The organism is Sphingobacterium sp. HMA12 (genome assembly GCF_002933815.1).
Classification (GTDB): domain Bacteria; phylum Bacteroidota; class Bacteroidia; order Sphingobacteriales; family Sphingobacteriaceae; genus Sphingobacterium.
The window spans coordinates 1,038,088-1,153,430 of the sequence record NZ_BEYR01000001.1 but is presented as its reverse complement, the minus strand read 5'-3'; the positions used below and the strand labels follow the sequence as shown (position 1 = coordinate 1,153,430).

Sequence of the window (115,343 nt, the reverse complement as noted above, 5' to 3'; positions counted from 1 at the left end):
ATACTTACGTGCAAGAGCTCGTGGATAAAATAAAACAGGTCGCTGTCGATTTTGAATTTATCTGGGGACGATCTCGTACGACAATAAAACGGAAAAGTATAACTGATGAATACTATTACGTAAAAAGGCTATCCAAAGTAAAACGAACGGGCTTCTTATTGGAAAGCACGCTTATAATAGATGACACTGCTGAAAAATCAATGTTGAACTATGGCAACGCGATCCAAATAGCTGAATTTACAGGTAACTCCAGCGATGTGAATTACTCCTAAAAACAAAATATGGTGTTTACTCGCACAAGAGTGGAAGCCGAAAAATTTGAAAGAAATAGTGAGTGAAATTTCTATAGAGCAATTGCCTGATGTTCTTAATACAATTTTAAACGGTAAAGCAAGGGGAAGATTTGTAGTAAAACATCCCAATTAGATAATTTCTAATCCGAAAACTCTAGTATATTTTAAACCAGTTTATAACCTTATAAACTGGTTTAAAATATTATTGAGCTAATAGTTTTTATTCATAGCGTTTCCCAAATGAACGTATTTCAAATTTAGATTATTTAAAATTCGATCTTCAAAGTTTTTTATCACCGTTTTTCTTACTTTAATTTCTTCTTTATTTTCAGGCTCATGATTGATTCCAATCACTTGACCTTCACGATCTGTAATAGAAATCAGTAATAATTCAGTGTCTGATTCAGACGGAGTTGGAATTAACACTAAATAGCTTTCGCTATTCTTATTATCATAGATATAACCCTTATAAAAATATGGACTATTTTTATCAATTTTGAATATAGAATCTTGCGATTCTGAGTCTTGCGAGGCGTTAAACAATATAATCCTGTGCCTCAGTGAATCTTTTGAAACCTCAAATTTGTACCTTTCTGCCATTAGATTACCACCGGCAGCAATGAAATCACAAGAAAAAAAGAAGCTGTTTAAAATCAGCAACAAAATTATAGCTCGGTAGAATTTAAACATCTCGATATTTTTCATTTTTTACTTTCGTTCTTTAACTATATTCTTAAGACTTGTAAGCTGCAAAATGGCGATTAAAAAATTTTGTAGTCCTTTCTTTATTGTATTTGAAATGGAAATCCTTAAAATGCTGATCCTACAAGTGCCCCTTTTTCAGATTAATAATTATTAATTAAGTTCATTAAAGTTGAATACGCTAAGATCTAGCGGTTAACTGCCGGAATGGCATTGCAATAACTGACAGGAATCGTGCATATACTCCATCCTATAAGGTCTAAAATCAAAAAATGAGCTATTAAAATAGAAACGTCATTTTGCTTTAATTTTATCTCTATGCTTCAGTCCAAATTTAATTAAAGCATTGACAACTTCCTCCGTTTCTTTAGCATGTGCCGTAAGGGCATAAGAAACGGTCACAGGCCTGGTATTATTGACCGTTCTGCTAATCAGTAAATTATCCTCCAGTTCCTGAAGTTCTTTGGATAGAACTTTTGGGGATATTCCCTGAGCCATTTCTTGCAGTTCTTTAAACCGCATTGTACCCTGGTCCTGCAAATTGCGCAGGATACAAAATTTCCATTTGCCACTGAGCAGTTCAATGCCATCTTTTAATGCCAGTATAGTTTCTTTATCTATATCATGTTTTTTATTGCCCATCAGATAGTTACTTTCCTAAAGGTAATGAATAGTATATATATATTGAATATGCTATAGTTTTGTTGAACAGAAATAAAAAAAATCATTATGAAAGTCACAGTAATAGCAAACATTTCAGCAAACGGAAGAGTTTTAGTCTCCGATAACCCGCATCACCAGCTGCCACCGGAAGCAATGGAATTTTACCTACGATCTGTAAGACAGGTTGGAAATGTGGTAATAGGATTGAAAACATTTGAAAATTTTCTGATTTTTCCAGAACCGGTAAAAGAACATTTTAATGGAATAGAAATCATCATATTAGCGGATAAATCTTATACGGTTGATGGCTACAAGACTGTAGCAAGCCCCGAAGAGGCTATTGAATACATGTCTGCTAAAGGCGTACAGGAAATAGCCGTTGGCGGTGGAGCAAATACCTTCAACGCCTTTTTGGACAAAGATTTGGTTACAGCTATTCATTTTAACATCAGCCCTATAATCACTGGAACTGGCGCTATTTTAGGAAACAACAAAGAGTTAAATTCAAAGTTCACCTATAAAGAACAGGAACTTAAAAACGGTTTTCTTCAATTGCATCTAACTAAAGAAGACTGAAAAACAACAGACCAAAAATGCCTAACCATCGGCTCTATGCCTAGCAAAGCGTAAAGAGGCTTTAAATTTGTAGGGGGTTACCGTACTCTTAAGTTAAAACATAATTAGTTTAGACTTCGATTTCTATATTCATTTGGGGTAAACCCTACCCTATTTTTGAATAATCGACTAAAATGTTGGGGATATTTGAACCCAAGTTCAAAGGCGATTTCATTTATAGTTTTGTGGCCCTCAAAAATCTTTTCCTTGGCAATGTCGATTAACTTGTTCTGAATATACTCCTGTGCAGTCTTGCCAGTTTCTTTCTTGACAAGGTCTCCAAAATAGTTAGCGGATAGAAATAACTGCTCAGCAAAATAGGCTACAGTAGGCAAACCGCTTTGCTGTGGTTCGTCTGATTGGAAATAAGCATTGAGATTTTCATCAAATTTCTCTAGGATGCCCTTATTGACATTTTCGCGTGTAATAAACTGGCGATCATAAAACCGCTGGCAATAATCCAAAAAGAGTTCAATATTGGAGACAATCAGTTTTTTTGTATGCTTGTCGATACTATGTGCCAGCTCATGCTTTATCTTGCTGAGACAGTCCATAATAATCTTCCTCTCCTGCTCAGAAAGATGCAACGCCTCACTGGCCGAATACGAAAAGAAAGTATAGTTGCCAATCTCCTTAGCCAGGGAAGTGCCATACAACAACTCTGGATGAAATACCAAAGCTGTTCCCTGTGGCTGGTAGAATTCGGTACCATTCTCCCCTATGACCTGACCGGGCGCCAAAAAGATCAATGTGCCCTCTTCATAGTCATAGTTTTTAAGACCGTAACGTAGATCGCCACATTTTATTTCTTTAAAAAACACAGTGTAAAACTCATACCTGAGCTTGGAGAGCTTGCGTGGGTCTGCCTTGCTCAGATCGACAACACTGATCAAAGGATGTAGGGTCTCATTGTTGTTGAAGTTATTGTATGCTGTGATACTCTTAAAATTGATGATCTCTTCCATTTCTTTCATGTCTGGTAAAACAAATTTACAAAACTGGAATCCAATAATTTGTAGAATCAGTAATATTGGTAGAACTATCCGTAATGCATATACCAAAACCTTAGACTGCAAACCCGAACTTTGTTAGCAGTGAATTGTATAATACATAAACTCTTTACACTATGTATAAAGTAAAATTAAACAACGGAATTGAAATGCCTATCCTCGGATTTGGTGTTTTTCAGATAAAAGATGCCCAAGAATGCGAACGTGCGATCGTTGACGCCGTCGAAACCGGATATCGGCTAATTGATACTGCTGCCTCTTATTTAAATGAAGAAGCGGTGGGAAAAGCAATAAAAAACTGTGGTGTGCAGCGTGAGGAGTTATTTATAACGACTAAGCTGTGGGTTCAGGATACCGGATATGAACAAACGAAAGCTGCTTTCAAAAAATCCCTCGAAAGGCTACAGCTTGACTATCTCGATCTTTATCTGATCCATCAGCCTTACGGCGATATCTTCGGATCTTGGAGGGCTATGCAAGAACTTTACCACGAAGGAAAAGTGAAAGCTATTGGGGTAGCAAATTTTCATCCGGACCGCGTGATGGATCTTATTGTAAACAGCGGTTTTACGCCCGCAGTTAACCAGATAGAAACTCATCCTTTCCATCAGCAAATTGAAAATCAAGCTTTCCTGAAAGAGAATAATATCCAGACTCAATCCTGGGGCCCTTTTGCAGAGGGAAAAAACAATATATTCAATAATGAGCTCCTTACCTCAATAGGAAAGAAATACAATAAGTCTGTTGCGCAGGTAATCCTCAGATGGCTTGCACAACGTGACATTGTCGCTATCCCCAAGTCTGTCCGTAAGGAAAGAATAGCGGAAAATTTTGAAATATTCGATTTTGAACTGACGGAGAAGGATATGGATGCCATAAAATCCTTAGACGCTGGAGAAAGTCTATTTTTTGATCACAGGGATCCCGAGATGGTCAGATCGCTGAGTGAAAGGAAACTAGATATCTAAAATTTAGAACTGATATTAAAATGGAAAAAAGAAAACTAGGAAATAGCGGACTTGAAGTGTCCGCACTTGGATTGGGTTGCATGGGTCTGAGTTTTGGCTATGGCGCAGCTACCGATCATAAAGATGCCATTCAGTTGATCCGCTCGGCTTTTGAATCGGGAATTACTTTTTTTGATACGGCTGAATGTTACGGCCCCTTTGCAAATGAAACGCTGCTGGGTGAGGCATTGGAACCATTCAGAGATAATGTAGTGATCGCGAGTAAATTTGGTTTTGAGGATGGTGATTCAAAAAAAGGTCTGGATAGCAGTCCTTCAAGGATCAGGATCGCAGTTGAAGGATCTTTAAAACGGCTTCGTACGGATCGGATTGACCTACTTTATCAGCACCGCACTGATCCTCATATTCCTATTGAGGAGGTGGCAGGGACAGTCGCTGATCTGATCAAGGAAGGCAAAGTAAAACATTGGGGACTCTCAGAGGCGGGAACTGAAACGATACGCCGTGCGCATGGTGAGCTTCCCCTCGCGGCATTACAGAGTGAATACTCGCTGTTTTATCGTGAACCTGAAAAAGATATCTTACCGCTGCTTGAAGAGCTGGGCATTGGTTTTGTTCCGTTCAGTCCGCTCGGTAAAGGTTTTCTCACGGGAGCAATTGATTCGACAACCACATTTGACCCAACTGATTTTAGAAATATTGTACCCCGATTTTCAGCGGAAAACAGAAAGGCAAATCAGGCCCTGGTAGAGTTGGTAAAATCTATTGCGTTGCAAAAGGACGCGACGCCAGCACAGGTTGCATTGGGTTGGCTGCTTGCTCAGAAATCCTGGATAGCCCCTATTCCGGGCACCACCAAACTGCACCGTCTGAAAGAGAATATCGGTGCTGTAACCTTGAAATTATCGCGTGAAGATATTCAGCAAATAGAAGATGCGGCTTCCCATATAAAGATTCAGGGTGCCCGTTATCCCGCAGATTTACAGAACAGAGTCGGAAAATAAACAAACTGAAATGACAAAGAATTTTTCAAGATACATCATTACTATCGCATGCCTTGTATCGGCAACATTACCACTGCATGCTCAGATAAAACAAAAACCGCTGCGTATTGCCGAGCAGGGAAGTTTTGCTATAGGTGGCACAAAAAAAACTGAATCCGGTAATTTTAATGTCAACGATGCACTTAAGCCGCAGGGTCAGACCTATCATGGAGATCATGCCTATGCATTTTACCAGATTCCTGTAAAAGCTAAAAAATACCCGCTGGTTTTCCTACATGGTGCCGGGCAGTCCAAAAAGACATGGGAAACTACGCCAGATGGACGAGAGGGTTTTCAGAACATTTTCCTGCGCCGTAATTTCGGCGTGTACCTGCTCGATCAGCCCCGACGTGGTGAAGCGGGCAAAAGCATGGTGGAAGCAACGATCAAGCCTGTTGCTGATGAACAGTTCTGGTTTACACAATTCCGTTTAGGAAATTACCCGGATTACTTTCCCAATGTGCAGTTTCCGAAAGATGCTGCCTCACTAGAGCAGTTCTATCGGCAGATGACACCCAATACTGGAGCTTTTGATGCCAATGTGGTATCGGACGCCGTTTCCGGTTTATTTGACAAAATAGGTGACGGCATCCTGGTCACCCATTCGCAGGGCGGTGGCCCCGGATGGATGACCGCTATAAAAAATAATAAAATCAAAGGTATCGTAGCCTACGAACCGTATAGTGGTTTTGTATTCCCAGAGGGAGAACTACCTCAACCCATCAAATCTGCAGGACTCTTTGGTGAGCTCAAAGGTACCGCTATCCCCCTCGAAGATTTCAAAAAGCTAACACGCATACCGATCATAGTATACTACGGTGATAACATCGCCAAAGAACCGACTACCGTATGGAACAGTGACCATTGGCGCTCGGGACTTGAAATGGCCCGGTTATGGGCTGCCACTGTCAATAAACATGGCGGCGATGTGACCATAGTCCATCTGCCGGAAAAAGGAATCATGGGAAACACGCACTTTCCGTTTTCTGACCTCAATAACGTGCAGATCGCCGATGAACTATCGAGCTGGCTGAACAAAAACAAGCTGGATAAGTAACATTGGTAGTATTATCCGTAATCTGTATACCAATAAAGCAGGAAACTATGGAGAACTTTGTATAAATCAGAAGGATACAAATGAAAACTAAAGTATTATACGGATTTATTATCAGCATATTTCTCTCGGTGACTTCTTGCTCACGGGCAGAAGAATCAGGAGCACAAAAGGATACTTCTCTAGTAGAGAAAGCAGATTCATTGCAGGACAAGAAGGTATTGATTGTCTACCTATCCAGAACAAAAAACACCAAAGCTCTTGCTGAAATTATCCACAGGAAAGTGGGTGGTCGCTTAGTGGGAATTGAATTGGAGAAACCTTATCCAGCACATTATCAAACTGTCGTGGATCAGGTCGCCCAGGAAAATAGAACAGGTTATCTTCCGCCATTAAAAACGAAGATCGACAGCATGGATACCTACGATGTGGTATTCATCGGTTTTCCGACCTGGGGCATGCAGCTGCCACCACCAATAAAAAGCTTCCTGAACGACTATAATCTGGCGGGAAAAACTGTCGTCCCATTCAATACAAATGCCGGTTACGGTATTGGCAGTACGTTTGACACTGTCAGGCAGCTCTTCCCGGGTAGTAAGGTGCTTGAAGGATATTCAACCAAGGGCGGAGTGGAACGTGATGGTATCCTTTTCGTCATGGAAGGTGGTAGAGAAAAATTGGTTGAAAATGAAATTCAGCATTGGCTTGTGAAAATCGGCCTAGCAAAATAAAAAATTTATAATTATTAAGAAATGGAACAGATCAAATATATCATCATAGCCATGTTTATGGCAACAGGCATGATCTCTGAGGCACAGGACAAATCAAAAAATCCATTTGGACTGGTCTACGGGGATGCTATTACGGAGAATGTTAAAGGAAAAGTAAAAATACATCCTGTAACCTATAAATTAAATGGAATAGATATCGCAGCGAATATTTATACTCCGGCAAATTATGATGCTTCAAAAAAATATCCGGCCGTCATCGTTGCACATCCCAACGGCGGGATCAAGGAGCAAACCGCCGGACTGTACGCGCAGCGGCTTGCCGAAGCAGGTTACATAACCATGGCTGCTGACGCTTCCTATCAGGGAGCCAGCGGCGGAGAGCCCAGACATACAGACAAACCGCAGTTCAGGACAGAAGATATCCATGGAATGGCAGATTATATAGCAGGCTATGCAGGTGTCGACCCTGCCCGTGTCGGTGCCCTGGGTATCTGCGGTGGCGGTGGATATATACTCAAGGCCGCTCAGTCTGATAAACGCCTTAAAGCTGTCGCGACATTAAGTATGTTCAATTCAGGTGAAGTGAGACGGAATGGATTTCAAAATTCACAGCTAAGCACCATTGAGCAACGCCTTAAACAGGCATCAGATGCCAGGGCACAGGAAGCAGCAGGTGGAGAAATCAAATATTCTGGTATTGCGAGCATAACGGACGAAGAAATTGCCAAAACGCCTACCGACCTCTATCGTGAAGGATTTGAGTACTATTACAGAACCCATGCCCATCCAAATTCAACGTTTTTATATACCACCAGCAGCCTGATGGACCTGATGACATGGGATGCGACCAATGGCATCGAACTGATCAACCAGCCTTTATTGATGATGGCGGGAAGCAAAGCAGATACCAAATACATGACGGATGAGGCTTTTCCGAAGGCAAAAAATGCGAAAAATAAAGAGCTCTTTTTAATAGATGGTGCAACGCACATTGAAACGTATTGGAAAAAAGAATACGTTGCAAAAGCGGTAAATAAACTGGTTGATTTCTATCACCAAAATCTTCAATAACAGATAAAATATACTTATAATGAGAAAATTATTGCTCGGCCTATGCTTGGCCCTAACCGGAATCTAGATCTCTCTCGCGCAATCGGCCACCGATCAGGAAATCATCAAACTTTCTAAAGATAAATGGCAATGGATGGCCGACAAAAATGTCGGCCCATTAGACAGTCTTTTCCACGAAAAATCCATGTTTGTCCACATGGGTGGATCCTGGGGAAAACAACGGGAGCTCGAAGTGATAAAAAGCGGCGGCATCTGGTATAAAAAGGCTGATATCCACGAAGTATCGGTCAATATCATAGACAATACGGCTATTCTGCTCAATAGGATCGATCTATTGGCCGTCGTTGGTGGCAATGAGGTGACTAATCCTTTTATGGTTACGGAAGTGTATGTCAAACAAAATGGCCATTGGAAGCTGGGGTCACTATCATTCACTAAACTGCTTACACCCGGAAATAGATAACCAATAACCCGAGCATAATGATCACAAAAAAGGTTACTAAAGACATTAAATAATAATGAAGAGACAAAAGTTTATAATACTATTAATACTGACATTATTCTGCCAAGCCCCCATGCTATACGCAGGCCAGTCGGCTAAAAGCGATTCTTTAAGTAACAAAGAAAAGGGACTTGTAAATATTGCTGCTACCACGGCCAGCGGTGAACTGACAAAACTAAAAGATGCACTCAATAAAGGGCTTGATCATGGATTGACAACCAATCAGATTAAAGAGGGAATCATACATCTTTATGCTTACGCTGGTTTTCCGCGGAGTATCCGTGGTTTGCAGACGCTGATGGCAGTGCTCGAGGAAAGAAAGGCCAAAGGCATTGACGATCCGCTTGGCGCAGAGGCCTCACCTATTCGCAATGACCAGCCAAAATATGACCGTGGAAAAGCTATATTGGAACAGCTCACGGGTATACCGGAAAAAGATCCAAAAACTGGTTATGCTGCTTTTGCACCTACTATCGAAGTATTTCTAAAAGAACATCTATTTGCCGATATTTTTGAACGGGATGTACTCTCTTACGCAGAAAGAGAACTTGTAACAGTATCTGTATTGGCAAGTATAGGCGGTGTGGAGCCGATGCTGAAATCTCATTTGACGATTTGTTTAAATGTTGGTTTATCCGAGGAAAAACTGCGGCAGTTTATAAGCGTTATAGAATCGACAGTGGGCAAAAAAGAAAGTTTAGATGCGCAAGAAATATTGGACGAGGTATTATCGGATAAAAAGTAAGCAGTATATTGCTTTATCTGTACGGTGTACAAAAGAAAGGCCGTTGGTTTTCTTATCCCTTTGAGATTTCCCTAAAATTGGGTTTCATATTGATAAACTTTAATTAAAAAACTAAAATCATGAATTTAAAAAAAATAACGATATTATGTGCAACGGGTATAATGGCCATCTCTTGTGGTCAACAGATTAAACAGGAAAAGACTGAACAGGATAAAACAAACGACCCAATTTTTGCCAAAGGTGTAAAGATTACAAACGACAACTTTACGGGAACAGCATATTTAAATAATCTTGTAACAGCGGATAGCGTTAATCAGAACGCGGTCGGAAGTGTAACCTTTGAACCGGGTGCGAGGACCAAATGGCATTCCCACCCAGCGGGACAGATTATCCTGGCTTTGGACGGTGTCGGATATTACCAGGAAGAAGGCAAAGATAAAGTTATTGTTCGCAAAGGCGAAGTTGTCAAGTGCCCAATTGACGTTCCGCACTGGCATGGCGCAAGTGCTGATTCTGCTTTTGTACAGGTTGCAATTACGGGCAGGGAAAAAGGAGAAACGGTGTGGTATAAACCAGTGACAGATGAAGAATATAATCGTGAACCTAAATAACGATTGTGCGAGCTGTTAAAAAATGTAGATGAGCTATCAATTGTGCACCCATAACGTCCTAGATTTGCTTCCATTGGTAGAAAGTGATTGCTTGGCCACGGGATACGGTAATGATTTTTAAATTTAACAATGGGTAAATTCTAAATTGTTCACTAAAAAAGAAAAGGCCGCTTGGACAGTATCCTAGCGGCCATAAAATCCTATATTGTAATATGCTTTATTTTCCTTTAGTCTCCTTCTCCTCTGCCTCGATCACCTTTACAAACTCTTCAGTGACGTTCGCCAGTTCGGCAATATCCGAAATCGAAAACTTATTCAAAGACAACAGGTTTTTTATTACCTCTGCTTTTCCTTCAACTTTTCCTTTAGCTTCTCCTTCTGCTTTTCCCTTAGCTTCTCCTTCTGCTCTTCCCTCCGCCATTGCTTTTTCGCGCGCTCGTTTCAATAGCTCTTCCTGACTACTTCGGATACTCTCGGCATCCCATTTATTCCTTAAACTTGCGTTGTACATCTCTCGTTCCTCCGGTTTTAGTTTACTATACTCTGCTAACTGAAATAACTTTTCAAATACCGGTTTCCGCAAATATTTTGAAAGTCCCTTCAGCGAGGACATATTTTTGAGTATATAAAGCCAACGATCTAAATCGTTATCTAACTCTGCCTCAGCTTTAACAAAGTTAACCAATTCAATATATATAAAGCCTAGATCATCGTAAAATATTTTACCGTGATCCCGATAACATAGACAAATATCGTGCAAAAAATACTTCTCCTCACCCACATCAGGCATCCTAAATCCATCCATTAATACAATGATATAGACTTCACTAATTGCATAATTCCAAGCCCGACGGTTGCCCTTAGGTGCCTGGTCCGCAATCAATTTACTACTGTAGTAAAGCATGCGCTTTTTCAAATTACCCTGTGCTGTGCGCTGCACTTCAATAATAAACCGTTCTCCATTATCTGCGGTACAGGTCAGATCAAAAATAACGGAACCGATATCCTCCGTATCGCCAACATGCTCATTTTTGTTATAATATAAATCAGCAATAACCTTGCGACCTCTAAAAAGTTCGTTTAAGAAAGCGATGAGAAGATCTTTATTGGTATCTGATCCGAAAACTTTTTTAAAGCCATAATCTGTCGTGATATCGATATATTTCGATTGTTTCAATTCACTCATAATACATTGTTTTTAAATTGGTTAACAATGCAAATATAAGCAATTAAAATACAAAAAACTAATATTATTAGTAAACAAATATTATTAACACATATATTTATTTGAATAATATCACACATGTTTAAGATCCTAATCATCCTATTCACTTTCGGGATCGCCCGAAAAATTCGCAAGAAATTGTTTCCGTCTTAAATATCTGTTTGGTGAATTTAATAAAATCAAATACAGTCAGTGCTTAAAGAGCTTAATGGTTTTTTTATCAAATTCATAGAAAAGATCATAGATTTTTTGTCTGTTACTTGTTGCCAGCATTTGACTGATCTTGAGAATAGCCAGTTCTTCATTTTGTTGTTTGATCTTTCTGATCTCCGGATTGCGGACCTGATCCAATACGGAGACGTCTCCCGCTTCTGCTTCAACAAAGTCATGGATAATGATCATTTTTAACAGACGGGCTAAATCTACCTTCTCATCCAAAATCGGCTCAATCAATATCGCCATCAGCGACATGCGCCAGGTATGCTCGGCAACACTCTCCTGTCGCCCATTGGACAACCAGCTATGCCGTAGTTCGTACTTTAGTTTCTCAGCCAACTGCAGCACATCCATGATCGCAGCCAATTATTGTAGCTTAATTTGATCAGTCATCATAGTCTTATATAATACGTAAGTCTATTTTGATAGCTATTGGTTAAATAGCATGGCTAATTTACATCTTTCAGATGGACTTGATCATATAGCATAAAAGCAAATTCTAGCACTACCAAAAATGTTAAAAACGCCTTTACATATTTGCTCATGAGATATTCAGTCCGCCAATTTTTAAAAAAAAGAACCAATACTAATCCAGAAAACAGCCCATAAAGCAAAGCTGTGTATTGATTAAAAAACATAAAACTTATAGCGTGAAGAAGTAGAGCCAAGAAAGCACCTATAAAAACTAGACTTTCAAATTTCTCGTGTGAATAAATTCTAAGTTGTTGTATAATACGCATAAATTAAGTCATTGGTTAATGGTGAAACTAAAATTCACTGTATAGGATAAATAGCTTCTGTTTAAAGATAAATATTATCTATCGAAAGTTAATAAAACTAAAATTTAATTAACCAGATTGTTACATAAATAATGCTAGTTCCCGTATGACGGTTTCTTGCTCAAATGACAGTTATCGAAATCTCTGACGTGAAAAAATATTTAAAGCATATATCTTTAGATTGATTTTTATTTTTCTAAATGAATCACTATTTTAAACTCAGCTTTAATTAGCTGATTAATTAAATGCACGTACGAATTGAAAGTAAGAGACAGACAGAGCTTCATCAAATTTCTTGATTTGTTGCGCCAGGATTTGCTCCAACATCCTGAAACTTGGGAAAACAAAACCCTTACCCGACTTTCTGGAAGCTTTGGTGACATATACAGAAGATATCCAAGGGTATTATGATAATACAGGCGCAAATGTAGATGCTGGAAAAGCTGCATGGTCAACATTTGCTGATATTTTCAAGGGAGCTAAAGTTTACGAGTAATAAATAGTAAGCATTAAATAACCATAAATGAATAAAATAAAAAGAGAAGCCGGTGATAAAACTAAGTTCTTTACTTTGCAAAAGTAAAGAGCTTTGGCAGTATTTTTTGACGAAGTAAAATCAAATCCAAATATAAATGTAGCTATTGAGTATGAAGGAGATGTATATCTACAGTACAAAACAGAAGTTTATGTAAGTATATGGCAAAATTTCACCCCCTTTAAAGCATATTTTACCACAAAAAATAAAAAGTAACTAATTTCTTTGCGTCCTTTGAGACAAAAGAAAAGTATGAAAGCAAACCTTAGAATATTATTTCGCAACTGGTTCACTCACCTTTTAATAGTTTGGATCATTTTAAATCTATCTAGCATTGTGTCATTTATTAATAGGAGCAATCGAGATGTAGCTTTTACGAACCAAGATGGATCACCTATACCCCTATGGCAATACTTTGGGAATTATAACTTTCATCTTTCTGATATAGTGGTTATGGCATTATTTCTATTCCTAGCTGAAGTAAACTATTTGTTTTTGTTCAAAAGAATCCATTGGTTATTGCTGCTCCTGACCTCTTTATCAACGGGAACTGCGACCTTTATAGTATTAGCATTGATACATCCTGAAAGAATAAGAATTCTGGGGCTCATATCTGGCACAGCGCCTATTTTAATGATGAGCGCTTACGCCTTGGTGTATGCCATCATACGGGATTATTATTATGATATCCGTAATCAAAAAGAAATTAAACTTCAACAATCAAAAAATGAACTTGACGCACTAAAGGCACAGCTTAATCCGCACTTTCTTTTTAACTGCTTAAATTATCTATATGGAACTGCTTTAAACGAAAAAGCACCGACAACTGCAGATGGTATTGACAAACTGTCAACAATGATGCGTTATACCATAACGGGAATACATGAAACTTTTGTTTCCCTGGAAAAGGAGCTGGGCTTTATAAATCATTATCTGGATTTACAGCAAGTACGTTTACCTCAAAAAGACAATATCAAAATTTCTATTGAGATTCAATCAACTGAAAAACACCTCTCAATTGCTCCCCTTATATTGCTGCCGTTTATAGAGAATGTATTTAAGTACGGGATAAGTTTAGAGGCCCCTTGTTTTATAAAGATAAAAATTGCTATAATAAATCATACGGTAATTATGGAAACTTATAATAATATTTTTAGTCACACAAATGAAGTTAAGGGTAATAATACAGGTATAAAAAATACCGTCAAACGACTGAATTTACTTTACCCAAATCGCTATAAGCTTGAACAATCAAACTCAAACAACCAGTATAAGACACGACTTACACTAAAATTAGAAAATTAACTTATCATGAAAAAAATAGTTTTACTGTTTTCAGGCTTCCTGCTTTCTTTCATTACAATTGCTCAGGAAAAAGATTTTACACTAAATGTTCAAATTAGTAATGCGAAAAAAAACACCAGGATTTATCTGGTTTATCAGAACAATGGAAAAAAAATTATAGACTCAGCCGTACACAGGAAACAAGCCTATGTTATTACAGGCAAGATAAACTACCCTCTAAATGCTACACTGGTTTTAGACAATGAAGGGTTGGGCGTACAAACAGTTATTCAAAAAATGAAACAGGGAGAGGATATTATTTCTTTGAGATTTTACATATACCCAGGAGTTATCAATTTAAAAACAGACAAGCTGGTTAAAAATCCTCTATTTATAAATTCGGCAATAAATACGGATTACTTAAGGCTTCAAAGCATACTAAAGCCTATACGGGATAGGCAAATGTATATAAGCAACCAAATAAAAGCCGGTGATTATATACAAAATGGGAATGAAAAACCGCGTAAACCTGTAACAGCTGGTGATTCGGTGAAGATGGTCCGTATGGGACGGGAATTAGATAGTTTAAAAAAAGCTACGAAGCCACTTTTAGAAAAATTCATAACTCAAAATCCAAATAGTTACATTTCACTTGTTTCATTAGAAGAATATGCAGGAAGCTTTCCGGATCTATCAGTTATTGAACCCATGTATAACTGTCTCGGTTATGGCGTTAAAAATACAATTACCGGAAAAGCGTATTCTAAATTTTTATCGGATCGTAAAAACCTAGTTGTGGGCACACAAGCACCTCTATTCTCTCAAAATGATACAGCAGGAAATCCTGTGAGTCTCATCTCCTTTAGAGGGAAGTATGTACTACTCGATTTTTGGGCATCGTGGTGTGCACCTTGCAGGCAGGATAACCCAGCGTTAGTAAAAATATTTAATGATTTTAAAGATAAAAATTTCAGTATATTAGGTATATCTCTTGATGAAATTGATGGCAAAAAATCTTGGATTAAAGCGATCAACGAGGATCGTTTAGATTGGACACAAATATCTGATTTAAAGCATTGGGATAACAAAGTGGTAAAATTATATAGTGTGCGTGCCATACCGCAGAATTTCTTAATTGACCCCAACGGTACAATTGTCGCAAAGAATTTAAACATCAAAGAGCTTAGGAAAAAACTGGAAGAAATTCTATCGAAATGATAAAAGCAATTGTTATAGATGATGAACCCACTGCGCTTGATATTATAAAAAATCATGCGGAGAAAGTAACATACATCCAATTATTAGCCACGTTTGTAAGTGCTGTGGAAGCATTAACGTATATCCAGCAAAACCCTGTTGACCTTATATTTTTGGATATTCATATGCCCGATTTGTCAGGATTAGAATTTGCCTCAATGATTAAGCGACATCAACAAGTAATATTTACAACAGCCTACCCAGAACATGCTTTAAAGGGCTTCGATTTAGCTGCTACAGATTATCTGTTAAAACCAATAAATTTCAACCGCTTTTTACAGGCCTGCCTGCTGGCTGAGAGTAGGTACAACAGCAGCTTTACAAAAGCCAGGCAATCAGAAAATCTTTTTGTAAAAGATGGTAACAATTGGATAAGAATAAAATTAAACGAGCTGCTTTATGTGCGCGGAGAAGATAACTACATCAATCTTGTAGAAAAAAATAAACGGACATTAGTACGGATGACGCTGAAAGAACTCCAAAAAAAACTCCCTTTAGAACAATTTTTGAGGATTCACAAATCCTATATTATTTCAATATCTAAGATTGAAAAGATAGAAAAGCAACAGGTCACTATCGCTGGGACGCAAATCCCACTAAGTATGCTTTCCGTCGATGCATTATTACAAAAGGTCGACGAATTGGGTTAGTACCCCCGGCCATTTGAAAAAGTTTCAGTTAGCGGCATGCTGGCCAAAGATTCTATTATTTATGTCAATTTATCAAGTAAAATTTGACTGCTTTTCCGCAAAAATTTCAGTTCTTTAAGCACGGTATTTTTTTTTGTGAAATTCTTAATACAGCCGGCCGGTAACTATAAATTATTTGTGATAATATTAACCGTGAGCTTTTGATCGAAATACCCTAAAAATCCAACTAGCGGCATTAACTTGGTTAGTCTCCCTCAGATAGGCTAGCCTATTTTTCAGTCTTTAATACCTGGGTTATGAAAATATCTAATTATTATATTGAACTACAGATGTACTGCCACGGACGTTACATCACGATTGCCAATTTTGACAAGAACAGCTGCGAAAATATTATTCATGAATTATTTGATGAACTGCTCGGTGAACAAGAGGCTTCAGACAGCAGACTGCTGCGCTTTCATTGATATTAATCGTTTAAAGCTAAAATATTATCCCCCTCGCCTACAAAGGTTCGGGGGGTAATAGTATTTTTTTTAAATCCACATGAGAGGTTGGAATTGCAACTTAAAAGTGGATACTTTTCATAATTTCCAGTATTTTCTTAAGCTTAATCGCCTGTCCAATTTTGCAATTTAGATGGAAGTTTTAACTTAACCAACCCGTTAGGCTTTAGCCTTGCAAAAATTTTGATATGTGTCGTTTGAGGCCTAGCACTGAAATTAGTTACAGCTACCAAATTGGAATGGCCTGACGTACTCGAATTATCCTGATATGCTATGCGGGCTGGAATATTTCCATAGCGGATCCCAATAAGAATGGAGTATCTCTTGTAAAGCACCAGCTCCTTCCACTAGAAGATTTACTTCCGAAAGAAATCCTGGATAGAGATTATCGGATCCGACGACATAGGCTTGATCGTCAATGATCATAATTTTCGCGTGATTCCCGGGAGCTGACTCTACCCGATCTTTGATAAAACCACTCGCGTCGATCACTGACATTGCAGCACTTCCGATGACACCTTCGCGTGGCGGTTTTTCGGTTAATGGAGGTTGCTTCAATGTTGCAGTATGCCCTTCTTTGGTGAGATCAGGCCACTTATATGTTTCTCCTTCAATTTGTCGGTCCAAAGGCACCTGATCCGTGTAGTAAAATGGTGCTACACGCAGTCGTGTCAATGCTTCTGCTCGCGCACCGTCTGTATCTGGCAGCAATTGATCCGTCTTCTCATCATGCGTCATGTAATATTTGAGCAGATCAAAGGTTCTTTTGGCTCCCGAACCAAATGAATACTGATCTCCTTGCGCTCCAGCGCCAGCGTCGAGGGGAGAAACGACAATATGTACTTGAAGATTTTTATTGTTCAACAAAGCCTCCAATAACCACTGGCACACTACATGATCAGACCAATTCTTTTTCCAAGCACTGATCAAATCCATTTGGGACATTTTGATGGACGATTTTGCATTCTTGATGAGTTTTTCTTTCATCACTTCCGAAGCTTTCTGGAAGTCTTTTTCCAGACTTTCGCCATTCCAATACTTCCCTAAAGTCAGGGTTCGACTAGCTTCTTTATATTCGTCAAACTTGTCGTAAGTATCATACGGAGTTCTTTCTGCAAAGACCTCTTTTCCCAAGTCAGCTAGCGTATTTAAGTCATCTTCCCGAATACCTTCGACTTTCAACATTTCTTCAGAAGAACTACCTGCTTCTACTTCCTTTGGATTCCCTCGTCGATGGAGATCGATCAGTGCGCGCTGGCTAGTCTGCATGTAGGCTATCGCTGTTGGATCGGCAAGAGGATCAATAGGTCTTGTTCGATCTTTATCCGCATTTTCCCATTTCTTTTTTGACACATTGAACGATTCCTTCGTCAGTAAATCATTGCCCGTCTCCCACATCTGATTCAAAAACTGTTGTGCGCCATAAGCAGCATCACCATGCACCACCACAGATACATCATGCACAGGTGGATAGCTTCGAAACAAATCCATATTTAGATTGTGTCCACCCACAATTGCTTCTGTACCGTCCATGGCAATTATTTTGGTATGATTCCACGTCATCTTGGTATCTTCCGCTCCGATAATTGCGGTACCAAAAACTTTGGCTTGAATCACTGAAATAATCCCAGCACCTAATCGATAGAATCTCCCCATCCAAAACTCTGGCATGACCTCCCAGTATGCTGATCTCAATCTGCACAACCGTACAAGAGCCGCTTTGAAATCCATAAAATTGGCTGGTTCACCTAAAGGAACCATGGGAGTTTGCCCGAAAATAAAACGGAATTGTGTCGGTTGTGTTCTATTCATTCGCTTAGTCAAACACGTGTCTATCGCTCCCAAAATAGCGCGTACCCAATCTGGGTCAGGACTATTTAGCGAAGAAATATCACAACGGTACTTGGTTTTTTGGATCACCTCCACGATCGCCCGTTCAAAATCCTGCTGTGTTTGTTGCGCTTTTTCCATGATGCTTCTTCCAAAAGGCATTCCCCAAATACGCGGAGTATCTAGAATACGCAAATAATTTGTACCACTCAAATAATTAAAATAAGGTGGTACCTTTTCTCTAACCAGATCAATCAGAGATAATTCGTTGGAAAAACATATTTCAAAAATGTCCACGCCATTTGTCGGTTGCACATTATATTCTGATACTGCGCCACCCATCACATAAACCGTCAGGGAATTCCCAACCATTCGCCCTCCGATTGCCGAAAGTGCTTGTGCATACTGAAGTTCTCCTCCTTTGAGCAAAAACCATTGTTCAGATTTAGTATCGAAATAATAGGATTGATCATTATAATGATCAAACGTTCCACAAGACCCAAAAAGAAAAATGCATCCATTGATACCCAATACGGTCGTGCTTATCACTCCGCCTTTATCCGTAAGTGGCGGGCATGGAATAGTTCGCCAAGTAGAATTGTCCGCATCAAATACAAAACTAGATCCCGAACCACCTACGACGTAAAATTTGTTTCCAAAAACAGCGCATCCGTGCTTTCCTTTGGGCTCCGGCATGTCGGGAAGTGTCGACCAGACATTCGTTATGGTATTGTATACTTCACAGGATTTCACTGGTCCTGCGCCTTGACCAATGTAACTATTTCCCCCGAACACATAGATCAAGTCTCCGAAGGCTACAACTGCTGGAGAAACACGAGACAAATTCATACAGGCAACGTCTGTCCATACCTGAGAATCGGTATCATAACACGCTACTCGGTTCGAAAACGTAGAACGTCGATCACTACCCATTCCTCCAATGACATAGATCTTATTCCCAACAACTGCAGAAGACACAGAAGTACGAAAAATCATCCCATTTGGATCATTCAATACCTCCCACTCTCCTCTAGGTTTAAGTTCTGCGTCCAATGGTAGTCTAAAAAAATTGGGAGACTCCGCAGTTGGCCCCTTACTTCCTCCGCCCAAATAGTAAATATATTGGCCCACTATTGCGCCAGTTCCCGTAAAACGGGGAAATGGCAATTTGGGCCCTGCAACATGCTGTTTTACAACAGGTAGATATTGTTCCGCCATAGTCAAGTTGATGTTAAAAATTAAGAATTTTAAAAAATTGATGTTTTTATATACGAATTGCAAACATCCCTCCTACAAAAATTTCCACTTTACCCAAGCCTCATTTGTCCGTTCAATGGTGACAGGATAAGCAAACTTGTAGGGTGGATCACCGACGACATCATCCATATAGTAAGTGTTAAATGGATTACGCCCAAGAATAGACGACACTTGCCGCACATACGGCCTCATCGCAAACATACTAGTCCGCGTCTCGCCTCCTCCCATCTGATCAAACTTCTGATGGTTAGTATTGATCAATTTTCGTAGCGAGACGACATCACGTTCTACAGAACTTGGTTGTGAGAATCTGGTCCCCCATTTGGTCAAGTAAGCCCTAGCCATCTTATAGACTAATTCAGGAACTGGAGTAACTTCCTCCGAGTAATTACCAGCCTTATATTCACTATCCGATGTGCAGTTTCCCGCTACCGTACTATGTCTCCCTCGACAAGCGAACAACTCATATCCAACAGGTTGCACCAATGAAGCGGGAGCTAAAGGATCGGTCAACTGCGCATCATCTGCGATGTACCGCCATTTATCCCAAGGCCACCAAGAATTTTTTAATTTAGGAACATTTCCTCTTTGTGTCATCAATCCATTTGGTCTGGGAACCAAAGCGTTGAAAGGTCTGTCTACTGGTTGAACACACATATCCCAGGCATATACGCCAACATAGTTTACCACATTTGGTGGTAGCTGAGTAAAAATACCGTACCACTCTCCCGTACCGGGAACAGGATCTATTGCAAAAATGTTAACCTGTATATTTTTGACTTCTGCGGGACCGTAGGCATACAAAAACCACGCTGCCATAATACATTCTACTGCGCCGCGACTATGCCCAATGAAATTAAATTGCTTCTTTCCCTGATCTTTCGCAGCCTGAGCTGCGGTGTTTGCAGCATGTAATGCAAGAGCAGGAGCCGCATAACCACTGATTTGCCCTGTTTTAGAATATTGATTTCCTCCGGAATACTTTTCCGAATACTTATGCAGTGATGCATCCACCTGAAGCAGTCCGTCAAGAAACAAAGGCTCACTGTCATCTTCGTTCGTCGCCCAATCATTTTCGCCTACGCCTCTCACCGAAATGCTTGGCGCCTCCGCTTTTAAACTTTCAGAAATATCGCAGTGAATTCTGATCGGAATATACCCCGTTTTGTCACTGTATATTTTCATGTCACTTCTAGAACGCGTCGCTTGTCCCTCATCACGGGAGCATCCCGTTCCACCGAAACAAATCGTAAAAATGGCATCTGAATCTTCTTGAATTGCGGTAGGTACAGGCTCTTCCGTTCCTATCGCCATACCAAGCGGACTTTTCAACAGATGATCTTCTCCAGAGAGAAATACAATTTCAAAAACCGATGAAATCGAGATTTCGCTGGATGTAGCCTTTAACGTGGCATCTGCTTCGTCAACCTGCACAAAAAGTTGATTGGCAGCTGCTAATGCAGCTTTATCATGTTCAAAGTCGACTATTTGAAAAACCTCTGTCAGCCCTATCGTATAGCTGTTCGTTGCGAGCACATCGACGGTATCTGCCATCAACGAAACGTACTTTCCACTGTAAGACATCAAAGCGACAATTTTTCCATCAATCACGGATAACTGAAAAGTTTCCGAATGCCCTATACTGTCACTTTGTGCGCGAAGAATACCGTCTTCGCCGACCATTACGTACTTTGAATTTTCAAACTTCAACGCAATTGTAATGGAATTTTCAACTGTTACTTCTGTCTCCATATTAAATTATTAGTACTAAGATTTCAAAATAAGCTACCCGAAAAAATAAATACGAGCCGATCGAATATAGAAATAATAGTTCCGCTTGTAAGGCATTACGGACAGTCATAAGATCTAGTAATAATTTAATAAATGAGATAAAAAACGTTATAAAAGACATATATAAAGCCAATTACACAGCTTTGTTAGAAGTACTGTAACACCGTTGAACAATCGAAATTGTCCACAATTTGTCCACCCCATATGAAACATAAGAACTGAATCTATGACCAATTTACGCCACAATACATGCATGTTATGTAAATCGTCAGCGTAATTTGGACATAGTTCACTAAAAACTAAGAGATTGTTTTCCTAAAAAAGATTTAACTTCAATTATCATGGGAAGACCAAGTATCCTTTTATCCAAAAATGATGGCAATCATCTACGGAGCTTACTAAACTTGAGATTTCAAAGCTACAATTCCGTCAATATATTTCCTTTCCATTATCTTTGGATTGAATGCTGTTATCTCTCTCAGTGATTTGATTGTAGCAGACTCTAACTTCCATGCGACGTCTCGATCAAAAACTAAATAACGTTGCCCGTCCACTGTGAGGATCTCAATCAGATATATATTATACTTATCCAATATATTCTGTGCGCTTAAAGGGGTGATACTTCGAATTTGATCTGCAGCATAGGAGACACTGTCGATAGTCAATTTGTCTGCGTCCAAACTAAGCTGTTTAATGGAGAAATTCTTCTTAAGCTTGGAATAATCTAGAAACGAAATCATAGACATAAAAAATATAGAGGTCAAACTTATGATAAGTATGAGTACGATTTCCTTGTGCCAAGACCTAAAAAAAATTAGTAAAACCGCTAAATGAACAAAGAGAAGGATAGGTCCAATCCGTCGCAAGAAAAACTCACTATAAGAAAGACTTAATCTTTTATTTTGCATATAACTTAATTTAAGATCAATCGGGAGTAAGGTACAAAAAATTACAAAGAAAGTCACTTTCACTTGTTCCAATGAACAATGGATACTATCTCCGCCGAATATGCCCCGAACGATTTCGGCGGCTCTTTTTCTCGAATTCTTCCATATTCGGAGAGAACTGATATTTGAAGTCATTTATAAAAGCGACATAATCATTCAATACTTTCCTTATAACTAGATTAACCATGTTGTATCAAGATACAAAATAGATATGTAACTTAGCTACTGAGTTATATATTAAAACAATGGGAATTTCCTGGGTTCGTAAGTTAACATTTATATGTATTTTATCAATAGTCCTGTTATCGCAGGCTTTTGGTCAATCCCTTATTTTGGATTCCATACGTAGAAATTCAGTTTTAATCAATCATCAATCATTGGTTGATTTCTTGCACGCTGATCCAAAGACAGCATTTGTTATAGACGGGATCGACTATCCAATCGATCACAGAGATAAACTCAATAAAAAATTGGCTGCCATAGAAAGCCAGATCGTTTCTTTTGATTATATAAAAAATGAAGGACAAATCGGTTGTAATCCAAATGATATCCTTGTTATCTGCACAAAGGAATTCCTTAAAATGAAACGAGCAAAATCGAAAATAGTACAGCAGGACACAATCAGGGATCCTCTTCCAGAAATCAACGAGGTATTTCCTGAGCCCCCTGATGGCTCAGTTGGATTCAAAAATTGGGTTATCAGTCATTATGAAGTGCCAACGGCTGCCAAGAAGGCAAAAGTAAATGGCAAACTGATCATCAATTTTACGGTTGGAGAAGATGGTAAGCTCAGTAATTTCCAGATAGCCAAAGATATTGGTTATCAAACTGGTGAAGCGTTAATAACATTGATTCGAAAATCTAGTCCTTGGAAACCAGGATTTCAAAATGGTCATGCTGTAAAGTGTAGATACACCTTCCCGCTGTTGTTTAGTGCAGGGATGCTAAAATTAGAAAACGATGCAAGAAAAACTAAATAATTAACGTGTGGAACAAACCAAATTATTATGGTTAGAAAAAACATATAAATTTCCTCATAGGGTATATACTGCTATCACGAAAACTAAGATCGAAACACTGGTTAGTTTTGAAGAACTTAGTCTGATGACCCGTCATCACGACGGGTACATTCGTGAGGTAGCTATCGTGAAATTAATGAAGCTTTTTCCCTCGGCAAGCATTGCATATCTGGTGCAGCTATTTGGGGAATATGTTATGGAAATTTATTTGATGACTATCGCACAGATTATGCTACTTCAAAAAAGTAGATGAAGGTTCAATTAGATTTACTTTCCATTAGCTATGAAACGATATTGATTTAAATTATTTTTATCCACCCACAAAACAAAACTAATGTTTATCTTAGCCCCAAAGAAAATAATGTTATTATGACAACTTTAAAGGCGTTCGACCAACACATCGTTCCTTAGACCCCCTCACCTAAAAGCATCTTGCATACCGCAGGATTTATTATTGCCAGTTTTTTTACAAAACTGACTGGTATTTTATTGTCATATTTTTTACATAAATTACTTATTAATGAAGAAAGCATTTTTTCTTTTACACATCGCTATTGTTCTGGCAGGGCTGTCTGCCATTTTTGGGAAACTCATTATTTTAAATGAAGTATTACTCACTTGGTATAGAATGTTGTTTGCAACTATCATACTTTTTATAGCCTCTCCTTTTTTAAAGGAGAGCGCTAAAACAATAAACCGAAAAAATTATTTCCAAATATTGTCTGTTGGTTTTCTACTTGGGTTACATTGGGTATTCTTTTATGGAAGTATTAAATATGCAAACATTTCAGTCGGAGTGGTATGCTTTTGTCTCACTGGCTTTTTTACGTCTATCTTAGGTCCGTTAATAAAAAGGCAAAAGGCGTCATGGATCGAAATACTCTTAAGTTTATTGACACTTATCGGAATATTCCTAATTTTCAGTTTCGATACAATGTATAGAACAGGAATTATACTTGGCATAATATCTTCACTATTGGTCGCTCTTTTTACTATTTTTAATGAGAAACTGAGTAAGGATTTTGATGCAATCATGATTACTCGAATAGAAATGCTGGGCGGTACAGTAGGAATCGGCGTGTTACTACCTATGTTCCTTTATTTTAATCCAGTCGAATATCTAGTCCCGACTTTAACAGATACTGGTCTTCTAGTGCTTCTTGCTGGTGTATGCACTGTTCTTATGTATGTATTGTTAAACAAAGCACTCAAATACATTTCAGCATTTACCGTAAACCTCAACTTCAATCTTGAGCCGATCTATTCGATCATACTCGCCGTTGTATTTTTCAAAGAGTATAGTGAGTTAAGTCTACCATTCTTTATTGGGCTTGCCCTGATTGCTCTCTCTTTGGGGCTACAAATGAATCGTGTTCTAAGAACTAAAGGTTAAAAAAGAAGAATCTCTGTCAATTAATAAGGAGATTAAACTCTATAATTATGTCGTATAGAGTACATACCTCAATGAAAAGTCTAACATAAAATGAGAAATGAACACTAGTGTCCCATTAAAATCGGGACACTAGTGTTCATTTACATCTCCTCAAAGTGGTATAGCATATAAGCTGTAGTAAAAATAGAAGTCTGACTTTTACATAGATAATGTACTCATTTGCAAATATCAACGTTTCCGATGACTTTCAAATCTTTGAACCTTTGAGAAATAAAAAAATGATCCTTTAAAAAAGTAATTGCTGGAATAAATTATTGAAATTTGTAATACAAAATTAGTACAAATGGATATCTTAAGATTAAGTACCGAGTGGGCAAAGTCAGAATTATTCTCAGCCAAAATAATTGGTTTATTCAGTGTTATCGTAATTCTAAGCGCAATTGGTTTCGCTTTATGGGGTAAAACAACTACCGCCAAAGCTTTTGTAATTCCTTTAATCGTTTCAGGCCTTTTTCTTATAGCTGTCGGTATTGGGCTGTATGCAGCTAATAAACCACGACTGGAATCATTTCAAAAAGAATACAACACGAATGCCAATGCATTCGTCCAAAAAGAGATTGAACGTACCACAAAATCCCAAAATGATTTTAAAACGGTATTTAATGTATTGCCTCTTATTATCATTACAGCAGCAATCCTATTTATGGTTATGCCATCTGCTAACTGGAGAGCAATAGCGGTTACATTAATTGTCACTGCTTCTTTCCTACTGATCGTAGATAGCAATACTTCAGCAAGGAATAATTCATATCGTGAACAGTTGATGAAATATACAATATCGTGAAAACTATAATACCCCAAAAAGATAATTCATTTGTTTACTCATGTACCTCAAAGGATCAATGGGGCTATGAGCAATTTGTACCTGAACATATCTTAGCCTTCCAATTGTCCGGAGAAACGCATATTTTTCATCAACAAGGAGTTTTTGTACTGAAGAAAGGACGAATACTCTTGGCTCATCGCAATCAATTTGCAAAATCTCTAAAAATTCCCGCCACTGATAACGAATATAAAGCGGTTTCGATTATTCTGAAAACCGAGGATTTAAAAAAATTTGCGGCAATCAATAACATTGTTTGTGATAAAAAGTATTCGGGTAAGAAGAATATCGTATTAAAACCTGACAGTTATTTAAAAAGTTATTTTCAATCCTTAATTCCATATTTGGAACATCCAGAAGATGGAAATGGCAGAATGGTATTTTCCAAAATTTCGGAAGCGATAGAATTGTTATTAAATTTAAACACCGAACTTAAAAACTTTTTCTTTGATTTTAGTGAGCCCCATAAAATCAATCTCGAAGATTTTATGCGGGATAATTATCATTACAAGGCCCCATTAGAGAGTTTTGCAAAACTTACCGGAAGAAGTATTGCGTCATTCAAGCGAGATTTTATTAAAATCTTTAATATCTCCCCTGCAAAATGGCTAAAAGATATGAGACTGAAAGAGGCTTATCGTCTTATCCATCACGAGAATAAAAGACCACCAGATATCTATTTGGATTTAGGATTTGAAAACCTATCCCATTTTTACACAGCATTTAAAAATAAATATGGCGTAACGCCAACCGAAAGTTTAAAAATCAAAAAACAATACCGATGAACTACGAACAAAAAATTTTGGAAGCGGAAGACCGATTGGCCATTCGTGAGCTAGTAGACAATTATGCCTTCTATGCCGATTCAAGAGATGCTCAGGCTCAAATGGCTTTATTTACAGAAAAAACCAATTTTGAAGTGTATTATGACCCAAAATCAGGTATCCCGTCACAGGTCATAAGCAGCAGAGCAGATTTGTTTCCTGTATTTGACAATCTTAATACATACAATACCACTATGCACTTTAATGGGCAAAATTCCGTAAAACTGAATGGTAATGAGGCAACAGGTATAGTTTATTGTATAGCACATCATCTAACTATTGAGGATGGCATACAAAAGTTGATGGTTGCAGCCATCAAATACCATGATACTTACATAAAACAAAATGGAAATTGGCTTTTCGCGGAGCGGAAGTTAATGGTGGATTGGATTGAAAATAGATGAAATTAAGTACATCCTTAATTTCAGTTATCCTAACATGGGGAATAAAGGAAACTTAAAAAAGAAAACCAATACAATCCGAACAAAAATTAATTTGTTCGGATTGTATTGACAATAGCTTCAATTAACTTTTTGGTACAAATGTATTTCTTAAGACATTCATATACGCTTCATCAGTTCCCCCATTGCGGATATCGATAAGTGGCTGTAGATCCGAACCAATTACGTAGCGCAAAACCGATGTATTATCTGTTGCCGCTTTGAAAACTGCTGCGGCAACATCTTTGGTTGTTGAGCCACCTCCACTATAAATACTTTTGAATACTTCATCCATTTCTTGCAAATACTCGCTGTAATCCGTTAAGGACTCATCAGTCGCAAAATTTGCTTTTGTAGTTTGTTCAAAATTCGTAGCAATGTTTCCTGGCTCAATGATTTTTACCTTTATATTCTGTGATGCCAATTCAAATGAAAGTGATTCAAAGAAACCTTCCAACGCAAATTTGGATGCTGCATAAGTCGAAACCAAAGGAACTGTTACGCGGCCAACGCCAGAAGTAATCGTAATGACGCTTCCACTTTTTTGTTTACGGAAATATGGTAACATGGCACGTGTGACTTCTAATGTCCCGAAAAAATTAACTGCAAACTGACGCTGAATTTGCTGTGCTGTCGTTGCCTCAAATAATCCGTGTTGCCCAAAGCCGGCATTATTTAGCAGAACATCTATGGTCCCAAATTTAGTAATTGCTTTGCCAATTATACTCTGAATATCTTTTGTATTTTCTACATCTAGAGGTAAAACCAATACATTATCTGTATTTTGCAAAATATCCTGTTTCTCAGGGCTTCGCATAGTAGCAACGACATTCCACCCCTCATTAGCAAAATATAAAGCAGTCGCTTGTCCAATACCAGAAGAAGCTCCCGTGATAAAAATTGTTTTATTCATGCTATCTTTTTTATTCTCATTAAATAGTTTATGCATTAATCCAATATATTTCTCCTCATAATTCGAAGTTCATAAATTGCGAATCGGCTGAATATCATTTTCCAAAACATAACGCTTTTGATTATTTCAATCCATAAAGTATGAGCCCTACCTATTCAGATGGAAAACCGAGTGATTAAGAAACTTTTGGGAATTTCCTTTTGCGCTTAAAGTTGAAATAAACTTCTCATATGTCTTGCAAACGTTAGATCATCCATTGAAGTGCGATCTTTTATCCAACCTTTGGCATCCTCACCGACAATGTAACGGAATTGATCTGAGCCATCTGTTGCTGCTTTAAAAATCTCGTCTGCAACTTGCTCCGCGGAAGCCACATTTTCCCCCATTTGACCGAGTTTTGCCAAAGCAGCTTCACTAAATGCGTCATAATCTGTCAATTCAGGTTTTACAGCAAAAACCTTTGCCGATGTTTCGTGAAAAGGAGTTGCTACACCACCGGGTTCTACTAGTTTTAAGCTGATATTTTGCGAAGCTAATTCGTACGACAGAGCTTCTGAAAAACCTTCCAATGCGAATTTTGAAGAGACATACATTGAAATTAATGGGATGCCAATTCGACCACCGGCTGAGCTCACGTTGATGATTGCACCCTTTTTTTGTTGTCTGAATTGTGGTAAAATGGAACGAATCACATTCATTGTGCCAAAAACATTTACTTTAAACTGCTTTTCGATTTGTTCGGGCGTTAATGCTTCAAAAATTCCATATTGACCAAATGCAGCATTGTTTACCAACAGATCCAGAGTTCCAAACTTTTTCAAACCTGCTTCTAAGCTGCTCTGGATTGAAGAAATATCTTCCAAATCCAAACGGGTTACCAATACATTCTCAAGTTGATTCAATTCATTTTCTGCCTCTGGATTACGCATTGTTGCAATTACATTCCAGTTATTTTTGGCAAAAAGAAGAGCTACGGCCCTTCCAATTCCTGTGGAAGAACCTGTGATTAAAACGGTCTTGTTCATATGTAAAAATTATTTTATAAAGTGGACGGACTTACGCCAAAGCGGTTTTTGAAGGCATAAGAAAAATGCGATAAAGTTTCAAAACCAACTTCCAGATAAACGTCTTTTGATTTCATTTTTTTGTTCTCAAGTAAATAATATGCTTCATCTAAACGCCTTTTTTGCAGCCATTTATTAGGTGAGGTCTGAAAAATCTTTTCGAAATCTCTTTTAAAGGTCGCCAAGCTCCGACCTGTTAGGAAAGCAAATTGGGACAAAGGTACATTGAAACGAAAATGCGTATTCATAAAAGCCTCTAAGTTGATTTTTCCCGGAATACCGAAATGAAAAAGCACATCTTTCAGAGAATTGTCTTGAAGTAGCAAAAGATGAATCATCTCCAATTTCTTCACAACAGCAAATTCTTCGGTTATTCTCTTTCCGAACCAATGTTCTAAACCTTGGAAATAATCGATAATCATCACCTCTCTCTCTATCTTGAAAAGACTTCCTTTGACGTTTTTATCAGATAATAAGTGATTTTCGTCTGCAAATTTTTTAAGCAAATTTTCATCTAGAATTACCGAAACTGCCTTAAAACCTTCATCCTTATTGGGGTACTTTACAAATCGAATCAAAGCATTTTTCCTATACAATACCACGTCACCCTTATGATAAACATATTTGGTATTTCCATCGTAAGCTTCCATTTCACCCGAAACAATATACGAAATACCATGTTCTTTGATGAATTGCTCTCCAGCCTTATTACTCTTTGTATAACAAGCTCGCTGAATTCCGTAGATGTCTTCTTGCTGTTTCATACGATTATTCTTTCACCACGAATTGATTCCAAACTCAAACACCTTCAAATCAATCATTTCCCCAATAAGAAGTATGATAAATTTTCTTGATGCTTCAACCTTATTATTATTGACTGATACAAAATTACGACCAATACCATTAATTAAGTTTCTTTAAAAGCTCAATTTTAGTGTCTTAAAAAGCTCAAAAATCATAATTCAAATAGTTGAACCATATTCAAATTAGGTTCTGACCATAATTTCTAAATACATTAAAAAAAAGTTAAATTGCTAACAAACTAACCTCTATTTAATACAAAGTTTTTCCTGATTAATTAAGTTGAGCTTATTAGAAACAAGTATTTGATCGTTACAGAAGGTAAATCAAGTGATCTGTTTTCGAAATTTGTAATGTAAAAGCTAAAAAAATGAGAACAATTAAAGAGATCTATATCAATGGTGAGTTTGTAGCGTCCAAAGGCACAGAGGTTTTTGACCTAATCAATCCTACTACCAACATCAAAGAAGCAGAAGTTGTGTTAGGAAACGAAGAGGATGTTCAACTTGCCGTAGAGGCTGCTGAAGAAGCCTTAAAAACTTTTTCTCAAACTTCTAAAAAAGAAAGAATTCAGTATCTAAGACAATTACATGATGCTGTTGAGGCCCGAATTCCGGAACTCATCGATGTAATGGTCAGAGAATACGGAGGTACTTACCAGTTTGCTTCCATGATCAATGCCTATTCGTTAGATGACTTCAAAACCATGTCAGAAGTATTGAACGATTTTGAGTTTCAACAAAATACCGGAAAATCAAAAGTAAATTTACAACCTGTGGGCGTGGTGGGAATAATTATCCCTTGGAATATGAGCAACGGTTTTATTTGTACCAAAATTGCTTCGGCAATTGCCGCCGGTTGTACAGTGGTGATTAAACCTAGCGAAATGAGTGCCCAACAAACGCAGGTTATAGCAGAATGCATCCATGCAGCTGGACTTCCCAAAGGCGTGGTAAATATCGTTAACGGATTAGGGAATATCGTTGGCGCTGAAATAACGAGAAATCCAGGTATCTCCAAAATTTCATTTACAGGCTCTACAAATGTAGGACGTATTATTGCTAAAGGAGCAGTTGACACTATGAAGCGAGTAACTTTGGAACTGGGTGGAAAGTCGCCCAATATTATTCTAGATGATGCCAATCTCCAAGAAGCTATTCCATTGGCTGTGATTGCCGCATTCTTGAACAGCGGGCAGGCTTGTGCTGCAGCTACAAGATTAATCGTTCCTGCCACGAAATTAGAAGAAATCGTTAATTTTTAGTTAGAAAATATTTCACTTAAAAAAGCCAATTTGCATAATAGAAATCAGCAAGTTGGCCTTTAAAAAGTAATTTGTCACTTATAATCCCCTTAGTACTATTAGCTACTTATTTTTATCTCATCCCCATTTGAAATTGGGTTTATCAGATAGCCAGAGTTCAAGTTCACCACCATTTGCATAATCACGATGAGATAATCTAAAGGAATTATGATCATTCCCATTTAGGAAAGCCCTCTGTATATAACCATTTGCTTTCGAATTTCCTTTTGTAATAATTTTGAAAGTATTTCCTTTGTAATAATCTCCATTCAGTTTAATGGTAACTTCGTCAAAAACTGGGGCAGTGATATCATAAGATGGATCAATGCTAGACCCTCCGTCGATACTAAACAAGCCCATGGCCATTAGCGCGCTTACTCCTCCCATTTGCCCTTGATCTTCATCATGTCCACCATATCCTTTGTCAGGAGTAATAGCCCCATGTGCTTGTTCCTTTACTTTTCTGACCCAATATTGGCTTAGCCATGGTTTACCAGCATGGGCAAAAACATGAGCATTGGAGCAACCAGGCTGATTAGCATAACTTACATAGCCCTGATTATATCCGAACACAAAATCTTTCGCGTCGGATTTTGTAAAGGCAAAATTTAATTTATCACACAAACTATCTTGCCCCCCCATAAGTTCCGTCAGTTTATTTAAATCGTGGGAGAGGCCGAAAGTTGCTTGCCAAGCATTAGCTTCGATATATCCATTCCCGTCCAATGGATCTTCATGTAACCATGTGCCATCGCTATTTTTAGGAAGGACTAATTTCAGCTGCGGATGAAAAGAAGCGGTCCAGCCCTTCGACCTTTTCTTCAGAAAGCTGAAATCTTTCTTTCGGCCAAGTTTAGAAGCCATTTGAGACAGCGCCCAATCTTCAAAAGCCCATTGAATAGTCAATCCCGCATTACCTGGACAATATCCATTCTGATTATAGAAATCCAACTCTTTATCCATATCAAGAGCTAACATTCCTCCTTTTTGATGATTGCGCCACATCGCTTCATATCCTTTAGAAATATCCCATTTTTTGTTTAGATCTCTTTGGTACGCTGATGTAATTAAGGATGTTGCGGGACATCCAGTCATAATATAAGATTCTCCACCGCCATTAGCACCTCTTGGCAGCAATCCACTATTTTTATCATATTCAATTAGACAGGCTGCAAAATCATCCAAAACTTCCGGATAAACCAAACCCCAAAATGTATTTAAATTCCATTGCGTTAACCATAGCGCATCAAAATTGTACATATGGTGTAATACTTTCCCCCCTTTACCTCTTGATAAAGTTCTTACCGTTAACTTACTGCCAATTGTATGCGCGCCCTCTCTTCTACCGCCTTGGAAATAATCCGGATATTGTCCATTGCTATCATCCAGTTTATGTCTACCTAGCAAAGTATGCCAAACATCTGTATAAAATTTAATCTTTTGCTGATCACTTCCCCCTTTGACATCTACGCGAGAAAAATAATTATTCCACTCATTTTGGGACGTTTTACGCAATTTGTCAAAATCCCAATGTGGGACATCTGATTCCAAATTTTGTTTTGCATTATCTAAACTAACATACGAAATAGCCATTTTTATCTGGATCTGATCCCCAGCCTTTACCTTATATTTAGCCAACATTCCAGCGGTGGGTGCATCGTGATAACTCATTCCTTGATTCCTAGGTATTGAATAATTAGGTCCTTCAACTTTCCCTACATTTTCGTAGATCGCCTTATCGGACCATGCGTTCGTATCGTCAAATGGCTTATCTAATTGTATGACAAAGAATATACGAACTTTATCCGGACCACCCCACAATCTTCCCGTGGTATCGAAAAATCCAGAAATTTCTCGATCAGCAGTTCTTTCGGCATGCGCATTGATCATGGTAGTCGTAGATACATAACCTCCGAGATTAAACAAAATATTAGCAATCGCATCTTCTGAATATGTCATTCGATAGAAACTCACGCGATCGCTCGCCGTTTGTTCTACCCATGTTTTATAATCTTCTAAATAAACCCTATGATACCCAGGTTGTACAATCTCGCCATCGTGAGAAAATTTGGATTTCCAAAAATCTTCGCCTTTGGTAGGATTGACAATTCCTGTTGTGGGCATCAAGGTAAGTCCAGACAACATCCAGCAATGGACTTGAGGAAATCCAAGAATTTCAGTAGAATTATAGTTATAACCACCACCATATTGATTTTTATTTCTGGTCAATGGGGCCGCTCCAATCATTCCAAACGGCTGATTACCAGTTATGAAGAAAAAATATCGACCTCTAGCAGATTCAACATAAGGGTTTACCCAGGACACATAATCTACATATCCCTCAGGAGAGGGGTAAACTTCGATTTCCGATAACCCCAAATTAGAGCCATCTCCGTCAGTAACTTCAAATTTTATCCATTTCGTTTCCTTTGAGGGAAAATCAACGACCTTAGGGCTGCCATCATTGGGTATTTGAAATACTGGGACAGAACTCCCATCACTAAAATGAAGTATCCCGCTACCTGTATGTGATTTCGGATCTAGGCGATCATACAAGATTACCTGATTGACTTTTTTTACTTTTGTCCATTCAAGCTGTATCCACGGGTAATCGATTTCACCCCAAAATGTCATACTTGAAGTGGAGGCCCATTCTCCTCTACCTTGCACACGAATTTTTTGATCAATAATATTTGTATCCTCAAATCCTTTCTTCCAGCTGCCAGAAGATTTCACCGTCGCTTCAGTTGCAATATTGTAAGGCCCTGCAAACAATAAAAAAGGACATATAACAAAAAATATTGCCAAGAGAAAGGAGTGAACTTTTTGAGTTATCCAAAACTCAAAAGGTAATTGGTCATTTAAAAGTTTCATACAATCAAATATAAAAAAAGTATAATGTATATACATATATACATCAAGTATTTTTAATGAAAGACACTAGATTTTCATGCCCATAATTCAATATATTAACAGAACCAAATGTACAGGTTATAAAACCATAAATGACGATCTGTCTACATGATCCTACTGCAGGATAAATTTTATTTTTCTTCATCTGAAAATTTCATAAAATTATTTACTTTTGTTCAAATTAACTTATTAATGAAAAGGACTATTGCCATAATAGCCATTATTTGTCTATTAATTTCTTGTAAAAAATCAACCACCGATCCTGAAGTTGAACCTATCCAAAAAGCGATTGAACTGGAGACGCTTGTACCGGAAAGTATGGGGTCGCAGGGTACTAAATTATTGGGACGTATACTGGCACTTAACAGTGAAAAAGTTACGGAACACGGTTTTATACTGATAAGCTCAAATGGTCTAAATGCTGCTGATACGACTTGGCTAAAAATAACAGCCCAGGCCGTGGCCGGCAACAATAGCTTATTGACAGAGAATCTGACGGTTCCTCCTAGCGGCCAACCGTTTCGCGTCCAATATTATGCGCAAACAAAAGATAAAAAATATTGGGCCAATACAATTGAATTTGTACCCACTCCTATCAAAGTAAAAGCGCTTGAGGATAGCAGAGTGACTATAGGGCAGCAACTGACCGTAACTGGCGATTTTGCCAAACTTGATGACACCTTTCGTATCTATATGCGTTCTCAGAGTTCCATCGCTGCAGATCCTGTCCCCTATACGCTGAATGCCAACAAAACAAGTATTTCATTTGCTGTACCGCAAAATTTAAAGCACGGTAATGAAATTGATTTTATTCTGGCGGACAACAGGTTTATGTCCTCATTCCTGGCAAAAGTTTCTGTCCTTGGAACATTATTGCCCCCAGAAACTTATGCATATAACTATGTAGATGTCATCCGCTTTAATGGTCTGGGCCTGAGCTCGAATACAGAAGTTCCATTCCAGATCATCATTGGCAATAAAATACTTCCCTACAGTGGCGAATATCATTTAAGCGTTTTATTGAGCGGACAAAGTGGAAATGAATTTAGAATAGGTTACTTTAATGGTGCCGATACGATTATCTTTCCGAAAAAAATAAAACTGAATATCCCTTCTGAATCGGCATTTCAGTTCTATAACACCTTTGCCCATCCTGGAAGTACCCTCCGTGTGGATGCAGCAAATTTAGATCTATATTTACCATTGAGTTGGGATAAGTCAAGGGTAAATCTTGGAGGTAAAGCAGCACAGCTACAAATATTATGGGGACAAGATGACAATCTGACGATAGGAAACGTTGCTGAAGGTAGCTATCCTATTGAAATTCTTACAGATATATATAACTATACAAGCACGCAAAAACTCCGTGTTGAAAAACTCAAACCTACAGGGATGGGTGTGGGACCGGTGGAGCCAATGGGCCTAGTAAAGGTTTTTGGCAACTTTATGGAAGGTCAACGATATACAGTGGTTGAAAAAGGAGGATCCGCCTATGGTAACATTGCCCGCAATGGAAGTCTAGATGTGTATGCCATGTCAAATACAAAGGAATTCGAAATTGTAAAAATTGGATACGGCGACGACTGGACCCCCACCATCTGGGTCGATACCAATCTTAAAGTTGCGATAAAGCAAGCAACATTTACTGGGATTTCACCTTTGAGCGGTAACTACAATACTAAAATAAACTTGCAGGGGCAGAATTTAAGAGGCGCTACTGTCCACATCGGTGAGAACGTCCTTTTCCCAACGATTGATGACTATGGGAATGCCTATCTTTATATGCCCATGTACATCCTACCTGGAAAATATAAAATATCAATTTTTCAAAATGGAGAATGGTTCACTTCTGAACAGTTTTTCGAGCTAAAATATTAATAGAGATGAAACACCTATATGCACTGATTATAAGTATAATCATATGCGCTTTCTCTGCTTGTGGCGACAAAGAGCCCTTGCCCAACGAAGAAGCAATCAGTCAGGAGCCAACTGTTATTGAAACTGGTTCATTCTCCGGCATCAATGCCAATCAGGTCACGCTGCTGGCCAACGTAAAGAGCTTAAATAAGGAAACCATTTTGGATGCTGGCTTTATGGTAACCAAAATCGACGCCAATGGTAAAAAATCCACTGAAAAAAATTATAGTATAGGTAAGAATGCCCAAATTGGGGAAACATCTTTACTGCTAAAACCTACCGAAAAATTCGAACAGCGAATCAGTTATAACTATTATTTTTATATAAAAACCAACAACGCATTTTACAAAGGTGCTGAACGTAGCTTTACGCTAAATAATATTGCTTTTGACAGCCAGCCTAAAAAATATGCTTACGGTAAAGAAACGATTACTGTAACGGGTAATTTTGAAGGACTGGATTCCGATTATAGATTGAAGGCTTCGGGAGCATTTGACCTTTTTGACATCCATTATGTAAAAAGCGAGGACAAAAAATCGTTGCGTTTCGAGATTGGCCCATCGCTCAATTTAAATAAAGGTACTGAAATAGAAGTATCTCTGGTGCGCAAAGGAGAAAATCCCAATGTCTACCAACAAAAAGTGTTAGCGATTGAATTTTTGCCTAAGCTGGATCCATTGGAGAAAAAACAGTTCTATCCATCCGATATTATCCTAATGTCATCTACTAACCTCGGAAGGCTGCATGAAAATGATAGTCGAATTAAAATTTTGATCAATGATCTTGTCCTTCCATTTTCGTCTTTCATCATACTCTCTGACCATAAGACATTAAAGGGAACCAGTTTTCGGATTGGCTATTGCAATGCAAAAGATACAATGTATTTTAAGGAACCCCTACAACTAGTTTCAGCTACTGAGATGGATGCTCATATGTCTCAAACAACGATACATCCGAGTGGGGAATTTTCACTTGAATCTAGAGACATGGCTTTATTTTTCCCCGAAATGGAGATGACCATAGGTGGAAAGTCTATCACAGGCGGATACGATTATCGGAGCCATCAACTCAGCATGGCAGCTTCTCAACTTCCCATCGGAGAACATGATCTAGTCATAAAAAGTCGCTTCTACACGTATAAATATCTGCAAAAAATAAAAGTTCAGGAACTAGCTTGGACAACAATGGACCGTTCGGGCGGTTTTTGGGGAGAGACAGTAACTGCTCAGGGGAATTTTATTGCCGGTAAACCTTATGTGATATTTGATCAGGACGGAAAAAGTATAGGGAATGGCATAGCTGAAAATGGTATGCTGAAATTCCAGATCACTAATTTGTTTGATCTGGTGAAGACCGTCAGGATTGGTTATCCTAAGACCTATGATGAATATGTAATTATTGATAAGGCGTTAAATTTCACGTCCAATGGATTTACTTTCGACACCTTTTATCCTAAACGCGGAATGTCAGGCGATATCCTGACCATTGAAGGCAAAGGAATAGCCTACGCCAGCAAGTTTATGTTGGGTGACCAGGACTTACGACCAGTGATCATCAATAACAATAAGGTCACTTTTTCGATCCCAAGGATAAATGGAACCGGGAAAGTACGGATCAATTATTATATGAACGAAAAACTATACCAGAGCGATGACTATTTTGAACTCTATTAACCTGATAACGTACAGGAACATCTTACGCTATTGTGGCTTTCTTATTGCCCTGACGTTAGCATCCTGTGAAAAAACAAAAACGATCGACAATAGCAATTCAGTGGCAATCGAATTGGAGACATTGGAAGCGAAGATAATGTCGGTAAATGAAATCCAGTTTGTAGGAAATATCAACAGCCTCAACAAAGAAGAGATCCTGGATATGGGTTTTATGCTCTATGATCTCAGTAAGGACCCACAAAACCCGATTGAGATCAGTATGGGAAAAGAATCTGCCAAAGTTGGAAAGGTCGCCTATGGTTACAAAGCAAAAACCAGCTTTGTAGTGGGTCAGACCTATGGATTTAGCTTGTATGTGAAAACGAAAAAAGCCTTCTATAAGGGCGAACAGAATAGCTTCTCAGTAGACCTTATTCAAATTGATAAGGATAATATACGCTATGCGAAGATAGGTCAAAAGGCAAGGATAAAGGGGGACTTCGCGCAGCTGAACAGTAGCTACCTCATCAGCTTAGGAGCTGAATCTAGTGAAACCGTGCCCTTTGAAATTTCTAAAGATAACTCGGAGCTGTCTTTTATACTTCCTGCTACCAATAAAAATCATGGTCAGTCGCTGGAAATTTATTTGCTTCATAAAAAGGAGAATGGATCAAACCAATATAGACGAAAACTATTAACAGTAAACCTATTGGGAACCGTCAATACACCATTGCCAAATACCTATTATTATGGTGATGTATTGCCGCTCAGTGGCATCGGTATCGAAAAACCAGTAACGGGAACTCTTAAAGTTGTGATGAATGGAAAATCCGTTGAATATACCCCTGTTTTGACCTTTGCCGACTTTGGGCCATTTACGGGTAATAAGATCAAGTGGGCAATTGATTATGGGAATGAAGTGGTGGAATTTGCCGAACCGCTACAACTCAAAGTCCCCTCCCTGTCCCATCTTAAGTTTGAGCCCAATGGTTACCACCCGTATGAATCGATCTTTATTGATAATTTTGATTTTTACAAATACTATGGTGGTTCGCTCCCTGAGATTCGATTGGGAAACCATAAGATTATTGATCCTTTTTTTCAGCAATATCTGCATTTTAGTATGAATAATATACCTGAAGGTCAATACGCACTAGAGTTTGTATCGCCGATGTATACAGTCAAAAGCAGTAACATGATCACGGTAAAAAAAATTGCACTCAACCCATTACCTCGGAAAGAAGTATATCTTCTGGATAAAATGACCTTGACTGGGAGCTTTATAGCCGGACGTTCATATGTGGTCGCATTGGCCCATTCTGTAGAAGCCTATAAAGCAAAATCAGCCACTGAGCTTGATATCGTGATACCTCAGGCAGCCCCGGGCAACCATAAATTACAGATGGAGGGTGTTCTCGAACAGGACCTAAAAATATTGGAGCCCCAGTTTACGAGTATTAGCCAGAAAACTGTTTCGGTTGGTGGGAATATAACGATCAAAGGGAAAGGATTGAATGATGTCTATACGGTCTTTTTTGACAACTATGCAATCTTTCCGTCACATGTAGATGGTGAAACGCTCCAGGTGACTCCACCGTATACTTTACTTGCTGGAAAGTATAAAATAATCTTAAATTTCAATTACGATAATAAGTATTTGGATACCAACCAATACATTGAAATCCTGTAATATTATGAAGAAAATTAACCGATATTCTCTTTTTCAGATCTTTCTCTACGCAGTGATGGGCTTTGCATGGCTAGGTTGTAGCACGAAGGAAGAAATCATCCCTGATACCAAACCAATACAGATAAAGGCTCTTCTAGCAGGCAATGTTACGGCATCAATTGTGACTCTAAATGCCGAGGTACAGTATCTAAATGATGAAGTCATCTTAGACCATGGTTTTATGATCATGGGGGTAAACAATAGCAATCCTGAAAAGGTATCGCTTGGAAAGACTGTGAAAGCTGGACCAATTAATTTGGAGTATAAATCCAAATCGGTTTTTGAGCTCGATGCCTATTATTCCTATTATTACTATATACAGACTGAAAAACAGTTATACCAAAGTGACGCCATATCTTTCACGGTTAAGGACTTTTGGGTAGATCAGCAAAGTGTATTGCCGATCACCTTGGGTGACACGCTCCGTCTAACAGGAAATTTTAAGCAGCTGAACAACTACAATATAGTAAAGGTAAGCAACATGTACCCCCAAAGGGAACTCAGTATATTGCAACGCAACAATGAGTCAATAGATATTTTAATTCCTAAAGATCTGGGGAATCATGGCCAGACCATGACAATTCTCGTCAGCAAGTCTAACAACGGGCCGAACTCAAACTTTTCAAGAGAACAAAGCCTGGCTAATATCAAACTGCTTGGAAAGGTAGAATTCAGCGTGAATGGCCCTCATTATTTTGGTGATGATATTCCTTTCAAAAGTTATGGCCTCCATTGGGGCGTTTCAAATTTTAACCTTATTATCAGCAACAGAAGTCTATCGTATTTCGATGACAACGGCAAAATAAACCTTTCTGGGCTTAATATAACCCAACAGTCTATCCGTTTGGGGTATTATAATGGTGTAGATACAATTATTGCCAAACAAAAGCTTGAATTGATCCGCCCCAATCAAGACATCTTTGAAACGACAAATATTGTTGCGCATCCAAGACAGATGAATACCATGCGATTCACCGATTTATTCCGGTATTTTGGATCGGATTATTACAATATGAAAATCTTTGTAGGTGATAGTCTTTCTTCTGGACTTTCCTATTATGGTCCAGATAGCATGTATTTTCAAATGCCCAATCTGCCCGATGGTAGTTACAAAATAACTATTAATACCCCACAATACGGCAATATTGTACTTACAAAACCAATAGAAATTAAGAAGTTAAAATATGAGATCCAAAATAAAATGCCCTATTATATCGGGGATGAAATCACGCTAAAAGGAAATTTTTTAGATAATACCAACTACGTTATTAAGATAAATGACTTTGAGATCTTTAGTGGTGCTGCAAAGAATTCGATGTTAAAATTTAAACTTTGGAATGCCAACTTTGGGAAAGAAAGATTTCAAGTTGGCATTGGTGGCGGTGATTACTACCCTGTTTATCCTGATGAAGGTGAAATAATTGATGTACCGGGTATTCGTATCGATAGCTTTTCACCGGCTAGCGGATATGCTGGAGATATCCTAACGATCACAGGCAAGGGATTTGCAAATATGTACAGCATGGTAAATGTTTTCGTAGGTGATGTACCTGCAAAAGTAATTTCATACAATAACACGTCCGTCAAAATATATGTACCTATCACTATAAGGAAAGGTCTAGTACCTATACGGATGATGTACTACATTCCAAGCGGCGAAGTGGTAGCAACACAAAAATTTGAGGCAAAATAAAATAAAGAGTATTAAATATGTTCAATTTTTTCCCTATTTTGACAAAAAATCTGCATACGCCAAATATCTACATTATCTCTGGGTGCAATGGAGCAGAAAAAACAACTGCAAGTTATACTGTTCTACCTGAGATTTTAGATTGCAGGGAATTTGTAAATGCCGACACAAGATAGCAGTAGGTATTTCTCCTTTCACCACAAAGCGTAGCTGTATCAGCTGGACGAATTATTTTGGAGCGTATAGCGGAATTAATAAAGTCCAAAGTTGATTTGCATTTGAAAAAACGCTGTCCACTCAAAGCTATAAAAATTTAGTGATCGATGCTCAAAAAATGGGCTATTCAGTCACTTTACTCTATTTTTGGCTCGATTCACCTTCACTAGCTATACAACGTGTAAAGAAAAGAGTAGAAAACGGGGAACACAATATTCCATCTGATGTTATAGAAAGACGATATCATCGTGGTTTAAAAAACCTGTTTAACATCTATATTCCGATATGTGATCGCTGGTTGATTTTTGATAACATGGATTTAATACCCGGACTAGACAGGGTGGTAAATTTGGAGAATTCGTTTCAAATAGCGAAATTTGGTTAACACTAAAATCGAGATATCATAATGCACGATAAGGTAAATATTGAAGATATCAATCTTGCTGAACGAATTCGTTTAGGAGTGCAAAAGGCTTAGCCCAATAATTCTGCGGCCCTTTATCTTTTGGGATAACTATATAACGTTTTCTCATTTGATACTATCCTAATTATGTAAGTTATTGAAATGGGCATTTGTACTAGCTATTTTGTTTCGATACTAAAATATTCTTTAATTACCTTTGAAAAATCAGTTGAAGCATCCAAATTAAAAATATTGAAGTCTTTATCAATTAAGATATACCTAGGAATACCTACTACGTTATACATCGAAAGCGATCGAAAATTGCTCCACCCTTCAAAAGCAATTAACTTCTTATTTTTCAAAAAGCTCAACCATCTATTTTTATCATTATCCAATGATATAGACAAAAAGGCAGCCTTATTTTTATATGTCACTGCAAGTCGTTCGAATTCTGGCTTTTGTTCCAGACAAGGCACGCACCAAGTAGCCCATAGATCAATAAAAATAGGTTTGCCCTTAAATTCAGAAAGTTTTCGACGCTTGCCTTTTTCATCCTCAAAATCGAAATCCGAAGCTTGATTTCCCTTCATTAGACTTGAAACGGATGAAAATTTACTTAAAACGGCATTTCGATATATTTGGTTTGACATGCCATTAATATCGTTTTTTAGCTTATTTAAAAGCACTTCATCACTCGTTTTCATTGCCTTGTCAATTCCAGAACTCAGTTCGTTAAACTTGGACCATTCAAGTATTGGCTCTATTTTTTTATTGCTTTCATTGTATTTTATGATCGTATAAAGAATGTACCGATAATTGATTAAACCTAAAAAATCTTTATCTAAGAAGTTGGATGAATATTGCCTGATAACAGGAACAACCTTGGAATCGTAATCAATAAGCTCTGGAATAGAATCTATACGCTCCTTTTTATTGAACATTCTTTTATAATGTTGTCTTAAGCCAGCTAAACTATTTATGACATTGGCTTTTGTCCGAGCTTTTTCAATATATTGAAATGAGCTAGAGGTATTGGTCAGTTTCTTCAGGTCCATATTTCTTTTCTTTTCCGAAGACAAAACATAATCCAAGTTGTCTTCCAGTTTACGACGAACACTGTCTCCGCCTTCCAAAAAAGAAGCACCCTTATAATGAGGATTCCCTTTCAGATAATTCTGTATCTCCGCCCCAATACCGCTAAACTCGGAACGTGTCGGATAAGTTCCATCGATGATCATATGGATGGAATCGTTAGGTGAAATATACAAAGTATTAAAACCTATATCAAAATAAGTCGCCTTATCCAATAAAATATTGATATAAAAATGTCCAGTACTATCGGTCGGAATAAACTGGCTGTCCTTATAATTGATTAAAGCACTGATCTCGTCGGGTTTATAAAGTGTCGCCCCCTCTCCCTTATTGCCTTTAATATTTCCCATTAATATGGCATGACCGGGATTTTGCGCCAAAACCTCTCCCCGAATCTGAGCTGTATGAGCTAATTTAACAATATTATCTGTGGTCGGTGAAATTTCTTTCAACTGCGAATTGAAATTATAAATAGTATCTCCTTTGTTTATGCTTGGGTATTGCAGCGCCTTAGTATAATCCTTACCATCTATTTTAAGGGTAAGATCGGCGAACCAGGCTGTCCCCTTCCCAACGATAAAAGTTCCAATGGCAATACTTCGTGTTTCTTTTGGTTTTAATTTAAGCCTGACACCAAATGTTTCCCAGTCATGCGTTCCATTCAATTTCTGGGACTCCATATTCTCGACGTCAACTTTGGGTTTTAATTGGAGAAATAATCCTGCGAAACCATCAGGAGTTATATTCTCTGTCTTGATTTTCCCTTCGAAAGCAATTTCCTTTCCTTCTAGGTTTTCAGGGATATTCAGCATCAAAACACCTGAATACCCATTGCTATCGCGTACACTACTAATTTTTAACTGTGTCTTATCGACGTAGTTGCTATGTCTTTCAATGGAGAAAGAATAGCCTCGGGATTCTGCTAAGAACCAACCTGCCGGCAGCCCATTTTTAATAATCTGCTGATCAACGTTATAGGATTTGATCTGCTGTGCATAAGTAAAAACTGAAAGAAAAACAGTCGAAACCAAGGTCAACAGAAAAGGCAATATTACTTTCTTCATAATACAGGTTTATTATCGAATACAATATAGATAATATACTTATGTTGTAATGTTAAATAATATTAAATTAGACGTCAAACGCATTGAATTAATATAGTGCTTATTTTCAGGGTTAAAAACTTCTATTTTGAGGTACTTTCAATTCTGCCTACACTCCATAAACTAATTGTGCAAACACAGCCCTACCGCAATAGTGAGATGAACAACTGGACGCCTGTGAGTCACTCTTATTTTTACACTCAAAAGGAAGCTAAAAATTTTATAAATCGTTGACGTTTTTGACCAATGTCAACAACTATATCCTAATATAAACTGCATCTTTGACATATAAATTAATAAGCGATGAGAGAGCAACTTTTACAATTGTTACGTGAAAAAGTGGCGTTAACCGAAGAGCAGTTAGCGGAGGCCCTAACTTATTTTAAACAGCAATCGATAAAGAAAAATGACCATCTTCTCGACGAGGGATCCATTGCCGATGATCTTTTCTTTGTTGGCAAGGGCTGTTTGCGTCTATATTTTCGCAATGACGAACTATCAACGGCAACCCGATTTATGGCCTTTGAGCATACTTTTTTGACCTCTATCGTCAGCTTCATTTCTAGACAGCCAGCTACAGAATTTATCCAAGCCGTAGAAGATACGGAGGTGCTCAGCATCAGCAACACCGACTTTAACTTCTTGAGAGCAAATATGCCTGGCTGGGATAATTTTTATATTTATATCCTGGAATATGGGCTAACTGTTATAAATAATAAACTTAGCAGCTTATTAACCCAAACCGCTAAAGAACGCTATCGCGATCTATTGAAAAATAATCCTGAACTCGTACAGCGTTTGTCTAATGCTAACCTGGCGGCTTATCTAGCGATATCACCTGAAACACTAAGTAGGCTAAAATCTACTAGCTAACTAATAAAAAATGAGAAGCGACGAAGTAAAGAAGGGATACCAACGTACTCCCCATAGAGCCCTGTTTCGGGCCACAGGCGTAAATGATTACGATTTTGATAAGCCTTTTATTGGAGTGGCCAATTCCTTTATCGAAATTATACCCGGACATTTTTTTTTGAATAAGGTGGCAGAAATCATTAAAGAAGAAATCAGGGCAAATGGATGTGTTCCTTTTGAGTTTAATACAATCGGTATAGACGATGGTATCGCTATGGGGCACGATGGCATGTTGTACTCGCTCCCTAGCCGAGAGTTGATCGCCAATTCAATTGAAAGCGTCATGAATGCGCACAAATTGGATGCGATGATAGCTATCCCTAACTGCGATAAGATTGTACCCGGGATGATTATGGGTGCACTACGCGTAGATGTGCCCACGATCTTTGTTAGTGGAGGCCCCATGCGAAAAGGATATACCAAAGATGGTACTGCAATTGACCTGTCTACAGCTTTTGAGGCTGTGGGCAAACACGAAGCAGGCATAATTAGTGACGAAGAGCTCAAAGACATCGAGTGTAATGCATGCCCCAGTGGCGGTAGCTGCTCGGGTATGTTTACAGCAAATTCCATGAACACGCTGATGGAAGCTATGGGTATTGCATTACCCGGTAACGGTACCATACTGGCATTAACACCGGAACGCGAAAATCTATATCGGGAATCAGCCAGGAGGATCTGTGAAATCGCCAAAGACGATCAGCTTTCCAAACAATTCAAACTTAAAAATATCATCAATGAAAGAGCCATCCAGAATGCTTTTGCGGTAGACATGGCCATGGGCGGTAGTACCAATACCGTCCTTCATATGCTTGCTATAGCGCACGAAGCGGATATAGATTTTCAGCTTAGGGACATTAATTCAATATCAGATCAAGTAGCGCACATCGCAAAAATATCGCCCAGTTTAAGTACCGTTCACATGGAAGATGTCCATCGCGCCGGAGGCGTAAATGCTGTAATGAACGAAATGACCAAGCGCAGCAACAATGTCCTTCTGGATAATATGACGGTCGGTGGCGAAATGTTATTCAAAAAGATTGCAAATGCAGCGATCAAAGATTCAACAATCATACATACAATACACAATCCATACAGCCCTGTTGGAGGACTGGCAATTCTATTCGGAAATCTTGCAGAGCAGGGAGCAGTGGTAAAATCTGCAGGAATCACGGGCGAAAAGAAATTTAGCGGGACTGCGGTTTGCTACGATAGTCAAGAGGAGGCCATAGTAGGCATCCTCGCCGGTGATACCAAAGCTGGCGATGTTGTGGTGATACGTTACGAAGGTCCCAAAGGTGGCCCGGGGATGCAGGAAATGTTGACACCTACAAGTCTGATCGTGGGAATGGGATTGGGCAGTTCTGTAGCGTTGGTAACAGATGGCCGATTTAGCGGAGCTACTCGCGGAATAGCTATAGGACATGTCTCACCTGAGGCTGCTGAAGGCGGATTGATTGGATTACTAAAAAACGGAGATCGCATCCTTATTGATGTTGACAGACATATACTTTCAGCTGATATTAGCCAAGAAGAGATCCAACTGCGTAGAAAAAATTTTACTCCGGTCAGAAAAAAACTGAATTCTAAATGGTTAAGTCAATATCGGCAGCTGGTTAGCAATGCAAGCAGTGGGGCTATATTAAATTGTGATTTTTGAAAATAAAACCGTTACAGTTTAGCAAATTGACCTCATAGGCTAATTCTAATTTATTTAGTGAAATACGGAAGTTCCCCTTCTTGGGGATCTGTCATCAAGCTGATCAGAAAAATGACTTTCGTTTTCCTTTGAACCAATGGCTGTTTGCGGCTTGCAATAATAGCAACTCCATCGTGCATGGTACTTTTTGTATCCAGATATACTCTTCCTAGATCAAGGACTTCTTGGTTCAGGTTTATAGCACCGGAATTATAGTCATTAGAACCGATATAATTGGTAAATGGCAATCTAAAATATTTAGGAAGCTATTCTATTTTTAGTCTCATGGATAAACTGTAGGGCTCAAATCCCTCGTGCAGGTACAGTGCAGTGGCTGAAGTATTTTTAGACAAGACACTTAACTCCAGATAGTCTGCTTCGTTTTCCTTTGCCCACATTTTAACGCGATCAATCAATGCTTTACCAATTCCTATTCCGCGCATATCCATATCAACAACAATGTCCATTAAATACATACATTTCAAGGGTACGAAACAATTGTAAGGCGGGCTCTCCTGTAATTGTGTAATTACAATTCCTTTTACCTCACCATCTGCTTCATATACAAAGGCTGTAAACTGATCTTCTCCGGCAATGACTCTTTGCAAAAAACTTTCGTCCTGATGTGCCGTCTGCAAATAATAGGGTTCATGATGTGCCAACTGTTCAAAGAGTTGGAAATAAAGGCTTTTTATCTTTGGTAGATCTGCCTGTATTGCTTTTCTAATGTTCATATTTTTACTATTCAACAATTGTCACTTTTCTGTTTTGAATGTTTGTTTAAGTTGCGAGGTGTATCCATAATGATTTGTTTATACCATAGGTGCTGGTTCGCGTTATATTTATTTACCCAGTAATTGTGTCAATCAAAGGTTTGTCAAAGTGTAATGCTTTCAAAATTTTTATCGCTTTTGCTTTATCGTCAATTAAAGCCTTCTCATACTCAAATACTAGTCCGCTAATAGATAATCTCTCGTTGCCTGTTAGTCCATCAAAACTCATACATTTCTCTGATATGATATAATTAATCCACTGTTCTTTAATAAACTGCTGTAAATGTCCAAATGCTGGCTTTCCCCCTTCTCTGCCCTTTACCATTGTTGGAATAATAAAGTCTTGTTGACAATGTATAGGTTGGTCTGCAATTATTATCCAATCCTCTTCATTGATAGCATACTCTTCAATGCAACATGCACTTGCGTCCTCCATCGTGGAAAAGAAATGATCCCAATCTGCAGAACTGTCCCCTAAGCTGTAATATCCAAAAAGATAAACTCCGCCTTTTGCCTGACAAAGCATCAGCTTTTTTGTTTTTCCGTCTATGTCTTTAAATACTACTTTTCTCATTATATTTTTAAAAGTGAATGTCTTACTATGGGAAAAAGTAATTCTACCAGATATTTTTTTGGTTCGTTTGCTACAATATAATTATATATAATATTTTAACCAAGCTTTGAAATAGGGCTGTAGCTTTTCGCTTAAATTTATCATCCGCCATTCCCGATCAACTCCTTTCTCCAGCTATAATATTTCGAGGATACCAACATGTAGTGCGATATTGATGATTTCACAATTATGACTCTGCCCAATAAAATTAATGTAGTCAAAGGGATCTTGCACGAAAAGAGGTCATTAAAACTACATAATTGAATTGTTATAAAAAAGGTCGATTTACATCTTTTTAAAGATTTTTAATCAATGGCAGCTCATGCTTCAAAATCTCCTTTTGATCATATTTTAGCTATTTTGGTAACAAGTAAAGCTTTTGTAGTTTTAAAGTTCGTCAAACGATACATTGATATATTGTTTTTGATAAATGGAAATATCAAAAGTATCATGACTTTTTAACGTGTTCAATACTTCCGTTTGAAAGGTAAGTTCTTTTTCTAAGAGATTATTCCAATATTCAGGACTATCTGAAAAATTTTCATAGTAATCCAATGCGTTGATAATTCCATAAAATAATCTTTCTAAACTTTTTACATCATCTAAGTCGGACGTGGCGTCAGCAAAGGCTTCCAATATAAAAACTTCAATAGGTTCGGCCTCTTCAAAATCATCTGCATATTCATCGGTTTCAGCGTTGCTTTTTTCAATCGCTCTTCGATAATGTTCTACATTTTTATTTTTAATGTCAGCAAGTAATTTGTTTTTATCAATATCAATTTGGATATACTTTTTAAAACCTCTTCAAAATTGGGTAACAGAAAGTAAAAACCAAATACAGCTAACTTCAATTTCGCCTTTTGTTCGGTTGAAAGTTTTCTAAGGTCTGCGCCTAGGCTTTCATAATGTTGTTGGATGTGTTTTACTATGTCCATTGTGTGTATTTAAATTTAGTTCCATTTTAGGATCCTTGAGTATCCCTAATTTTTCGGTTCCTAATACTCCATCGAAAAAGTGATTCTCATAATTTCTATAAAGGTTTTTTATTCAAGTATATACAAAATAAAAATGATAGTGTTATTATATTTACAATCCGCCGGGTTTCTTTTCAGATCCGTGCGTATTCAAACATTAAGCGTTATCGATAAAATAAGATAATTCAAGCTATACTCCCCGGTAACCATCTCCTATTTTAACAAATCTTTAAAGTTTTTTTACAGTATCTCTAATCTTATCATAATATGAGATTCTCTTTGTTTTTATTTGATCTTCTTTTGCAATGAATATAGTATTAAATGTCTCTACAGCAGCGTTATTGAATACATAGAAGCTATTGGTTACCTACTCTATATGCCTATGTGGATTGGCATGTACCATGACACCGTCTATATCTAAAAAGAAAATCATAAGGCACTAAGCTAATAATCAATTTGGCACTTCCACTCCACCCGTTAGCAATTTAATAATAAAAAATATTAGCCATAGATTGATAGCCCAGCCTTGTAAATTCAACGTATAAGCCATAGCATGAAACAGTTTAATAAATATGGTTTTTCATGTGCTATGGGTTCGAAACTACGAGAACTTGTGGAAACTCAACTTTCTAATGAACTGAATGCATTATTGGACACGAGCATCAAATTTGATTTTGACCGGTCGGAATCCTGTATCGAAGAGCATGATGGAATGTTTCTGGATGGTCACCTTGAAAATTATTCGGGCATTATACTGACTGACAAACAAGCATCAATTAAAGCAGATAAAGATTTTGGAATGAAACTGGAAATAATTGAAAAAGGTCAAAAATAGTGATGAGCCAAAAAGTATCAGTTAAAAGACTGCCTGAATATTGATGGTGATACATTCATTTTTGCCTTAAATAATTTACTGAATGATTGTGGATGTTCGAAACCTAACTGGTATGCGATTTCACTAATGGAACTTTCGGTAGTGGACAGCTTTTCCTTAGCTTTATCAATCAGTTTATTATGTATGTGCTGTTGAGCACTTTGCCCGGTCAAGGAGCGAAGCATATCGCTCAAATAACTTGGGGATGTATTCAGGTGTTCAGCAAGATCGTGTACGGTCGGCAGTGCCCTGCCCAATAGTTCCATACTATTGAAATGATTATCCAAAAAGTCCTCCATTCTAATTAAAAGGTCGTTATTTACTATTTTTCTCGTGATAAACTGCCTTTTGTAGAAACGGTTGCAGTAATTCAGCAACAAATCAAGCTGGGAAATAATTACCTCATGGCTCAACTCATCCATCCTGCTTTTTAATTCATCATCAATTATTTTAAAGATTGACATGATCGTTTGCTTTTCATGTTCAGATAGATGAAGTGCCTCATTGGTGGCATAAGAAAAGAATCCATGCTGTTTTATTTTCTTTGCCAACGGATAGGATAATAAAAAATCTGGATGAATGGATAAAACGTAACCTGATTTGGTACTACGTGGTGGGGCTTCGAAGATCTGATGCGGAGCTGAAAATATCAATCCTCCTTCGGCGAAGTCATAGTAACTTTGCCCATATCTTGCCTTTCCTTGCATATCCGGTTTATATATGATCTGATAGAAATCTGTCATAAACGAGGTAAAGGATTCATCCGGATCAATATGATTAACACCGATATCAATGAGGCTCACCATCGGATGAAAGGGCATCACCTGCCCCAACGTCCGATGAAAGTCTGACAAAGATTTAAATTTGCGAAGTAAGCCTTCTTCCTTTTCCATGTTATAAATTTAACCGATTTTTTTATGTCTAAAAAGCAACTATACCAGTTTCTGGGTTGATCTCTTCGGATATAAATTTCCCTGTCGGTCCTTCCTCCCCGATCATAGCATATTTCAAAATACGTTTGCCTGCTTCCTCAACACGACCTGTACCCCGGTGGTTGTTAAAATCTGTTGCTGTAAAACCTGGGTCAACAGCGTTTACCTTAAACGCTGTGTCGCGCAGTTCTAGGGCAAGTGCAATCGTGTACATATTGAGTGCTGCTTTTGATGGGCCATAAATACCGCCAACATAATCGCGGTATTGAAAATCAGGATTGCTACAGAGCGTCATGGATGCCATACCGGAGGTCACATTAACTATACGTGGTTGCGAAGAATTTTTCAACAGATCGATAAATGCCTTTGTGGTTCTTACAGCTCCATAGAGGTTGACATTAAACACTTCGTGCAAAACGTTAAGATCTACAGACGCTGGTTTCTGTGGCATCCCGCCACTTATTCCTGCATTATTAATAAGAACATCTAATATTTCTGTTTTTCCGCCAATTTCTTTTCGCGCCGCATCTACCGATGCTTGGTCCGTGATGTCGATCTGGATAGCTTCAACATTACGCAACCCCTCTGATTTTAACTTTTCAACGGATTGCTGGCCATTCTTCAAATTACGGGTTCCTAAATAAACATAATACCCGTTCTGTATCAATTGGCGAGCAGTCTCGTAACCAATACTTTTGTTCGCTCCTGTAATAAATACGTTCTTCATTTCTTTAAATTTAATGATGAAACAAAGTTCTGAAAACCGTTTTCTCAGGACGTAGCCAAAATGAGAAATTGCTAAGCCAAAACAATTTTTATCATTTTAAATTCCAAATTCGGCTAAGAAATATGAGACGAAACTGTCTATTATTCGCTGGTCATCCTAAAGCGACTGCAATCATTTTCAAGTTTTTATAAAATTATATATATTGGATTTGAAATAAAGGCTATTCATACTTAACCAATATCTTATGGGAAACATATTTGACGACGAAAAGTTTATACCCTTATGAAGGGCAATAAAAGAGCATTTCAAAAATCATTATGACAGCGTATTCATCGCATTTCTCCCATTCTTTCAACTTGACAGAAAGGAAACTGATAAAGCTAATCTAAAAAAAGCTAGGTTACTATCGCATGAAGAAGCGCTGAAGGAGATTGATTTATTAAAAAAACTTCCCGAAGCGAATAGGGATATCTATAGTTACGACAATAACCGATACCCCGCCGATGAAGATTTTTAGGAAGGGTAAAGCAATTCCTTCGAAAAATATCGTGAATGGCCCAGCCCTGACGGACTATGCGGAACTTAATACGGCTCTAAGGACTTCAACAGGTGTGCTAAACCGAAATTTCACAAGACCGGACCTCATGGAAAAGCTTAACAATTATGCAGACAGCGAAAGTATTATTTCCCCATGCTTATCAATAAGCTCTCCCACCTTTTCAATAACATGACGCTCGATCTCCGCCAAAGCCTTACCCTCCCAAGGTTTAAAATTATACCAATAGGCTGTCACTTCGCTTGTGGTCATACGGCTTGTGATCGATGAATGTACGTCGGTCACCTGGATACCTAAGTCTCCAAAGACTTCTCTTTCAGCAATTCTCCAAAATGGTTCCGCATCGATCAATAGGCCGTCCATATCAAAGATTACCGCCTCTACCATAAGCTGTTCTTTCTTGTTTCGAATCGTTCATATAGATCAGGCAGACAGATGGTAAAGCAATCTCGTCAAATTCCCATGGCCCGGCCTCTCTCAAGAACCCTTTGTTTTCAAAAAATTCTATCATAGGATTACCAAGATATTCATTGATCCAAATCCCATCAACATGTTTACTTATGGAAAAGCATTTCTGAAATAATGATTCACGGATCTCGTCTTGGGAAAATTTCCGAAGGATCGAAAAATCACCGATCCGTATTGAGCGCCTTTCTTTAAGTGCTTGTGGCACCTTGCCTCTGGAAGTAACTTTTGCATAGCCCACCGCCTTATCATCGACATATACAACAAGCCATTGGTTGGACATGCTGTTTATTTCACTGATAAAATATTTTCTATCATAATATTTCTCTATGTACAACTGAACAGATGCCTTATCAAGTATTGAACTGAACTTTTCTGTTGCTAGCTCCTTTATCAATTCCAGTAGAATATCTACTGATTCATCTGTGGCAAGTGCAAATTTGGTAACTATATTCATTTTTTCCTTAAAAGTTTAAACAAATTTATGAAGGATACATCAATAGCAATAGTACACATGATGTAAATACAGCCAGTACAGATGGTTTTATTTCACCGATCGGTAGAACATGGATTATGCCCTAAACGTCGGCCGTTTTCTAAGTTTTTTAAGTGTTTTTAGGTAAATAGTATTAGCCAATTACAGTGTATTCCATGGTTTTATACAAAAACATGGAAGACATGCGGGATTCAGGGATTCAGATTCGGTAAGATAAACCGATGCAGAATTTAACTGAGCCGCTTTCCCAACTGCCTGATCGCTTCGATCCGCTTTGGAGTGAAGGTATCTGCAAAAACAAGCCTGAAATATTGGTCAAAGGTTGCAGAAAATGAAAATGTAGACCCGGGTGTAAACCGCACACCAATTTCCTCACATAGCTCGTAAAAGAATTTCATGTCGATATCTTGTGGCATCCTTACCCAAAGATTATATCCCCCCAAAGGTGTAGCCATAGCGATGTCCTCAGGAAAATGAGCAGACAACAGATTAATGGCGAAGTGCGCATTTTTTGCCAGTTGCATGCGGAAGGACCTTAAATGGCGATCATAACTGCTGCCTGCTATCAAACGGCTTACAGTTTCCTGATACAGTGGCGAAACACTGCTTCCCAGTGCAAATTTTATCTGCTCGGCACGCTCTGTAAACTTACCAGAGCTCAGCCATCCGAGCCTGATCCCGGGAGCCAATGTCTTTGCATAGGATGAATAAGTCATTACCAGTCCGCTCTCATCGTAACTTTTTATGGTATTGGGCCGCTGGCCAGAAAAATACAGGTCGCCATAAATATCGTTTTCTATTACAGCCACATTATGTTGCTGGGCAGTTTTAAGCAGCAGCATTTTCTTCTCATCGCTTAATAAGGTTCCGGTTGGATTATGAAAATTCGGGGTAACGACCACGGCCTTTATCGTCTTTACCTCAATGGCTTTTCTGAAAAATTCAACATCAAAACCAAGCACCGGATCAACAGGAATCTCTATAACCTTGAGCCCGAGCACCCTGATGACTTCAAGTACAGAAAATACAGACGGGCTTTCCAGTGCGATCACGTCTCCCCGCTCACATGTCGCGGAAAGAGCAATGTATAGCGCCTGCAATGCTCCATCCGTGATGAGCAGTTCATCAGTGCTGATCATGGTGTAGTAAGAGGCAGCTCGCTTGGCAATATGATCCTTCAACGCCAGGAGCCCACTTGTCGGATAATAGCGCAATAGACCTGCTCCCTGTTCCCTGATCACCTGCTGCATCGTCCTTAGCAATAACTTTTGCGGGATAATGAGGTCACCGGGAGCAGCTACATTGAATTCCGAAATTTTCCTGCCCATCCGCAGCGAAGTGGTGAGTGCAAGATGATTGCTGAAAATAGCATCTCTTATAACAGGTTTTTGCAAGCCTGTGACGGGTGTTGCTTTTGAAAGCGTATTGCGAACGTAATAGCCTGATTTTGGAATACTTTCAACCGATCCGCTAAGTAACAGATGCTCATAGCCCATCTGTACAGTACTGGAACTGAGCTGATATTTTTCCTTTATTTCCCTGACCGATGGCAACTTATGCCCAGGCTTGAAAATACCGTTCTTGATATTTTTTTCGATTTCATTGGTAAATATTTCAAACTTATAGGCCTTCATCTGTATCGGTTGTTTTGATTTTAACTGTACCTGTACCGCAAAGATAATCTTTTTAATTTTGACCAAAGATTGAAAGAGTTCTAAAGAAGAGATCATTATTCAACCAATAACCATCTTGAGCAAAAACTCACGCATCGTTTTAACTTGCTAATTAAATAATACAATGAATACAACTAAAAATATCGGACAAAATATTGGTTCACCAGACCTTCAGATTCCTTCTTTCTTCTTGGTAGCGATTCTCTCTCTGGGAACATTCATAATCTTTTTTCAGGGATTCATGGTTGCTCCTATTCTTCCCCAGCTGTCCGGACTTTTTCATGTTACAATACAGCACGTCAGTTTTATCGAACCGGCATATCTGTTGAGCTATGGGGTTTCGACATTGTTTTATGCTCCCTTGTCAGACGGATATGGACGATTTCCGGTGATTGTCTTTTCTTTATCCGGGTTCATTGTAATAACGGCCTTGACTGGTTTCGCAAACAGCATTGATCAGCTTATCTTTCTCAGGTTGCTGACAGGTCTTATTGCCGGTGGAGTCGCTCCTACAACCATAGGTTGGATCGGCGACCGTTTTCCCTATGAGAAAAGAGGACATGCCTTGGGCCTATTTTTTGGTTTCATGGCGGCGGGCACAGCATTTGGTTCAAGTGCCGGAGCACTTTTGACTGCCTATGTGGGATGGAGATCGCTATTTTGGATCGTTGCAACGCTGGGAATAATCATTTTGGTGTTTCTTCTTTTTAAGCGTAAAAAATTTCTACAGCAACATCATCAAAATACAGGGTCATTCAAGAATATGATCACTGCATACTTTGACATACTCAAATTGCCAAGAGCGCGCCGCACCTATACTTTTGTGCTGCTGAATTCCATGTTTCATAGCGGTATCTTTGCATGGACCGGATATTTCTTTTTTAAAAATTATCAGCTTGATGAAAAAGGTGTAGGGTTGGCGCTGCTGGGATACGGAATACCTGGTCTTTTTTTAGGACCATACTTAGGGAAAATGGCTGACCGATATGGACGTAACAAGATTATCCCAATAGGAATCACCCTCGGGGCATTATCCGTTGTACTCCTGTCAATGCAATATCCATTAATGGCTTCCTGTCTATTGGTTGCCACCCTTTCCCTGGCCTTTGATATGACACATCCTCTTTTCGCAGCAATTATTACGACACTTTCTGAGCGCAAAGGGGTTGCGATCGGCCTATTCGCATTTGTCATGTTCATGGGCTATGGACTCGGAAGCCTGATACTCAGTCTCATTATAAATCTTGGTATCAACCAAAGTTTTCAGGTCTTTGGATTTTGCGCCGCAGCAGGCGCAGTGATATCCGTTCTTACGTTCAAAAATGAAAAATAACTTCTCTGATTAATCATTTCGTACCTTCAATTTTATTGATATGTACATTTTTATGAGGCTGTAAAGTAAGAACTGTACTATCAGAAGTAGCGTTTTACCGTATTATTTCGTACTAAATAGATCGGGACTTATTATTAACGAACCTTTTAAAAAGTTATGAAAAAATCAACCATCTATACTTTTATCTATAAAAAATTGAAACAAAGTTTTAATACCAGTGCAGCCATAATTGTTTTTATTGCACTCGTTGGATTTGTTTTTCAATCCTGTAACAAAGATAATGCTCCGAACGATGCTAAAGACACATCGACAATCCCGAGGATGGAAGATGTATTAGAGGGGAATGATCGAAGCCTGATTGACTTACTGCATAAAATAAGAGGTAGCGTAGGAACCAGAGGACCAGCCTCGAAAACAATCTGGAGCAGAAAAAATAATTATTTTATTGGGCTGTATATAAGTGCTAATCATGTTTACAACCTATCTGGCTGGAGATCGAGGGATGCTGAATTCTTTGATCTATTGGCAGAAAATATCGGTATTTTCGAAACTTCACAAATTCCTCAAATTAACGGAAATATCAATTTGGGGGACATACTAATAGCTGATTTTCCCCTTATGCATTTCGATATCTCTCCAAAGGCCACCAACACCACGATAGCACCTTCCGAAGATTTTTACCTAGGTGTTATCGACAATCAACGCATCAAAAGAGGGCCGTTACCCCGTTATCCTGATTTCGTACAGACAGCTGAGGAGCTACAATTGTATGACCCAAATGATCGCACAACTGCACTTGAAACCTGGAGCATTCCGGTCGCAGGTGAAAAAGCCATCGCTGTCGGATATCCCCAGGATAGAGCTAGTTATCCAAATGGAGCCGTAGTCTACGGGAAAATACTATCGGATATAGAAGCAAGAGATATCATCCAGAAACTGATTTCTGCCGGAGACTCCGAAGGTGATATTCCCTATCGTCCGGAAGCAGAGTTTTTTATAGAAGTTCAGACCATAGCCGGTATGAGCGGTGGTGGGGTGTTCAATTCAGCCGGACAATTATTGGGTATTATGGTGAGAGCGAGCGAAAAGAAAAATGCTCCCAAAATCACCAGGGTAGTGAAGACAGCCTATATCCAATCTAAAATGGTGGAACTCTATAATACATTATCTGAAGCTGACAAAATTAAATTAAGACCCTTCATAAGTGGCGAATTGTAAAAATTGCAGACCATCTAAAAAATGGTATCGAATTTGGAGTAGTGTAAACCCTCAAAAAGTATGTAACACAAACAGGTGTTTATGTTGGACCGTTGCTAAAATCATTTCGGAAATCATACTTTTCAGGCGTAAAAGAAAACTCGTTGCAACCTACTTTGACAAGATACGTACAGGGAAAAATAATTAAAATATAATGTTTATTTAAACAATAACTCCTTAAAAAAATGGGAAAATTTATTCCTTTGGATACGTTAGCGAAGTGGCTTGATGCTTGGGCATTATCCCGCGAGTTAGCACCGCCGACCAGGTTCAAATCTGGCTATAGAATTGATGTTGGTTATGAGAGACAAAAGGCCCGCTATATTTTTCAAGAACTTAATGATGATTTTATTGAGCTTTCAGAAACCATTCATGAAACTTGGGTTTTCTTGAAAGTCTGTGCCGCGCTTAGCGAAGCCAAGAGTAAAATTTCAGAAAGATGGGTAATTCAACCACAAGGGTACATGATGTCTTGTATTTATCCGATGGATATTCCGGATACAGAACTACCCAAAGGTTACAGGATAGAATTTGATCACTATAATTCAACTACAGTTGTTAAAATAGTAGCTCACAATGGGGCTTTAGCGAGTATAGGGCGACTCATTATTGTAGATGATTTGGCTGTCTATGATAGAATTTCAACGGAAGAAAATCACAGAAGAAAAGGTCTAGCGACGTTTTTGATGAAAGAACTCGAACGAATTGCGATCGCTAAAGGTATTCATAAAAATTTCTTGGTAGCGACAGAACAAGGAAAATTACTATATCAATCTTTGGGCTGGCAGGTTGATTGTCTTTACACATCAATTGTTATTCCTGGCTAATCTCTATTAAATTCAAGATAAAAATCGAAGGCATTGTTTCCCGTGCCCTCAAATCGGGCTAACAGTGAAATTACCCCGTCTTTTATTTTCAGATTATAGGAGGTATAGATCGCATAAATTTGCTCTTTGTTTAAAAATCTATTGTTCCCATTTTCGTTCTAGCGATTCTCTTCATTTATAGGAATATGTGAATTGAAGTCACCTTTACCATGCTGACTGATGTATTTCCTTCCCGTTAACATTTCAATAAATTTCTTATTCGACAATACCGACTAAAATTTAAACTGCCAGCCGTTTTCTGCTGCCATTTGCCCGAACGTTCCTTCATACAACCGGGCTAATTTGAACCGTTGCTAAACAGTAGAGATATCAATACCTAAAACTAAAATTCGATAACTAGAGTAAGCCATATGGTTGGGTATATTCTTTGAAATATTTTTAAATCTCAATTTTCAATTTATTTACGTAAAATTGTTTTTGATGAGAAATTACCTTATAGTTTTTGGAATACTATTTTTTGCAGCATATGCTGCCGTTCAAACAAAAAATACAAAAAAGGAAGCGCTTTTAGTCGGGATCTTCCACTTTAATAACCCAGGTGCCGACCTAGCCAAAACGGAGACTTTTAATGTAATGAGCAAGAAGTCTCAACAGGAGCTTGAGTCAGCTTTGATTTTTTCTGCCAATTGATTGAACATTTTTCTGCTTTCATGAACCGGATTTACAGCATCAATGATTACATTATGTCCCAAAGTAAGATTTTCATAGGCTAAATTTATCAACGCGCCATAATGCTGTTCTTACTGCTGTGTTATCCGGCTGTGTTATCTTTTGTGTCTCCATTTCCTAATTATTAACATTCAATGAAACAATCTAAAATCCAAGATCCACTATTCTTTAGCAAATTTTTTTACATACCAGTATGTCCCCAGTGGTAATGCAAAAATTTGGAACAAGAAAGTAAATAAGGACATTAGCCCCTCCAGGTGATTGGCATTAGCTTTAATCATCAATTGTGGACCAAGCGGACCATTTGAAAAAACGAAGATATTTACAAGGTTCCAGCCTAGATGAATCGCTATTGGCAGATAAATTGAACCTGTCTTCTTAAACGCAAAGGCGAGAACCCATCCAAACGAACCAGTCATAAGTAAAACAATAAGCATTTGTAATGGGTTTCCAAAAGAACCGTATGAAAACCAATGATAGACACCAAATGAAATTGCTGATAACATGCAGGCCCACATAGCCCCTATCCTATTTATTGCAATATAAAGCAATGCTCCTCGAAAAATAAATTCCTCAAATAGCACAGATTTTAAGATCCACCATATACTATTAAAAAGCACCTGAATAGACATCTGCTTATTGTAAATCCAAAAATTATCGGCCAGATAGACATTCATAACATGATAAGCAGCGCAAACAAAACTGGCTATCCCGAGTCCTATAAGAAAATCTTTAGACCTATTTTTTGTTATCGCTAGTCCTAGGACCGTAAGCTGCTTTTTTTCGATTAACCATAGCAAAATCCAAGATAAGAACAAGATGATAATAATGCCGATCATAGGTAAAAGTTTATATATTTTTTAGGCATTAAATATAACTCAAGTGTCTGCTAATAAAAATTTTATATAAATATAATGAAATTTCTAAAAGATCTGTAACTTTTAATTGAAGCCCTACAATGACATTCATATATGCTGCTCTTTACTTTTAAGTATGTCAGATATTTTCTTGTTCGGGTTAAAGAATATTCAACGGCCAGTGGTATAGTAGCAAAGATCTTACGTTTTATTATTCTTCTTTCCTCCAACATTTTAAGGTCCATAACCTTACTATCATTATGGTAACTACTTGCTAATATAAAGTTAAGCACTTAATTTAGCAAATATCAGTCGCTTTATTATGTCATTACAGATAATTGAAAAATACCTAAGAGAAAAGCTTGACAATGTTCAAGAACAGCAGAGCTTCGGCTACCATCTTTTTTTTTATGGAACAGATCATAGACTTCCATTTGTGAGTACCGCTGATTCGGATAATGAATACGACGATGTATCAAAACTCAATCGCCAGGATATTTTCCGTGTCAATATCGGAGTTTCGAAAGAATCCTTTGCCAAACTTTTTTCCGAATCTGGAATTGAATGGGATTTTACAACCTTGAATACTTTTTTGCCCCATCCCCATTATGCAGCACAAAATTTTATCTGCATACTTAATCCATCTGGAGAAAAACTGATCCAGACCCTTCAATTTATCGATGAGGCGTATCTAATCGCCAAGAAACGATTTGATAAAAAACAAAATAACAAGCTCAATATAGAGATGGAGTAATTCTAAAAAGCACTTGTTCTTTAGATCATACCACTCATGATAGCTTGCAGTTAAATACATATAGAAAAATCAAAGAAATTAAAACGTTATATATTTCAACTGAGCTAATTGTTTATTGATCAGACGCGAGGTATAATACACCGCCGTATCGTAGTATAGCCAGTGAGATGAAGCGCTTTACCGGTCAATGTCAAGTGATTGCGTACAAATGGACGTCTGTAAAATAGCTCCATGCATCTAAATAACTCAATTCTGCATTCTATATTCGTTAGGAGTGTAACCAGTATTCTTTTTGAAAGCTCTTGTAAAATGCGCCGGATATTTAAACCCCAATTCGTATGCAATCTCATTGATGGTTTTTCGGTTATCCAATATCTTCTGTTTAGCCAACGCCATTATTTTTAGTTGGATGTATTCCAAAGCCGTTTTACCTGTTTCTTTTTTTATCAAATCACCGAAATAATTGGTAGAAAGGTTTAATTGCTCGGCACAGTAGGTAACAGACGGTAAACCTATTGTTTGCGGCTTGTCCGATTGATAATATTCGTTCAACAGCTTTTCAAACTGGACTAAAATATCAGTGTTTACCTCATTACGGGTGATAAACTGACGTTCATAAAAACGTATGCAATAATTCAAAAAAAGTTCAATGTTGGATGCAATCAGCATTCTGCTATGCTTGTCCATACCCCGTTCCAGTTCGTACTTGATTTTGTCGAAACAATCCAACACAATCTTTCTTTCCCTTTCTGACAGGTGCAACGCTTCACTGGATTGGTACGAAAAGAACGTATATTCATCAATATGCCTACCCAAAGAGGTGCCTCGTATCAGGTCGGGATGGAACAGCAAAGCGTAGCCCTGCGGTTTATAATCCTTGTTAATATCCACATTGATGATCTGCCCCGGAGCAACAAAAACCAATGTCCTGTCCTGATAATCATAGGTATGTTTTCCGTATTTCATATCACCGCACATCACTTCTTTTAAATACACCGCATAAAAGCCAAAATTCATCTTGGACGCATAGATTTCCGGCACCCTGCCGTCAAAATCCATAATGCTTACCAAGGGATGTAAATTCTCCTTATGATAAAAAGCATCGTGTTCACTTACCGTATCAATTCTTAAAACTTCGTCCATATTATTTGCATTTAAAAATGAATACAAATTTACCCAATATTTCTACCCCTCTATGCAATTTGGTGCAAATCAGTGAAAATGGTAGCATGATCCGTGGAATGTATAAGAAATATATATAAATAAGATAAGACCTTTGTATTGTAAACGTATAAGGTGATGCAAATCACGGCAAACATAAACAGCATTTTAATAATAATAGTAAACAAAAGATTGATGATGAAACTGATGGAAAATAAAGTTGTTCTTATTACGGGAGCTGCACAGGGTATTGGATTTGCTACTGCAAAAGCATTCGCAGAGGCAGGTGCGTCGGTAGCATTAGCTGATTTGGATAGAGATTTGGTAAACAAGGCAGCAGACCAACTAACGGCAGCTGGATATAAAACACGCGCTATTGTTTGTGATGTTTCGGATGATGCACAGGTGAAGGCAATGGTCGATAAAACAGTAGAGACATTCGGAAGACTGGATGCAGCCTATAACAATGCTGGTATCCAAAATGTGCTGGCGGATACCGCAGACCAAACGATGGAAGATTTTGACAGGGTTACAGGCGTAAATTTTCGTGGCGTGTGGAGCTGCTTGAAATACGAATTACAGCAGATGCGTAAGCAAGGCAACGGTGCTATCGTAAACTGTTCGTCTATTGGCGGTATCTTAGGAGGCGCCCAGAGAGGAACCTACCACGGAGCCAAACACGGCGTGATCGGACTTACCAAAAGTGCAGCATTGGAATATGCTTCACAGGGAATACGTATCAACTCCACCTGTCCCGGTCTAATCCATACCCCAATGGCGGATAAAATGATGGCTGGTGGTCAGCAGGATGCACTGGATGCGATGTTAGCAGCCGTACCTGTCGGTCGTCTCGGCCGGCCCGAAGAAATAGCCAGTGCCGTGGTATTCCTGTGCAGTGATGCCGCAAGCCTAATAGTGGGCCATACGCTGGTCGTGGACGGCGGTTACAGCATCCAATAAATTGATTTATAAACTAAAAATAGAGATATGAGTAACAGAACAGTATTTCAGAACAATGAGAATAGCAACCCGTCCAACCGCCGGGATTTCTTAAAGAGAGCCGCCCTTTTTGGAGCTGCTGCCTGCGTTCCTCCTACTGTATTGGTATCAAGCTGTACAGGTGCAGAGCGGAAAACAACAAGTTCAAAAGAAAGTCAAAACGAAAATACTATGCCCGTCATTACTAAACGCCGTACGTTAGGGAAAGGCAGTGCCGCGATGGAAGTTTCGGCATTGGGCTTCGGTGTCATGGGAATGAATTACCATCGTGGCACACATCCCGATGAAAAAGCCATGATAAAACTGGCTCATGAGGTGGTGGAGCGTGGTGTTACCCTTTTTGACACAGCAGAAACCTACGGTCCATTCTTCAACGAAGAATTGGCAGGTAAGGCACTTGCCGAGTTTAAGGGCAAAATTGCCGTTACCACAAAATTCGGATTCAACTATGCCGGAAACAAAAAGAACGAGATGCCCGCCCAAGCAAATAGCAAGCCCGAACGCATCCGTGAAATGGTGGAAGCATCATTGAAACGTCTGAATATTGATGTGATAGAATTGCTGTACCAACACCGTTTTGACCCCCATGTGCCTATCGAAGATGTGGCGGGAACGGTGAAAGACCTTATCGCCGAGGGAAAGGTAAAACACTTTGGTCTTTGTGAAGTCGGGGCAGAAACTATCCGCAAGGCACACGCAGTACAGCCTGTTACAGCCATACAGAGCGAATACCATTTGATGTGGCGTGAAGTAGAAAAAGAAGTATTGCCCCTCTGTGGAGAACTGGGCATCGGGTTTGTACCGTACAGCCCTCTAAACCGTGGTTTCCTCACGGGAGCCATTAACGAATATACAAGTTTCAATTCCGGCAACGATAATCGGAATATCCTGCCACGTTTTACCCCCGAAGCGATACGGGCAAATCTCAGGATTGTGGAGGAACTAAACAAATTCGGACGGACTAGAGGTGTTACCACCAGTCAGGTAGCCTTGGGATGGTTGCTGCAAAAAGCACCGTTTATCGTTCCCATTCCCGGAACGACCAAACTTTCACATTTGGAGGAAAACCTAAGAACACTGGATTTCACTTTTAGCGCACAGGAATGGAGCGAACTTGAAATGGCAGTGGCCAATATTACTATTGTTGGCGACCGTTACCCCGCTTCCGAACAAAAGCAAGTACAAAACTAACGGAATAAGGCTCGTAACAGGTTTATTCTTAAAAATACAACAATGAATATTTTCAAAAATCTAAGGTTGATATTGTTGCTTACATGTATAGCAACAATATCAGCTTGTAATAACAATAAAAAACCAGAAACAATGCAAGAAGAAAGTAATACTTCGATTTTCCCGCAAGGCGAAAAAATCACCAACGGATATTTTACTGGGGATGCATTCCTGCGTATCCTGCAGGAAAAGGACAAGAACAATAATTTTGCCCTCGGCAACGTAACCTTTGAACGCGGAGCAAGAACCAATTGGCATACCCATCCCCAAGGGCAGGTATTAATTGTTACCGAGGGCATAGGCTGGTATCAGGAAAAGAGAAAACCTGCACAGGTCATCAAGAAAGGCGATGTTATAAATATCCCCGAGGGTGTGGAGCATTGGCACGGAGCATCTGCCGACAGCAGGATGATACATATTGCTATAACCAACTATCAGGACGAAGAAAATGTAACATGGTTGCAACCTGTAACGGATGCAGAATATAATGAGGTTGATAAAAAATAAAACATCACGAATGATAAAGCCAAAGAAAGTTTTGCAATGGATTTTATTTTTTGTTATAACGATAAGCGTGAACACAGTAAAAGCACAAGATAATACCAATATGCACACTAAATTAGATATCCAACAGCAAAGTATTGTAAACATTTCGGCACTAACAGCAAGCGGGGATTTGGAAAATCTGAAAATTCAGCTAAACACTGGACTGGATGCAGGACTTAACATTAATGAAATAAAAGAAATATTGGTACAACTATATACCTATTGCGGTTTTCCGAGAAGCCTGAATGGTATCAGTACGTTTATGCAAGTATTGGAAGACAGAAAAATCAAAGGGATTACCGATGCAATCGGCAAAGATGCAGCTCCCTTAAAAGATAGCACGGATAAATACGAACGTGGGAGAAAAATACTGCAAACATTGACCCAAACACCGCAGGTAAAACCCGCCCCCGGTTTTGGAGAATTTGCCCCACGTATTGATGCCTTTCTGAAGGAACATCTGTTTGCGGATATTTTTGACAACGATCTGCTTACCTATCAGCAAAGAGAATTAGTAACCATTTCCGCATTGGCGGCAACGACAGGTGTAGAGCCACAATTACAATCCCATATCGGAATGGGCATCAATACAGGCATCACAGTAAGTCAGTTGGAACAGGTTGCAGCATTGATAGAAAAACATATCAGTAGGAAACAGGCAAACACCATTAGAAAAATACTTTCAAAACCAATCATCCCAGTTGTAGAGCCAGGTATCATGGTGCGTATCTCAGAAATTGAAATTCTACCCGAATATGTGGAAGAATACCATGCCATTTTAAAAGAAGAAGCATCGGCTTCCGTGAAAATAGAACCGGGCGTGATTGCCATTTTCCCGATGTATGAGCAGAAGAGACCGACACAGATAAGGATTATTGAAATGTATGCCAATAAAGAAGCGTATCAATCCCATTTACAAACACCCCACTTCCAGCATTATAAAACCACTACGCTAAAAATGGTAAAATCATTGAAATTGCTAGATATGAATAGTCTTGATAATGAAACTATGGTGGAGATTTTCAAAAAACTATAAACGTCAAATCGTTTTGCTATGAGAGAATAACAAACATCCATCTTATGATATGTCCAACTATGTTTCCCGTGTAAACCCTACGAATATTTCACAGATGTCTGGCTATAAATTGTGGCAAATTGGCAAAGACCACCTTTGTATATAGCTGGTTGACCATATCTTCACAGTTTTTGAAATAAACGTAAATTGTAGAAGATGAAATTTTAGCGGCAGCTGCTATATAATCGAATAGTTATTCGATAAAGAATTATTTTTTTCAATCTATTGGTGGTAAGCCCTGTAAAGCCCTTATCCTATTGATCTGAATCAAATCTTCGCCTGTAAATTGTTTTAATTTGTCGTTTTCCCGGAATTTTCCCCAACTAGTGGACTCATCATCTTCATCTCCATACAAGACTTTAAGTAATTCGGTAAAACTGTCCGCAACGAAATCTAAATGGTAATAATCAGATTCATCCTCATGATCTTTGATGACTAACTCCTGATCTTCAATGATAAATTTCTGCTCATGATCCCACCTCATAATTTTTGGATTGTCTATGTCGATCCTGAAATCATAACACAAAAAGTTTCCTCCGGGATCCATCGTAATGGGATATACCTTTGCAGGAAGCTTGTTTTTCAATTGATGATATAAGGAGATGATATTTTCTGCTGCGTCCAGATTAAAATTTAAAAGCTCGCCAAATGCCTTACCCGCTTGTCGTAGGGTATCAATTGTATTAGGACTTGGTGTAGCAGCATTATGTTCTAATATAACTTTTCGAAAATCTGAGGGAAATGTAATCCCAAGATGTGATTCGACTTTCACTAATGAGCCTCTATCTTTTAATTCTGTTCCGTATAACCATTTCATCAGATTTCATCCTTTAATTAATTACCAAATTAAGTATAATTATTCAAAGATCTAGCCTTTGAAAGAGATGGTCGAATTTTCCATAAAGTTCTTTTTCTAACGAGTTTTTAGTTCTTTAAAAATATTTTCTCTGAAACTCAAATTGAGGTAGTTCCTTCGATCAGCTCGGTGTTAGGTCCAACATAGAAATATTTTTTTATGCGAAACAGCATTGGTTTTGCAGTTGTTATCTCTTAAAGATTAGCTAAAATATGGGCTTGTTCAACCTGCGAAATTTTCATTGTATAGGAAATATATGAACGCAAGTTATAATAGAGCAGCAAACATTTGGTTGTTATCAATAATACGAATTACAAATCATAAACGATATTATTATGTCATTATTTTCAAACGATTTGAGCAAAGAACCGGTATTTGACGGAATTGGTTACGAACCATCCTTTTTTTCAAGAAAAGCAATGGTTGCAACTAAAACAGATTACAGCAAAAAGAAGTACGGCGACGTCAACAAGGATACCAGAAAAAAGATTCTCGTGCTCTGTACAGAGGAGCGGTATATGACCATGAAAAATGGCAAGAAATTTTCAACAGGTAATCATCCTGTCGAAACGCTGGTTCCTATTCTTCATTTCGAACAAGCGGGATTCGAAGTTGACTTCTACACTCCCACCGGTGGTACGGTAAAATTTGAGATGTGGGCCATGCCTTATGAAGATGAACACATTGGTAAAATTCTCGAAAAGTATAACACACAGTTTTCAAATCCCCATAGCCTCAGGAATTTTATAGCGGACGCAAGTAAGGCTTATGTCGATTATGTAGCCGTTTTTATTCCAGGTGGACACGGCGCGATGATTGGACTACCTGAGAATAATGATGTAAAAGAGCTTATTAAGTGGGTGGTAGCTGAAGATAAATACATGTTGGCAATCTGCCATGGTCCAGCAGCTCTCCTAAGCGCAGCTTATGGTGTCGGTGAAGATGAATTCCCATACAAGGGGTATAAGATCAACTCGTTTCCTGACGAAATGGACATGACTTTGCCAGAAAGTGGATACCAACCTGGAGAGATGCCTTGGTTGTATGGCGAAAAACTCAAACAACTGGGTATAGAAATTTTAAATAAAAAAATTGCCGGCGATTGTCACGTTGACAGAAAATTGATTACAGCAGATAGCCCACTAGCAGCTGACAAATTTGGCAAACTCTGTGTGGAAGAACTTCTCGCTTGTGAAAAATCAAAAATGAATAACGGGTAGTTCGTGGAATTGAAAAAGCGGTCCATAAAAAATAGTTGTTAATTTTTTATGGGCTGTATTTATATTAACCATTGGGCCTATTCTTTTATTTTTATTGTGTGTTTGGTAAATAAGCCATAGCATTCCTGGGATACCATTGACAATGGAACAGCCAAAATAGTATTTCCAAAGAATATTCGGAAAAGAGACGACTGGGGTATGTGTTTTTATCATATCTTCTAGCTTCTTTCTATTGATTGACTAGTGTCCGTTTTTAGAGAGCAAGTGTCCGGAATCGAACAGTGTTGTCAATTCAAAGTTTTTATTTCCAGCATGATAGCATTTTGGCAAGTGTCTTGCCCATCAGATCAAGATATAATTAAGTTGATGATTAAATCTTAGATAGTTTACAAAGGAATTAAATGAATATGAATAAAACAATCTTTACCATTCTGCTTGTTTTCGTCGCTACGGTCGGCTTTTCCCAAGCATTGACTAAAGCAGACTATATTGAAGATCTAGATTATCTAAAAAAAACTTTACCTGTAAAACATACCAATTTATTTGCAAAAACAACAAAAGCTAAGTTTGAGAAGCTTGTAGATGATATTGTGGGCAAAGCTGATGCTTTGAATTATGATATGTTCACAGTAGAGCTGTTTAAGCTTATGGTTAGTATAAAAGACGAGCATACATTCGTTGAACGAAAATTCAATAGGATATTTCCCATTCAGCTGGATATGTTTAAAGAAGGAATATATTTAACAGGTATAGATTCAGCTTTTGCGTCTTTGTTGGGAAGCAAGTTAGTCGCGATCAATAACCATAGCTTCAAACAGATTAATGCTTTATTTAAGGATGCTATCCTAAGTGAAAATCAATCTTATTTCAATGATCACCTTCTCCATTTTATAAACAACCCAGCTTTTTTAAAGGGGCTTGGAATCATTGACTCAGACAAAGAAGCAGAATTTACATTTGTTGGCAGCAACAATAAAATCAGTAAGATAAAATTGACTTCATTGGTAAGAAATGACATAAAAAAGTTAAATTTAGTAGATGGAGCGGCCGTCCTACTATCAAAAAAGAAAAAAGGGAACTATTGGTTCGATTACATTACTGACCACAAAACCCTTTATTTTAATTATAGTAAGTGCAGTGAAGATTCATCTCTCCCATTCGACCAACTTAATAATGAATTATTCAAGTTTATCAATGCCGAACGTCCAAATAAAATTGTGCTGGATCTGAGGTATAACAACGGCGGCAATTCCGGTATTTTAACTCCATTTATTGAACAAATCAAAAATAGCTATCTAAATAAAAAACACCATTTTTTTGTATTGATAGGCAAGAATACGTTCTCCTCGGCTGTGATGAACGCCGTTGAATTGAAAAAAACTTCTAATGCAACCTTTATTGGCGAAGAAACCAGTGGCTCAATCAATCATTATGGAGAAGTAAGGGGCTTTAGTTTGCCAAAATCTGATATCGTGATTGCCTACTCGACGAAATACTGGGAGGTTTGGAAAGGAAAAAAAGGACCTTTAAAACCTGACATTAATATAAAGTATACAATCGAGAACTATATGAACGGAAAAGATGAGGCATTAATGAGAATATGGGCCCAATGATGGAATCTAAAATCTAAGAAAAAACAATTTACATTAACTAATAACCTCCAATGAAACTATTGCTAGACAAGGCAGTCGACAACGGTATATAGAAATTACCTATATTTGGCGCTCAGCTACGTAACAAGGCCCTATTTTACGCACCGACAAATAAAGAAAACATGACCGATAAATTTCCGACTCTTAAGATTTGGTAGTAAGAATCTGGGAAATTTAACAGACTCCATACGCTAGAGATTCTTTTTTTCTAGTTAAGTTCCAGCGTATAATGTTTAATTTGCCATAGAAAAAAGGCGAAAAATAAAACTAATTAATAGTACCATTGATCCAAAGAAACAGTCGGTGTTAAACTCCAATCAAAGTGGAGAGTAATAGCCAGTACCTGCATGAACATATCTTATTTAAATTTGTAGCGCTGAACTGCAGGGAGAATATCATAACGATATGCGCAGCAATCATCGAAACCATTAAAATGACGATATAACGGCTTTTTAACGGTAATTTTATTCGTAATATTCAATTTTTCTTTTTACTAAAAGTCCGCCTTCAAATTCATCTGTAGGATTTCTCCTTATAATTTCTTTTTGTTCAATCCAATTTCCATAATTATCATAGATATACGAGTAGTTAGATGATTCAATTGTAGGTCGTTTTTCAGATGTGGTTTTTTCTTCTTCTAAATCTCCGTGTGAATTGTATTTATAATTTATTGTTTCTTTAAAATAAGAAGACCGCATCTCTATTGGTCTATTTAAATTGTCATACGTTATACTAACTACCCCGGATATATTGCCATCAAAATTTTCTGTTTTTTCGTGAATCATATTTTTATTAAGGTCATATATTTTTTTGACGACGGAAGTTAACAGAAATTCTTGTTTTGTTCCGTCATATTCGAAACGTTTTTCTGTTTCTTCATTTTCATTATAAAAATAATCGGTATACACACTCAATTCATTCATCACTAATTTATTGTCTTCGAATTGATTTTCAATCTTTTTTATCAATTGCATTTTTTCATTATAGGAAAACAATAGCTCTTCGTGTTTTTCACCAGTAATTGCGCCAATTTTTTCTATTTTGCTGAGTTTTCCTTTTTCATAAAAATATCTTTCATTTAAATTATAAATATTCTTATTCTTCTTTTTATCAAATTCTACTACATATATTTTTGCAACGGTACCATCTGAATTGTATTCTTTATATTCATCGAGCCCTTGTTTGTCAATTCTGCTAATATGGCGTCCATCTATTCCGTGATAGGTTATTTCTTCTGTTTTTATCACAGGTTTAGTTTTTTGTATTCCTTGTCCAAAAGCAAGAGTGTACAATAAAAACATTAATGCAAATGCTACTGTTTTTTTTCTCATTTTAATACTAATTACGACGTCTCTCCAAATCTAGAAATGCTCTAAACTAGAAAATCCCGCTGTTTTGACCTGTTTTCGATAAACATTTCAGGTGTCACATCCCCTAAACAGCTTTTGATATTTTATTCCACACACTCGTTGGATACTTACTTATTGCTATCTTCAAATAAAATGAATTCTGATAGTATCCAATCACCTCCCTATCGCAAACCCTTGTCAGCAGATGTTTTTTAGTTCCCTTTAGTCGGTGGAACATCAGATGCATCAGATTTTATTTCGTTTTCTAAAAATTTTAATATCTCAAGTCTAAATTTTTTAGATACATATATTTTTAGGATTGAATAGTTGAAATACTTGTCTATTCCTTTTGAAAAATTGGAAATAAAATTTTGTTTATGTTTTTTGTTAAATGAATCAAAAATAAATGTCAATTTTGTCGAATTTCCATCTATTCCTTCTATGTTAATTTTCCATTTAAGTATTCCGTTCTTGAAAAAAGATTCTTTAATTATTGGTTTTATTGGATATTTAAGTGCCTCTTTGTTATATTCACCTTTATAAAGCATTATTATGTTTGATTCAAAAGATTTCTCTTCAATTGTTTTCTGATATAAACTTAAATCCGTAAAAATGATGGCTGAAGCATAATTTTTATTTTCTGTAAGATAAATAGTAGCAATATTTTCTTTTCGGCTTATAGAATCAATTTTGGTTTCTTTCAAACTATATTCAAGTAGGGAAGAATTGTTGAAATCATTAAAATAGCTTATAACTTTTTTTAGGGGTAACTTTATTGTTTCTGCTTGACTGTTATTAATAATTTCTTGTCCATATAAATTTAAGTTTGAAATAAATAATAAAATAGCAATAACTATTATAAATCTAAAATTTGAATTTAGTTTCATTTTTCGTTGGTTAATAAAACTTGTGCCAGCTCCTTATTGATACAAGTTTTTAAGTGTTTAATTATTCGATTGTTTGTTTTCACTTCAAATTTAAAGTATCTCTACTGTACCACTCCAATTGTATTTATAATTCGCTGGGTTTGTTTTACGATTCGCCAAATGTGTAGTTGATATACGGCTTTGCAGTTCAGGCGAGCTTTCCCGTGGATATCCCCTATTAACTACAACATTAGATTAGGGGAAGAGTTTAGTTGCTATCCTCAATTAAAAGATTTACGAAATTCCATAGGGGAAATATTGGTTTTGGCCTTAAATAATTTATTGAATGATTGGGAGTGTTCAAAGCCCAACACATAGGCGATCTCACTTATACTAAGTTCGGTCGTTGAAAGTTTTTCCTTGGCTTTTTCAATTAATTTTTCGTGAATGATCTGTTGCGTAGTTTGTCCTGTAAGAGATTTGAGCAACCCTCGCATATATTGTGGCGACATATTTAGTTTCTCGCAAAGCAGCTGTACTGTCGGTAAACCATTCTGTATAACATGTTCACCCTCCAGATAGTCATTAAGAAACATTTCCAATTTTTCCAGAAACTGATGATTGGCTTTCTTGCGTGTTATAAACTGGCGCTGATAAAACCGCTGTGAATAATTGAGCAATGTCTCCAATTGCGAGACAATAATGTTCTGGCTGAATTGATCTATATTGCTCTGATATTCCTGCTTTATATTTTCGATAATATGCTGCATTTTCTGTTCCTCGTCCTCAGATAGAAACAGGGCTTCATTCACTGAATAATCAAAGAACTCATATTTCTTAATCGATTTGGACAGCGATGTATTCCAGAGAAAATCCGGATGGATCATCAGCATCCATCCGGAAGGACTTTTGCCTTGTTCTTCACGTATCACACTTAAAACCTGATGTGGTGCCATACAAAACATCACACCTTCATCAAAATCATAATCCTTCTGTCCGTACCTGTACTTATGATCCATATCACGTTTTACCGAAATCATATAAAAATCAAACAGCAAGGTCTGTTTTCCGATCTCGGCTTGCTGTGTCATATCTTCAAAATTTATCACGCTGATCAGCGGATGCTTTGGTACCGGCAACCCCCGTAGCTTATGAAATTCAGAAATGCTCTTTAGTTTTATCGCTTTATTATCGGGCATGCCTTTACGAACTTGGGTATTTAAATGGATAAAAACAAAAATACAAATTATTGATGTTCATTAAAGTAAACCGAATCTTTTAAATCGTCCAGTAAAGTTGGGTAAACCGGGTGCCAGTCTAGCGCTTTCCTTGTCTGTGTACTGGAGCTTTGATTGTCCAGCTTCACAAAATGTGTAAACCAGGAAAAGTGCCGCTCAGTTTCTTCGCCATTTAAGGAAACCAAAGGTATGCTGAGGCGTTTAGCAATTTCAGCAGCCACCGTTTTAAGCTGAATACCCTCTTCGGCTACCGCATGATATCTGGTTCCTTTTCCAAAAGGCTTTTCGAGAGCTAAGCGGTAAAGTCTTGCAGCATCCAAGCGGTGAACAGCGGGCCAGTGGTTATTTCCATCGTTGACTATGGCTGAGACACCTTTTTCCTTGGCTATCCTGATGAACAATGGAACAAAGCCGTTTCTGTCTCCCTCTCCGTGGACAGAAGGAGATAGCCTGATAACGGCAACATTTATACCTCTGGCAGCCTGTTCATCTGCCGCATTTTCGGTAGCTATCCTTGGGTGCGGGTGGTTAACACTGCGATCATTCTCTGTAGTAATTCCATCTTTTGAAAATAGTGCGGTGCCAGAAGTGATCAGAAATGGCTTTTCAGTTCCGGTAAGCGCATCACCGATAGCCCTGATCACTTCACCGTCTAAAATGCACATTTCCTGAAAACGCCCAAAATCGTGCACAAATCCCAGATGTATAACAGCGTCGGAAAGACTTGCTCCTGACTTTAAGCTTTCGAAATCTATTAGATCTCCATAGTGGACTTCTGCTCCTGCCTCAATTAATTTTTTTGCCGATTCTTTCGATCTTGCCAGCCCCAAAACCTGATGGCCAGCCCCCAATAATTCCTGTACTACTGCTGTTCCAACGAAACCAGTAGCGCCTGTAACAAATACTTTCATGTCGAATTTTATTTATACAGCAAAGTTCAGTCACGAAGAGCTGAAAAATGTTGCCAAAAGTGACTTTGTTGTAGCCAGATCTATCCTAGCGCATAACACTTGGAAATGCAGCTCTTCAACAGAACTACCAAATAGCTCCTAAACCTTTCTGTCGACATCTGCTCAATGCCCAGAAAGATACCAGATTATTTATCCAAGAAGAAAAAACAATTTTAACTATTTAAAAGATACGTTATATTTATTTAAAAGTAATATCATCACGTACACCGCCACCAAATGATAGAAACAGAAAAATATCTCGCAGACTTTAAAGAAGCTGTTGTGAACGTCTATCCTATTTCGGATAAGGCATTTAATTTGTTGGCCGAAACTGTGCATATTCAGCATTTTAAAAAAAATGAAGTTTTATTAAAGGAAGGGCGGGTCGCCAATGACATCTTCTTTGTCTGTAAAGGAGCATTAAACTCTTATTTTATAGATGAAAAAGGTGCCATCTGGAATAAATGGATTTATTTGGAGAGAGATTTTGCGAGTACCAGATTTTCGGCAATCATAAAAACCCCCAACGAATTTACACTACAAGCTATTGAAAACACCACAGTGTTATGTATGCCTTATCATCAAACAAGAGCAGCTATTAATCAAAATGATGAATTAAAGAACCTGTACATTGCCTATCTGGAAAAAAAATGGATCGTCATTAATGAAGAGAGAGAAATCTCCTTACTGACCGAAAGTGCCACGGCAAGGTATCTAAAATTGTTACAGGCACATCCGGGAATAGATACCAGAATTCCACTACAATATATTGCTTCGCACCTGAGCATTACCCCGACACAGTTGAGCAGAATACGGAAAGAACTGACCAAATAAAAAAATCCTTGCACTCAACCTATGTAAAGGATATCCTCGAAACCATACTTTATTTTTGCTTTTTATTAAGCAATAAAAAAACGCTGATTATAAGGTATTGATCCGGAATAGAAAACAATGCAATACTGATTAAATAGTTGAAAATAAAGAAGTAATAACTAAAAGCCAATATTAAATTATGCAAACAATTTCTAAAACACTAAAAATATTTTTAACGGTTCTTATTCTTTCCAATATCGTCCTGATGGCTTGTGTAGCCTATTTTTATGTAAACAACAAGCAGAGCTTAACCGCAGAAAGAATAGATATCAAGGACAGATCTGGAAAAAATCGTGTCGTTATAGCAAACACTGATAACATCCCACAACCCATTATCAACGGCAAAACATACAAAAGGGCTTACACACCTGCAGGTCTGATTTTCTTTGATAAAAACGGCGACGAAAGAGGTGGTTTGGCAATTACCGATAATGAGGAGACTAACCTGAATGCATTAGCATTTGATTATCAGAATGCCGATGCCGTCGGTATCTTGGCTCAAGATAATAAACACGACAATTATTTCAGGGCTGGTCTATTGATTAACGATAAAGATCTATCCGGTAAGCCCGGACATAATATCAACCGTATCAACCTGCTAACGGAAAACGGGAATGCTGCTCTGGTGATGAAAGATAATAATGAAGTACCGAGAATTATTTTAAAAGTAGATAGTCTAGGTAACCCTTCTATCGAAATGTTTGACAATAGTGGAAAAGTGAGATGGAAACAATAAGCAATAGTCTTGATGGAACAGGATATTTTTATATCGATAGAGGAATAAGATGTGTTTACTAATCTAATCCAATAAATAATAAGAAATGATTACAAAAAAAGAAATTTTACAACTTGAGGAACTGCTTTATGAAGCAATGAAAAGTAGTAATACAGAAGTCCTCGACAAGCTATTGCATGCTGATTTACTTTTTATAATTCCCAGCGGTCAGACAATCACAAAGGAAATGGATTTACAAACCTACCGTGAGGGGAATTTAAAATTACACGAACTTATTTCCCAAACTGAGGACCTGAATATCATAGACGATATGGCAGTTATTACGCTTCAGATGGAATTAAAAGGAGATTACAATCATGAGCCCTTTGAAGCGAAATATAAATATATCCGTTTCTGGAAAAAATTTCCCGAAGGTATAAAAGTAGTTGGTGGCAGCGGAATTGCTATTTAACGCTATTGAACAACTTAGATGGCTCGATTTTTGGAAAAATGGTATTTTAGCTAATAACTTTCACCATGCTACTTTCGGTTAACTTTAGTAGGTACTATCCTGCACTTTTACTATTACTGCTCTTCTCATTAAAGGGTTTAGATTTAAGCGCGCAATTGTTTAATCAAGACAGCTTGAAATTAATATCCCGGCAATTTGCCTTTACAGAAGGGCCGGCAGTGGACAGAGAGGGGAATATCTATTTTACTGACCAGCCCAATAACAAAATCTGGAAATACAGCACGAAAGGTCATCTTTCTCTTTTTAAAGATTCAGCGGGCCGTGCAAATGGGTTGTACTTTAACCATCGCGGTCAGCTACTTGCCTGTGCAGATGAAAGAAACGAAATTTGGTCAATAAGCAATGACGGTAAAGTTACCGTCCTGCTGTCCGATTTAGACGGGAAAAAACTGAATGGACCAAATGATCTTTGGGCAGATAAGAAAGGAGGCATCTACTTTACAGACCCCTATTATCAGCGTGACTATTGGTCCAGAAAAAAACCAGAGATTGAAGGACAGAAAGTTTACTACCTCCCTCCGGGAAAGGGGAAAAAGCCAATTGTAGTGGCTGATGATGTAGCTAAACCTAACGGCATTGTAGGGTCGGCGGACGGAAGATATCTGTATGTAGCAGATATTGAACGAAACAAAACTTATAGGTATACCATTGCATCTAACGGTAAGCTCAGCGGGCAGAAGGCGCTCATCGATCAGGGGTCTGATGGAATGACATTGGACAGTCAGGGAAATATTTACCTTACGGGCAAAGGTGTTTCCATCTATAGTCCGATCGGTGTACTGATAGGACATATCGAGGTAAAAGAACCTTGGACATCGAACGTTTGTTTTGGTGGTAAAGATCGGACAGATCTATTTATCACAGCCTCAACAGCAATTTATTGTCTTCCAATACGTACAAAGGTTATCCAAAGCAAAACAAAAGTGCTGCCTCTTGAAAAAAACACTCGTAATAGATGACTCTTCCGAAAAATCAATGTCGAATTACGGTGGTGCCATACGGATAGCTGAATTCAATGGCAAGGCCAACATACGGACAAACAATAGCTTAAAATTATGATGACAAGGGTAAATATAGGATCGTAAAATTCGTTAACTCAATGAAACGGCGGTCTATCCAGCACTTACCATCTATAGCATGCAATGAATTATCTTGATCGCAAATACCTGCGATAATTGGCTTTTACCAGGAAAAATACAGTTGATAATGTTTAAACTGTATTTTTAAATTATTTAGTACTTAAGTTATTGGATGCTACTATATTTTCTAACTGACGAATATGTCTTTGCGTGTGGTAAATATTAAACCAGATCCATTCATACCTCGTGAATTCTCCGTAAGCAGGAATTGAAAAGTCAATGCAAGTCAAAGACAAATCTTTTGTTTCTATAATTTGCTTTATTTGTTCAATCCGATTTTCCAAAGACTTAATCAAATCATTTTTATCTATTTTTTCGTTAGCGGGTACTATTGCTATGGGCGCATTCATTTTAACTGAATCATCTGCGAATAGGATCTTAATAGGATCTAGTTTTTGGTCCACTGGTCGTTCTGTAACATTTGTTTTTCCATTCAATATTTTGACAAATGCATATGATTTATATAAATGTTCTCCTAATTGTCCAGCTGACCAGCCGTTTGTCGGGTGGAAGTTCAATTGCTCTTCGGATAGTGAAAGCAGTAGTTTCAATAATCTGAACGTCGTTTTATGAAATTCATTAAATGTATCTTGTTTAGTAGCTGCCATTTTTCTGTATTACTTTAACTCCACGACAACTCAAATATATGTGAAACTTTCTTAATCGCCAAATGCGCCACGTGGGCGGAGTATGTCACAACTTTAATCCAATACGGACACATCTCCTACTTCGGCTTCAACAAGATCAGGGATAATCGATGGACAAAAACAGGTCTATTTTCCAATCTTATCTACATCCATGTATTTTTTTGTCGGACTAAGATTAACGTTCGTCGGATCTATTTTCAATTCCATCGATATTATTTTCCCTTTTACAGCGTAAAAAACACATTTGTATCAGCTAAACATAATATTATGGACTATATCGAGAATTTCACATCTGAAGATTTTGCACTGGATGTACAGACAATAGGCATTGTAGAGCCGGTTTTGTTTACAGGTGGCGATGAGGCATTAGCAACCATCAGAACCATAACATCATCAAGAATAATTTAATAGTAGGGTGCGTTGTGGAAGTGAACTGGTAGGCACTTTCACAACATTTTTTATTTAATCCCTATTCTCATACTAGACACTGTTATATGCCCCCCAATCTCAATTGTCTTATTATCGAAGATGAACCCCTGGCAATAAAGAAAATAGTCGAATATATCCGAATGTTTCCCGACTTGTCCCTTACTGGCACAATCGAAGACATTGAAGACCCAGCCAGTTTTGCCCCCGATCTACAAGCTACGGATATACTTTTCTTAGACTTGGTCGTCAGCGGCGGAATCATAGAGACCTTGGAGGAATTGATCGTCGAAATACCATTTTTGATTATTACCTCAGCAATCTGTAAAAGGGATTACCCCACATTTGTGAAAGAGCGTAGTCACTATGCGCTCCAGAAACCGATATCCCCCGAGATGTTTCGGAAATGCATCGCCGAAGTGTTTAACATGCATTGATTTTGCCTATGACAGCGCTCACCAGTGAAGACTATTTCTTGCTTCGATCGCCCCTCTTGAATCTGGAGCAAATCACCAAACTTATGGAGCTGTCGGATGTCGATGCAATCACATCTCAGCTACGTGATATCTATCAAGACCGCCGTCTGCGGGATGCCATCTATCTCGCTAGCCCTGCTTTTCTGAACGAAGTAGAAAGGTGGTTGGTTCAGCATAATGAACCCCAGCATAAAACCCTGAGCACTCTTTTTAAATATACAGTTCGCATGGCTACACGCAGTACACCTTTTGGTCTATTTGCGGGTATTTCACTCGGAAACTTCAGCAGGGAAAATGGCGCCAGGCTTGCGCTCATTAGAGACTGTGCAGAACGGGTTATGCTGCGGCCGGATACCGGACTTTTAATGGAGATAGTCAAACTTATCTCAGAAGATCAGGACATACTAACAGAACTCACCTATTATAACAACCCGACAATTTACCAGCAAGGCAATTGGTATAAATACTATCAGCAATCGGATGGTAAAAATAGATTGAAACAGGTGCGCACAACAGCAGTACTTGAACAGATACTGGCACTATTTAATCAAAGTCAGGGTAAAGTGAGCTATAATAGGCTCCTTACTTCGCTACTGCAACGTGGTGCTTCAATGGAACAGGCTTCGCAATATATCGACAGGCTATTGCAGCTGGGGCTGCTATCCTCCGAACTGCAGCTGGATGTGATCGGCGGGGTTTACCTCGAACAGCTCATCCGGGTACTACGCAAAGTGGATAAAAAAAACAAATATTTACCAACGATGCTGTCTGTAGCAAAGGCTCTGCAGGAAAATACGCAATTACAAGATACCAATGACCGGGTGGCAGAACTGCTTAAACCAGTTTTTTCGACCTTATCTTTTCAAAAGCTGATTCACGGGGACTTGTTGCTTGGACTGGACCAAAATCAGATACCGCGTGTGGTTGTTAACAAGCTAGAGAAGCAACTACAGAACTTACTGGTACTGAACAACCCTCGTCCAATAGTCGATTTTGAACGATTTAGTACAGCGTTTCAAGAGCGATATGGAGACCGTATGGTTTCGGTATTGCAGGCCCTCGATGTAGATACTGGCATAGGCTATGGCAGCAACAGAAACACATACCGGATGATGGATGAGATACTGGCTGATCTAAACGGCACACCGCGAACATCCGGAACGGACAAACTACATCGGTATCAGCAATTGGTCACGGATAAATTTCTGGAAAGTTCACAGCACAATTTCTCGAAAATAGCTATCAGCGACAAGGATCTAAAGGATATTGGGACAGCGGAGTTTCATCTTATACCTAAGTCTCTCTATGCTTTTGGGAATCTACTGCAAAAGGAAGCTGACAAAGATATGTTCTTTAATCTGAGCAGCCTGGGTGGTTCCTCATCAGGCAATCTGTTGGCTCGATTTGCCTATATGGATCCTAACCTATCCGACGCCCTGAATCAATCCGCGGCTAAGGAACAAGAACACTATGGGACGACACAACTAGCGGAAATCGCTTATTTACCCGACGCACGTGTGGGCAATATCCTGCAGCGACCTGATATCCGCAGCTTAACAATAGGCTTGACCGCAGGATTAGGCCCAGTTGAACAGCGGGTTGCGATCAATGATCTATACATATTTGCAAAAGCTGGAAAATTGTACTTGTGGTCTAGGACTTTTAAACAGATCATTGAGCCGCGGCTGACCTCGGCCCATGACTTTTCGGACTCCATGAATCTATACAAGTTTTTGGCGGATTTTCAATTTCAGCAGCACCGTCTGGATATTACCTGGAACTGGGGCATTTTGAAAGATCAGCCCCGACTGCCACGGGTGAGCTATAGAAATATAATCCTATGCCGTGAACAATGGCGGCTTTCCAGGATTTTGACGCCCCCCAAAACAGCTCAACAAAAAAGATCGCTCATCGCTGAAATCAGACAGAAGCGGGGATTACCGCAAAACGTTGTGCTGATCAATGGCGATAATGAACTGTTGCTCAATCTAAATAATGCCCTTTGCATCGCGATATTATTCGAACAACTGGCCAAGAACGACATCATCCTGACCGAAAACTTACTTGACCATTATCAATCGCCGGTGAAAGACGTAGCCGGGCAGTCTTATGCAAATGAACTGATCATTCCCTTTCATTCAACTACGATAAAGCAACAGGACCATACTCCTCCGGCAGAGACTGTGCTCAGACGAAACTTTCCCTTGGGAAGCAGCTGGCTCTACGCAAAAATATTTTGCGGTCACAGCATAGCCGACAACCTTTTAAAGGATTACATTCCCGCTATAATCGCAACGCTCAAACAGGAGAAAATCGTGAAAAAATGGTTTTTTATACGTTATGATGATCCCAGCCCGCACATCAGGTTCCGTGTAGAACTGTTTGACCAGCAGGCTTATCAACAGGTCGTATCTTGTCTGAATGCCAATCTGAGCAACCTCCTGGAGAACGAACAGATTGCGTCGCTCTCGTATGACACCTATATACGTGAGATCGAACGGTATACGCCACGTTGTATGGAGAAGAGTGAAAAATTATTCTATCTCGAGAGCGAACTGATCATACAAAAAATGCAGTCCTTCACAACAATCAATCAACGGTGGAAACTGGCGTTTGAGTATGTCGATTGTATATTTGAAAATGCGGGATTTACATGGGCAGAACGGCGGGATTTCTGCGAAAAGATGTACGGTTTATATTCCAATGAATTTGGCCACGAAAAACAGATCCGGATACAGCTGAATGAAAAATTTAAGGCACGAAAACATTGGTTTGACCTACTGACGCTACACAGCAATCCTCTAGTCTGTCAGGTAGATCTGAATCGGGTGCAAAGTGAAATATTTATGTTAATAAAGTCGAATGAACCTAACCCGGCGAAGGCAACGCAATCCCTTTTATCAAGTTATATTCACATGTTTGTGAATAGATTGTTTCTAAGCGACCAGCGCATGTATGAGCTTGCGATCTACCACTTTATGATGAACTTCTATCGGATGCAGATCGGCAAATATCGAGCGCATCAGCCTCAAAACATACATGCCTAGTTAAGTCCCATTCTGGTAAATAACTGGCTGCGATATTGCAATCCAATGGCTAGTTCGGTACCGTCTTTGAGTATAACCTTGCTCGCCTCTACTCCTTTGATATGTTTCAGATTAACAATATAAGAACGATGCATCCGGGCAAACATATCCCAGGGTAATGTCGTCTCCATCTCTTTCATCGTACAGAGGAGAGTTTGCATTCCTTCGGCTGAATAGATCTGAATATAATCGCCCCAAGCTTTTAGGTAATAGATATCATTTGCATCAATAAATATGGTTTTATTTCTGTCTTTCACCTTGATCGCCTTGCGCTCTCCCTGGTTTCCCCCTGAAAACATAATGGCTTTCTGAACTTTTTCAACGGCCTTCAGCAACCGCTCCTCCGTGAGCAGGGGTTTTAAGATGTAATCAATGACGTCGAGCTCAAAGCCCTCAACGGCATATTCATAATGGGCGGTTATAAAAATCACAAAAGGTGGATGAGAAAGCCCTTTTAGAAAGGCTACTCCGTCCATTTCTGGCATATCGATATCCGATAGGATAAGATCCACCTTATGCTGTTTCAACACGTCAATAGCTTGTGTCGGATTTTCATAGACACCCACAATTTCGATGATACCGATCTTTTTGACCAGCTTTTCGAGGCGCATTCTTGCTATTGGTTCATCCTCAATAAGAATAGTTTTTATGCTATACATAACGATTAAATTCTTTATTTCACTGATCTTTATTCTCTTTCTCCGACAACTCGACCGTTAGTTCAGTACTGTAAATTCCGACATCCGAAGTGGTTTTGAGGGTATACCGCTTCGGGTAGTAAAGCTCCAGCCGCTTCCGGACATTTTGTATACCAAGTCCACCAATATAATTTTTGGGCTTGGGCAATTTACGATATGCATTCGATACATGCATGTACAACATCTGATTTTTAATGGATATGTGTATCGTCACCCATGCATTGGCGACACTGGTCCGTGGGCCATGTTTGAAGGCATTCTCCACGAATGGAAAGAAAATTAGCGGTACTATTGTACAATGTGCATTATCTGTTTCAAGATTAACGTTGATCTGTAGTGATTCATTGTATCGGAGTCTTTCCAACTCGACATAATCGCGGATCAATTGAAATTCCCGGTCTAATTCGATCTGAGGCTGGTTGCTTTCGTGGAGCAGATAAACCATCATGCCACTGAGACGCATCATGCTCTGCTCTCCCCGATCATCCTTGTCGGATACCAGTACATAGATACTATAGAGTGTATTTAGCAGAAAATGGGGATTGATCTGATGTTTGAGGAAGGCCAGTTCGAGCTGTACATTGTTGAGTTCAAGTTCAGCATTCTTAAGTTCGAGGTTGACTTTCATATTTCTGATGCTCATAAAGGACTGTACAATCTTAACAGTCAGCGGAAAAGCAACCAGAAAAATAAAATCTAACAGATAATCGGTGACGGAAGAAATACGGAATGCTCCAAGAATACCCTTATCGCTCATAAATTGTAGATAATCCTTCAACCGCTCATCCGGAGACAGAAAGTTTAACGTCAGTACCGCACTGTAATAAGTCAGTACGGACCACCATGCATAAATAATAACCAACCATAGCAGGCATAGCAAAAACTTTCCGCGGATAAACCAACGAGGTATGATGATATACGCAGTGACATAAAATATGGATAAAAGCGAAAAGACATCCTTTAAAAAAAGTACCCACGAATTATCGGGATCAATCCGCTGGTAACCGATAAACTGCATGCCTAAAACAACAGACCAAAAGCACAAGTGAAAAAAAACGCGCTTCACTGGATTATAATTCTGAAAGAATTCAGTTACCGATATCATGTCCCCCCTAGTTATATCAGGCCTAAATATAAAAATATAGTTCAAGTTCCACGATCAATAAACGCATCAATTCGATAAAAAAAAGCTGTCTGACATAGGAACTAAACCAAAATACGGCTAATATTTTGATTATAAGAATCTTTCAAAAAAAAGGTTTTTATTATTTGCGATTTAGGAGACCACAATCAATTGTAACATTAACATTACAACTAATCTCTTCCTTAATTCCTTATAATCTTTGGTTATCTGAAGACTAAACATAGTATTAAAAAAAATTATATCGAAAAGGAACGCCTGTCCACTATGAATGAAAATCAGGACTAATTTTGTCTACATATTTAATTAAACAATATTTTATATATTGTCATAGAGACTATAATTTATATATTGTCATAGAGACTATAATTGATGAAAAGAAAAAACCTTCTCCTGCTACTTGTTATTTATATGGCATTCATCAGCCTGGGTCTTCCAGATTCGCTGTTGGGCTCTGGCTGGCCAGCAATGTATCGCGCGCTTGAAGTGCCTTTACATTATGCCGGTATCCTATCCATGATTGTTGCTGCCGGAACTGTGGTATCGAGCTTATTTAGTGAACGTATCATCAGTCGGTATGGTATTCCCTGGGTCACAACAGTCAGTGTATTGATGACAGCATTGGCTCTGCTGGGTTTTTCAATTTCTCCCCATTTTTCATACCTATGCCTGCTCGCCATACCATTGGGCTTAGGAGCCGGATGTGTGGATGCTGCTCTAAACAATTATGTCGCCCTGCATTATGCCGCTAGGCATATGAATTGGCTCCACTGCTTCTGGGGAGTTGGTGCTTCCATCGGCCCTATTATAATGGCGAATGGTTTAGCTAACGGAAAATCATGGTCTACAGGTTATATGACCGTAGGTATTATACAAATATCACTCGTGCTGTTGCTGATTGTGAGTACCCCTCTTTGGATAAAAGACCAAGATTCCTATTCTTCAAAGGATCAGGAAACAGATAAACAGTCCTACCGGAAGCTTTTCGCCAGTAGCGGACTTAAAGAAGCCCTTATTATATTTTTTTGTTACTGTACCATTGAAGCTACTTTTGGAATCTGGGGGGCGAGTTATCTTGTGAAGGTCAGGGGATTTGCGACGGATCGTGCAGCTTCCATGACCGCTCTATTTTATGCAGGAATAACCATAGGAAGGTTGATTTCAGGTTTTCTAGCAGGATTATTAAATAATAAGCAACTCATTTGGCTGGGCTACGTGCTGATTTTTCTCGGATTGCTAAGTATAAATCTCCCGTTTGATATCACTTTGTTGGTCGGATTTTTGCTGGTCGGGCTAGGCTGTGCTCCAATATTTCCCAGCCTCCTCCATGAGACACCACAAAATTTTGGCGAAAATAATGCACAAGCTATTATGGGAATACAGATGGCCTGTGCTTATATCGGTATTACTTTTATGCCATTACTCTTCGGTACACTATCCAAACACTTGGATTATTCCATATTTCCATGGTTTCTAAGCGGTTTCCTTGCTTTAATGGGCTTTGGCATATTTCGATTGAATAAACTAACAGAAAACCGGCGAATTTTAATGCCTGAAGCTAATATCAAAACTTAAAGATGCTTTTTTATGCAAACCAAAAAGGGCGATCTCATGTATTTATGGTACCTGCAATAGAATTTTTCCAAATTTTGGAAAAGAGCCTAAGAAATTGGATGAATTTTGACATCTAGAATTTCTTGAATGATAAAAATTCATTACTGGTATAAGTGACTTAAAAATTAAAAAATGACTAAAAGAACAATCCTCGTTTCTGGCGCCAGTATCGCTGGCCCTACCCTGGCATTCTGGCTACACCGATTTGGTTTTGACGTGACTATTGTCGAACGTGCAGATGAATTAAGGTTGGGTGGTCAGAATATAGATGTCCGGGAAGCGGCACAGCAGGTCGTTCAGTTGATGGGACTAGAAAATAAGATCCGCCAGGCCAATACCGGAGAGCTGGGTGTTTGTTTTGTTAATAAAGACAATCAAATCATAGGATCTTTTCCGAAAGGAAACTCAGACTTCGGAACAGCTGAACTTGAAATCCTGCGTGGCGATCTGGCAAAAATTGTTTACGACGCAACTAGGGATAACGTGAAGTATATTTTCGGTGATCAAATCACAGCCTTAGCGGATAAAGAAGATAAAGTGACCGTCACATTTAAAAATAGCCCCCAATGTTCCTTTGATCTTGTCATCGCAGCAGACGGTATCCGTTCCACAACCCGTACTTTAATGTTCGGAAATGAACCTGTCTTAAAATATATTGGTGTCTATTGTTGCTATCTAACCATTCCCCGTATTGAATCGGATACAAAATGGGCTTATTGGTACAATGCGCCAGAATCGAGGGTTATTAACCTAAGACCGGACAATGAGGGTACGACCAGAGCTTCTTTTTCCTTTTTAACACCAGATAAAGGATATGAAAAACTCAATTTAGCGGAGCAAAAAGAAATTCTCAAACAAAAGTTTGCAGATGCCGGCTGGCAGGCTCCCCGCATACTTGCAGCATTAGAAGAAAGCAAGGATGTGTATCTGGACGGAATTAGCCAGGTAAAAGCGCCTAGATGGACCAGCGGACGATGCGCTATGGTGGGAGATGCTGCTTATTGCCCTACTCCTATGACCGGAATGGGCACCAGTCTCTCAATAATTGGCGCTTATATTCTAGCAGGAGAACTGTCTAGGCATAACGATCATAAAGAAGCATTCGCTGCTTATGAAAAATTATTGCGTCCCTATGTTGAAGAAATTCAAAACCTTCCTCCGGGTGTGCCTTGGATCGCGCATCCAAAAACTAAATTCGGTATCGGACTACTCAATACTGTTATAAGAATAGCTTCCAGCAAAATAGCTAAAAATGTTTCAAAGCTCTTTACGGTAAAAAAAGAGAAAATAAAAAAAGAAAGGCTTAAACTACCCGTCTATAAGTAACACTTTACAATAAAATAAGATGCATAGGCAAGAGTTAATAAAAAACCTCGCCATCGTGCGCTGCAGCCTTGTACAGTTATCGACTTAGGCCATTTTCAATATTATGTTTACATCGTGCTATTTGTTTTTTCATTGCTTTAAGTTCCCCTATCTTAGTGTCTATCTGTTCCAATTTAAGATTGAGCACTTCCATTTTACTCGCTTTAGTAAGCTCCTTTTGATACCACGCATCAATAACCTGTTTAATCTCTGCTAACGTGAAGCCTACGGCCTTGGCCATTTTTATAAACCTAAGTTTTTCGGTTACCTCATCGTCATAATACACGTAATTATTGGATGTAATACCCGGCTTTGTCATCCCTGAAATAAGGCCGCTCTTTTCATAAAAACGTATTGTTCCAATGGGTATGTTTGCTTCCCGTGCCAGCTGACTAATTAATTTCATTTGATAATCAATTGTTTATAAAAAATAATACAAGTATATAGTATACTTCATACTTGTGGGTTGTAAAAATACAGGTTAAATTTGCCAATAGAAAATCAATCGCAGTCACAAATTATCTTTTCATCATGAAAACAACATATTCAGACAAAGAACTTATTAAACTAATACCCGGCTTCACAAACAATTATACGGTAATAAATGATATATCTCTCCATTATGTTAGCGGAGGTAAAGGAGAACCTTTAATACTCATTCCTGGTTACCCGGAAACATGGTGGGCATATCATCATGTCATGCCGATATTGGCTGAATATTACCAGGTAATTGTTGTGGAAATCCGCGGAATGGGCAGTTCAGATAAACCGGAAAATGGTTACGAAAAAAAGAACATTGCAAAGGATATATATGAACTAATTCGATATTTGGGTTTTGACAAAGTTTCTATCGTCGGTCATGATATCGGTGCACATGTTGCATTTAGTTTTGCCTGTAACTACCCGAAAGCAACCCGCAAATTAATACTGTTGGATACACCACATCCTGACCCAAGCATGTATCAGCTGCCTATGTTACCTATTTTGGGAGCCAGTTACCTGTATCCCTGGTGGCTCTCGTTCAATCAGGTAAAAGAATTGCCCGAAAAGCTGCTCGAGGGGCGCATGTCAATTGTCATTTCTTGGTTATTCGACAACCTTCTGGTCAATAAACATAGTATAAACCAATTTGATAAATCTGTTTATAGTGAAGCTTATGACAATAAAGATGCTATTCGTTGTTCTAATGCGTGGTATCAGGCCTTTCCGCAAGATATCAAAGACTATGAGAGCTATAATAAATTAGAAATGCCAGTCCTAGCAATCGGTGCAAGTGGGTACGACCTGCTTCACCATTCCTTACCAGAGATCACAAGGGATTTAGTGCTAAAAAAGATCGAAAACTGTGGCCATTTTATTCTTGCTGAAAAACCAATTGAAACAGCTGAATTGATCAAAGAGTTCTTAGCGAACTAAAGTGATATCAACTATTGACAAACTTGCTATATCACTATGAACCTCAACAAAGCAGGTTTGTCATAAAATTTGAATTTCTTAACTTTACTAAATGGAAACAAAAATAGTGCGCAGCGTTTCGGAATTCAATAATGAACTGAAATTGCAGGGTTTTAAAGCTTTTCAGATAGAGGCTGACAGTAATTCCACACGCCTATACAGCCGTAAGGATTTCTTTAAAATTTGTCTTACAACTGGAGAAAGCAAAATCCATTATGCGGACAAAAGCTTTGAACAGGAAGGCACAATACTATTCTTTGGAAACCCCCATATTCCCTATTCATGGGAAACGATCTCTACAACTTATGTTGGTTACACATGCTTATTTTCGGAAGATTTTTTAAAACAATCTGAACGGGCAGAAAGCTTGCAGCAGTCTCCTTTTTTTAAAATCGGAGGTACACCTGTTCTGAAAATTTCTGAACACCAACGACTGTTTCTCAACACACTTTTCCAAAAGATGATTGAAGAACAGGAAAGTAATTATACTTTTAAGGATGAGCTGATACGCAATTATATCAATCTCATTATTCATGAAGCGCTTAAGCTTCAACCTTCTGAGGTTTATAGTCCTAGCAAAAACGGGACAGTACGCATCGCCTCGGTATTTATGGAGCTCTTAGAACGACAATTCCCCATAGAAACTCCTGCAGTTCCCTTAAAAATGAAAGCTGCACAGGATTATGCCCAAAACTTGAATATCCATGTAAACTACCTTAACCGTGCCGTAAAGGAAGTTACCGGCAAATCCACAACGACCCTGATCACAGAAAGAATCATCACGGAAGCTAAAGCACTTTTACAACATACAGACTGGAATATTTCAGAGATCGCCAGTGCGCTTGGGTTTGAATACCCCACCTATTTCAATAATTTCTTTAAAAAACTTACAGGAACAAACCCAAAATCTTTCAGAGAACCCGAGGTTTGAAATTCTTAAGTCTTGGTTTGATAATCTTTAACAAATGACCTTCAGCCTGAACTAACTTTGTATCTGTAGTATTAAATATAATAGACATGAAAATAGCAGCAACACTAATGATTTTGTCTTTCCTCTTTTCAGATAAGTCATTCGCGCAAAATGTACAATCAAACCAACATTTAAAGAAAATGAAAACTTCAGCAGATTCGCATACATTTCAATTAAGTGATAAAGTAACCCGTACAAAAGTAAACTTCAAAAATCGTTACGGTATCACGCTTTCAGGTGAACTATATGTACCCAAAAACAGTGTTGACAACCTTCATTCAGCTTTGGCCATCAGTGGCCCTTTTGGTGCAGTCAAAGAACAATCTTCCGGGCTGTATGCTAATCAATTGGCCGAAAGAGGGTTTATTGCCCTGGCATTCGATCCATCCTATACCGGTGAAAGCAGTGGTGAACCCCGTAATGTAGCATCGCCGGACATCAATACAGAAGACTTCAGTGCGGCAGTTGACTTTTTAGGTTTACAGACAAATATCGACAGAAATAAAATCGGGATCATTGGAATCTGTGGATTTGCTGGATTTGCCTTAAACGCCACCGCAATCGATAAGCGTATTAAAGCGGTAGTTACGACCAGCATGTACGATATGACCCGTGTCATGTCAAAAGGTTATAATGATGCTGTAACTCCCGAACAACGAACTCAAGCACTTGAACAATTAAGCCAACAGCGCTGGAAAGATGCTGCAAGCGGAAAATATGCGCCCTCATCAAACAATTTACCAGAAAAATTAGTTGGAAATGAACCACAATTTGTAAAGGAATATTTTGATTATTATAAAACAGCGCGAGGATTTCATTCCCGTTCTATCAATTCTAATTCTTCATGGACTGCAACTTCACCAATATCATTCATGAATATGCCGATCCTTACTTATATCAGAGAAATTGCACCCAGACCAATGCTGATCATTGCAGGAGAAAATGCACATTCAAGATATTTCAGTGAGGATGCCTACAAGGCAGCTGCACAGCCGAAGGAACTAATGATTATCCCAGACGCAGTTCACGTGGATCTATATGATCAATTGGATAAAATTCCTTTTGATAAGTTGACAGCGTTTTTTAAAGCTAATTTAAAATAGAAATACATTTAATCATTCACTAACTATTAAAATTTTCAGCGATAACGTAATGAAGAAATCAGAAAACAATCACCGAGAAGATATTTTTGAACGACTAAAAAAAGAACAGAGCGTTTCTTCCAACGATCCAGAGGCTTATCGTTTACGTGAGGCTTCATTTGCGACCAAAGCACTATTGGTACGTATGAATAACTCTACTGATCCTAAAGAAATTAGGGATTTATTATCTCAGATTACAGCTTCAACCGTAGATGAAAGTACACAGGTATTTACGCCGTTATATATTAATTATGGGAAGAATACATCGATAGGTAAAAATGTTTTCATCAATTTCGATTCTGTCTTTTTGGACTTAGGTGGTATTGTGATCGAAGATCAGGTATTGATAGCTCCCAAAGTAAGTCTATTAACCGAGGGACATCCAATCGAACCACAGAACAGGCAATCCCTTGCCGTAGCTCCTATCCATATTAAAAAGAATGCCTGGATCGGAGCTAATGCGACGATTCTACCAGGGGTTACCATTGGAGAAAATGCCGTGGTCGCAGCAGGCGCTGTAGTGGATAAAGATGTTCCGGACAATACGATTGTGGGCGGTATCCCCGCAAGGATCATTAAAAATATTCAATAGACGATTCAGCTTATATTGGCTAAGTCGCCTAACGGAAGAACAATTTAGTCTGGCCGATAAGTAATTAAAAGCCAGACCATGTTAAATCAACTGTTAAAGGTCTTCTTTTATAGCTGAAAGGGAACTTGTAACTGGCTCCGTACTGCCCAACATGAGTGGTGTGGAACCGATGATCAAATCCCATTTGACCATTTGTTTAAATGTTGGTTTATCCGAGGAAAAGTTACAGTAGTTTATTACTGTTATCGTATCGACAGTGGGCAAAAAGAAGGTTCTATCTAACCATTTACGATTTCTCCACCGTTAGGGTGCAAAACTTGACCACTTATAAAATGTGAATCTTCGCTAGCCAGAAATAAAAAGCTTGGTGCAATTTCATTTGGCATTCCGGCCCTTTTCATTGGAGAATCGCTTCCAAATTCTGAATTCTTTTTGGGGTCAAATGAAGAAGCTATTAATGGAGTCCATACCGGACCCGGGGCAACAGCATTAACCCTAATTCCTTTATCTATAAGATTTGCTGACAAACTTCGTGTGAAAGAAATTATTGCACCTTTCGTAGCAGAATAATCCATCAATTTTGGACTCCCTCGATAAGCCGTCACCGAAGATGTATTAATTATGCTTGCTCCCTTCTTAAGATGGGGCATAGCATACTTTGTGATCCAGAAATAGGAAAAGAAATTATTTTGAAACGTCTTTACTAGCTGTTCAGTCGTAATTTTTTCAATTGATTCTGTCTCCCAGTGAAGCCCCGCATTATTAACAATAATATCAACTTTCTTATGAGTTTTTATCGTAAATTCAATTACTTTTTTACAGTGATTTTCTTTTCCTAAATCACCTTTAATCAGCGTACATTTTCTAGAGAAGGACTCTACCTCTTTTTGAGTTTCTTTTGCGTCTTTTGTTTCGCTGAGATAGGCTATAACTATATCAGCTCCCTCCTTGGCAAATAACAAAGCTACAGCTTTTCCTATACCGCTATCTCCGCCGGTAATTAATGCTACCTTATTTTTTAATTTTCCTTCTTTATCATACTTTAATGGAGAAGTGTCAGGAACTGGTATCATATTTATCTCCAATCCCGGTCGCTTTTGCTTTTGCAAAGGTCGAATCTTTTTACTTGCTACTTTTTCCATGCTGCTTCTTTTAAATGACGATAAACAATGTGCGATTTCCACAATGTATAAGAAACAAATAGCCTTTCTGAAGAACGGCTATTTGTTTTTATGTTGGGTGTAAGTATTAGGAAGGTACCTTTCTTGATTTTTCTCTCTCCCAAACACGATGTCCTTTCATGATCGCTATAAAATCTTCCGTTAGATTATCCTTGCTTTCAAAAATAACACCTTTATCTTTTTTAATAAATGATCTTTCAGCTAGCTCTTCAGCACCTTGTGCAAATGCCAGCGTTTTACAGTGTCGGTAACCTTCATTAATAAATTGGAGGTAATCGGCATTTTGCGCGAGAGTTTTTACCGATTCACCTGCTGGTGTAAAGAACGCATCGTAACAAACTGATGCCTCAGTAAGATATGAATGCTGAATATCTTCTTCTGTTCCTTCCTTGAACCGGATCTTTCCTACATGAGATGAGATCAAAACCGCTTGTGCACCTTCCCGCTCAAGTGCTGTTTTCATTTTATCTATGGAAGATTTGCTAGCTCCATTATCAACAAGGAAAGCAACCTTTCTGGTCTTGATCGTTCCCTCGCCATCTTTCACTTTCATGCTCAAAGCTGCAGACTTTTCAACTTCTGGTTTCACCGGTTTAAAAGGATATTCGGGGTGGTTCTGCCGTGCAAACTTGAGAGTTAAAGGATCAAGTTCTTTTGGCGGGACAAGTCCGAGGTTCGTACTGACATTTTTTGCTAGTTCCTGATCTATCTGATTCAAAATAGCCAGTTCTCGCATTCGAATATGGACATCATTCACTTTGGAAAGCTCAAAGCTCAGCGCATTAACCATGTGGTCCTGTTCTTCTGGACTCTGTGAATTAAAAAACAGTCTGGCTTGGGTAAAGTGGTCTGCGAAGGAATCTGAGCGAGCTCTAACTTTTGAACCATCGATAGGCTGCTTGTGGGATTCAAATCCTACACCGTCGTTAAGCATTGCATGATACGGACATCCTACAGCCTTGCTATTAGGAAAATAACTCACGGCACCTTTAGGAATCTCAGTCCGCGCAAAACCATCTTTTTGGTTATTATGTTTGCCGGTCAGCGGACGATTGATAGGAAGCTCATGGAAATTGGGGCCACCTAATCGATAATTTTGGGTATCCATATATGAAAATATCCGTCCTTGCAATAGCGGATCATCCGAAACATCTATACCCGGCACCAGCCTTCCGGGGTCGAAAGCCGCTTGTTCAGTCTCTGCAAAAAAATTCTCCGGATTGCGATTCAGTGTCATTGTTCCGATAATCTGAACTGGCACCAGTTCCTCGGGAATAATCTTGGTCGCATCCAGAATATCAAACGAATATTTCAGCTCATCTGCTTCTGGAATCAATTGAACACCGAGATCCCATTGGGGAAAATTTCCGCTGTCAATAGCTTCATAGAGATCCCGTCGATGAAAATCAGCATCAAATCCGGAAATCTTTTGGGCTTCATTCCATGCGACCGAATGTACACCTAATCTCGGTTTCCAATGAAATTTAACGAATGTACCTTTTCCTTCGGCATTCACAAATTTAAACGTATGCACGCCGAAACCTTCCATCATCCTTAAACTTCGGGGTATCGCACGATCTGACATAGTCCACATGATCATGTGTGCTGATTCGGGCATCAGCGATATAAAATCCCAGAAGGTGTCATGTGCAGATGCCGCCTGCGGCATTTCGTTGTTCGGTTCTGGTTTTACAGCATGGACAAGATCTGGAAAGTTCATCGCATCCTGAATAAAAAAAACTGGAATATTATTTCCCACGAGATCATAATTACCTTCTTCGGTATAGAATTTAACGGAGAACCCTCTTACATCTCTGGCAAGATCGGTAGAGCCTTTGAAACCCGCTACAGTGGAAAATCTTGCAAAAAGAGGTGTTACTGTTCCTTTTTTTAAAAATGCTGCAGTTGTATATTGGGATAGGTCAGCAGTAGCTTCGAAAATACCATGGGCTCCAGATCCACGCGCATGAACGACACGTTCCGGTATACGTTCTCGGTCGAAATGCATCAGCTTATCAAAATAAATATGATCCTGCTGTAATGATGGGCCCCTCTCACCTGCCTTTAATGTATTGTTGTTGTCAGAAATAGGCACCCCATCATTCGTGGTCATAACCTGTTCGGAATTGTCCACTAAATGCTGATCAATCTCAGCAGTTTTTAAATTCTTTTCTTTTTTCATATCCAATTATTCTCTGGTTTATACTATAAGGCGGAAATAAATTATCAATTCGTACAAAAATTACATGTGAAATAATACTTCTATATGAGTGTAAGAATGAAATTATAACACTATAATTGGCAGCAAACCACATTGTGGTAAATCAAGTTTTTGATTAATTTCGCGCAGTAAAAAAATAGTGGTTCATTAATTCCATCTTTAAAACAAATGGTATCTCAAAAACGTTTTAATTTTGCTAAAAAAGATAAATAAGAACATAATTTGTTATTAGATAACAACATGATAGAAAATATTGGATTAACAAAAGATTCAGGCTGGCAGTTCGGAGTCAGAAAAACATTCCCAACAAATTTAGAAAGTATATGGAAACTCTTCTTTTCAGAAGACGGATTAAAATATTGGTCCGAAGGAGTTGAACAGGATTTTTCAACTTTTAAAGAACACTCTCATATACGTACAAAGTGGAAACAGGTGGGGTCCAAGGAAAGTGCAAGTTTGCAAATCAGGTTTATTCCTTCCCAAAAGTGTGATAGAACGACAATTTCAATTCATGTTGATCAATTAAAAACTGAAAATCAACGTGAAGAGGCTAAGAAATATTGGACAAAAATAATTAGAAATATTCCGGTATTGCTAACGCCAAAAGTCGCAGAAGATTAAAGTCTGTCGGGTAAACAATAAGCTGACCAATAAGGTGACTGTAGATATAATCATGGGGAGTTACTGATAGCTCTAATAATTGTTTTCATGTGTTTATATTATGATGTATTTAACAAGGAAACCACCAATGCATAAAAGATACTTTTCCATTCTTAAAAAATACTTTGATATGCCCATCAGAAATATCTTCATAGTCCTCTCTTAATTTGATTACCCAAATTTTGCCTTCTTTGTCCATACCCAGTCTTTCACTTACCGCGATAGGAAACAGTTGTTCCATGTCCCTCATTGTGGTGTAAGCATCAATCCGGACTCCTTTATAGGTAATAAAATTTCCGTCCAAAAACCAGAACTCATCCACAGCTATACTATCCCTGCTGGTTTCAAAGCGAGAGCCGCTTTTGTAAAGATATTTATCATCGGGGGCTTCTGTGTCAAAGATGGTAATACAAGGCGCTTGATCGTTTAGTAGCTGTGTACTGTCGGGCTTACCAAAAACTTTTCCAAACTCACCGATTGTAAAATATCTTTTCAGCTTGCCATTAAATCTTATATCATCTTCCAACATCACATCTCTTTTTACATACGCGGAGCCGGGCTTAGCGACAGGCACGGCTGCATTGCACAGCTCAAAAAGATTATGTTTCTTTAAAAGGCTTTTATCATATTGTATCACCACAGGATTGTCAGGATCATTGCTGATGTCCAAAAGATGACTCGTATGCCGATGTAACTCCAACCAACCCACAGCTCGTTCAATCATTCTCTTTTCAGATGGTGTTTCCGAAATGTCATTAATAACATACATTTTGATCGTAGCTTTTGAATCGGTCAGTTCAACAAGTCGACTTTGTACACGTGTATTGCCAAATGTTTTGATGGCCATCGCATTGCTCGATCTGACGAGGTCGACTATGAGTTGGTCGCAGGAAATATTGTTATCTCTCAGTTTATTACGCTCAGTACAGGTCGGGGTATCGGGAGCCTGCCGCGCACTGCTCTTGGAATTCCCACGACAGGAGATCATCACAATGGCAGTAAATGCTGCTAATATCGGTATACTCCCTCTCATAATAATTTTAAATTGATTAACATTTTACATTTGGCTCTCCATTTTGACGATTTAAAGTTGTTCTAAAAACAATCATACAAAGTAGCGATCCCACAAGCAAACCAGCCAAGAGATAGGACTCTAGATGCATATCCTGAAAGCCAATACCTGGTATATCTCCATCCACAGTTAACTCGGCTCTTCTTAACAGGTCTCTTATTTGGGCAATTTCATATTTTAGATAAATCACTCTCATACCACAGCCTATCATTCCGGAAGCGATGATAATTAGTAATGAAAGCAGTTGCTTTTTTGTCGAAGAGATTTTACAATAATTTTTGACAAACAGGTAAAGAAAAGGAATTACCCCAAACGAGAAAACAAAAATTATCGTCGGAAAAATCTGGTTAGGAAGACGCCAGCTACCATTAAATAAGAGGCTGACACCGACAATTTCAGCTGTAAAAAACGTTAAAAACCAATCTCTAAGTAAAAACGCAAAGACAGCTAATAATAGTGACAAACCAATAAAAGTTCCTTTCCTTTTCATCGCTTTTTTTTGAATCGTAAGTTATTCCTTTTGTATATTAAAAACGTTTTCGCGGTTTTATTTCCCGTAATATGCGCTAGCGTCGGATACTCATTTGTAGTATTCAATTTTGGTCAATTCCGTATTCAGAAGTTTACCATTTTTAAACTCTTTCTTTTCGATCTTGTTATCAAATTCATCATACACATACTCATTGGAATACGTATTCTTATCTTCAAATAAGATAAATTCCGACAGCTGGCCTTTAACAGTATATTTTCGGGTTTTTATGTATTGGGGCTTCCTCTGATCAGGTAAGAATTGTTTTTCCTCGAGTCTTTTTCCGTCGACATATGTGTATTCCTCCCTGTATTCCAGCTGTCCATTTTTGTAAAACCGCTGTTCTTTCAATTCCTTTTTATCGTCATAGACAACCTCAATCTTTAAAAGTTCATGGTTATTGCAGTCAAGATGGGTTTCAGCGATCAGTTTGTCTTCATTGTTAAACTGATATTTTTTTACCAAATGTATTTGATCAGGCTCACTTTTATTTCCTTTACTAAACGTTATGCTGCCACCCGCAGTTGGCATATTGAAAAATGTTTTCTGGATGATTTTGTTTGTACCAGAGAACTGAGTTATCGTTTTTTCTCTGTAAACATTATATCTCGGACTGTATTCCAGATAAATTAACGTATTTTTTTCATCATCGTATTTGTAAGTTTCAACTTTGTCAGGTTTTTCTCCCTCATAAGTGAAACTCCGTTCAACAACTCTTCCTATTGAATCGTAGATCACATTGGTGATGTTTGTTGTCCCCCTACCAGTTTCAGTTTCAGCTATAATTCTGCATTTGTCATCAAATAGATAACTGATCTGATAATTTCCATTAGGCGACTTAATGCTTATAGCTTCGCGACATCTGTCGTTATACTCATAGTATGTAGTATCATTATTTTTTTCAACCTGGTCCGAACTTAAAGAAGGAATTCTTTGGTATTTTATTTTGGATATAATTTGATTTTTCGTGTTGTACGTATTAATAACACTGTCAATTCTCGAATATTCCGAAAGATCGATAAATTTCAAATTCATCCCATTTTCATCGTAATAATCTTCACAAAAAAAAATCGTGTCAGTATTAGCACCATAACTCACTCTATATGAATGCATACTCTTTACTTTTCCAGACAATTTACTTTTTTCAAGATCAGTTTTGTTCTGTCCGAATACAGGAAAACTAAATAACACCAACATGTAACATAAAGCTGTATATCTTTTCATCGTATAAATATACTACCGCTTTTTTTGATATGTAATGAAGATTTATAATTCGTTGAGCCGCATTTATTATCCGTCATGACTTTACCATTATCCGTGAATAAACCCAGTCAACAAAAGATCGAACAGCTAAATCTATAAGATCTTATAAGCACCCCCGTGGCCATATTGACGAATTCCATCATTCATTTAATCTCTATGGAGCCGACCTAGAAATTGACGTCCTTTCCAAAACATTTTGACTATGGAGATGTTACTCCAAGAAATACCAAGAATAATCTGGTAAAAAGGCAAATTGTCTTAGATTGTAACTAATTAAAAAACTCAAGAGATGGCTTATAATAATGAACTTGTCAACCGTGTCCGTGAAAGACTTTCGATGGAAGACCATATGGAAGTTGAGGAGAAGAGAATGTTCAGTGGATTATCTTTTCTTGTAAACGGGAAAATGTGTGTCAATATTAGTCAGGATAATTTGATGTGCCGCTATAACCCCGAACTCGAAGATGAGGTTTCGGAAAAAAAAGGCTTCTTGCCGATGATTATGAAGGGAAAGCAGCTCAAAGGGTATTGTTATGTAGAATCCAGCGGTTATCAAAAATCTGATGATTTTGAATACTGGATCAAAATATGTCTTGATTATAATCCAGCAGCAAAAGCGTCGAAGAAGAAGATTGCAAAATCTCGTTTTAAAGAAACAAAAAATTGATCGTAATGTAAGGTTTTTTATTCATTGTACTCCCGTTTTATCTTAGTGAGCAGCGGCTTGAGGAGAATGCAAACCCGGAGAAGTACTGTAAGTCATGATTTCCGTACCGTTGGATTTCTTTACAATTTCTTTTGTATTCCTAAGTATTAAAGTATGATTTCCGAGTTTGCTATAGGATACAAATTCTCCATCTGGAGTCTGTTTGCAGATGATAAACATATGCCAGCCCGCGTCTGCCGGAAGTGAGATAATCACTTTTCTCCCCGACTTCAATTCATTTTCAACCGTTTGAAAAAGGCTGTCTATCGGAAAGTTTGTATCCCGAGGTAAAACAAATTTTTGGGAGAAAGTAATGCCGTATAATTTTTTATTGTCAAAGTCGCGGAAAGAACCATCAGCTTTGTTCTGCCATTCATTTTGTAAGCCGTAAAAATCAAAATCTACCAGGTTATAATACTTTAGTACCATTTCGATAGCTGATGGAATGCAGGACATTTGAAAAATTTGATTGTGGTTATTTACAACAGTGTCAAAAAAATCGCCCTTATCATTTTCCTTTATTTGACCCTTTGCATGAAAAATAACCGATGTGAATAGGAACATGGTTAGGCTGAAGAGAATCTTTTTCATAATTTAATTAGTTGTTTTTTACAAAAGTCAACAATACAGAGTTAGACGGTCAGCACCTTGGACCAGAAATATCGTGACTTTATTGCTTTTACGAACACTAAACAAACAACTCGTCGCCATAGCTTAAAGATGTGTGCATCCCGCTACAAACGAGTCGGACTGCTGTACGTCATGATTTCTGTACCATTGGACTTCCTTACAATTTCTTTTGTATTTCTAAGTATCGTTGTATGGCTGCCTAGTTTGCTATAAGAAACAAATTCTCCATCCGAGGTTTGTTTATAGACGATAAAAATGGACCAGCCCATTTCCGCCTGAAGTGCGATAATTACCTTTTTACCAGATTTTAATTCATTTTCTATCGTTTGAAAAAGACTATCTATCGGAAAACCTTCATCCCGGGGCAAATTAAATTTCTGGGAAAAAGTAATTCCGTATAATTCCTTTTTGTCAAAGTCACGGAAAGAACCATCCGTTTTGTTTTGCCATTTAATTTGTAAGTCGTAAAAATTAAAATCCACTGCTTTGCAATACTTCAGTAGCATTTCGATAGCAGAAGGAATACCTGATGGCGGAAAGATCTGATCATGGTTATTAACGACAGTATCAAAAAAATCATAATTATTGTTTTTTTGTGTTTGAGCCTGCGCTTGAAAAATAACCAAGGTGGATATGAACATAACCAAATTAAAAAGAACCTTTTTCATCATTTATTATATTTTCTTTAAAAGAGGCATTCCAAACCCCGCTGTGGAAGGCGGAATCAGTTTGCCGTCCTGGATCTTATAACCTGAAAGATCAACTTCTTCCGACGTGCTCGTTACGCCCTCTATCGTAACTGTATTGCCCAGCCCCCCTGCCAGATGTGCCGTATAGTACGACTTAAGCAGTGAGCCCCAGGCATGAGGGGAAGCCTGTGCACCTATTTTTTTTAATTCCGGCATCAATTTTCTCCAGTTCGTGAACCCCAGTCCCTCGATGTCTGTAAGGTGCACGTCCAGTAGTTTTTTTTCAAAAAGTTCCTTAAGCAACACTGGATTTGGATCTGCTTCACCATCTGCCAACAAAGTGCTTATGCCTGCTTCTTTTATGTAATTTCTCAATTTTTCATAGTCGGAAACGGTTTCATGAAAGGGCTCTTCTATCCAGAATAAGTTGACCGATGGAATACCTTTTAAATATTGAATGAATTGATCAACTGTAAAGCCATTGTTTCCATCGACTAAAATACCACATTCAGGGAAGGCTCTGGCTACAGCATTTGTTATGTCAATATCACGCTGTAACCCTTCCTTAACTGGCATCCATTTATGTCCCCTACCGATCTTTAGCTTAAATTGTCTATAGCCCACCTCATAATCATAGCGGCATTCTTCCAGAATCCGGGCTATACCTGCGGGCCTTTCTGATGGCTCCAAATCATCAAAATAGATCATCCCGCTATAATAGTCGGTTGTATACGGCTTCTTACGGCCAAGTAATTCATAAACTGGTTTCTGCAAGATTACTCCTGCAAGGTCATGAAGGGCAATATCAAAAGCGATGTGCCTGTCATTCAAAATCCCAGCATTGGAAGCAAAAAGTTCAGATACTTTTTTACCGATGAGCTCCATTTCAATCTGCTTGGCATCTTTTATGGCTCCTCGCAACGAAGCCCAGCCCATGGCACCTTTGTCGGTTTTGATCGCACAGATCTCCACATTGGGGCCATAGCCGTGCAGGTTCAACCGAGCATTTTTCCCCACAAGGCGGGGATATTTCATCTGAACGGTCGAATATTTTATTTCCTGTATCCGGTGATACGAGAGTTCCTTTTCCTGATGGCTAACGTCTAAGATAGCTGCTAAGGACATGGCATTTCCTGAACCAGGATATAATGTCGCTGCTGCAATACTCAAATTTAAGGTCTGTAAGAATGTTCTTCTTTTCATTTTTGGTTTATGTTGATCTTAATTGATTATTAATAATTTTTTATCGCCTTGAGTAGTTCCCTCTGACTCATTAGTCTTTCGCAAAATGATCTGGACGAGCGATAAAAAAATGAATTGCCTACCTTTAAATATTTCATTGATTATTTGATATGCTCAAACAATATGAGGTATAATTTAAAGGTTTGCACTAGTACTTGAAAAGTACATAAAAAAACAGAAAAAATAATAGTCTTTCTGTTTCAATTTACTATCGAATTTTATCATTATAACCCAAAGTGTCAGCTGGTTGGCCTCTTCTATTATCTTAAGCACACGACCCCCTATAGGATCATTTATAATTCAATATTTCCATAAGATGTGCAATTTATTAGAATTTTGTTACTATCAAAATTAGACAGCCTCAAAGGGGTGCAGGTAACAATTAAAAAAATCGACAAACTATAGACATGAGCGTATTCACCCGGGAAGAAATTTGGTGACGCGGGTTTTTACTTTTTATTAAACGATTCCAAAGGAAATTATTGGAGTTAATTTATCAAGTCTCTCACGGACAAGCTCGTAAAGAACAGGAAAATCTTAAAGCGATACAAACACTTCAACTTTGGAGCATTAAAGTCGCTAATTTTGAATATGCTATCGTAAGACAGGCCGAAGAGAACAACTGAAAATCAATTGGGCAATTCTAACTTAACTCTGCTCCTTATCCGATCCAATTTTTTGCGCTGCCGCCATTGATACGACCAAATCATTCAGCATGGAGCTTGCAGCTGTTGGAGAATTGGGAAGTAAAACCAAATTGCTTCTGCTATTGGCTCCGATCGCATTCAGTGTATCATAATGTTGAGTAACCACGATTAAAGCAGAAGCTTCTTGAGCGTTAATATTGGCGGCATTCAACATCTTTACAGATTCTTCCAATCCTTTTGCGATCTCTCTTCTTTGGTCTGCAATTCCTTGTCCCTGAAGCTTCTTAGATTCTGCTTCGGCTTTTGCAACAGCAACAATCCGTATTCTTTGCGCTTCAGATTCGTATTCTGCGGCTGTTTTTTCACGTTCAGCAGCGTTAATTCTGTTCATGGCGTGTTTTACCTGTTCATCAGGATCAATATCCGTCACCAAAGCTTTGATAATATCGTAACCATAACTTTGCATCGCTTCTTGCAGTTCACTTTTTACGGCAATTGCAATATCATCTTTTCTGACAAAAACATCATCTAATTTTGTTTTTGGAACTTCAGCACGCACAACATCAAAAACATAAGATGTAATCTGGTTTTCAGGATTTTCCAAACGATAATAAGCGTCTTTTACATTTTCTCTGATTACCTGATACTGAACAGAAACTTTCATCTTTATGAAAACATTATCCAACGTTTTGGTATCTATAATGACGTCCAATTGCTTTATTCTTAAATTCAGACGTTTAGAGATTTGATCCAAAAACGGGATTTTTAAATGGAGTCCGGCGTGGCTTACTTTTAAAAATTTGCCTAACCGTTCAACCACAGCTGCGGATTCCTGTTTTACGGTATAAAAAGAAGCAAATAACGTAATAAGTCCGAAAAAAATTAGAATTCCTAAATATATCATAACCTTAAATTTAGTATTGGTGAAACACAAACTTACGTCTTTACATTGTCATTCCTATAGCAATTTCTATTATTTTACCAGAGTTATTTTATTGGTCAAATTTACTGAAATTGACGTGAGTCCTTCACAAATTTAATTTTGTCGCATTTTTCCAAGGAAGAAAGGCGTGGTTAAGGTTACTTTTGTAGTAACTTTAAAATTTAAGACAAATGCGAAAAATATCACTTTTCATTGCAATGAGCGTAGATGGTTACATTGCAAAGCCCAATGATGACCTGAGTTTTTTAAAACTTGTAGAAAAAGAAGGTGAAGATTATGGCTATGCCGAATTTACCGACTCAATTGACACGTTAATCGTCGGTCGGAAAACCTATGAATATGTCCTTAAAAATATCGGCTCATCTCACTATGACAACGGAAATCGCGACGTTTATGTTATCACAGGAACTGAAAGATCAAATGTAGGTAGAACGATCTTTTATACGGGAGATCTGACAAAATTGATCGAAAAACTAAAATCCGAAGATGGAAAAAATATTTACTGCGACGGCGGAGCAGAAGTAATAAATGAATTGTTAAAGCAGGATTTAATCGATGAGTTTGTGATTTCTGTTATCCCCATACTATTAGGCAATGGAACAAGACTGTTCAAAGACGGCCGACCTGAACAAACACTTAAGCTAATAACAGCAAAAACTTTTGAAACAGGACTTACACAATTACACTACAGTAAAGAAAAATAAGCGACACAAGATTAATCCAGAAAAATGCATTAATGCACGCATGTAATTGGACGCATTCTATTCGTAGTGGATGTTTGCTCCTGTCGTGCTATTTATTTCAGAATAAGTCGAATAATAAATTGGATCCATCGAATATAAATCAATAAAGAAAAGTTATCGAAAAGAATCAGATCTTCATACCAAAGTAAGAAATGTTGACTATCAGATTCAGTTCTGTCGTATTCTTACCTGAGTCTGTAACTGTTAATATGATTAAATAAAAAACATGAAAAATATCGTTCTATTTTTATTGCTATTGAATTTATCCGGGAGCATGTATGCTCAATCAGAACACAAAGTAATTGTAGAAAGCGACACTGTAAAACAACAGGGTCAATTGGATAAAAATGGTCTAAAGACGGGCGAATGGATATATTATCACGATAACGGCAATGTAAAATATGTCGGTAGATACAAAAAAGGAGAACTACAAGGAGAATGGAAAGGATTTTATAAAAACGGTAATACGCAAATTATTTCTACCTATAAAAAAGGAAAACGGAATGGACAGTTTAAAGAATTCTATTCTAATGGCCAAATGTTAGCCATAGGGAAATACAAAGATGATCAAGAAATAGGCCAATGGCGAGCTTATCATGAAAACGGACAATTAAGTAAAATTGGAAGTTTGATTAACGGAAAGGCGATCGGAGAATGGAAATATTACTTCGAAAATGGTCATCTGGAAGCTACCGGAATTATCCATAACGGTGTTAAAACCGGAGAATGGAAATTCTATCATGAAAATGGACAACTCCGGTCTAGAGGAGAATTTAAAATGGCTGCAAAAACCGGAGAATGGAAATGGTATACCGAAGACGGAGCCTTACAAGGTATTCGAAACTATCTCAACGACAAAGAGCACGGTCTTTATATATACTATAACACAAATGGATCGCCATCCGTTACCGGAAGCAGCATCAATGGAGAAAAAACAGGGGAATGGAAATGGTATACTGAAAACGGAGAAATCAAAGCCGTTAAAAACTTTGCGGGGAATAAGGAAAATGGCTTGCTGATGGAATATTATGATAACGGCCAATTACGTTGTGTCGGAGAAATGAAAGACAGCTTAAAAACAGGGGAATGGAAATGGTATTATAGCAACAAGAACCTGATGAATCTTGCTCACTATAAAGAGGGAAAATCATTGGGCGAATGGAAGTTTTATTACGAAAACGGTCATCTAGAAGCTGCCGGAATTATGGATAACGGCGTTAAAATTGGCGAATGGAAATACTATCATGAAAATGGACAGCTAAAAAATCAGGGAACAACCAAAGAAAATAAGAGTGTTGGCAAATGGTTATGGTACTACGAGAATGGTCAATTGCAGGTGGAGGGAAATTACGATAATAATGGACAGCAAATTAATCAATGGAAATGGTATCACACCAATGGGCAAATAGAAATCACCGGACACTATGCTAATGGCAATAAGACCGATCAATGGAATTGGTATGGTCAAAATGGAAAGTTACTAAAAACAGGGCGCTATACACAAGGCCGAAAAACCGGTAAATGGCGAGTCTATCGCATCGAAACGGGACAGGTAAAAAGCATTGATAATTATAAAACAAACAAACGGACCTACTATAACGAAAAAGGCAAACCTACAAATACAATAAGCACAGATCCGTTGGTACAAGAAGATGGATCATAATTAATACAGATCTTTATCGGAAAATTTAAAATCCTGTATTCTTGGCAAAGGTCTTATTAAAACTCTTTTTTTTCTAATTTTCAATACTTTAGCTGATCCTGATTTTTCATCGGTTTCGGTTCTAATCCCAGTAATCAGGTCAAATTTAGTTTCTGTGAATATGGTGTTTTCGTCCATATAACCTTTGGTTGCGTCGTTTGTGAGCTTGTCGATATAAATCAATTCAAAATTACCCTTGTTATATTTGAAGTGGCAGGTAATATTTCCGCTTTTAATTTCGCTCCACATTTTCAAAGTTCCTTCTTCTATAAAAAAATAGGGAATTTGATACCCATTAAACTTTCCTCCCTTTTCAACGGGATACTGCGGTTCGATGATTTTATCCGAGGATACCGCCAATGCTAGTTTTCCATTAGGTTGAGACAGGAAAATTTGCAATCGTAATGGCCTTGTTTCTGCTACGGTATCCATTTTCACCGTTACTTTATCCATTTTGCCATCATGATTTAAGTCCCCATTTTCTTCTCTAACTTGGTAAGTATAATTGTTTTTATTTTTAATACTCTGAGGGAATAACTTCATTGGGACTGAAATTAAAATGAATATAGAGCTGCGATAAAAATATTTATTAATTCTTTTCATTTCGTTTTGACTTGCTCTCCCAGGGCATTATATAGACTGTCAAGAAACTTTTGCTGTCTATCATCTTCCTTAAAGTAACGCTGATACCTCACGCTGCAATCGGTAATATCAGTAATATTTTTCGTTTCAAAAGTCCAGTCACCTGCATCTTTGACCAGCACGCCCAACTCACCTCCACACGCTTGCCATAATTCGGAAAATTTGGTTCTTTGTTCATCACTCAATTGGTTAAAAGCAGCGAAAACCGAGTATCCCGTCATTTCAGAATTGAAAAATTTAGTGATCGCATAGACTGGTACACCTCCCCAATCTATTGTTTTTCCTTCGGGCAAATGGATATCGGTGAGTTTTTTTTCATTCATTATTTTGTCCTGTTGTCCTTTCTTAAAAAACTGTTCTTCGTAGGTCAGCTTTGTTCCTTTAGGAACAACAATTTTTTTGACCGTTACAGGCTCAGTTGTAATAAAATAAGGATAGTCAGGCCCTCGTCCTCCGGTCGGGTTTCCAATGCCGCTCAGAGCACTGAGAAAAATAAGATATCCTATTGCTGATGCAGCGATAAATACTAAAACTCCTATGATGATGATGTATTTTTTTCTCATTAAATCTTTATGACGTGCCTGACCCTCTTTCTATTCTATTATTTATTAACAGCTGAAATCACCCTGATTACGGCTTTACTAATTTAATTTATTTTCATGATACAATACTTCCCTATTTGAAAGCAAAATACCGTTATTCATTTTTCGGAATAAATATCCTTGTCACTATTCAGAAACTAAAATACATCATGATCATTCGCAGGTTCAAATAACCGTTAATTGCAAAACAAATATCAACATATGATTTAACATCAAGTACAAATATTAATATTCGTGGACAACAATTTAAAATTCGTAAATCTCTGGCTCCAATTTTTAACAAATTGTCTCTAGTAAGATAGATACTATATATATTATCAAACATAAAAGCATTATGGCCCGATCCTAATTTGTTTTTAGCTAACATAAGAACTTATACCGTTCTATAATAAATATGTTTTTTTAGATAACTTTCCAGCCCCTAATCGAATACAAAATAAATTTATCTGGCTTATTCTGAAAAAGCGGGAACATATAAATCAAAATGATATATTTGCAACCCCAAACAATTTATTAACATTTATGAAATTAAAATTAGCCTATTTAATGCTGTTGTCTGCAGTATTTGTATCTTGTAAGAAAACAACAAGTGTGGATCTTTCTATCTCCAATAGTGGAAAATTAACGTACAGATTAACCGATGGGAACGGTAAAGGTTTACCTAATATCAAGGTATCTTTGTTTGATCATTTAGAGAGCTATTATTCAAGCAATAGTATCTTAATTGATGAGCGTCGGACAGATGGAAATGGTCAAGTGGATTTCGGCGATCTAAACCCCAAAAGTTATCTAGTAGTTGCTGATTCGGCAAAAGCAGACAATATAAATTATGTTATCCGCGACTATGTTCAGGTCACTACCGGTACTACAAAGAATAAAGAGACCAAGGTAACTGATTTTTCAGGAACCTTAATAGTTAAAGTAACCTCCTATTACAGCAATCAACCGGCCAAGAATATAGGTGTACTTATTATCCCCGCCGGCAATTTTGAAAACGAGCAGACCGTATCAAAATCCTTGGCTTCGGCCGAATTTAAAGGTGTAACAGCTAGATCTCTTTCTTTTACCAATTATCCCAATTCTGCCAGAAGTTTTTCGAAACTGACTATGAGACATAAATGCGTAAGCTTTAATTAATTGCTTTTAGAAATTTCCCTTTTAAATCGAACGTAAGAATCTCCCCTTCTCTAATAGCTATTCTATAAGCGCTGTGATCTCTTTCAATAAATTCAACCTGATTTGCAGGGTAATATTTCATGATATGAGACAAGATATTTTTTCTGATATCCTGTGAAGAAAATTTCCCATCAATTCCAGTTATTAAATTCCAATTTGCCATATAACTTAAGTTTTAAATGTTAAATACTATGATGATTTTATGAATATCATCTAACTGTCAATCCATTATTTGTAATAACCTAAAGTTATATATGAATTTGGGAAAGAATTGGGAATACATGAAGACTGTGCCGCTATTTGCTGCCAAACATAGCGCTAAAGGGGAACAAACCTATAGAGAATATGTATCTATTTCCCTACAACGGGTTCTGGACAATCCCCCGGAACATACTTATTGCTTTTTTCGTCTTCCAGGTAGTCGATTTCTTTCGTTTTCTGTCTGTATACCAATCTGAATATTCTTTTTTCAAATCGTTCCAATTTATCAGGCGTGAAAATCAAAAGATTTTTTTCTGCCTTATATGATCCGTTTATAAATTGCATATCCTTTTCTTCCAAAAGGACATATCCTTTTTGTTCCGCTTCTTTCTTTTTTACTGGATCGTAATGATAGGAAGTTATTACCATTCGGGCATTATCTCCCGCCCAACCATATTCCAATAAACTATTACTCACATACAACAACGAATCCTTCTTTTCTTCGATCTTATAAACAAAACATTTTTCTGTTTGTTCTCGAACGATATCCTCTATTCTTATTGCTTCGGGAATAGAATACTCCTTCTTTTTTATTGGTGGCGGAATCGTATTTTTCTTCGATTTTTTCTGCTGCCCGAAAACAAAAAGATGAGTCGAGATGATTAGTATTACCAAAAATATTTTCTTCATTTTTTTCACTGTTTAAAAACTGATAATTGTAACTTGTTAACCTGAGACCTGAATTTTAAATCTTTTATATATGTTGAAAATAGTGTTTCAATAATCAAATATATACGATTACATCCGGTTGCACCTTATCAATTATTATTCGCTCTTAATGACTTTATATTCGCGAAGTATCGGATAATAGAGAAACTATTTATTTTCTGAACAAACTTTTTGTTTGACAGCTTTCTTGTGAACTATTTTCCCCTATACCCTGCACTACCCGATCATCGGTATAAAATTTTATGCGTTGCTAAATAGCCATTCGGGTTTATAAAATGAATTTGTAAGTTTATAGAATGACACATTATAGACCATATACAATACGAAAGGAAGTGGAAGCAGGTATCAATTAAAACGATAAATGATTTTCTACACCCCGATAGATAGATCAAACAAATCACGATAGTTTGCTTTGATGATGAGAACCTCAGGCCACTGACAGTTATTTGAACTAATAAATAATTGTGATTACAGGAGAAAGAGGCCATTAATTTTAGCGATATGCCCCAAGATCCTTTAACACTGACTTTGTTATCTCTTTCCTGCAATTGCCGAAGGAAGGCGTATTGTTTTTACGATTTTGTCGAAGTCTTGTCGCGAAGAAATAAACATTGTCATTCGTTGTCAAATAGCCAATCCACCATCCGGTATTGATTCCATGCTGTCTTGTCCATCCTGTTTTGGACCGAATACTGTATCCTTTCTGTTGTTCGGTGAGCATGACCCGCCTAACGATATCCATATTCTTTTTCGAAAAGGGAAGCGTGCCATCATACAGTTCCTTTAAAAAAGTGACTTGATTTATCGGCGATATCGCGAACTTCCCATAATTCCAAAAATCTGGATCAGTCTGGGAAAGATCAAGATTTCCATAATGGCACTTGGCTAAATAAGATTTATATCTCTCCTTTCCTATTCGCTTGGATAATTCGACAAATGCCCAGCCGGCAGATACTTCAAACGCTTCCTTTACAGTTATATCATGATAGATACTTGGCCGATATCCGTATTTCACGGTATCGGTCTTCCCCGGCCATTTAACAGTCTCATTCTCATCTTTTATAGTTCCTGTTTCCAAAGCAATCAGCATATTGATGACCTTAAATGTGGAGGCTGGAAGGTCTTGCTGCTTTGTACCCATGGTGTCCGACAGTAGCCAAATCTTTCTGGTATTGTCATAAATAGCAATTGAACCATCCACCTCGCAGGCATCAAAATACCGCTTAAAATCGGATCTGACGATTATGGAATCATCTATTTTTGGACTTTTCAGTCCAAGAGTATTTTGAAATTGATTATAAGCCAGCACAGGCATAAATACAAAAATTGAGAGAATAAGTCGTTTCATATACTTAGAATTCCATTTAGCGAAAAAAAATTTTAACAGTTATTGATCGATAAAACATGAACTCCCTTTTTTCCATTTTTTAATCCTATTTCTCGCATTTGAATAAGGAGAGGAGGTATTGAACTGTATCATTCTGCCGAGCGTCCATTTTTCGTACCAAGCGGTTTCATAAAGCTCCTGATTTGATTTATGTGCAATCAAATCTAAAATAGCAGCTACGGTTTTATCAAGTTTTTGTAGAAGCGTCTTAAAATCGAAGTCTTTATAATCCTGATAAAACTTTTGAGCTAGCTTGCCAAGTTCATTCCATTTATAGCCGCTCTCGGGGAAGTACACCACTTCGTTACTATCTTTGTCACGATTCCATTTTAGGACAAGTTCCCCCCAACCAATCAAATAGGCCAACAGATTATTAATGCTCATCCATGTACCCTTGCTATGCCCTTCCAGTTCAGTTACCGTAGTCTGTTGGTGAGGAATTGTGGTTAACTCCTTCACTAATTTATCATAATTCGTTTTGATTGCCAATTGCAGTTCTAATTTATTTGTTGGTACAGCCATAGCGTATACTCTGGATAATTTGAGATTAATATATCCCTAAATATACGAAATTATTGATGGTTGCCGAATGGTCTCGCCATGAAGGTACTTTTCAGCCGAACCTATTTTAGTGAGGCTTCATGAAAATAGCAAGGTGTAATAAAACGCTATGGGTTGCTTTTCGTTTGATTAAATAATTTATCCAAAACCCGATAACGATAGTCAAAAATTAGCCCTAACTTTCTTTTAACAAAAATCCCGTGGGCAACTGTTCCTAGAATTCCCATAGGCAGCTCATAATCGACCGTATCTTTCATCAATACTCCATGTCCATTTGGAATAAATTCATGGAAATGGTTCCAGTATTTATAAGGACCATGAACTTGAAAATCCGTAAAACTTTTATTTTTTTCAACCTGTGTTATTTTTGTCTTCCATTTCAACCGAATTCCGAGGATCGGTGATACAAAATAATCGATAATCAGACCTTCAGCTATTTCATCCTGGTCAAGGTCGGAAACCACAACAAAACCCATCTCTTTTGGTGTTATTTCAGAAAGGTTCATCGGGGAAGAAAAAAAATTCCACGCTGTTTGGATATCGCATTTCAGTTGCTGTTCCCTATATAATTTATATCTCATCTTATCAATCTAGCTTAGACCAATTTGGTCACCTGATTGGATAACAGCTTCACCATAATTTTGGTTTATTAAATACGCAAAAATTGCCAATCAGTTTACGCGGAGCCTGTAAAGACGGATTGCTAATTTGACAGAGAAACAAGCAAATTAGATATCTTCTATCCTTTCTAGAACCATGGGTCATAAGTGACCAATGTCAGTTTATACGATTTGTAAACTATATGAGAAATTAAAAATGTTACCTGAATTGATAAAAGGTTTTGGTGGGATATGTTGCAGTCTACAAAAGACAATAGTATTACGCCAAAGAGATTTCAAATAGCAAAGGAAAAAACGTAATTTGTGCTACTGAACTATAAAGCCAGATGTATACCAACAGAATTAAACTCCAGATCACCGCTTTTATCACTATAATTATTTGCAATATTGCCCAGGGACAAACACAGCTATTTGATCCCACTTGTATTGATAGTACAAGATTTTCACGGACCAGAAGCATTCTAAACAATCTCTCCGTTATTAAATTTGAAAAAAAAACATTTACAACTGAGGCTTTTAATATCCCATATCGCTTTCTTTTACCTAAAAACTTTAACTTATCCACAAAATATCCGCTTGTAATTACATTCCATAATTCGTCAAGAATGGGCAACGACAACGAAAACCAACTAGAGCATTTGGCCCGAACATGGATTAGAGATGATATTTTTCACAGGTTCAACTGTTTTGTACTAGCACCCCAATTTCAACAGCGTTCGTCTGTCTACACACAAAATACGGCGGGAGTTTTAACAGCAAGCCCATCAAAGGAAGCCCTCCTAATTTTGACATTGATTAAAAACATCGAGAAAGACTATCCAAATATTGATCTGAACCGAATTTATTTAATTGGCTATTCGATGGGTGCTTCAACAGCTCAAAATCTGATGAGCCTAGCTCCTGAAAAATTCGCGGCAATGGTTTCCATAGCTGCTGTACCTGACTTGTCGAATCTTGAAAAATTAAAGCAGAAGGACATTTGGTTAATTCATGGGGAAAAAGATATGGATAACCCCTACATTGGAAGCGAAATATTATTCAAAAAATTGAAAGGTAATAATAGGCTGATCTTCACAACATTTAAAAATCTCCAACATAACAACATTGTAATCCCCTATTTACTAACAGATGAACTCCAAAAATGGTTATTTAGTAAACACCTTTAGATTTTTTTATAATACACATTCAATAGTAATATGATAAACTTATTAAAGCACACCGCCGGTATGTATATAACTTTCTTCCAGCCACTTCACTTAGACTAAAAGAGAAATGGCTGCACTGAGAAAATGAAAAACTTCAAAATCTGAAAATATGTGTTAATTTAGTCAATAATATTCATCTCAGCATAAATGAAAAGCATCTACAGTTTTGTCATCTACCCCCTACTTATATTTACTCTCTCCTGTAGAAAAAGAATAGAAGCTGAAGATAAGTTTGTCGCTTACCAAATAAGTCCCGAAAAAGGAAATATAAGGTTATATTGGAAAAATGATGATCAAACTATTTTGAGAAGCATCGCTTGGCTGAAGAATAAAGTCGAAGCCAGCAATCTAAAATTATTGTTTGCCATGAAGGGTGGCATGTTTGAGCCCGACAATTCGCCAAAAGGTCTGTATATCGAGAATTATAGACAACTGAAATCAATGGATACGCTAGCGGGTCCGGGAAACTTCTATCTCTCACCTAATGGGATATTTTACCTTAACCAAAACAATCAGGCGGGAATTGTCGAAACAAAAAAATTCAGACAGCTTCCGGAAATCAAATACGCCACTCAATCCGGTCCGATGCTGCTGGTAAACAGAAAATAAATCCGATTTTTCAGAAAGATTCCCAAAATCTGAATGTAAGAAACGGAGTAGGTCTTTTGGAGAATGGCGATCTCATCTTCGCTATGTCTAAGAAGAGATCAATTTTTATAGTCTTGCACAGTTTTTCAAGCAATCAGGGTGCGTAAATGCCCTATACCTAGACGGATGCGTATCCAGAGCTTATCAGCCTGAAAAAAACTGGATCCAAAGCGATGGAAACTTAGGAGTTATAATTAGTGTCATTACACCTGCGCAATAATTGCGGATAATATGTTCAGTTTTTGATTAATCCTGAAATTCGCGGTTTTTCAACACACCTTTCCGATACACCTCGGTATAAATCAATTGTCCTTTTTGGCGTGTGTTTAATATGGGCACTCCGGTCTCTTCGTTATATTTCTGCAATAATTTATAAAATTTCCATTTCCCGACCGGTAAACCACTTTTATAGGTTGCTTCCAAATAGGTATATGGATCCGTAAATGTTGGATAATTCTTTAAATCGATACAGCTGTTTAATTTAAATTCTATCCACCTCCCTTCTCTACTATGATTTTTCACCATGCCCTGTTCTTCGTCATTTTTATAGAAACCATCATGATCATAGTATCTGGAAAATTTTCCTGAGGGTAGAATCCTGTATTTATGCAATGCTTTTATACGAAACGGATCCTCACTAAAATCATAATCCCGAAGAGAAATAATATAGTCCTTGCCTATATTAAACAATGTGTAGTTTGCATTTCCCATTTCTCCTTCATGATGTAGATAGATTCTCTTTATATCAATAAGTTGGCCATCCTTCGTTGAAATTAAATACATCTTTTCAATAAATGGGTCAGTGTAGCGGACGGTATTATAAACAGCCATAAAATACATTGAATATGTTCCATAATACAGAAAACGGGAAGAAATTTTAATATTGTCATACTTTTCATTGACATCTTTGCTAAATGGCAGAAAAACATCGTATTCTTCCGGAAGTAATACAAGATCTTTTTTGACCGTCTTCTCAAATTTTAATGCATTGATTTCCTTTATCTTATTTTCATTCGCTATCATCGACAGCGTGGAGTCGATGCTTAGTCTTTTTGAAATTGCTGAGTACCCAAACGGTAATGTTATACGATCCGCTTTATTTGTATTAAAGAAAATTGCTTCTTTAACCGCGGCATGTACCACAGTATCTATTACCTTCCTTTTTGTCTGAGCTTTATTGTAACTAGAAAAAAGGAAAAGCAAAACAGCAAAACAAGCGATATTAATTTTATGCATATATCCCGAAATAATATCTGTATTACAGTAGATTATAAAAAAAATAAAATTCATAAACTACTGAAATGAACGTATAAACTTTACTCTTGATGGAAACTATCCCTTGACCTATGCTTCTTGGTTAAATAACTGATCAGATAGGTACGAATATCTTTTGGAAGATTTTTCAATGTGGCTTGTAGTGTTTGCACGGGTTTACATTCCACGCCCTCTCCACAGTAGTAATCCAGGTGGAAGATATAGTTTTTGTTTTCATAAAGAACAATATAAGACACCTTCATGTCATAGCTCTCGTATCCTCCACAGTAGTAGAAAGGAATGACCACCGCCATACGTCCACCGAGATCTTTAATATGTATTTCTTCCTGTATAAATTGGATGAGTGACATTTGGGGATAGGGATGCTTATAGGTTACCGAAGTGTTGCCTTTATTGTTTTTCAGTCGGACCTCGATATGGCTAAGTAGACCATCAAATCTGGACGAATCTGCATTACAAGGATTTGTGACTTTTACGTGTAGCATATTTTTGCCGTATATGTCCTGATAGACCCATTCCGTCACGATGGAATCGAAAGGTATCATCTTCACATAAACACGCGCCAATACATGGGATTGCGTATTTTTTTGTATACTCCCGCGCTCGATGGGCTTCCGTGATGCGCTGACTCTAAATGCATATAAAATCTGCACCATAAACAAAACAACGATAAACATGGCAATAACACACTCTTGTTTGAATGATGTAGCCCGCGGCATGGGTATATTTACCAGTCTAGTCATGTGTATAGGTTTATAAAAATATATGTTCAGTTAATGGCATAATAAAGCAAAAGTTGTTCCAGCATAGCAGGCTTATACTTCTGCCACTTTAGCTTAGTAAAAAAAGTTCGATTCTTCTTTTTGTCGGTATTATTTTCATCAAACGGATTCTTAGATTTAATATAACCGGATTCTTCCAATAGTTGAACACTAAACTCACTTTAAATTTAAGCAATTCGCTGCCACTGATTGAGCCACGTTTGATATTTGCCAACCCTTATTTGCGATTCGTTTTGAAGCCGCCTTTATTCGCTCAGTACGAAGCTAGCTTATAATCCTTCTGAAGCCCGTCGTTTTCGATACATAAGCTCTGGATTTGAGTAACTCTCTAGTAAGGGATGCCTCGTTGACAGAAAAATCGTTGCCGTGTAATATAACTCCATCAGCATTTATCATACGGCCTTCCTCTACGATACAGAGATCGCCAACAACAATTTCCCGTGTTGGAATTATTATATCTATTACTGGGCCCTTGCTTCATTTACTTCGTCCTTACTCTTCGAGCTGAACAATCGCTTTATGGTTATTATTCTGATCTCGAACATATTCATCAGTACAAATTTGTAATCTGAGCAAATATCTTACATCTTTACAGCTACTGAGCTGATTTTACGATCAAACATAACCGGCTTTTCACTACCGTCCAGTAGAACGCCTATACCTTGAATCTGACCATCCACATCGCTAAAAAAATTAAACAGCAGATTACTCGGTTCTGTATCAGCCACCCCATTCTTATCTACAGACCGTGGGTCAAAAACGTCATAATGCCGGTGAATAAGAATAACCTTTTCATAACCGAGCTCACTGTATAAGTTCTTATCCTTAAGGCTTATTTGGATAATTCCATATGCAGAATTTTCAAAAGAACCAGTATAATCTCTTAAGGGATGAGAAGGTTTGGTCGATGGAACGGGCAACTTTTCTTCTTCTTTTTTAACATGACGCGAAGAGTCGATTTCAGCTTTCTTTTCTCCATTCCAATCAATTGGCTCCAATCCAAGAAGTCTATCCGCAATTGAGTTTCTTACCACCGTGGGAACCTTAGATACATTTTGATTGGTTAATACTACGATTCCCAATGTATCAGCTGGAAAAAAGGCAACGTTTGCAGAAAATCCATTAATATTACCACCATGTTCTACTTGATAGTGTCCCCTGTATGAGCCAATCATCCAGCCTAAAC

Annotated in this window: 113 protein-coding genes (2 of these 113 only partly in view); 59 read left to right on the top strand and 54 right to left on the bottom strand. The window is 38.0% G+C overall.

What is annotated here, in order from left to right:
• A protein-coding gene (locus tag HMAT_RS04860; protein WP_104381662.1) for an NIF family HAD-type phosphatase crosses the window boundary here: on the top strand, positions 1 to 272 show its 3' portion. Its footprint begins 19 nt before the window's first position; the window shows 272 of its 291 coding nt (coding positions 20–291); its start codon lies beyond the left edge, outside the window; it ends in the stop codon at positions 270 to 272.
• Between the two features lie 231 nt (positions 273 to 503).
• Here HMAT_RS04860 and HMAT_RS04855 read toward each other — a convergent pair whose 3' ends face one another.
• Together HMAT_RS04855 and HMAT_RS04850 are read right to left on the bottom strand one after the other, a co-directional pair.
• The gene (locus HMAT_RS04855; RefSeq protein WP_104381661.1) at positions 504 to 998 is read right to left on the bottom strand and encodes a hypothetical protein; all 495 of its coding nucleotides are present in this window, start codon (positions 996 to 998) and stop codon (positions 504 to 506) included.
• A 291-nt stretch (positions 999 to 1,289) separates the two neighbouring features.
• Entirely contained in the window at positions 1,290 to 1,637 is a 348-nt protein-coding gene (locus HMAT_RS04850) for a helix-turn-helix domain-containing protein (RefSeq protein WP_104381660.1), read from the bottom strand.
• A gap of 87 nt (positions 1,638 to 1,724) precedes the next feature.
• Between HMAT_RS04850 and HMAT_RS04845 the strand changes: the two genes are divergently transcribed.
• Positions 1,725 to 2,234 carry a dihydrofolate reductase family protein gene (locus HMAT_RS04845; RefSeq protein WP_104381659.1) on the top strand — a complete coding sequence of 170 codons (510 nt, stop codon included), beginning with the start codon at positions 1,725 to 1,727 and terminating at the stop codon, positions 2,232 to 2,234.
• A gap of 104 nt (positions 2,235 to 2,338) precedes the next feature.
• Here the strand turns inward: HMAT_RS04845 and HMAT_RS04840 are convergent, their stop codons facing one another.
• A complete protein-coding gene (locus HMAT_RS04840; protein ID WP_371412029.1) occupies positions 2,339 to 3,247 on the bottom strand; it encodes a helix-turn-helix domain-containing protein in 909 nt (302 codons plus the stop codon).
• A gap of 152 nt (positions 3,248 to 3,399) precedes the next feature.
• Here HMAT_RS04840 and HMAT_RS04835 point away from each other — a divergent pair, with 152 nt between their 5' ends.
• The 8 genes from HMAT_RS04835 (at position 3,400) to HMAT_RS04800 (ending at position 10,008) form a co-directional block, all read left to right on the top strand.
• The gene (locus HMAT_RS04835; RefSeq protein WP_104381658.1) at positions 3,400 to 4,251 is read left to right on the top strand and encodes an aldo/keto reductase; all 852 of its coding nucleotides are present in this window, start codon (positions 3,400 to 3,402) and stop codon (positions 4,249 to 4,251) included.
• A gap of 20 nt (positions 4,252 to 4,271) precedes the next feature.
• A complete protein-coding gene (locus HMAT_RS04830; RefSeq protein ID WP_104381657.1) occupies positions 4,272 to 5,255 on the top strand; it encodes an aldo/keto reductase in 984 nt (327 codons plus the stop codon).
• 10 nt (positions 5,256 to 5,265) lie between these two features.
• Positions 5,266 to 6,351 (top strand): alpha/beta fold hydrolase, encoded by a 1,086-nt coding sequence (locus HMAT_RS04825; protein WP_104381656.1) that lies wholly within the window; start codon positions 5,266 to 5,268, stop codon positions 6,349 to 6,351.
• 80 nt (positions 6,352 to 6,431) lie between these two features.
• Entirely contained in the window at positions 6,432 to 7,079 is a 648-nt protein-coding gene (locus HMAT_RS04820; RefSeq protein WP_104381655.1) for a flavodoxin, read from the top strand.
• Between the two features lie 21 nt (positions 7,080 to 7,100).
• The gene (locus HMAT_RS04815; RefSeq protein WP_104381654.1) at positions 7,101 to 8,150 is read left to right on the top strand and encodes an alpha/beta hydrolase; all 1,050 of its coding nucleotides are present in this window, start codon (positions 7,101 to 7,103) and stop codon (positions 8,148 to 8,150) included.
• A gap of 67 nt (positions 8,151 to 8,217) precedes the next feature.
• Positions 8,218 to 8,613, top strand: a complete 396-nt coding sequence (locus HMAT_RS04810) for a nuclear transport factor 2 family protein (protein ID WP_371412037.1) — start codon at positions 8,218 to 8,220, stop codon at positions 8,611 to 8,613.
• A 55-nt stretch (positions 8,614 to 8,668) separates the two neighbouring features.
• Entirely contained in the window at positions 8,669 to 9,397 is a 729-nt protein-coding gene (locus tag HMAT_RS04805; protein WP_104381653.1) for a carboxymuconolactone decarboxylase family protein, read from the top strand.
• A gap of 119 nt (positions 9,398 to 9,516) precedes the next feature.
• A complete protein-coding gene (locus tag HMAT_RS04800) occupies positions 9,517 to 10,008 on the top strand; it encodes a cupin domain-containing protein (protein WP_104381652.1) in 492 nt (163 codons plus the stop codon).
• Positions 10,009 to 10,225: 217 nt separating this feature from the next.
• Here HMAT_RS04800 and HMAT_RS04795 read toward each other — a convergent pair whose 3' ends face one another.
• Together HMAT_RS04795 and HMAT_RS04790 are read right to left on the bottom strand one after the other, a co-directional pair.
• Positions 10,226 to 11,194, bottom strand: coding sequence for an Rpn family recombination-promoting nuclease/putative transposase (locus tag HMAT_RS04795; RefSeq protein WP_104381651.1), 969 nt, complete (start codon positions 11,192 to 11,194; stop codon positions 10,226 to 10,228).
• A gap of 228 nt (positions 11,195 to 11,422) precedes the next feature.
• Entirely contained in the window at positions 11,423 to 11,803 is a 381-nt protein-coding gene (locus HMAT_RS04790; protein ID WP_104381650.1) for an HD family hydrolase, read from the bottom strand.
• Between the two features lie 1,212 nt (positions 11,804 to 13,015).
• On the opposite strand from HMAT_RS04790, the gene HMAT_RS04775 reads away from it, so the two are divergent.
• The 4 genes from HMAT_RS04775 (at position 13,016) to HMAT_RS26960 (ending at position 16,418) form a co-directional block, all read left to right on the top strand.
• Positions 13,016 to 14,068, top strand: a complete 1,053-nt coding sequence (locus HMAT_RS04775) for a sensor histidine kinase (protein ID WP_104381648.1) — start codon at positions 13,016 to 13,018, stop codon at positions 14,066 to 14,068.
• Between the two features lie 6 nt (positions 14,069 to 14,074).
• Entirely contained in the window at positions 14,075 to 15,265 is a 1,191-nt protein-coding gene (locus tag HMAT_RS04770) for a TlpA disulfide reductase family protein (protein ID WP_104381647.1), read from the top strand.
• The gene (locus HMAT_RS04765) at positions 15,262 to 15,954 is read left to right on the top strand and encodes a LytTR family DNA-binding domain-containing protein (protein ID WP_104381646.1); all 693 of its coding nucleotides are present in this window, start codon (positions 15,262 to 15,264) and stop codon (positions 15,952 to 15,954) included. The genes HMAT_RS04770 and HMAT_RS04765 overlap by 4 nt, the downstream gene beginning before the upstream one ends.
• A gap of 296 nt (positions 15,955 to 16,250) precedes the next feature.
• Positions 16,251 to 16,418, top strand: a complete 168-nt coding sequence (locus tag HMAT_RS26960) for a hypothetical protein (RefSeq protein ID WP_158655621.1) — start codon at positions 16,251 to 16,253, stop codon at positions 16,416 to 16,418.
• A 297-nt stretch (positions 16,419 to 16,715) separates the two neighbouring features.
• Here the strand turns inward: HMAT_RS26960 and HMAT_RS04760 are convergent, their stop codons facing one another.
• The 3 genes from HMAT_RS04760 to HMAT_RS26955 form a co-directional block, all read right to left on the bottom strand.
• Entirely contained in the window at positions 16,716 to 19,505 is a 2,790-nt protein-coding gene (locus HMAT_RS04760; RefSeq protein WP_104381645.1) for a kelch repeat-containing protein, read from the bottom strand.
• Positions 19,506 to 19,577: 72 nt separating this feature from the next.
• Positions 19,578 to 21,296: a hypothetical protein gene (locus HMAT_RS04755; RefSeq protein ID WP_199768542.1), complete on the bottom strand. Its 1,719-nt coding sequence runs from the start codon at positions 21,294 to 21,296 to the stop codon at positions 19,578 to 19,580.
• Positions 21,297 to 21,733: 437 nt separating this feature from the next.
• A complete protein-coding gene (locus HMAT_RS26955) occupies positions 21,734 to 22,075 on the bottom strand; it encodes a hypothetical protein (RefSeq protein WP_158655620.1) in 342 nt (113 codons plus the stop codon).
• A gap of 452 nt (positions 22,076 to 22,527) precedes the next feature.
• Between HMAT_RS26955 and HMAT_RS04745 the strand changes: the two genes are divergently transcribed.
• The 5 genes from HMAT_RS04745 (at position 22,528) to HMAT_RS04720 (ending at position 26,805) form a co-directional block, all read left to right on the top strand.
• Positions 22,528 to 23,262, top strand: a complete 735-nt coding sequence (locus HMAT_RS04745) for an energy transducer TonB (RefSeq protein WP_104381643.1) — start codon at positions 22,528 to 22,530, stop codon at positions 23,260 to 23,262.
• A gap of 559 nt (positions 23,263 to 23,821) precedes the next feature.
• Positions 23,822 to 24,694, top strand: coding sequence for a DMT family transporter (locus HMAT_RS04735; protein ID WP_104381641.1), 873 nt, complete (start codon positions 23,822 to 23,824; stop codon positions 24,692 to 24,694).
• 343 nt (positions 24,695 to 25,037) lie between these two features.
• A complete protein-coding gene (locus HMAT_RS04730) occupies positions 25,038 to 25,538 on the top strand; it encodes a hypothetical protein (protein WP_104381640.1) in 501 nt (166 codons plus the stop codon).
• Positions 25,535 to 26,362 (top strand): AraC family transcriptional regulator, encoded by an 828-nt coding sequence (locus HMAT_RS04725; protein ID WP_104381639.1) that lies wholly within the window; start codon positions 25,535 to 25,537, stop codon positions 26,360 to 26,362. Before HMAT_RS04730 ends, HMAT_RS04725 begins: the two co-directional genes overlap by 4 nt.
• On the top strand, positions 26,359 to 26,805 hold the full coding sequence (locus HMAT_RS04720) for a nuclear transport factor 2 family protein (protein WP_104381638.1): 447 nt from the start codon (positions 26,359 to 26,361) through the stop codon (positions 26,803 to 26,805). The genes HMAT_RS04725 and HMAT_RS04720 overlap by 4 nt, the downstream gene beginning before the upstream one ends.
• A gap of 121 nt (positions 26,806 to 26,926) precedes the next feature.
• Here the strand turns inward: HMAT_RS04720 and HMAT_RS04715 are convergent, their stop codons facing one another.
• The 3 genes from HMAT_RS04715 to HMAT_RS04705 all read right to left on the bottom strand — a co-directional run bounded on the left by HMAT_RS04715 (position 26,927) and on the right by HMAT_RS04705 (position 29,582).
• Positions 26,927 to 27,754: an SDR family oxidoreductase gene (locus HMAT_RS04715; RefSeq protein ID WP_104383297.1), complete on the bottom strand. Its 828-nt coding sequence runs from the start codon at positions 27,752 to 27,754 to the stop codon at positions 26,927 to 26,929.
• A gap of 206 nt (positions 27,755 to 27,960) precedes the next feature.
• On the bottom strand, positions 27,961 to 28,779 hold the full coding sequence (locus HMAT_RS04710; protein WP_104381637.1) for an SDR family oxidoreductase: 819 nt from the start codon (positions 28,777 to 28,779) through the stop codon (positions 27,961 to 27,963).
• Between the two features lie 14 nt (positions 28,780 to 28,793).
• Positions 28,794 to 29,582 (bottom strand): AraC family transcriptional regulator, encoded by a 789-nt coding sequence (locus HMAT_RS04705; RefSeq protein ID WP_104381636.1) that lies wholly within the window; start codon positions 29,580 to 29,582, stop codon positions 28,794 to 28,796.
• Between the two features lie 407 nt (positions 29,583 to 29,989).
• Between HMAT_RS04705 and HMAT_RS04700 the strand changes: the two genes are divergently transcribed.
• Positions 29,990 to 30,883 carry an aldehyde dehydrogenase family protein gene (locus tag HMAT_RS04700; protein WP_104381635.1) on the top strand — a complete coding sequence of 298 codons (894 nt, stop codon included), beginning with the start codon at positions 29,990 to 29,992 and terminating at the stop codon, positions 30,881 to 30,883.
• Between the two features lie 117 nt (positions 30,884 to 31,000).
• On the opposite strand, the gene HMAT_RS04695 is transcribed toward HMAT_RS04700, so the two are convergent.
• A complete protein-coding gene (locus tag HMAT_RS04695) occupies positions 31,001 to 33,796 on the bottom strand; it encodes a GH92 family glycosyl hydrolase (RefSeq protein WP_104381634.1) in 2,796 nt (931 codons plus the stop codon).
• A 231-nt stretch (positions 33,797 to 34,027) separates the two neighbouring features.
• Between HMAT_RS04695 and HMAT_RS04690 the strand changes: the two genes are divergently transcribed.
• The 4 genes from HMAT_RS04690 to HMAT_RS04675 are packed head-to-tail and all read left to right on the top strand — an operon-like array spanning position 34,028 to position 40,826.
• Complete coding sequence (locus HMAT_RS04690; protein WP_158655619.1) at positions 34,028 to 35,713, top strand: hypothetical protein; 1,686 nt, start codon at positions 34,028 to 34,030, stop codon at positions 35,711 to 35,713.
• Positions 35,714 to 35,718: 5 nt separating this feature from the next.
• A complete protein-coding gene (locus HMAT_RS04685; protein WP_104381632.1) occupies positions 35,719 to 37,425 on the top strand; it encodes a hypothetical protein in 1,707 nt (568 codons plus the stop codon).
• Positions 37,403 to 39,094, top strand: coding sequence for an IPT/TIG domain-containing protein (locus HMAT_RS04680; RefSeq protein ID WP_104381631.1), 1,692 nt, complete (start codon positions 37,403 to 37,405; stop codon positions 39,092 to 39,094). Before HMAT_RS04685 ends, HMAT_RS04680 begins: the two co-directional genes overlap by 23 nt.
• A gap of 4 nt (positions 39,095 to 39,098) precedes the next feature.
• On the top strand, positions 39,099 to 40,826 hold the full coding sequence (locus HMAT_RS04675; protein WP_104381630.1) for an IPT/TIG domain-containing protein: 1,728 nt from the start codon (positions 39,099 to 39,101) through the stop codon (positions 40,824 to 40,826).
• Between the two features lie 795 nt (positions 40,827 to 41,621).
• Here the strand turns inward: HMAT_RS04675 and HMAT_RS04665 are convergent.
• Positions 41,622 to 43,598, bottom strand: coding sequence for a TlpA disulfide reductase family protein (locus HMAT_RS04665; RefSeq protein WP_104381628.1), 1,977 nt, complete (start codon positions 43,596 to 43,598; stop codon positions 41,622 to 41,624).
• Between the two features lie 342 nt (positions 43,599 to 43,940).
• Between HMAT_RS04665 and HMAT_RS04660 the strand changes: the two genes are divergently transcribed.
• Both HMAT_RS04660 and ilvD read left to right on the top strand, forming a co-directional pair.
• Complete coding sequence (locus HMAT_RS04660; RefSeq protein ID WP_104381627.1) at positions 43,941 to 44,510, top strand: Crp/Fnr family transcriptional regulator; 570 nt, start codon at positions 43,941 to 43,943, stop codon at positions 44,508 to 44,510.
• A 10-nt stretch (positions 44,511 to 44,520) separates the two neighbouring features.
• Positions 44,521 to 46,209 (top strand): dihydroxy-acid dehydratase, encoded by a 1,689-nt coding sequence (ilvD, locus tag HMAT_RS04655; protein WP_104381626.1) that lies wholly within the window; start codon positions 44,521 to 44,523, stop codon positions 46,207 to 46,209.
• Between the two features lie 50 nt (positions 46,210 to 46,259).
• Here the strand turns inward: ilvD and HMAT_RS04650 are convergent, their stop codons facing one another.
• The 4 genes from HMAT_RS04650 to HMAT_RS04635 all read right to left on the bottom strand — a co-directional run bounded on the left by HMAT_RS04650 (position 46,260) and on the right by HMAT_RS04635 (position 48,270).
• Positions 46,260 to 46,496: a hypothetical protein gene (locus HMAT_RS04650; protein ID WP_104381625.1), complete on the bottom strand. Its 237-nt coding sequence runs from the start codon at positions 46,494 to 46,496 to the stop codon at positions 46,260 to 46,262.
• 18 nt (positions 46,497 to 46,514) lie between these two features.
• A complete protein-coding gene (locus HMAT_RS04645; protein ID WP_104381624.1) occupies positions 46,515 to 46,982 on the bottom strand; it encodes a GNAT family N-acetyltransferase in 468 nt (155 codons plus the stop codon).
• A 112-nt stretch (positions 46,983 to 47,094) separates the two neighbouring features.
• Positions 47,095 to 47,595 carry a hypothetical protein gene (locus tag HMAT_RS04640; RefSeq protein WP_104381623.1) on the bottom strand — a complete coding sequence of 167 codons (501 nt, stop codon included), beginning with the start codon at positions 47,593 to 47,595 and terminating at the stop codon, positions 47,095 to 47,097.
• Positions 47,596 to 48,021: 426 nt separating this feature from the next.
• The gene (locus tag HMAT_RS04635; RefSeq protein ID WP_104381622.1) at positions 48,022 to 48,270 is read right to left on the bottom strand and encodes a hypothetical protein; all 249 of its coding nucleotides are present in this window, start codon (positions 48,268 to 48,270) and stop codon (positions 48,022 to 48,024) included.
• Between the two features lie 891 nt (positions 48,271 to 49,161).
• Here HMAT_RS04635 and HMAT_RS04625 point away from each other — a divergent pair.
• The gene (locus HMAT_RS04625; RefSeq protein ID WP_104381620.1) at positions 49,162 to 49,443 is read left to right on the top strand and encodes a hypothetical protein; all 282 of its coding nucleotides are present in this window, start codon (positions 49,162 to 49,164) and stop codon (positions 49,441 to 49,443) included.
• Positions 49,444 to 49,460: 17 nt separating this feature from the next.
• On the opposite strand, the gene HMAT_RS04620 is transcribed toward HMAT_RS04625, so the two are convergent.
• Positions 49,461 to 50,375: an AraC family transcriptional regulator gene (locus HMAT_RS04620; protein ID WP_104381619.1), complete on the bottom strand. Its 915-nt coding sequence runs from the start codon at positions 50,373 to 50,375 to the stop codon at positions 49,461 to 49,463.
• A 28-nt stretch (positions 50,376 to 50,403) separates the two neighbouring features.
• Entirely contained in the window at positions 50,404 to 51,141 is a 738-nt protein-coding gene (locus HMAT_RS04615) for an SDR family oxidoreductase (protein WP_104381618.1), read from the bottom strand.
• 503 nt (positions 51,142 to 51,644) lie between these two features.
• Between HMAT_RS04615 and HMAT_RS27685 the strand changes: the two genes are divergently transcribed.
• The gene (locus HMAT_RS27685) at positions 51,645 to 51,872 is read left to right on the top strand and encodes a DUF2711 family protein (protein ID WP_104381617.1); all 228 of its coding nucleotides are present in this window, start codon (positions 51,645 to 51,647) and stop codon (positions 51,870 to 51,872) included.
• Here HMAT_RS27685 and HMAT_RS26950 read toward each other — a convergent pair.
• The 3 genes from HMAT_RS26950 to HMAT_RS04600 all read right to left on the bottom strand — a co-directional run bounded on the left by HMAT_RS26950 (position 51,803) and on the right by HMAT_RS04600 (position 54,388).
• Positions 51,803 to 52,084 carry a hypothetical protein gene (locus tag HMAT_RS26950; RefSeq protein ID WP_158655618.1) on the bottom strand — a complete coding sequence of 94 codons (282 nt, stop codon included), beginning with the start codon at positions 52,082 to 52,084 and terminating at the stop codon, positions 51,803 to 51,805. The two genes, HMAT_RS27685 and HMAT_RS26950, sit on opposite strands and share 70 nt — an antisense overlap.
• Positions 52,062 to 52,619 carry an N-acetyltransferase gene (locus tag HMAT_RS04605; protein WP_104381616.1) on the bottom strand — a complete coding sequence of 186 codons (558 nt, stop codon included), beginning with the start codon at positions 52,617 to 52,619 and terminating at the stop codon, positions 52,062 to 52,064. Before HMAT_RS04605 ends, HMAT_RS26950 begins: the two co-directional genes overlap by 23 nt.
• A gap of 269 nt (positions 52,620 to 52,888) precedes the next feature.
• Positions 52,889 to 54,388, bottom strand: coding sequence for a PLP-dependent aminotransferase family protein (locus HMAT_RS04600; RefSeq protein WP_233789106.1), 1,500 nt, complete (start codon positions 54,386 to 54,388; stop codon positions 52,889 to 52,891).
• A 67-nt stretch (positions 54,389 to 54,455) separates the two neighbouring features.
• On the opposite strand from HMAT_RS04600, the gene HMAT_RS04595 reads away from it, so the two are divergent.
• The 4 genes from HMAT_RS04595 to HMAT_RS04580 all read left to right on the top strand — a co-directional run bounded on the left by HMAT_RS04595 (position 54,456) and on the right by HMAT_RS04580 (position 58,438).
• Positions 54,456 to 55,664 carry an MFS transporter gene (locus HMAT_RS04595; RefSeq protein WP_104381615.1) on the top strand — a complete coding sequence of 403 codons (1,209 nt, stop codon included), beginning with the start codon at positions 54,456 to 54,458 and terminating at the stop codon, positions 55,662 to 55,664.
• A 156-nt stretch (positions 55,665 to 55,820) separates the two neighbouring features.
• Entirely contained in the window at positions 55,821 to 56,882 is a 1,062-nt protein-coding gene (locus tag HMAT_RS04590; protein WP_104381614.1) for a serine protease, read from the top strand.
• A gap of 224 nt (positions 56,883 to 57,106) precedes the next feature.
• Positions 57,107 to 57,748 carry a GNAT family N-acetyltransferase gene (locus HMAT_RS04585; protein ID WP_104381613.1) on the top strand — a complete coding sequence of 214 codons (642 nt, stop codon included), beginning with the start codon at positions 57,107 to 57,109 and terminating at the stop codon, positions 57,746 to 57,748.
• 480 nt (positions 57,749 to 58,228) lie between these two features.
• Positions 58,229 to 58,438 (top strand): hypothetical protein, encoded by a 210-nt coding sequence (locus HMAT_RS04580; RefSeq protein ID WP_104381612.1) that lies wholly within the window; start codon positions 58,229 to 58,231, stop codon positions 58,436 to 58,438.
• Positions 58,439 to 58,638: 200 nt separating this feature from the next.
• Here HMAT_RS04580 and HMAT_RS04575 read toward each other — a convergent pair whose 3' ends face one another.
• Entirely contained in the window at positions 58,639 to 59,316 is a 678-nt protein-coding gene (locus tag HMAT_RS04575; protein WP_104381611.1) for a CPBP family intramembrane glutamic endopeptidase, read from the bottom strand.
• 62 nt (positions 59,317 to 59,378) lie between these two features.
• On the bottom strand, positions 59,379 to 59,567 hold the full coding sequence (locus tag HMAT_RS27680) for a hypothetical protein (protein WP_371412036.1): 189 nt from the start codon (positions 59,565 to 59,567) through the stop codon (positions 59,379 to 59,381).
• Between the two features lie 89 nt (positions 59,568 to 59,656).
• Here HMAT_RS27680 and HMAT_RS04565 point away from each other — a divergent pair, with 89 nt between their 5' ends.
• Positions 59,657 to 60,088 carry a DUF6194 family protein gene (locus tag HMAT_RS04565; protein ID WP_104381609.1) on the top strand — a complete coding sequence of 144 codons (432 nt, stop codon included), beginning with the start codon at positions 59,657 to 59,659 and terminating at the stop codon, positions 60,086 to 60,088.
• Positions 60,089 to 60,334: 246 nt separating this feature from the next.
• Here the strand turns inward: HMAT_RS04565 and HMAT_RS04560 are convergent, their stop codons facing one another.
• Complete coding sequence (locus HMAT_RS04560; protein WP_104381608.1) at positions 60,335 to 61,231, bottom strand: AraC family transcriptional regulator; 897 nt, start codon at positions 61,229 to 61,231, stop codon at positions 60,335 to 60,337.
• Positions 61,232 to 61,444: 213 nt separating this feature from the next.
• Here HMAT_RS04560 and HMAT_RS04555 point away from each other — a divergent pair, with 213 nt between their 5' ends.
• The 4 genes from HMAT_RS04555 to HMAT_RS27355 all read left to right on the top strand — a co-directional run bounded on the left by HMAT_RS04555 (position 61,445) and on the right by HMAT_RS27355 (position 65,060).
• On the top strand, positions 61,445 to 62,209 hold the full coding sequence (locus tag HMAT_RS04555; RefSeq protein ID WP_199768541.1) for an SDR family NAD(P)-dependent oxidoreductase: 765 nt from the start codon (positions 61,445 to 61,447) through the stop codon (positions 62,207 to 62,209).
• A gap of 27 nt (positions 62,210 to 62,236) precedes the next feature.
• Positions 62,237 to 63,439, top strand: coding sequence for an aldo/keto reductase (locus HMAT_RS04550; RefSeq protein WP_104381607.1), 1,203 nt, complete (start codon positions 62,237 to 62,239; stop codon positions 63,437 to 63,439).
• A gap of 132 nt (positions 63,440 to 63,571) precedes the next feature.
• Positions 63,572 to 63,985: a cupin domain-containing protein gene (locus tag HMAT_RS04545; protein WP_104383294.1), complete on the top strand. Its 414-nt coding sequence runs from the start codon at positions 63,572 to 63,574 to the stop codon at positions 63,983 to 63,985.
• Between the two features lie 67 nt (positions 63,986 to 64,052).
• Positions 64,053 to 65,060: a carboxymuconolactone decarboxylase family protein gene (locus tag HMAT_RS27355; RefSeq protein WP_233789105.1), complete on the top strand. Its 1,008-nt coding sequence runs from the start codon at positions 64,053 to 64,055 to the stop codon at positions 65,058 to 65,060.
• 256 nt (positions 65,061 to 65,316) lie between these two features.
• Here the strand turns inward: HMAT_RS27355 and HMAT_RS04535 are convergent, their stop codons facing one another.
• Positions 65,317 to 65,916, bottom strand: a complete 600-nt coding sequence (locus HMAT_RS04535; RefSeq protein WP_104381605.1) for an SMI1/KNR4 family protein — start codon at positions 65,914 to 65,916, stop codon at positions 65,317 to 65,319.
• A 374-nt stretch (positions 65,917 to 66,290) separates the two neighbouring features.
• Between HMAT_RS04535 and HMAT_RS04530 the strand changes: the two genes are divergently transcribed.
• Positions 66,291 to 67,175, top strand: coding sequence for a DJ-1/PfpI family protein (locus HMAT_RS04530; RefSeq protein ID WP_104381604.1), 885 nt, complete (start codon positions 66,291 to 66,293; stop codon positions 67,173 to 67,175).
• A gap of 407 nt (positions 67,176 to 67,582) precedes the next feature.
• The gene (locus tag HMAT_RS04525) at positions 67,583 to 68,788 is read left to right on the top strand and encodes a hypothetical protein (RefSeq protein ID WP_158655616.1); all 1,206 of its coding nucleotides are present in this window, start codon (positions 67,583 to 67,585) and stop codon (positions 68,786 to 68,788) included.
• A 503-nt stretch (positions 68,789 to 69,291) separates the two neighbouring features.
• On the opposite strand, the gene HMAT_RS04520 is transcribed toward HMAT_RS04525, so the two are convergent.
• From HMAT_RS04520 to HMAT_RS04505, 4 genes are all read right to left on the bottom strand, one after another.
• Entirely contained in the window at positions 69,292 to 70,158 is an 867-nt protein-coding gene (locus HMAT_RS04520) for a hypothetical protein (protein WP_104381602.1), read from the bottom strand.
• A 230-nt stretch (positions 70,159 to 70,388) separates the two neighbouring features.
• Positions 70,389 to 71,063 carry a hypothetical protein gene (locus HMAT_RS04515; protein ID WP_104381601.1) on the bottom strand — a complete coding sequence of 225 codons (675 nt, stop codon included), beginning with the start codon at positions 71,061 to 71,063 and terminating at the stop codon, positions 70,389 to 70,391.
• A gap of 260 nt (positions 71,064 to 71,323) precedes the next feature.
• Positions 71,324 to 72,241, bottom strand: a complete 918-nt coding sequence (locus HMAT_RS04510; RefSeq protein WP_104381600.1) for an AraC family transcriptional regulator — start codon at positions 72,239 to 72,241, stop codon at positions 71,324 to 71,326.
• Positions 72,242 to 72,288: 47 nt separating this feature from the next.
• Positions 72,289 to 73,191: an SDR family oxidoreductase gene (locus tag HMAT_RS04505; RefSeq protein ID WP_104381599.1), complete on the bottom strand. Its 903-nt coding sequence runs from the start codon at positions 73,189 to 73,191 to the stop codon at positions 72,289 to 72,291.
• Positions 73,192 to 73,467: 276 nt separating this feature from the next.
• Between HMAT_RS04505 and HMAT_RS04500 the strand changes: the two genes are divergently transcribed.
• From HMAT_RS04500 to HMAT_RS04485, 4 genes are all read left to right on the top strand, one after another.
• Positions 73,468 to 74,064 (top strand): Crp/Fnr family transcriptional regulator, encoded by a 597-nt coding sequence (locus tag HMAT_RS04500; protein ID WP_104381598.1) that lies wholly within the window; start codon positions 73,468 to 73,470, stop codon positions 74,062 to 74,064.
• Between the two features lie 178 nt (positions 74,065 to 74,242).
• Positions 74,243 to 74,839: a hypothetical protein gene (locus HMAT_RS04495; RefSeq protein WP_104381597.1), complete on the top strand. Its 597-nt coding sequence runs from the start codon at positions 74,243 to 74,245 to the stop codon at positions 74,837 to 74,839.
• Between the two features lie 85 nt (positions 74,840 to 74,924).
• Entirely contained in the window at positions 74,925 to 75,290 is a 366-nt protein-coding gene (locus HMAT_RS04490) for a nuclear transport factor 2 family protein (RefSeq protein WP_104381596.1), read from the top strand.
• 173 nt (positions 75,291 to 75,463) lie between these two features.
• Positions 75,464 to 76,309 carry an SMP-30/gluconolactonase/LRE family protein gene (locus HMAT_RS04485; protein ID WP_233789104.1) on the top strand — a complete coding sequence of 282 codons (846 nt, stop codon included), beginning with the start codon at positions 75,464 to 75,466 and terminating at the stop codon, positions 76,307 to 76,309.
• 269 nt (positions 76,310 to 76,578) lie between these two features.
• On the opposite strand, the gene HMAT_RS04480 is transcribed toward HMAT_RS04485, so the two are convergent.
• On the bottom strand, positions 76,579 to 77,097 hold the full coding sequence (locus HMAT_RS04480) for a DinB family protein (protein WP_104381594.1): 519 nt from the start codon (positions 77,095 to 77,097) through the stop codon (positions 76,579 to 76,581).
• Between the two features lie 306 nt (positions 77,098 to 77,403).
• Between HMAT_RS04480 and HMAT_RS26940 the strand changes: the two genes are divergently transcribed.
• From HMAT_RS26940 to HMAT_RS04470, 3 genes are all read left to right on the top strand, one after another.
• Positions 77,404 to 77,544: a hypothetical protein gene (locus HMAT_RS26940; protein WP_158655615.1), complete on the top strand. Its 141-nt coding sequence runs from the start codon at positions 77,404 to 77,406 to the stop codon at positions 77,542 to 77,544.
• 86 nt (positions 77,545 to 77,630) lie between these two features.
• Positions 77,631 to 77,999 (top strand): hypothetical protein, encoded by a 369-nt coding sequence (locus HMAT_RS04475; protein ID WP_104381593.1) that lies wholly within the window; start codon positions 77,631 to 77,633, stop codon positions 77,997 to 77,999.
• Between the two features lie 8 nt (positions 78,000 to 78,007).
• Entirely contained in the window at positions 78,008 to 81,085 is a 3,078-nt protein-coding gene (locus HMAT_RS04470; protein ID WP_104381592.1) for a lantibiotic dehydratase, read from the top strand.
• On the opposite strand, the gene HMAT_RS04465 is transcribed toward HMAT_RS04470, so the two are convergent.
• On the bottom strand, positions 81,082 to 81,783 hold the full coding sequence (locus tag HMAT_RS04465; RefSeq protein WP_104381591.1) for a LytTR family DNA-binding domain-containing protein: 702 nt from the start codon (positions 81,781 to 81,783) through the stop codon (positions 81,082 to 81,084). The genes HMAT_RS04470 and HMAT_RS04465 overlap by 4 nt on opposite strands.
• A gap of 19 nt (positions 81,784 to 81,802) precedes the next feature.
• The gene (locus tag HMAT_RS04460; protein WP_104381590.1) at positions 81,803 to 82,927 is read right to left on the bottom strand and encodes a sensor histidine kinase; all 1,125 of its coding nucleotides are present in this window, start codon (positions 82,925 to 82,927) and stop codon (positions 81,803 to 81,805) included.
• Positions 82,928 to 83,335: 408 nt separating this feature from the next.
• Between HMAT_RS04460 and HMAT_RS04455 the strand changes: the two genes are divergently transcribed.
• Positions 83,336 to 84,538: a sugar MFS transporter gene (locus tag HMAT_RS04455; protein ID WP_104381589.1), complete on the top strand. Its 1,203-nt coding sequence runs from the start codon at positions 83,336 to 83,338 to the stop codon at positions 84,536 to 84,538.
• Between the two features lie 171 nt (positions 84,539 to 84,709).
• Entirely contained in the window at positions 84,710 to 85,903 is a 1,194-nt protein-coding gene (locus HMAT_RS04450) for an FAD-dependent monooxygenase (RefSeq protein WP_104381588.1), read from the top strand.
• Between the two features lie 76 nt (positions 85,904 to 85,979).
• Here HMAT_RS04450 and HMAT_RS04445 read toward each other — a convergent pair whose 3' ends face one another.
• Positions 85,980 to 86,348 carry a MerR family DNA-binding protein gene (locus HMAT_RS04445; protein ID WP_104381587.1) on the bottom strand — a complete coding sequence of 123 codons (369 nt, stop codon included), beginning with the start codon at positions 86,346 to 86,348 and terminating at the stop codon, positions 85,980 to 85,982.
• A 125-nt stretch (positions 86,349 to 86,473) separates the two neighbouring features.
• On the opposite strand from HMAT_RS04445, the gene HMAT_RS04440 reads away from it, so the two are divergent.
• The 4 genes from HMAT_RS04440 to HMAT_RS04425 all read left to right on the top strand — a co-directional run bounded on the left by HMAT_RS04440 (position 86,474) and on the right by HMAT_RS04425 (position 90,101).
• Entirely contained in the window at positions 86,474 to 87,358 is an 885-nt protein-coding gene (locus HMAT_RS04440; protein ID WP_104383293.1) for an alpha/beta fold hydrolase, read from the top strand.
• 91 nt (positions 87,359 to 87,449) lie between these two features.
• Complete coding sequence (locus HMAT_RS04435; RefSeq protein WP_104381586.1) at positions 87,450 to 88,328, top strand: helix-turn-helix domain-containing protein; 879 nt, start codon at positions 87,450 to 87,452, stop codon at positions 88,326 to 88,328.
• Positions 88,329 to 88,414: 86 nt separating this feature from the next.
• Positions 88,415 to 89,470 (top strand): alpha/beta hydrolase, encoded by a 1,056-nt coding sequence (locus HMAT_RS04430; RefSeq protein ID WP_104381585.1) that lies wholly within the window; start codon positions 88,415 to 88,417, stop codon positions 89,468 to 89,470.
• A 49-nt stretch (positions 89,471 to 89,519) separates the two neighbouring features.
• Positions 89,520 to 90,101, top strand: a complete 582-nt coding sequence (locus tag HMAT_RS04425; RefSeq protein ID WP_104381584.1) for a DapH/DapD/GlmU-related protein — start codon at positions 89,520 to 89,522, stop codon at positions 90,099 to 90,101.
• A 278-nt stretch (positions 90,102 to 90,379) separates the two neighbouring features.
• Here HMAT_RS04425 and HMAT_RS04420 read toward each other — a convergent pair whose 3' ends face one another.
• A complete protein-coding gene (locus HMAT_RS04420; protein ID WP_104381583.1) occupies positions 90,380 to 91,243 on the bottom strand; it encodes an SDR family oxidoreductase in 864 nt (287 codons plus the stop codon).
• 106 nt (positions 91,244 to 91,349) lie between these two features.
• On the bottom strand, positions 91,350 to 93,464 hold the full coding sequence (locus tag HMAT_RS04415) for a catalase (RefSeq protein ID WP_104381582.1): 2,115 nt from the start codon (positions 93,462 to 93,464) through the stop codon (positions 91,350 to 91,352).
• Positions 93,465 to 93,743: 279 nt separating this feature from the next.
• On the opposite strand from HMAT_RS04415, the gene HMAT_RS04410 reads away from it, so the two are divergent.
• Positions 93,744 to 94,124, top strand: coding sequence for a hypothetical protein (locus HMAT_RS04410; protein WP_104381581.1), 381 nt, complete (start codon positions 93,744 to 93,746; stop codon positions 94,122 to 94,124).
• A gap of 109 nt (positions 94,125 to 94,233) precedes the next feature.
• Here the strand turns inward: HMAT_RS04410 and HMAT_RS04405 are convergent, their stop codons facing one another.
• From HMAT_RS04405 to HMAT_RS04395, 3 genes are all read right to left on the bottom strand, one after another.
• A complete protein-coding gene (locus HMAT_RS04405; protein ID WP_104381580.1) occupies positions 94,234 to 95,196 on the bottom strand; it encodes a hypothetical protein in 963 nt (320 codons plus the stop codon).
• Positions 95,197 to 95,212: 16 nt separating this feature from the next.
• Positions 95,213 to 95,725: a hypothetical protein gene (locus tag HMAT_RS04400; RefSeq protein ID WP_104381579.1), complete on the bottom strand. Its 513-nt coding sequence runs from the start codon at positions 95,723 to 95,725 to the stop codon at positions 95,213 to 95,215.
• Positions 95,726 to 95,815: 90 nt separating this feature from the next.
• Entirely contained in the window at positions 95,816 to 96,988 is a 1,173-nt protein-coding gene (locus HMAT_RS04395; protein ID WP_158655614.1) for a hypothetical protein, read from the bottom strand.
• A gap of 328 nt (positions 96,989 to 97,316) precedes the next feature.
• Here HMAT_RS04395 and HMAT_RS04390 point away from each other — a divergent pair, with 328 nt between their 5' ends.
• Positions 97,317 to 97,694, top strand: a complete 378-nt coding sequence (locus tag HMAT_RS04390; RefSeq protein WP_104381577.1) for a TfoX/Sxy family protein — start codon at positions 97,317 to 97,319, stop codon at positions 97,692 to 97,694.
• A gap of 42 nt (positions 97,695 to 97,736) precedes the next feature.
• Here HMAT_RS04390 and HMAT_RS04385 read toward each other — a convergent pair whose 3' ends face one another.
• The 4 genes from HMAT_RS04385 to HMAT_RS04370 all read right to left on the bottom strand — a co-directional run bounded on the left by HMAT_RS04385 (position 97,737) and on the right by HMAT_RS04370 (position 101,845).
• Positions 97,737 to 98,324: a hypothetical protein gene (locus HMAT_RS04385; protein ID WP_104381576.1), complete on the bottom strand. Its 588-nt coding sequence runs from the start codon at positions 98,322 to 98,324 to the stop codon at positions 97,737 to 97,739.
• A 143-nt stretch (positions 98,325 to 98,467) separates the two neighbouring features.
• Positions 98,468 to 99,034, bottom strand: a complete 567-nt coding sequence (locus HMAT_RS04380) for a hypothetical protein (protein ID WP_158655613.1) — start codon at positions 99,032 to 99,034, stop codon at positions 98,468 to 98,470.
• Between the two features lie 3 nt (positions 99,035 to 99,037).
• Positions 99,038 to 100,255 carry an enolase C-terminal domain-like protein gene (locus HMAT_RS04375; RefSeq protein WP_104381574.1) on the bottom strand — a complete coding sequence of 406 codons (1,218 nt, stop codon included), beginning with the start codon at positions 100,253 to 100,255 and terminating at the stop codon, positions 99,038 to 99,040.
• A 687-nt stretch (positions 100,256 to 100,942) separates the two neighbouring features.
• Positions 100,943 to 101,845, bottom strand: coding sequence for an SPFH domain-containing protein (locus HMAT_RS04370; RefSeq protein WP_104381573.1), 903 nt, complete (start codon positions 101,843 to 101,845; stop codon positions 100,943 to 100,945).
• 209 nt (positions 101,846 to 102,054) lie between these two features.
• On the opposite strand from HMAT_RS04370, the gene HMAT_RS04365 reads away from it, so the two are divergent.
• Positions 102,055 to 102,588, top strand: a complete 534-nt coding sequence (locus tag HMAT_RS04365) for a dihydrofolate reductase family protein (RefSeq protein WP_104381572.1) — start codon at positions 102,055 to 102,057, stop codon at positions 102,586 to 102,588.
• A 265-nt stretch (positions 102,589 to 102,853) separates the two neighbouring features.
• A complete protein-coding gene (locus HMAT_RS04360) occupies positions 102,854 to 104,290 on the top strand; it encodes a toxin-antitoxin system YwqK family antitoxin (protein ID WP_104381571.1) in 1,437 nt (478 codons plus the stop codon).
• Here HMAT_RS04360 and HMAT_RS04355 read toward each other — a convergent pair whose 3' ends face one another.
• Positions 104,291 to 104,932, bottom strand: a complete 642-nt coding sequence (locus tag HMAT_RS04355) for a hypothetical protein (RefSeq protein ID WP_158655612.1) — start codon at positions 104,930 to 104,932, stop codon at positions 104,291 to 104,293.
• A complete protein-coding gene (locus tag HMAT_RS04350; RefSeq protein WP_233789103.1) occupies positions 104,929 to 105,534 on the bottom strand; it encodes a hypothetical protein in 606 nt (201 codons plus the stop codon). The genes HMAT_RS04355 and HMAT_RS04350 overlap by 4 nt, the downstream gene beginning before the upstream one ends.
• 561 nt (positions 105,535 to 106,095) lie before the next feature.
• Between HMAT_RS04350 and HMAT_RS04345 the strand changes: the two genes are divergently transcribed.
• Positions 106,096 to 106,710 carry a hypothetical protein gene (locus HMAT_RS04345; RefSeq protein WP_104381569.1) on the top strand — a complete coding sequence of 205 codons (615 nt, stop codon included), beginning with the start codon at positions 106,096 to 106,098 and terminating at the stop codon, positions 106,708 to 106,710.
• Here the strand turns inward: HMAT_RS04345 and HMAT_RS04340 are convergent.
• The 5 genes from HMAT_RS04340 to HMAT_RS04320 all read right to left on the bottom strand — a co-directional run bounded on the left by HMAT_RS04340 (position 106,703) and on the right by HMAT_RS04320 (position 110,208).
• Positions 106,703 to 106,912 carry a PepSY-like domain-containing protein gene (locus HMAT_RS04340; RefSeq protein WP_104381568.1) on the bottom strand — a complete coding sequence of 70 codons (210 nt, stop codon included), beginning with the start codon at positions 106,910 to 106,912 and terminating at the stop codon, positions 106,703 to 106,705. The genes HMAT_RS04345 and HMAT_RS04340 overlap by 8 nt on opposite strands.
• 188 nt (positions 106,913 to 107,100) lie before the next feature.
• The gene (locus HMAT_RS04335; RefSeq protein ID WP_104381567.1) at positions 107,101 to 107,640 is read right to left on the bottom strand and encodes a hypothetical protein; all 540 of its coding nucleotides are present in this window, start codon (positions 107,638 to 107,640) and stop codon (positions 107,101 to 107,103) included.
• A gap of 532 nt (positions 107,641 to 108,172) precedes the next feature.
• The gene (locus tag HMAT_RS04330) at positions 108,173 to 108,994 is read right to left on the bottom strand and encodes a penicillin-binding transpeptidase domain-containing protein (protein ID WP_371412035.1); all 822 of its coding nucleotides are present in this window, start codon (positions 108,992 to 108,994) and stop codon (positions 108,173 to 108,175) included.
• Between the two features lie 72 nt (positions 108,995 to 109,066).
• Positions 109,067 to 109,588: a ClbS/DfsB family four-helix bundle protein gene (locus HMAT_RS04325; protein WP_104381565.1), complete on the bottom strand. Its 522-nt coding sequence runs from the start codon at positions 109,586 to 109,588 to the stop codon at positions 109,067 to 109,069.
• Between the two features lie 146 nt (positions 109,589 to 109,734).
• A complete protein-coding gene (locus HMAT_RS04320) occupies positions 109,735 to 110,208 on the bottom strand; it encodes an SRPBCC family protein (RefSeq protein ID WP_104381564.1) in 474 nt (157 codons plus the stop codon).
• Between the two features lie 899 nt (positions 110,209 to 111,107).
• Between HMAT_RS04320 and HMAT_RS27200 the strand changes: the two genes are divergently transcribed.
• Together HMAT_RS27200 and HMAT_RS27195 are read left to right on the top strand one after the other, a co-directional pair.
• Complete coding sequence (locus HMAT_RS27200) at positions 111,108 to 111,413, top strand: hypothetical protein (RefSeq protein WP_199768540.1); 306 nt, start codon at positions 111,108 to 111,110, stop codon at positions 111,411 to 111,413.
• Positions 111,414 to 111,599: 186 nt separating this feature from the next.
• Positions 111,600 to 112,061, top strand: a complete 462-nt coding sequence (locus HMAT_RS27195; protein WP_199768539.1) for a phosphodiester glycosidase family protein — start codon at positions 111,600 to 111,602, stop codon at positions 112,059 to 112,061.
• Between the two features lie 285 nt (positions 112,062 to 112,346).
• On the opposite strand, the gene HMAT_RS04305 is transcribed toward HMAT_RS27195, so the two are convergent.
• The 4 genes from HMAT_RS04305 to HMAT_RS04290 form a co-directional block, all read right to left on the bottom strand.
• Positions 112,347 to 113,336, bottom strand: a complete 990-nt coding sequence (locus tag HMAT_RS04305) for a hypothetical protein (protein WP_158655611.1) — start codon at positions 113,334 to 113,336, stop codon at positions 112,347 to 112,349.
• 80 nt (positions 113,337 to 113,416) lie between these two features.
• Positions 113,417 to 114,118, bottom strand: coding sequence for a hypothetical protein (locus HMAT_RS04300; protein ID WP_158655610.1), 702 nt, complete (start codon positions 114,116 to 114,118; stop codon positions 113,417 to 113,419).
• A gap of 303 nt (positions 114,119 to 114,421) precedes the next feature.
• Entirely contained in the window at positions 114,422 to 114,607 is a 186-nt protein-coding gene (locus HMAT_RS27675) for a hypothetical protein (RefSeq protein WP_371412034.1), read from the bottom strand.
• A gap of 131 nt (positions 114,608 to 114,738) precedes the next feature.
• A protein-coding gene (locus HMAT_RS04290; protein ID WP_233789102.1) for a serine hydrolase crosses the window boundary here: on the bottom strand, positions 114,739 to 115,343 show its 3' portion. The gene runs 868 nt beyond the window's last position; the window shows 605 of its 1,473 coding nt (coding positions 869–1,473); its start codon lies off the right edge, out of view — the gene reads right to left on this strand; it ends in the stop codon at positions 114,739 to 114,741.

Excerpts from the sequence above, each read along its gene's own strand:
- HMAT_RS04855 (WP_104381661.1), bottom strand. The coding sequence starts at position 998 with ATGAAAAATATCGAGATGTTTAAATTCTACCGAGCTATAATTTTGTTG.
- HMAT_RS04850 (WP_104381660.1), bottom strand. The coding sequence starts at position 1,637 with ATGGGCAATAAAAAACATGATATAGATAAAGAAACTATACTGGCATTA.
- HMAT_RS04845 (WP_104381659.1), top strand. The coding sequence starts at position 1,725 with ATGAAAGTCACAGTAATAGCAAACATTTCAGCAAACGGAAGAGTTTTA.
- HMAT_RS04840 (WP_371412029.1), bottom strand. The coding sequence starts at position 3,247 with ATGAAAGAAATGGAAGAGATCATCAATTTTAAGAGTATCACAGCATAC.
- HMAT_RS04835 (WP_104381658.1), top strand. The coding sequence starts at position 3,400 with ATGTATAAAGTAAAATTAAACAACGGAATTGAAATGCCTATCCTCGGA.
- HMAT_RS04830 (WP_104381657.1), top strand. The coding sequence starts at position 4,272 with ATGGAAAAAAGAAAACTAGGAAATAGCGGACTTGAAGTGTCCGCACTT.
- HMAT_RS04825 (WP_104381656.1), top strand. The coding sequence starts at position 5,266 with ATGACAAAGAATTTTTCAAGATACATCATTACTATCGCATGCCTTGTA.
- HMAT_RS04820 (WP_104381655.1), top strand. The coding sequence starts at position 6,432 with ATGAAAACTAAAGTATTATACGGATTTATTATCAGCATATTTCTCTCG.
- HMAT_RS04815 (WP_104381654.1), top strand. The coding sequence starts at position 7,101 with ATGGAACAGATCAAATATATCATCATAGCCATGTTTATGGCAACAGGC.
- HMAT_RS04805 (WP_104381653.1), top strand. The coding sequence starts at position 8,669 with ATGAAGAGACAAAAGTTTATAATACTATTAATACTGACATTATTCTGC.
- HMAT_RS04800 (WP_104381652.1), top strand. The coding sequence starts at position 9,517 with ATGAATTTAAAAAAAATAACGATATTATGTGCAACGGGTATAATGGCC.
- HMAT_RS04795 (WP_104381651.1), bottom strand. The coding sequence starts at position 11,194 with ATGAGTGAATTGAAACAATCGAAATATATCGATATCACGACAGATTAT.
- HMAT_RS04790 (WP_104381650.1), bottom strand. The coding sequence starts at position 11,803 with ATGGATGTGCTGCAGTTGGCTGAGAAACTAAAGTACGAACTACGGCAT.
- HMAT_RS04775 (WP_104381648.1), top strand. The coding sequence starts at position 13,016 with ATGAAAGCAAACCTTAGAATATTATTTCGCAACTGGTTCACTCACCTT.
- HMAT_RS04770 (WP_104381647.1), top strand. The coding sequence starts at position 14,075 with ATGAAAAAAATAGTTTTACTGTTTTCAGGCTTCCTGCTTTCTTTCATT.
- HMAT_RS04765 (WP_104381646.1), top strand. The coding sequence starts at position 15,262 with ATGATAAAAGCAATTGTTATAGATGATGAACCCACTGCGCTTGATATT.
- HMAT_RS26960 (WP_158655621.1), top strand. The coding sequence starts at position 16,251 with ATGAAAATATCTAATTATTATATTGAACTACAGATGTACTGCCACGGA.
- HMAT_RS04760 (WP_104381645.1), bottom strand. The coding sequence starts at position 19,505 with ATGGCGGAACAATATCTACCTGTTGTAAAACAGCATGTTGCAGGGCCC.
- HMAT_RS04755 (WP_199768542.1), bottom strand. The coding sequence starts at position 21,296 with ATGGAGACAGAAGTAACAGTTGAAAATTCCATTACAATTGCGTTGAAG.
- HMAT_RS26955 (WP_158655620.1), bottom strand. The coding sequence starts at position 22,075 with ATGATTTCGTTTCTAGATTATTCCAAGCTTAAGAAGAATTTCTCCATT.
- HMAT_RS04745 (WP_104381643.1), top strand. The coding sequence starts at position 22,528 with ATGGGAATTTCCTGGGTTCGTAAGTTAACATTTATATGTATTTTATCA.
- HMAT_RS04735 (WP_104381641.1), top strand. The coding sequence starts at position 23,822 with ATGAAGAAAGCATTTTTTCTTTTACACATCGCTATTGTTCTGGCAGGG.
- HMAT_RS04730 (WP_104381640.1), top strand. The coding sequence starts at position 25,038 with ATGGATATCTTAAGATTAAGTACCGAGTGGGCAAAGTCAGAATTATTC.
- HMAT_RS04720 (WP_104381638.1), top strand. The coding sequence starts at position 26,359 with ATGAACTACGAACAAAAAATTTTGGAAGCGGAAGACCGATTGGCCATT.
- HMAT_RS04715 (WP_104383297.1), bottom strand. The coding sequence starts at position 27,754 with ATGAATAAAACAATTTTTATCACGGGAGCTTCTTCTGGTATTGGACAA.
- HMAT_RS04710 (WP_104381637.1), bottom strand. The coding sequence starts at position 28,779 with ATGAACAAGACCGTTTTAATCACAGGTTCTTCCACAGGAATTGGAAGG.
- HMAT_RS04705 (WP_104381636.1), bottom strand. The coding sequence starts at position 29,582 with ATGAAACAGCAAGAAGACATCTACGGAATTCAGCGAGCTTGTTATACA.
- HMAT_RS04700 (WP_104381635.1), top strand. The coding sequence starts at position 29,990 with ATGAGAACAATTAAAGAGATCTATATCAATGGTGAGTTTGTAGCGTCC.
- HMAT_RS04695 (WP_104381634.1), bottom strand. The coding sequence starts at position 33,796 with ATGAAACTTTTAAATGACCAATTACCTTTTGAGTTTTGGATAACTCAA.
- HMAT_RS04690 (WP_158655619.1), top strand. The coding sequence starts at position 34,028 with ATGAAAAGGACTATTGCCATAATAGCCATTATTTGTCTATTAATTTCT.
- HMAT_RS04685 (WP_104381632.1), top strand. The coding sequence starts at position 35,719 with ATGAAACACCTATATGCACTGATTATAAGTATAATCATATGCGCTTTC.
- HMAT_RS04680 (WP_104381631.1), top strand. The coding sequence starts at position 37,403 with ATGACTATTTTGAACTCTATTAACCTGATAACGTACAGGAACATCTTA.
- HMAT_RS04675 (WP_104381630.1), top strand. The coding sequence starts at position 39,099 with ATGAAGAAAATTAACCGATATTCTCTTTTTCAGATCTTTCTCTACGCA.
- HMAT_RS04665 (WP_104381628.1), bottom strand. The coding sequence starts at position 43,598 with ATGAAGAAAGTAATATTGCCTTTTCTGTTGACCTTGGTTTCGACTGTT.
- HMAT_RS04660 (WP_104381627.1), top strand. The coding sequence starts at position 43,941 with ATGAGAGAGCAACTTTTACAATTGTTACGTGAAAAAGTGGCGTTAACC.
- ilvD (WP_104381626.1), top strand. The coding sequence starts at position 44,521 with ATGAGAAGCGACGAAGTAAAGAAGGGATACCAACGTACTCCCCATAGA.
- HMAT_RS04645 (WP_104381624.1), bottom strand. The coding sequence starts at position 46,982 with ATGAACATTAGAAAAGCAATACAGGCAGATCTACCAAAGATAAAAAGC.
- HMAT_RS04640 (WP_104381623.1), bottom strand. The coding sequence starts at position 47,595 with ATGAGAAAAGTAGTATTTAAAGACATAGACGGAAAAACAAAAAAGCTG.
- HMAT_RS04625 (WP_104381620.1), top strand. The coding sequence starts at position 49,162 with ATGAAACAGTTTAATAAATATGGTTTTTCATGTGCTATGGGTTCGAAA.
- HMAT_RS04620 (WP_104381619.1), bottom strand. The coding sequence starts at position 50,375 with ATGGAAAAGGAAGAAGGCTTACTTCGCAAATTTAAATCTTTGTCAGAC.
- HMAT_RS04615 (WP_104381618.1), bottom strand. The coding sequence starts at position 51,141 with ATGAAGAACGTATTTATTACAGGAGCGAACAAAAGTATTGGTTACGAG.
- HMAT_RS27685 (WP_104381617.1), top strand. The coding sequence starts at position 51,645 with ATGAAGATTTTTAGGAAGGGTAAAGCAATTCCTTCGAAAAATATCGTG.
- HMAT_RS26950 (WP_158655618.1), bottom strand. The coding sequence starts at position 52,084 with ATGGTAGAGGCGGTAATCTTTGATATGGACGGCCTATTGATCGATGCG.
- HMAT_RS04605 (WP_104381616.1), bottom strand. The coding sequence starts at position 52,619 with ATGAATATAGTTACCAAATTTGCACTTGCCACAGATGAATCAGTAGAT.
- HMAT_RS04600 (WP_233789106.1), bottom strand. The coding sequence starts at position 54,388 with ATGATCTCTTCTTTAGAACTCTTTCAATCTTTGGTCAAAATTAAAAAG.
- HMAT_RS04595 (WP_104381615.1), top strand. The coding sequence starts at position 54,456 with ATGAATACAACTAAAAATATCGGACAAAATATTGGTTCACCAGACCTT.
- HMAT_RS04590 (WP_104381614.1), top strand. The coding sequence starts at position 55,821 with ATGAAAAAATCAACCATCTATACTTTTATCTATAAAAAATTGAAACAA.
- HMAT_RS04585 (WP_104381613.1), top strand. The coding sequence starts at position 57,107 with ATGGGAAAATTTATTCCTTTGGATACGTTAGCGAAGTGGCTTGATGCT.
- HMAT_RS04580 (WP_104381612.1), top strand. The coding sequence starts at position 58,229 with ATGAGAAATTACCTTATAGTTTTTGGAATACTATTTTTTGCAGCATAT.
- HMAT_RS04575 (WP_104381611.1), bottom strand. The coding sequence starts at position 59,316 with ATGATCGGCATTATTATCATCTTGTTCTTATCTTGGATTTTGCTATGG.
- HMAT_RS27680 (WP_371412036.1), bottom strand. The coding sequence starts at position 59,567 with ATGTTGGAGGAAAGAAGAATAATAAAACGTAAGATCTTTGCTACTATA.
- HMAT_RS04565 (WP_104381609.1), top strand. The coding sequence starts at position 59,657 with ATGTCATTACAGATAATTGAAAAATACCTAAGAGAAAAGCTTGACAAT.
- HMAT_RS04560 (WP_104381608.1), bottom strand. The coding sequence starts at position 61,231 with ATGGACGAAGTTTTAAGAATTGATACGGTAAGTGAACACGATGCTTTT.
- HMAT_RS04555 (WP_199768541.1), top strand. The coding sequence starts at position 61,445 with ATGATGAAACTGATGGAAAATAAAGTTGTTCTTATTACGGGAGCTGCA.
- HMAT_RS04550 (WP_104381607.1), top strand. The coding sequence starts at position 62,237 with ATGAGTAACAGAACAGTATTTCAGAACAATGAGAATAGCAACCCGTCC.
- HMAT_RS04545 (WP_104383294.1), top strand. The coding sequence starts at position 63,572 with ATGCAAGAAGAAAGTAATACTTCGATTTTCCCGCAAGGCGAAAAAATC.
- HMAT_RS04535 (WP_104381605.1), bottom strand. The coding sequence starts at position 65,916 with ATGAAATGGTTATACGGAACAGAATTAAAAGATAGAGGCTCATTAGTG.
- HMAT_RS04530 (WP_104381604.1), top strand. The coding sequence starts at position 66,291 with ATGTCATTATTTTCAAACGATTTGAGCAAAGAACCGGTATTTGACGGA.
- HMAT_RS04525 (WP_158655616.1), top strand. The coding sequence starts at position 67,583 with ATGAATAAAACAATCTTTACCATTCTGCTTGTTTTCGTCGCTACGGTC.
- HMAT_RS04520 (WP_104381602.1), bottom strand. The coding sequence starts at position 70,158 with ATGAGAAAAAAAACAGTAGCATTTGCATTAATGTTTTTATTGTACACT.
- HMAT_RS04515 (WP_104381601.1), bottom strand. The coding sequence starts at position 71,063 with ATGAAACTAAATTCAAATTTTAGATTTATAATAGTTATTGCTATTTTA.
- HMAT_RS04510 (WP_104381600.1), bottom strand. The coding sequence starts at position 72,241 with ATGCCCGATAATAAAGCGATAAAACTAAAGAGCATTTCTGAATTTCAT.
- HMAT_RS04505 (WP_104381599.1), bottom strand. The coding sequence starts at position 73,191 with ATGAAAGTATTTGTTACAGGCGCTACTGGTTTCGTTGGAACAGCAGTA.
- HMAT_RS04500 (WP_104381598.1), top strand. The coding sequence starts at position 73,468 with ATGATAGAAACAGAAAAATATCTCGCAGACTTTAAAGAAGCTGTTGTG.
- HMAT_RS04495 (WP_104381597.1), top strand. The coding sequence starts at position 74,243 with ATGCAAACAATTTCTAAAACACTAAAAATATTTTTAACGGTTCTTATT.
- HMAT_RS04490 (WP_104381596.1), top strand. The coding sequence starts at position 74,925 with ATGATTACAAAAAAAGAAATTTTACAACTTGAGGAACTGCTTTATGAA.
- HMAT_RS04480 (WP_104381594.1), bottom strand. The coding sequence starts at position 77,097 with ATGGCAGCTACTAAACAAGATACATTTAATGAATTTCATAAAACGACG.
- HMAT_RS26940 (WP_158655615.1), top strand. The coding sequence starts at position 77,404 with ATGGACTATATCGAGAATTTCACATCTGAAGATTTTGCACTGGATGTA.
- HMAT_RS04475 (WP_104381593.1), top strand. The coding sequence starts at position 77,631 with ATGCCCCCCAATCTCAATTGTCTTATTATCGAAGATGAACCCCTGGCA.
- HMAT_RS04470 (WP_104381592.1), top strand. The coding sequence starts at position 78,008 with ATGACAGCGCTCACCAGTGAAGACTATTTCTTGCTTCGATCGCCCCTC.
- HMAT_RS04465 (WP_104381591.1), bottom strand. The coding sequence starts at position 81,783 with ATGTATAGCATAAAAACTATTCTTATTGAGGATGAACCAATAGCAAGA.
- HMAT_RS04460 (WP_104381590.1), bottom strand. The coding sequence starts at position 82,927 with ATGATATCGGTAACTGAATTCTTTCAGAATTATAATCCAGTGAAGCGC.
- HMAT_RS04455 (WP_104381589.1), top strand. The coding sequence starts at position 83,336 with ATGAAAAGAAAAAACCTTCTCCTGCTACTTGTTATTTATATGGCATTC.
- HMAT_RS04450 (WP_104381588.1), top strand. The coding sequence starts at position 84,710 with ATGACTAAAAGAACAATCCTCGTTTCTGGCGCCAGTATCGCTGGCCCT.
- HMAT_RS04445 (WP_104381587.1), bottom strand. The coding sequence starts at position 86,348 with ATGAAATTAATTAGTCAGCTGGCACGGGAAGCAAACATACCCATTGGA.
- HMAT_RS04440 (WP_104383293.1), top strand. The coding sequence starts at position 86,474 with ATGAAAACAACATATTCAGACAAAGAACTTATTAAACTAATACCCGGC.
- HMAT_RS04435 (WP_104381586.1), top strand. The coding sequence starts at position 87,450 with ATGGAAACAAAAATAGTGCGCAGCGTTTCGGAATTCAATAATGAACTG.
- HMAT_RS04430 (WP_104381585.1), top strand. The coding sequence starts at position 88,415 with ATGAAAATAGCAGCAACACTAATGATTTTGTCTTTCCTCTTTTCAGAT.
- HMAT_RS04425 (WP_104381584.1), top strand. The coding sequence starts at position 89,520 with ATGAAGAAATCAGAAAACAATCACCGAGAAGATATTTTTGAACGACTA.
- HMAT_RS04420 (WP_104381583.1), bottom strand. The coding sequence starts at position 91,243 with ATGGAAAAAGTAGCAAGTAAAAAGATTCGACCTTTGCAAAAGCAAAAG.
- HMAT_RS04415 (WP_104381582.1), bottom strand. The coding sequence starts at position 93,464 with ATGAAAAAAGAAAAGAATTTAAAAACTGCTGAGATTGATCAGCATTTA.
- HMAT_RS04410 (WP_104381581.1), top strand. The coding sequence starts at position 93,744 with ATGATAGAAAATATTGGATTAACAAAAGATTCAGGCTGGCAGTTCGGA.
- HMAT_RS04405 (WP_104381580.1), bottom strand. The coding sequence starts at position 95,196 with ATGAGAGGGAGTATACCGATATTAGCAGCATTTACTGCCATTGTGATG.
- HMAT_RS04400 (WP_104381579.1), bottom strand. The coding sequence starts at position 95,725 with ATGAAAAGGAAAGGAACTTTTATTGGTTTGTCACTATTATTAGCTGTC.
- HMAT_RS04395 (WP_158655614.1), bottom strand. The coding sequence starts at position 96,988 with ATGAAAAGATATACAGCTTTATGTTACATGTTGGTGTTATTTAGTTTT.
- HMAT_RS04390 (WP_104381577.1), top strand. The coding sequence starts at position 97,317 with ATGGCTTATAATAATGAACTTGTCAACCGTGTCCGTGAAAGACTTTCG.
- HMAT_RS04385 (WP_104381576.1), bottom strand. The coding sequence starts at position 98,324 with ATGAAAAAGATTCTCTTCAGCCTAACCATGTTCCTATTCACATCGGTT.
- HMAT_RS04380 (WP_158655613.1), bottom strand. The coding sequence starts at position 99,034 with ATGATGAAAAAGGTTCTTTTTAATTTGGTTATGTTCATATCCACCTTG.
- HMAT_RS04375 (WP_104381574.1), bottom strand. The coding sequence starts at position 100,255 with ATGAAAAGAAGAACATTCTTACAGACCTTAAATTTGAGTATTGCAGCA.
- HMAT_RS04370 (WP_104381573.1), bottom strand. The coding sequence starts at position 101,845 with ATGATATATTTAGGAATTCTAATTTTTTTCGGACTTATTACGTTATTT.
- HMAT_RS04365 (WP_104381572.1), top strand. The coding sequence starts at position 102,055 with ATGCGAAAAATATCACTTTTCATTGCAATGAGCGTAGATGGTTACATT.
- HMAT_RS04360 (WP_104381571.1), top strand. The coding sequence starts at position 102,854 with ATGAAAAATATCGTTCTATTTTTATTGCTATTGAATTTATCCGGGAGC.
- HMAT_RS04355 (WP_158655612.1), bottom strand. The coding sequence starts at position 104,932 with ATGAAAAGAATTAATAAATATTTTTATCGCAGCTCTATATTCATTTTA.
- HMAT_RS04350 (WP_233789103.1), bottom strand. The coding sequence starts at position 105,534 with ATGAGAAAAAAATACATCATCATCATAGGAGTTTTAGTATTTATCGCT.
- HMAT_RS04345 (WP_104381569.1), top strand. The coding sequence starts at position 106,096 with ATGAAATTAAAATTAGCCTATTTAATGCTGTTGTCTGCAGTATTTGTA.
- HMAT_RS04340 (WP_104381568.1), bottom strand. The coding sequence starts at position 106,912 with ATGGCAAATTGGAATTTAATAACTGGAATTGATGGGAAATTTTCTTCA.
- HMAT_RS04335 (WP_104381567.1), bottom strand. The coding sequence starts at position 107,640 with ATGAAGAAAATATTTTTGGTAATACTAATCATCTCGACTCATCTTTTT.
- HMAT_RS04330 (WP_371412035.1), bottom strand. The coding sequence starts at position 108,994 with ATGCCTGTGCTGGCTTATAATCAATTTCAAAATACTCTTGGACTGAAA.
- HMAT_RS04325 (WP_104381565.1), bottom strand. The coding sequence starts at position 109,588 with ATGGCTGTACCAACAAATAAATTAGAACTGCAATTGGCAATCAAAACG.
- HMAT_RS04320 (WP_104381564.1), bottom strand. The coding sequence starts at position 110,208 with ATGAGATATAAATTATATAGGGAACAGCAACTGAAATGCGATATCCAA.
- HMAT_RS27200 (WP_199768540.1), top strand. The coding sequence starts at position 111,108 with ATGGGTGCTTCAACAGCTCAAAATCTGATGAGCCTAGCTCCTGAAAAA.
- HMAT_RS27195 (WP_199768539.1), top strand. The coding sequence starts at position 111,600 with ATGAAAAGCATCTACAGTTTTGTCATCTACCCCCTACTTATATTTACT.
- HMAT_RS04305 (WP_158655611.1), bottom strand. The coding sequence starts at position 113,336 with ATGCATAAAATTAATATCGCTTGTTTTGCTGTTTTGCTTTTCCTTTTT.
- HMAT_RS04300 (WP_158655610.1), bottom strand. The coding sequence starts at position 114,118 with ATGACTAGACTGGTAAATATACCCATGCCGCGGGCTACATCATTCAAA.